This is a genomic window from Aeribacillus sp. FSL K6-8394, from assembly GCF_038008865.1.
In the GTDB taxonomy this organism is placed as follows: Bacteria; Bacillota; Bacilli; order Bacillales; family Aeribacillaceae; genus Aeribacillus; species Aeribacillus composti.
In genome coordinates, this window is sequence record NZ_JBBPAA010000002.1 from 149433 (window position 1) to 264775 (window position 115343).

Consider the following 115343-nt stretch of genomic DNA (forward strand, 5'->3'; position numbering starts at 1 on the left):
CAGAAAGCTTGCCCAATTCACGCGTTATTTAACAATTATTTTAGGATTTATTCAAGCGCTGGCAATGTCATATGGCTTTAATAATATGGCCGGCGGTCTGTTAATCATAAACCCTGGCATTGGAAACTATTTGTTGATCGCACTTGTTTTAACTGCGGGAACAGCCTTTTTAATGTGGCTTGGTGAGCAAATTACCGCAAAAGGCGTTGGGAACGGTATTTCTATTATTATCTTTGCTGGGATTGCTGCCGGCATTCCAACGGCAGTAAACCAAATTTATGCTCAACAATTTGCGGATGTTGGCGATCAGCTATTTTTAAGAATTGTAACTGTCGTTTTGCTTGTTCTTGCCGTTTTATTAGTAGTTGTAGCTGTTATTTTCGTTCAACAAGCATTCCGAAAAATTCCGATTCAGTATGCAAAGCGGCTTGCAGGTAGAAGTCCGGTTGGGGGACATTCAACGCATCTCCCATTGAAGGTTAACTCTGCTGGAGTCATTCCAGTCATTTTTGCAGTATCGTTTATTGTTACCCCCACTACGATTGCATCGTTCTTTGGACCAAATGATGTAACAAGATGGATTCAAAAAACATTTGATTACACGCAACCTATCGGGATGATCATCTACGTTGCATTAATTATCGCTTTCGCTTATTTCTATACATTTGTTCAAGTGAACCCGGAGCAAATGGCTGAAAATTTGCAGAAGCAAGGCGGCTATATACCGGGTATAAGACCAGGAAAAAGTACACAAGAGTACGTAACGAAAATTTTATACCGTTTAACATTTGTCGGTTCTATTTTTCTAGCAGTTGTCTCAATACTTCCTGTCTTTTTTATAAAATTTGCTGACTTGCCTTCTTCAGCACAAATAGGTGGAACAAGTCTCTTGATCGTTGTCGGTGTCGCTTTGGAAACTATGAAGCAGCTTGAGAGCCAGCTTGTCAAACGTCATTACAAAGGTTTTATGAAATAAGAGGTTGTGGGGCGATGAATGTCCCATTCCCTCGAAAAGCGTTTGAGGGGGAGAGTCCATGAATTTAGTATTAATGGGGCTGCCTGGGGCAGGAAAAGGAACACAGGCTGAAAAAATTGTTGAAAAATACAACATCCCGCATATCTCAACAGGAGATATGTTCAGAGCAGCTATAAAAGATGGAACCGAGTTAGGGTTACAAGCGAAGTCTTATATGGATAAAGGCGAATTAGTGCCGGATGAAGTTACGATTGGTATTGTTCGGGAAAGATTAGGCAAGAATGATACTGATAAAGGCTTTTTATTGGATGGTTTTCCGCGCACCGTTGCTCAAGCGGAGGCTTTGGAGCAAATTTTAAAAGAGCTTAATAAAGAAATTGATTATGTTATCAACATTCATGTTGACCAAGAAATTTTAATGGAACGGCTAACAGGACGAAGAATTTGCAAAAATTGCGGTGCAACGTACCATCTTGTATTCAATCCGCCAAAAGAAGAAGGAATTTGTGATAAGTGCGGAGGAAATTTATATCAACGAGCTGATGATAACGCTGAAACCGTTGGAAACCGTTTGGAAGTGAATTTGAAGCAGACGAAACCGCTGCTTGATTTCTATAAATCTAAAGGCTATTTGAAAAATATTGACGGTCAGCAAGAGATTAACAAAGTATTTGAAGATATTTGCAACTTGCTTGGAGGCTTGGGTGAATGATTATTTGCAAAACAAAGCGCGAAATTGAAATTATGCGCGAGGCTGGACGGATTGTTGCTTTAACTCACCAAGAACTCCAGAAATATATTCAGCCTGGTATTACAACAAAAGAACTGGACAGTATTGCTGAAAAGTTTATACGTGAACATGATGCAATCCCCTCATTTAAAGGGTATAATGGTTTTCGCGGCAGTATTTGCACTTCCGTGAATGAAGAGCTTGTTCACGGAATACCTGGAGACCGTGTATTGCGTGATGGAGATATTATTAGTATTGACATTGGTGCGAAATACAACGGCTATCACGGGGACTCTGCATGGACTTATCCTGTCGGTACAATTTCCGAAGAAACACAGAAATTGCTTGATGTTACAAAAGAATCTTTATATAAAGGATTAGAAGAAGCAAAACCAGGGGGAAGACTTTCGAACATTTCTCATGCCATTCAAGTTTACGTCGAATCTCACGGTTTTTCCATTGTTCGTGAATACGTAGGTCATGGCGTAGGGCAAGACTTGCATGAGGATCCTCAAATTCCGCATTATGGTCCACCGAACAAAGGGCCAAGGCTGAAGCCCGGTATGGTTTTAGCGATTGAGCCTATGGTCAATGCGGGAAGCCGTTATGTCAGAACGTTAGCTGATAATTGGACTGTCGTGACTGTAGATGGCAAAATGTGTGCTCATTTTGAACATACAATTGCCATTACTGATACAGGTTATGAAATTTTAACAACACCCTAAGTGAAGGTGATGTGCGTGAGTGATCCTGAGTCGAGTCCGCAAATAGGTCAGTTTGTCTTGATTACGAAAGGGAGAGAAGCTGGCAAATATGCGATTGTCGTGAAAATTCTCGATGATCGATTCGTATTGATTGCCGATGGAGAAAAGCGAAAGTTTCATTCTCCAAAGAAAAAAAACATCCATCATCTTGAATTTTTTGATTGCGTATCTCCGGAAGTTCAGAACAGTATATTGGAAACTGGCCGTGTGACAAATGGCAAACTTCGATATGCAATAAGCCGATTTGTCAATGAACAAGTTACTGATTTGAGGAAGGGAGACAATTGAATGGCGAAAGACGATGTCATTGAAGTAGAGGGTACCGTTGTTGAGACGTTGCCTAACGCGATGTTTAAAGTAGAGTTGGAAAATGGTCATACCGTGCTGGCTCATGTTTCTGGAAAAATTAGAATGCATTTTATTCGTATTTTGCCGGGTGATAAAGTAACGGTTGAATTATCACCATATGATTTAACCCGCGGAAGAATTACGTATCGATATAAATAATTTGCACTCCGGATTATTAAGGAGGTTGGATAAACATGAAAGTAAGACCATCAGTGAAACCTATATGCGAAAAATGTAAAGTCATTCGCAGAAAAGGAAAAGTTATGGTTATTTGCGAAAATCCAAAACATAAACAAAAACAAGGTTAATTTTTGAAGGAGGTGCTCATATTATGGCGCGTATTGCTGGTGTAGATATTCCACGCGATAAACGCATTGTCATTTCTTTAACTTATATTTACGGAATCGGTCGTTCAACAGCTCAAAAAATATTAGCTGAAGCTGGAGTTTCCGAAGATACTCGTGTTCGTGATTTAACAGAAGAAGAATTAGGAAGAATCCGTGACATTGTCGACACTTATAAAGTGGAAGGAGATCTTCGACGGGAAGTTTCTCTAAACATTAAGCGTCTCATTGAAATTGGCTGCTACCGTGGTATCCGACATCGCCGTGGTTTGCCTGTTCGAGGCCAAAATACGAAAAATAACGCACGTACTCGTAAAGGACCGCGCCGTACGGTTGCTAACAAGAAAAAATAAGTAAAGGAGGTTAACTGTAAATGGCTCGTAAAACAAATACTCGCAAACGCCGCGTAAAAAAGAATATTGAGACAGGCATCGCACATATTCGATCAACCTTTAACAACACGATTGTCACTATTACTGATGTGCACGGCAATGCAATTGCTTGGTCAAGTGCCGGTGCATTAGGATTTAAAGGTTCTCGTAAGTCAACTCCGTTTGCTGCACAGATGGCAGCTGAAGCAGCTGCTAAAGCTTCTATGGAGCACGGAATGAAATCATTAGAGGTTTCTGTAAAAGGACCTGGCGCAGGCCGCGAAGCTGCGATTCGTGCTCTTCAAGCAGCAGGTCTTGAAGTGACATCTATTAAAGACGTCACACCTGTTCCACATAATGGATGCCGTCCGCCAAAACGTCGTCGTGTGTAATTTATCTGTATATATTTTGTAACCCTGTCAATAATGGGTTATGATACAGTTATAGATTCTAGCATTTATTAAGATGTTGTTTGTGCACATTCGGGACTTTATGATTGGGGAATTTCGGTTAGACGCGTTTTCTCTTCTTTGTCTAGCCGGGGTTTCGACGTTTTGAAGGAGGGTTTTATTTAGAATGATTGAAATTGAAAAACCAAAAATCGAAACGGTTGAAATCAGTGATGACGCGAAATATGGGAAATTCGTTGTCGAGCCACTTGAGCGTGGATATGGTACAACTTTGGGTAACTCCTTACGTCGTATCCTATTATCCTCACTACCTGGTGCCGCTGTAACATCTGTTCAAATTGACGGCGTCCTCCATGAATTTTCTACAATTGATGGTGTCGTCGAAGATGTTACAACGATTATTTTAAATTTAAAAAAGCTTGCTCTGAAAATTTATTCAGAAGAAGAGAAGACGCTAGAAATTGACGTACAAGGTGAAGGGCCCATTACGGCAGCAGATATAACTCACGATAGCGATGTTGAAATATTAAATCCTGATCTTCATATTGCAACTCTTGCGAAAGATGCTCATTTGCGGCTGAGAATGACGGCGAAGCGCGGGAGAGGATACAGCCCGGCTGAGGAAAATAAACGGGAAGATCAACCAATAGGTGTCATCCCAATCGATTCGATTTACACACCCGTTTCTAGAGTTTCTTATCAAGTGGAAAATACACGGGTTGGTCAAGTGACAGATTATGATAAGCTGACAATTGATGTTTGGACAGATGGAAGCATCGGTCCAAAGGAAGCTATCGCACTTGGCTCTAAAATTTTGATGGAGCACTTAAACATTTTCGTTAGCTTAACAGATGAAGCGCAAAATGTTGAAATCATGGTTGAAAAAGAAGAGGACCAAAAAGAAAAAGTGCTTGAAATGACGATTGAGGAACTTGACCTCTCTGTTCGTTCTTATAACTGTTTGAAACGTGCAGGTATTAACACAGTTCAAGAACTTGCGAACAAAACAGAAGAGGACATGATGAAAGTGCGTAATTTAGGACGCAAATCGCTAGAAGAAGTAAAACAAAAATTAGAAGACCTTGGTTTGAGTTTACGAAAAGACGATTAACTGATTTTTCAAAGTCTATATAGATCAACTTCCAACAAAGGAGGGAACATCACATGTCTTATAGAAAATTAGGACGTACTAGTGCGCAGCGTAAAGCAATGCTCCGTGACTTAGCAACGGACTTAATTATTAACGAACGAATTGAAACGACTGAAGCCCGTGCAAAGGAGCTTCGTGCTGTTGTAGAGAAGCTGGTTACTTTAGGTAAACGTGGTGATTTGCATGCTCGTCGCCAAGCAGCACAGTTTATTCGCAATGAGGTTGCGAAAACTGTGACAGTTTCAGGCCAAGACGGAAAGGAAAAAGAAAAACCTTTCTATGCATTGCAAAAATTATTTGATGAAGTGGCACCACGTTACCAAGATCGTCAAGGCGGCTACACACGAATTTTGAAAATGGGTCCTCGCCGTGGTGACGGAGCACCAATGGTTATCATTGAATTCGTGTAATTTAGATATAAATGAACTTCAAGGGCGGGACAGTTGTAATGACTGCATCTATGCCCTTTTTTATTTATCTTCAAGTACTTTACAAAGCGGATTGATTTTCTTTTGGCAGCCTCTGCATCTCATATTTATAGACATGATATTCGCGTTTACTTCATCTGTACTTGAGGCGGGAGGAGGGCATCTGTGGAACGGTCGATCATTCAAGTTCAACATGTAACATACCGCTATAATAAAGAAAGTGAAAAGCCTGCACTAACGGATGTTTCCTTTGATGTGTATGAAGGGGAATGGCTGGCCATCGTCGGACACAATGGATCAGGGAAATCAACATTGGCCCGGATGCTAAACGGTCTGCTGCTGCCTGACGAAGGAACCGTTACTGTATCAGGAATCACATTATCAGAAAAAACCATTTGGGATATTCGAAAACGGATTGGAATGGTGTTTCAAAATCCAGATAATCAATTTGTCGGCGCCACTGTACGGGACGATGTCGCTTTTGGTATGGAAAACATAGGTATACCGAGAGAAGAGATGGTAAAACGAATCGAATGGGCGACGAAAATTGTAAAAATGAATGAATTTTTAGAACGGGAACCTCATCATCTTTCTGGCGGACAAAAGCAGCGGGTCGCGATTGCAGGCGTTTTGGCTGTTCAACCAAGCATTATTGTTTTAGATGAAGCGACTTCAATGCTTGATCCAATTGGACGCCGGGAAGTAATTGAAACCATTTGGTCATTGAAAGAAAAAGGGCTTGTGACGGTCATTTCCATCACTCATGATTTGGAAGAGGCGGCCAAAGCAGATCGGATGATTGTAATGAATGGAGGCAAAAAATTTGTGGAGGGAACTCCGAAAGAAGTGTTTCGCTTGGAAGAGGAGCTGGTAAGCATCGGTTTAGATCTTCCGTTTTCTTACAAGCTGAGCAAACGGCTTCTTGAAAAAGGAGTGCCTTTAGCGACGCGACACCTTAATGTAGAAAGCCTGGTGGACGAATTATGGACATTAAAATCCGACAATTAGAACATCGTTACCAAATGAACACTCCTTTTGAACGGCTCGCTTTGTGTGATATCAATATGGATATCCATGAAGGAACATATTTGGCCGTGATTGGGCATACCGGGTCGGGAAAATCAACGATTTTGCAGCATTTAAACGGCCTGCTTTTGCCAACGAAAGGCTCTATTCAACTTGGAGACCGGCTGATTAAGGCAGGAGAAAAACAGAAAAACTTGAAATCTATCCGAAAAAAGGTCGGAATTGTCTTTCAATTCCCAGAGCATCAATTATTTGAAGAAACCGTCGAAAAAGATATAGCATTCGGTCCAATGAATTTTGGCGCATCGTTTGAAGAAGCGAAAAAAAAGGTAAAAGAAGTGCTGCCGCTTGTCGGTCTAGGAGAAGAAATCCTTCATCAATCCCCGTTTGAGCTAAGCGGGGGGCAAATGCGAAGAGTGGCGATTGCAGGTGTTTTAGCGATGGAGCCGGAGGTGCTCGTTTTAGATGAACCGACTGCAGGATTGGATCCAAAAGGCCGAAATGAGATCATGGAGCTTTTTTATCGTCTCCATAAAGAAAAAAAATTAACAACAATATTAGTAACGCATAGCATGGAAGACGCAGCAAAGTACGCTGATGAAATTGCCGTTTTGCACCAAGGGGAATTAAAGATGAAAGGGTCGCCAAAGGAAATATTCCGGTTGACTGGGGAACTGGAGCAGCTTGGGCTCGATTTGCCGGAATCAATTAAATTTGTCATGAAGCTTGAAGAAAAATTTTCTTTAACGGTTGAAGACAAGCCATTGACTTTAGAGGAAACGGCCGATTTCATTGAAGCCCTTTTAAAAGAAGGTGTCGTATATGATCGATAATATCATCATCGGAAAATATGTTCCTGGCAGCACAGTCATTCATCGAATGGATCCCCGTGCAAAACTGCTAACGATTTTTTTATATGTTTTTATCGTCTTTTTTGCCAATAACGGAATCACTTACTTTTTATTAGGATTATTTACGTTCATCATTATTTTGCTGACGAAGCTTCCGTTCTCTTTCTTATGGAACGGTTTAAAACCTGTTATATGGATCGTTGGGTTTACATTTTTGCTGCACATTTTAGTAACAAAAGAAGGGGACATGCTGTTCCGCTTCGGCTTTTTTTCCATTTATGAAGAAGGCTTGCGGCAAGGGTTTTTTATCTCTCTTCGGTTCATTTTCTTAATTTTTATGACAACGACATTGACCTTAACAACAACGCCTATCGAAATAACGGATGGAATGGAAAGTCTGTTAAAGCCTTTTAAAAAATTTAAACTTCCTGTCCATGAACTAGCATTAATGATGTCTATTTCTCTTCGCTTTATACCGACTCTGCTGGAGGAAACAGAAAAAATTTTAAAGGCGCAAATGGCAAGAGGGGTAGATTTTACATCAGGATCTGTAAAAGAGCGAATAAAAGCAATCGTTCCTTTGCTTGTACCACTTTTCATCAGCGCTTTTAAGCGGGCCGAAGAGCTTGCTACCGCTATGGAAGCCAGGGGGTATCGCGGAAGTGAAGGACGTACGAAAATCAGGCAGCTGAAATGGGGAGCGATTGATTCCATTATGATGGCCTCTATCCTGCTGTTATCAATTATTTTATTACTATTGCGTGCCTAGGAGTTTTAAAAATGAGGATTAAATGCACAGTTTCGTATGATGGATCAGGATTTAGCGGTTATCAGCGCCAGCCCGGCCTCCGGACAGTACAAGGAGAGATTGAGGAAGCATTAATGAAAATCCACAAAGGGGAGCGGATAAAAATTACTGCTTCCGGCAGAACAGACGTCGGCGTGCATGCTGTTGGCCAAGTATTTCATTTTGATACAAGCCTCAAAATTCCGATGGAAAAATGGCCGATTGCTTTGAATACGCTGCTTCCTCAAGATATTTCCATTCAAAATGCAGAGCTTGCCGATCAAGATTTTCATGCCAGATTTTCTGCAAAGAAGAAAGAATACCGCTACCGTTTGTATCGCAGTTTTCAACGAGATGTGTTCCGGCGTCATTATGCATACCATTTTCCAAATCCGTTAAATATTGAAACGATTCGAACTGCCTCCCGTTTCATTATTGGAACACATGATTTTACAAGCTTTTGCTCTTCTAAAACAGAAACGGAAAATAAAGTGAGAACTATTTATGAAGCGGATATATGGGAAGAAGGAGATGAAATTACGTTCCGTTTTGTCGGAAGCGGCTTCCTTTACAATATGGTTCGTATTTTAGTCGGAACATTGATTGAAGTAGGAGAAGGGAAGCGCAAGCCGGAAGAAATAAAACAAATTATCGCAGCCAAAGATAGATCAAGAGCCGGGAAAACAGTTTCTGGATGCGGTCTATATCTTTGGAAAGTTTATTATGACAACTAATCCAGGTGTAACATTTTCTTGACATTCATATCTTAAAAAGATAAGATAACATATGGTATGTATTTCAAGCCCCACGATTAGCCCCGGAAAATAATCGTGTTTTTGAAATAGACTTTTCGACATGAACGATTAAGGAGGGAAAACAATGCGTACAACGTTTATGGCAAAGCCGCATGAAGTTGAGCGCAAATGGTATGTTGTTGATGCAGCTGGCAAAACTTTAGGACGTCTAGCAAGCGAAGTTGCATCTATCTTACGCGGAAAACACAAACCAACGTTTACACCGCATGTAGATACAGGTGACCACGTAATTATTATTAATGCTGAAAAAATCGAATTAACTGGAAAAAAATTAACAGACAAAATTTATTATCGCCACAGCCAGCATCCTGGTGGTTTAAAATCAAGAACTGCATTAGAAATGCGAAACAACTATCCTGAAAAAATGCTGGAACTTGCTATTCGCGGAATGCTTCCAAAAGGTTCCCTTGGACGCCAAATGTTTAAAAAATTGCATGTTTACAGAGGAAGCGAACATCCTCATCAAGCACAGAAACCAGAAGTTTATGAACTTCGCGGATAATTTAATAAGGAGGTTATCATTTTGGCACAGGTTCAATACTACGGTACCGGTCGTCGCAAAAGCTCTGTTGCCCGTGTTCGGTTAGTTCCTGGTGAAGGCCGTATCGTAATTAATAAACGGAACATTGAAGATTACATTCCAACAAAAGCTTTGATTGAAGATATTAAACAACCGCTTGTTTTAACAGAGACAGTTGGCAATTATGATGTACTAGTAAATGTTAGAGGCGGCGGTTTCACTGGTCAAGCAGGCGCTATTCGCCACGGAATTGCTCGTGCACTTTTACAAGCTGATCCAGAATATCGCGGAACGTTAAAGCGTGCAGGCTTATTAACTCGAGATGCTCGCGTAAAAGAGCGTAAGAAATACGGTCTTAAAGGAGCACGCCGTGCACCGCAATTTTCAAAACGTTAATGATTCGAACCTTAAACCACAACAAATTGTTGTGGTTTTTTATTTGCAATTGGAAAGGAGTGGTTGAATGGAACAGCGTGAACTGAAAAAAATAAAAACAAGGAGGAGATTTTGATGAATGTAATTACAGACTTTAATGAAAGACGGCAGGAAAAAAAGCTTCTCACTGAGCGAAAAATGTTAAAAGATCTCCCAATTCGCAAATTGAAAAATATGATTGATGAATGGTTTAATCCTTTTTTTCAAAAACGCTTCCATAAAACTGCAATGGAAGAAGAGTGTGTCCACTCGGCCATTGAATCTTTTTTGCTGGGAGCGGCCTACAGCCGGTTCGGATATTACGGGGAATCGATGGAGCAGGCCAATACACGTTGTATACAGGAAGAACAAGAGCTTATTAACAATTTATTTGACAATATTCTTTATTTGGCAAGGGAATCAAATGATGATTTTGTTATGGAATCCATCTATTTGGCATGCCAGCACTTTATTCATTATTGGTGGGAAGAAGGGTTTTTAGCTGGAAAAAAGAGATACAAACTAAAGCTTTAAAAGCAGTTCATGCATGGCTCATTTCAACTTCGTTGGAACGGGCTTTTTTTATGCCTAAAAACGGCTTGTGAAAAAATGATTTGACGGGGGCCATTGCTGAATTCGCCTTTTGATTGGCTTTTTTATTTCAAAAAGGAAAAGTTCAGGATTTATTGGCAGTGCTGCTTATTTTTTGCAAGGAAGAATGAAGCAAAATGGTTTTTTATTTCCTATGTGAAATATTACTCGTAAGGACAATTTGGGCGACATCCATGCACTGTGGCTATGTTATGAAAACTTTTAAAAAACAAAAAATTGCGGTTTTCAAAATGTTCATCTCGATATGAACGTCTTTTCAACGATTCCAGATTTTCAGAGAGAGAAAAAGCTTTTATCATTTGCCGAGCAACCCCCCCTATTGTGTAACGCAGGTGAGGAAATCGGCTTTTATTTTTTATTTGGCTTTTTTTGCTGAGCTTTGACACACGTTTCTTTTCTCTTTACCACAAAGATTTTATTAGCACTTTTCATTTAGGCGAATAGGCTTAAAACTTTTGTGACTGTTCAAAAAATTTTAGTGCCTTATACAAAATCATCCATTATAATATTTCTATCAATTTTTTATAAATAAAGAGCATTCCTGTTAGAAAGGTTTTCGGGGACTTGAAAGAAAAAAGTCCTCTTGGTATGATGCAGGGGTGTCAACAAACACCTAACATCAGACCAAGGAGGACTATACAATGAATTGTACACAAAATCGCAAAATTGAACAAGTCACCGACCAAACGTTAGTGATTGGAATGGACATTGCCAAACAAAAACATTATGCGTCAATGGTTGACGCACGAGGTCGGGTGCTGAAGAAGCCGTTTCCTGTGATTCAATCGAGATCCGGATTTGAACAGTTCTATGCGTCGATACAAGAAGCGATGAAGGAATTTGGCAAAACCGAAGTCATCGTCGGAATCGAGCCGACCGGACATTACTGGTTGAACCTCGCCTACTTCCTCGAGGAAAAAGGGATCCCGTTGGTGATGGTCAACCCGATGCATGTCAAACGGTCAAAAGAGCTCGACGACAACTTGCCAACGAAGCATGATGCCAAAGATGCTCTTGTCATTGCGAAACTGGTTAAAGACGGACGCTTTAGCTATCCGCGTATTCTCCATGAGGTGGAGGCGGAATTGCGGGCAGGAAGTACGTTTCGAGAGTCGTTGACAAAAGAGTTGAATGCCGTCCAAAATCAAATGATTCGTTGGCTCGATCGTTATTTTCCTGAGTTTGTGCAGGTGTTTCCGTCGTTTGGCAAAATGGCATTGGTGGTGTTAGAGAAAACGCCATTTCCGATGGACATTGCGAATCAGACGGTAGAGGGGCTAATGGAGCGTTATCGGCAAAGCGAGACGCTAAAATGCCCACAGAAGCCGAAAGTGCAAAAGCTGTTAGAGGTAGCCTGCCATTCGATTGGGATAACGGAAGGACAACAGATGGCCCGTATCGAAATCGCCACGCTTGTCCGCCGATATCGCCAATTGGAACAAGAGATCGCAACCCTCACAGAAGAGTTGACGGCACTTGCTCAAACAACCGCCGAATACGAATGGCTCCAAACGATCCCAGGGCTATGAGATGCGACGATCATTGAACTGTTATCGGAAATCGGAAGCTTTGCCCAGTATCAAGATCCGAGGCAACTCATCAAATTAGCGGGCTTGACACTGAAGGAGAACTCGTCAGGGCAACACAAGGGGCAAAAACGAATCTCGAAGCGAGGACGAAAACGGCTACGCGCCCTTTTATTTCGGGTGATGATGCCATTGATTCGCCATAATGAGGCTTTCCGTCAGTTGCACGAGTACTATACGACACGCCCAATCAACCCGTTACGTAAGAAGCAATCGATCGTCGTGTTATGTGGCAAGCTATTGAAAGTACTATACGCGGTTTGTGTGAAACAGCAAGCATTTGATGGGGAACGAATGATTCAAGATATCTTTTCCCAATTCCAAGCGCAGGCAGCCTAGAGTCGCCACCTTTCGCAAAAAGAACTGTCTGAACAACCAGATGACACGGAGAAGCTGGCACGATTTCATCCATTCGACCTAGAGTCCCTTAAGGAGCTTAGCCGGCCTCTGCCTGGTGAAGAGACCGAACGAAGGAATGTTGGCACAAGGATGCCCAGAGACATGGGAGGGTTCGTCCTCATCAGTTGTGCAGAGATCCAAGGTGCGTCGCATACACATCCCCCCACTGGAGTAAAAAATACAAAAATATCCAGTGGCCGCGAAGCGCACCCATGGACTGTTAGATATCAACAAAAATTCAAAAGTATGTGATGAGTTTTGTCGAAAAATATTTTTTTGGCACCCCTAAGATGCCAAGAAACCTTGATATATCAACATTTCTAGAGGGAGGTGGAGAAATGGGTTGGTTGAAAAAGTCGTTATGCCTTGTTCTTATTTTTTTATTATTGGTGCCAGCTAGCGGTTTTGCACAGGAAAGAAGTTCAGACACAGCATCTGGAGGAAATAAATACATATTAATCAGCAACGAGTCCGTAGACGTATATAAACCTCAATCCACTGGAAAGTTCAAGATCAATAATGATCAATATACGATAAACAAAAAAATAGGATTGAATGCTTATAAACTGGATGTAATTAGACCGTTTGATACGGAGAAACATGAAGACAAGAAACTTCAACAAAAATCTCTCTCCAAAAAGTTTCTCAATAAAGTTGGCGATACTAAGACATTTTGGGTGCATGATTTTACGACCAATGAAGATAAACAAATTAGCGCCAAGCTGCTGTATTCAGGTACAAAAACGAACGTATGGGTTCATGATAATCAAATTACAGAAGCTGATGCGCAAAAATTAGGGCAAGAATTTGATCAAAAAATTTATCCGCTCATCACACAAAATTTTGCCAGCGAATCCGATGTGGACGGAAACGGGAAAATTCACATTCTTTGTTATGATATACAAGATGGTTTTGCAGGATTAGGGGGGTATATTGCTGGTTACTTTTATGGAGGAGATTTGCATGATATTCCATACTCCAACAAATCAGAGATTTTTTATATTGATACGTATCCTTTAATGGGAACAGGGACGGAAAAGGATGTAAGTGCTGCATACGAAACATTGGCACATGAATTTCAACATATGGTGAATTTTAACCAAAATGTATTTATAGAAAATGGCTCCCAAATGGATACATGGCTAGATGAAGCTTTGTCAATGGCAGCTGAACACATGTATACTGGAAAACCTTTAATGAATACCATTAATTACTACAATATTTCTACCTCCATTACAAATGGTCATTCATTATTGTATTGGGATGATAATGGCGACACTTTGTCTAACTATTCCTTGTCCTATCTTTTTGGACAATATGTCAGAATTCAAGCGAATCAAGGAAACAAGATTTTCAAAGAGATTTTAACAGATACTCATAATGATTATAAAGCAGTAGAGAATGTAGCGAAAAAATATATCGACCCTACCCTTACATTTGGAAAATTGATGACGAACTTCCGCGCCGCCCTTTTACTGAAGAAAGATACGGGAATATATGGTTTTAATGGTGAAGAGGGCTTTGATTCATTAATTCCAAAAATATTTTCGGGAGAATCCGCCAGCTTGCGGGGCGGCGGAGCCATAGTAAAACGGGCTGTTGGTAATGAAACTGTTCCTGCATCTAAAGGAGATGACATCACTTATACTTTTTTTGATGTAGAGGAAAATAAGCCTTCCACTCCTCCAAGCAAACCGATAGTAAACCCGGTAAGTGATCGGGATACATTTATAAATGGGCTGTCTGATCCAGGAACTACTGTTTATGTCCAGCTTGGTTCAAAGATATTGAACTCTGCAGCAGCTGACAATAATGGATCTTTTCGCATTTCCATCAGTAAACAAAAAGCTGGGACTGTATTAAGCGTATATGCCAAGGATCAGGCGGGAAATAAAAGCGAGTCGGTTCAAATAACGGTGGTTGATAAAACGCCGCCGACAGCACCTGCTGTCAATGAAGTGAAAGATTCAGATAAAGCAGTGACAGGAACGTCGGAGGCGGGTGCAACGATAACGGTAAAATCAGGAACAATTGAATTAGGAAAAGGAACGTCTAGATCAGACGGCAAGTTTTCTGTTCCATTACGGGCACCGCAAAAAGCTGGTACGATTTTGTCTGTAACAGCGACGGATAAAGCGGGGAATGTGAGTCCGGCGCGAAAAGTGACGGTATTGGATAAAACGCCTCCTAGCATTCCAAGCGTAAACCTGGTCAGCGATAAAGATAAAACGGTCAGAGGGACAGCGGAGGCAGGATCAAAAATAACAATAAAGGCCGGCAGCAAAGTATTGAGCACCGGCACGACAGATAAAAATGGGAAATTCGCAATTTCGTTAAAAACGGCTCAAAAAGCTGGGACAGTTCTTTACGTAACAGCGACGGATAAAGCGGGGAATGTAAGCCCGGCGCGAAAAGTGACGGTAATTGATAAAACACCGCCGCGTACTCCAAGCGTAAACCCGGTCAGCGATAAAGATAAAACAGTGAGGGGAACATCGGAAGCAGGTTCGAAAATAACAATAAAGGCCGGCAGCAAAGTATTGAGCACCGGCACGACAGATAAAAATGGGAAATTCACGATTTCGTTAAAAACAGCTCAAAAAGCTGGAACAGTTCTTTACGTAACAGCGACGGATAAAGCGGGGAATGTGAGCCCGGCGCGAAAAGTGACGGTAATTGATAAAACACCGCCGCGTACTCCGAGTGTAAATTCGGTCAGCAATAAAGATAAAACGGTCAGAGGGACAGCGGAGGCAGGATCAAAAATAACAATAAAGGCCGGCAGCAAAGTATTGAGCACCGGCACGACAGATAAAAATGGGAAATTCGCAATTTCGTTAAAAACGGCTCAAAAAGCCGGAACAATTCTTTACGTAACAGCGACGGATAAAGCGGGGAATGTGAGTCCGGCGCGAAAAGTGACGGTACTCGATAAAATACCGCCGGGTGCTCCTAAAGTGAACAAAGTAACAAGAAAATCTTCCTCGGTGACAGGAAAAGCAGAGGCGTATTCAACGGTGTATGTCAAAGCAGGAAAGAAAGTAATCGGTTCGGGCAAAGCGAATAAAAACGGAAATTTCTCCGTTTCAATCAAAAAACAAAAAGCCGGAACAGTTCTCCTAGTGTATGCAAAAGATAAGGCTGGAAATGTAGGAAAAAGCACGAAAGTTACCGTCAAATATAAATAATAAAATTGACCGTGCCAGCCTGATCGGTCTCGTTATAACTGAAACGTAACATTCATCTTAGCTCCCATATTTACGGGAGCTTTTTTTATGACTCTAAAATGTTTCTTTTTGAAAAAAAGCGCTGTATAAAAAATGAATCAGAAATACAATTTTATTTTCAAGTGAAGCATTCCATTATCCCCAATTGCCCCCAATTAAACTTCATATCTAGGACCGAAAAGTGATAAGGAGCGATTTATCATTAAAGCACAAACAGCTGTATGGCAGAAAGTTGACGGCTTCTACAGCTATATTATCTGTTGGGGAGAATGACGAGTTTGAGCAGATTAGTTAAATTTCGAATGCGCCAATTTTCTGGTGGGAATTGGCTGGAAAAAAGAGATATAAATTAAAATTGCAGTAATCATAAATCCTCATGCTTTTCCATATATTGAATTGAAGGGACGAGCAGGAGGGATGCGGAGTGAAAAAAAAGCTGAAATGGGCACTGTTTATTGCTGGGTTTCTAATTCTCGTATTTATCATTCAATATCAATTCTCCCTTTTCAATTCATGGAAATCATGGAATCTTCCGTTATCAGGAAAAATCATTTACTTAGACCCCGGTCATGGCGGTACCGATGGAGGAGCAGTAGGAAAAAAACTGCTGGAAAAAGATATAACTTTAAAAATTGCCAATATTGCTCGAGATTATTTACAAGAGCAGGGAGCGCTAGTGTTATTGACTAGAGAAAAAGATGAAGATTTGGCTTCGGACGATACACACGGATATAGCCGGAGAAAATCAGAAGATATTCGAAAGCGCGTTCGCCTAATTGATGAATCAGACGCCGATTTGTTTTTAAGCATCCATTTAAATGCTATTCCATCTCCAAAATGGAGGGGAGCGCAAACATTTTATGACGGAAAATATCAGGAGAATGAAGCTATTGCGAAATTTATCCAAGATGAATTAAGGAAAAATTTAAGAAATACAGATCGAAAAGCAAAGCCAATAAGCGGTGTCTATTTACTAAAGCATGCAAAAAAACCGGGTGCGCTTGTGGAGGTAGGATTTTTATCCAATCCTTCTGAGGAAGAGCTTCTTGCTTCTGAAGAATATCAGAAAAAAGTGGCAGCCGCCATTTACAACGGGGTTTTGCGTTATTTTTCCAATGAACAGCAAATACCGGAATAAATGGATTCTTCTCAGGCATCTATTTTCAATGGACTGTTGGAAATGTGTTATACTATATACTATTAAAAGTCTTATGGAAAAAAGGTGGTTGTGGATACGATGCGGGAAGAAGATGTAAGGTCCATTGTCGAACAGTTGGAAGATCCATTTTTACATAAATCTTTAAAAGAATTGAATGCGATTGAAGAAATAAAAATCAAGCCCGAAAAAAAACATATTAGTTTAAAAATAGCAATTGCCAAAACGGGAACAAGCGAGCAGTTAACACTCCAGCAGCAAATTGTTGCAAAGCTTAAACAAGCGGGTGCCGAGACTGTTGGGCTGCGTTTTTCGGAGCTTCCAAAGGAAATTGTCCAAAAGTATTATTCTGATAGTACAAGCCCTTCCATTTTATCGAATGAAAAAACAACCTTTATTGCAATAGCAAGCGGAAAAGGCGGGGTCGGCAAATCAACCGTATCTGTCAACTTGGCTGTGTCCCTTGCTCGTCTAGGAAAAAAAGTTGGTCTTATTGATGCAGATATTTACGGCTTTAGCGTTCCTGATATGATGGGGATCATGAACCGGCCGATCGTTCGCGGGGATAAAATTATTCCAGTTGAGCGGTTTGGTGTGCAAGTCATATCAATGGCTTTTTTTGTTGAAGATAATGCGCCTGTTGTTTGGAGAGGTCCGATGCTCGGAAAAATGCTGAATAACTTTTTCCAAGAAGTTGAATGGGGATCGTTGGACTACTTACTCCTTGATTTGCCTCCTGGTACAGGTGATGTTGCATTAGATGTGCATACATTGCTTCCAACTAGTAAAGAAATCATTGTAACTACGCCTCATCCAACAGCTGCATTTGTTGCTGCAAGGGCTGGTGCAATGGCCATTAAAACGGAGCACGAAATTTTAGGAGTTATTGAAAATATGTCCTATTTTGAAAGTAAATTAACAGGCCAAAAAGAGTATGTATTTGGGAAAGGCGGAGGTCAGAAGCTTGCAGAGGATTTGCAGGTCCCTCTATTAGGGCAAATTCCGCTTGAGCAGCCGGACTGGGATGAAGAGGACTTTGCTCCGTCTGTTTATAATGAAAACCATCCAATAGGGAAAATTTATTTAGATATAGCAAGAAAAGTGATTGAGATAACAGAAAAGTAAAGGAAGGGAGAGGAGGTCTATTGGCCTCCGCCCCCGCCTTCGTTTCCGGAGCTGCCCCCGCCTTGTTGTTTACTTTGAGCTTGCTGAGCAGCCTTCAATAGCGCCTCCTCAATTTTCGGTTGAAAGAGCGGACTTGATAGAACATCTGTAATTTGCTGCTGTAAATATTGGCGGTATTCTTTGCTTTTTAAAACCTTCAATAGTTCTTCTTCCATTTGAGGATTTTTCAGCACATCCATAAGCATTCCTTGATATTCCGGATCTTTCATTAAACGTTTGATCACTTTTTCATGTTCTGTTTGCAATGTTTTCGCAAATCCTTCCGCAAATTTTGTATCTTCAAATGTATTTTTCCAAAATTCCTTCCCTTTTTCTGATGTTAACGTTTTTTCAATCGTATTATTGACGGTTTTTTGATCTAAAATGAGGTTTCGTTGAACTTCTTCATCTTTCATAATTTCTTGAACGGCTTTTTTTCCTTCGTCAGATTTTAATATGTCTACAACCATTTTTTTTGTTTCATCATAATTCATTGGTTCACTTTGCTGCCGATCCGTACATCCTGCAACGATCATCCATATAAGCATCATGATGAGGAGCGAACAATTTCTACCTCTCATATTTCATTTAGCTCCTTTCAATAATAACTTCTACCATTATGTTGAGAAACCAACTGTTTTTTATGCGAAAAAAGTTTTGCCATATGGTAATATACAAGTTGGATTGATAAAATCATATGATATTTTACGAAATATGGAGGGGTTGGCAGTGAAAAGCCGAAATTGGGTACGATTTTTCCTTTCTACTCTCATTGTAGGTGGAGTTGCGACAAGTATTGTTGGTTTTATCTTAAGATGGAGCGAGTATGAAAAATTGTTTTTGTCTTTTAATATTGTTGAAATTGTTGCAGTATTGTTTTGGTTGATCGGAGTAGGTTTTATTTTCAGCATCATCAGCCAAATGGGCTTTTTCGCTTATTTGACTGTGCACAGGTTTGGCCTAGGCATTTTTCGCTCAGTTTCGTTATGGAACTCTGTTCAAATCTTGTTAATCATTTTTGTGTTGTTTGATTTAGTTTATTTTCGATATCAATTTTTTGCGCAAACTGGAGATTCCATTGTCCCGTATATTTTAGTAGCTGTTGTCATTTTGTTGTTTTCTGCTGTAATTGCTTATTTTAAGCAAAAACAGACGAATAAAGATGCGTTTGTCCCTGCATTGTTTTTTATGGTTGTTGTTTCAGTGATTGAGTGGATGCCGGCCCTTCGTGTCAATGATAGAGATTGGCTGTATTTAATGCTGTTTCCAATTTTAATTTGCAATGCTTACCAATTGTTGATTTTGCCGAAAATGACAAATGACTCGCCAAAAGCAAAAAAGAGCTGAAGGAATTTTCCTTATAGCTCTTTAAAATGCTTATTGATTTCCAAAATATTGAAAACGATTGGTTTGAATTTACTTCCAAAGTTCTTTTCATTTGAATGATAGTTCTTTCGTTCTTGCATTGCTGTTTTCAATTAATTCTTGTACGGTTACATTTTTAAGGCCGTTTTGTTTCAAATGTTGAATAATCGCCGGCAACGCTTGGTTAGTTTGTTTAACTGAATCTGATGCGTGAAGCAGGATAATATCACCTGGTTTTAAGTGTTTCGTAACATTTTGGATAATCTTGTTGACTCCCGGGTTTTGCCAGTCATTTGAATTTACGCTGTAATGGACGACAGTTAATCCATATTGTTCAGCAATATTTAAAACGTTTTGATCGAATTGGCAGGTTGGGGGCCGCAGCAATTTTATATCCTTGATACCAAGCTTTTGAAATGTATGCTGGGCTAAAGATAAATCACGCTTAATTTCGTTAGTGTCCAACTCAGTATAGTTTTTATAAGCATATCCTTTGCTGCCGAGCTGATGACCGTCATCGATAATTCTTTTGACTACTTCAGGATGGCGTTCGGCCCATGAGGCGGATACAAAAAATGTTGCATTGGTTAGTCCATATTTTTTCAAAGTATTTAAAATTGGAATTGCTTTTTCATCTCCCCAGCTAATATCAAATGTCAAGGCAACTTTCTTACCGCTTCCGTCTCCTTTATAAATAGCTTTCGGCCCGTTCTTTGTAGTGAAAACCGGGATATTTGGTATTGTTTGAAAGTACATAAAGACAGCAGTAAAAAAAGCGATTATGATTAAAAAAAGTAATTGTTTGATTTTTTTAATATGGATGATGTAAAAACGGTTCATTGATGCTCCTCCTTGTCCTTATCTTGTAAAATTGTATGAATTGAACTTTTAATTATGAATAAGGATGGAGAATTAAAAATAATTTTAAAAAGGTATTGACGAAACAGTTTAAAGTTGATATATTATTAATCGTCGCTGTTTGTTAAGTGTTTTAAAAAATGTATTGACAAACATTTTGACGCCATGATATATTATGAAAGTCATTGTGGAAAAATATAAAACATTGACTGGACACAATTGTTTTGTTATAATGTTATTTCTTCGAAGTAGTTATATGATCCTTGAAAACTGAACAAAACGAAAAGCGTGCCTGTTGATTCTGACAAGAGCATTTGGTGACAAACTTTTTTTGGAGAGTTTGATCCTGGCTCAGGACGAACGCTGGCGGCGTGCCTAATACATGCAAGTCGAGCGGACCGAAGGGAGCTTGCTCCTTTAGGTTAGCGGCGGACGGGTGAGTAACACGTGGGCAACCTGCCCTGCAGACTGGGATAACTTCGGGAAACCGGAGCTAATACCGGATAACACCGAAAACCGCATGGTTTTCGGTTGAAAGGCGGCTTTTAGCTGTCACTGCAGGATGGGCCCGCGGCGCATTAGCTAGTTGGTGAGGTAACGGCTCACCAAGGCGACGATGCGTAGCCGACCTGAGAGGGTGACCGGCCACACTGGGACTGAGACACGGCCCAGACTCCTACGGGAGGCAGCAGTAGGGAATCTTCCGCAATGGACGAAAGTCTGACGGAGCAACGCCGCGTGAGCGAAGAAGGTCTTCGGATCGTAAAGCTCTGTTGTCAGGGAAGAACAAGTACCGTTCGAACAGGGCGGTACCTTGACGGTACCTGACGAGGAAGCCACGGCTAACTACGTGCCAGCAGCCGCGGTAATACGTAGGTGGCAAGCGTTGTCCGGAATTATTGGGCGTAAAGCGCGCGCAGGCGGTTCCTTAAGTCTGATGTGAAATCTCGCGGCTCAACCGCGAGCGGCCATTGGAAACTGGGGAACTTGAGTGCAGGAGAGGGGAGCGGAATTCCACGTGTAGCGGTGAAATGCGTAGAGATGTGGAGGAACACCAGTGGCGAAGGCGGCTCTCTGGCCTGTAACTGACGCTGAGGCGCGAAAGCGTGGGGAGCGAACAGGATTAGATACCCTGGTAGTCCACGCCGTAAACGATGAGTGCTAAGTGTTAGAGGGTATCCACCCTTTAGTGCTGCAGCAAACGCATTAAGCACTCCGCCTGGGGAGTACGGCCGCAAGGCTGAAACTCAAAGGAATTGACGGGGACCCGCACAAGCGGTGGAGCATGTGGTTTAATTCGAAGCAACGCGAAGAACCTTACCAGGTCTTGACATCCCCTGACAACCCTAGAGATAGGGCGTTCCCCTTTCGGGGACAGGGTGACAGGTGGTGCATGGTTGTCGTCAGCTCGTGTCGTGAGATGTTGGGTTAAGTCCCGCAACGAGCGCAACCCTTGACCTTAGTTGCCAGCATTCAGTTGGGCACTCTAAGGTGACTGCCGGCTAAAAGTCGGAGGAAGGTGGGGATGACGTCAAATCATCATGCCCCTTATGACCTGGGCTACACACGTGCTACAATGGGTGGTACAAAGGGCAGCGAAACCGCGAGGTGGAGCGAATCCCAAAAAACCACTCTCAGTTCGGATTGCAGGCTGCAACTCGCCTGCATGAAGCCGGAATCGCTAGTAATCGCGGATCAGCATGCCGCGGTGAATACGTTCCCGGGTCTTGTACACACCGCCCGTCACACCACGAGAGTTTGTAACACCCGAAGTCGGTGGGGTAACCCTTACGGGAGCCAGCCGCCGAAGGTGGGACAAATGATTGGGGTGAAGTCGTAACAAGGTAGCCGTATCGGAAGGTGCGGCTGGATCACCTCCTTTCTAAGGATATATACATTGAAAAAGGTACGCTTTTCCGTTTTGTTTAGTTTTGAAGGATCACATCCTTCCCCGTTTGCTGGTGAATTCGCAAAGTCGATTTCCCAGCGAATAGAAGCTGAATAAAAAAATACAGGATGGGCCTGTAGCTCAGCCGGTTAGAGCGCACGCCTGATAAGCGTGAGGTCGGTGGTTCAAGTCCACTCAGGCCCACCATAAATAAGACCATCCTGGGGCCTTAGCTCAGCTGGGAGAGCGCCTGCTTTGCACGCAGGAGGTCAGCGGTTCGATCCCGCTAGGCTCCACCATAAGTTTGATGAATATTGGAAGCATTGCTCCTATGCGAGAGCCCATTCGAAGGATCGGATGTTCGGCTAAAAGCAATTCAACCAGCAAGGGAGCTCATTGAAAGAAAAAGCATTGTTCTTTGAAAACTGGATAACGGAAAGACATTCACGAATAGATCGCTCATGTTAGGAAGAAACGGTTAAGTTAGAAAGGGCGCACGGTGGATGCCTTGGCACTAGGAGCCGATGAAGGACGGGACAAACACCGAAATGCTTCGGGGAGCTGTAAGTAAGCGTCGATCCGGAGATGTCCGAATGGGGGAACCCACTGTCCGTAATGGGGCAGTATCCATACCTGAATCCATAGGGTATGGAGGGCAACCCGGGGAACTGAAACATCTAAGTACCCGGAGGAAGAGAAAGCAACAGCGATTCCCTGAGTAGCGGCGAGCGAAACGGGAACAGCCCAAACCAAGAGGCGTGCCTCTTGGGGTTGTAGGACACTCGATTAAGGAGTGACAAAGGAACGGGGTAGACGAAGAGGTCTGGAAAGGCCCGTCAGAGAAGGTAACAACCCTGTAGTCGAAACTCCGTTCCCTCCCGAGTGGATCCTGAGTACGGCGGGACACGTGAAATCCCGTCGGAAGCAGGGAGGACCATCTCCCAAGGCTAAATACTCCCTAGTGACCGATAGTGAACCAGTACCGTGAGGGAAAGGTGAAAAGCACCCCGGGAGGGGAGTGAAAGAGAACCTGAAACCGTGTGCCTACAAGTAGTCAGAGCCCATTAACGGGTGATGGCGTGCCTTTTGTAGAATGAACCGGCGAGTTGCGATTTCGTGCAAGGTTAAGCCGAAAGGCGGAGCCGCAGCGAAAGCGAGTCTGAAGAGGGCGAAATAGTACGAGGTCGCAGACCCGAAACCAGGTGATCTACCCATGTCCAGGGTGAAGGCAAGGTAACACTTGCTGGAGGCCCGAACCCACGCACGTTGAAAAGTGCGGGGATGAGGTGTGGGTAGGGGTGAAATGCCAATCGAACTTGGAGATAGCTGGTTCTCTCCGAAATAGCTTTAGGGCTAGCCTCAAGGGAAGAGTCTTGGAGGTAGAGCACTGATTGGACGAGGGGCCCCCATCGGGTTACCGAATTCAGTCAAACTCCGAATGCCAATGACTTATCCTTGGGAGTCAGACTGCGAGTGATAAGATCCGTGGTCAAAAGGGAAACAGCCCAGACCGCCAGCTAAGGTCCCAAAGTATACGTTAAGTGGAAAAGGATGTGGAGCTGCTTAGACAACCAGGATGTTGGCTTAGAAGCAGCCACCATTTAAAGAGTGCGTAATAGCTCACTGGTCGAGTGGCTCTGCGCCGAAAATGTACCGGGGCTAAACGTATCACCGAAGCTGCGGGTTGACACCGTTGGTGTCAGCGGTAGGAGAGCGTTCTAAGGGCATCGAAGCCGGACCGGAAGGACCGGTGGAGCGCTTAGAAGTGAGAATGCCGGTATGAGTAGCGAAAGAGGGGTGAGAATCCCCTCCGCCGAAAGCCTAAGGTTTCCTGAGGAAGGCTCGTCCGCTCAGGGTTAGTCGGGACCTAAGCCGAGGCCGAAAGGCGTAGGTGATGGACAACAGGTTGATATTCCTGTACCACCTCCTCACCGTTTGAGCAATGGGGGGACGCAGGAGGATAGGGCAAGCGCGCGGCTGGATGTGCGCGTCCAAGCAGTTAGGCTGGCAAGCAGGCAAATCCGCTTGCCGGAAGGCTGAGCTGTGATGGCGAGGGAAAGGAAGTACCGAAGTTCCCGATTCCACACTGCCAAGAAAAGCCTCTAGCGAGGTGAGAGGTGCCCGTACCGCAAACCGACACAGGTAGGCGAGGAGAGAATCCTAAGGTGAGCGAGAGAACTCTCGTTAAGGAACTCGGCAAAATGACCCCGTAACTTCGGGAGAAGGGGTGCTCATCAAGGTGATAAGCCATGATGAGCCGCAGTGAAAAGGCCCAGGCGACTGTTTAGCAAAAACACAGGTCTCTGCGAAACCGTAAGGTGAAGTATAGGGGCTGACGCCTGCCCGGTGCTGGAAGGTTAAGGGGAGCGCTTAAGCTGTAGCTGAAGGTGCGAACCGAAGCCCCAGTAAACGGCGGCCGTAACTATAACGGTCCTAAGGTAGCGAAATTCCTTGTCGGGTAAGTTCCGACCCGCACGAAAGGCGTAACGATCTGGGCACTGTCTCAACGAGAGACTCGGTGAAATTATAGTACCTGTGAAGATGCAGGTTACCCGCGACAGGACGGAAAGACCCCGTGGAGCTTTACTGCAGCCTGATATTGAATGTGGGTACAGCTTGTACAGGATAGGTAGGAGCCAGAGACGCGTGAGCGCCAGCTTGCGCTGAGGCGACGGTGGGATACTACCCTGGCTGTACTGACATTCTAACCCGCGCCCCTGATCGGGGCGGGAGACAGTGTCAGGTGGGCAGTTTGACTGGGGCGGTCGCCTCCTAAAAGGTAACGGAGGCGCCCAAAGGTTCCCTCAGAATGGTTGGAAATCATTCGGAGAGTGCAAAGGCAGAAGGGAGCTTGACTGCGAGACCTACAAGTCGAGCAGGGACGAAAGTCGGGCTTAGTGATCCGGTGGTTCCGCATGGAAGGGCCATCGCTCAACGGATAAAAGCTACCCCGGGGATAACAGGCTGATCTCCCCCAAGAGTCCACATCGACGGGGAGGTTTGGCACCTCGATGTCGGCTCATCGCATCCTGGGGCTGTAGTCGGTCCCAAGGGTTGGGCTGTTCGCCCATTAAAGCGGTACGCGAGCTGGGTTCAGAACGTCGTGAGACAGTTCGGTCCCTATCCGTCGCGGGCGCAGGAAATTTGAGAGGAGCTGTCCTTAGTACGAGAGGACCGGGATGGACGCACCGCTGGTGTACCAGTTGTCCCGCCAGGGGCACCGCTGGGTAGCTATGTGCGGAAGGGATAAGCGCTGAAAGCATCTAAGCGTGAAGCCCCCCTCAAGATGAGATTTCCCATCGCTAAAAGCGAGTAAGATCCCTTGAAGATGACGAGGTAGATAGGTCCGAGGTGGAAGCGTGGCGACACGTGGAGCTGACGGATACTAATCGATCGAGGACTTAACCAAGTAAGAGCATCTATTCGTGAAAGAAACGTTATCTAGTTTTGAAAGAATGACATTCCGATGTCATTTGACAACAGGAAGGAAAACAGAAAAGGCTGCTTGGTGGCAATGGCGAAGAGGTCACACCCGTTCCCATCCCGAACACGGAAGTTAAGCTCTTCAGCGCCGATGGTAGTGAGGGTTTGTCCCTTGCGAGAGTAGGACGCTGCCAGGCTGCCTTTAAATTCTTTTTGAAAGCTGGGATTATTGTAGAGAACCATACTGAGTACATTCTTTTGAAGTCTTTTTGATATACTGATTGAGCTGTATGTGAACCAAAATATGGTTTATTAAAATATTCCGCAGTAGCTCAGTGGTAGAGCATTCGGCTGTTAACCGAACGGTCGCAGGTTCGAATCCTGCCTGCGGAGCCATGCTTCCATAGCTCAGTTGGTAGAGCACTTCCATGGTAAGGAAGAGGTCACCGGTTCGAGCCCGGTTGGAAGCTTTTCAAAAGCAAATCTTTTCTTGATTTTTATCTATGCCATGTGCTAAAATGTCGAATGTCGGTTGTCATTAAGTTATGAAAATGAAATGGCCCGTTGGTCAAGTGGTTAAGACACCGCCCTTTCACGGCGGTAACACGGGTTCGAATCCCGTACGGGTCACCATGGAGGATTAGCTCAGCTGGGAGAGCACTTGCCTTACAAGCAAGGGGTCGGCGGTTCGATCCCGTCATCCTCCACCATATACTAAACAAGCTTTTCTTAAGCAAGTTTAATGAGGTTGGCATAACAATTTAAACAAAGGTAAAAACTGAGTGTGATTTAAAGTATTTATTGTGCCGGTGTAGCTCAATTGGTAGAGCAACTGACTTGTAATCAGTAGGTTGGGGGTTCGATTCCTCTCGCCGGCATTTTTAATAATCGGAGGGGTAGCGAAGTGGCTAAACGCGGCGGACTGTAAATCCGCTCCCTTAGGGTTCGGCGGTTCGAATCCGTCCCCCTCCACCATGTCGAAGAATGTTATGAAACATTGAAATCACATTAAACAACAAATTGTTGTATAAAGTGATTTTTTTATTGGTACAATATAATTAGTCAAGAGATGAATGGTGATATTGGGCTATAGCCAAGCGGTAAGGCAACGGACTTTGACTCCGTGATGCGCTGGTTCGAATCCAGCTAGCCCAGCCATTTATTATAAAAAGACAGTTCATGTCTGTTCTTTTTTTTGTAAAAATATTAGATAGAAAGTAAGATTTAACTAGATTTTACAAAGGGCGAAGCCTCGTCGAATAGGCGACGAGTTGTCCCGACGCATCTAACATCCTCGAAAAATCAGGAAGAGGAAGGGACATCTGACAAATGAAAAATGGATTAGAAGAAAAAAATTTTATGAGCCATTAGCTCAGTCGGTAGAGCATCTGACTTTTAATCAGAGGGTCGGAGGTTCGAATCCTCCATGGCTCACCATTTGTGCGGAAGTAGTTCAGTGGTAGAACACCACCTTGCCAAGGTGGGGGTCGCGGGTTCGAGTCCCGTCTTCCGCTTTTTAAATTCAACGGGGAAAATTTTATAAAATGAGATGAACTTAATTCCTGACAAGAAATTGTCAGGATTTTTTTATTTGAAATGTTACTAATCCCTTCGATTATATCTAATCCTCGCTTTTGAATCTCAAAATAATGTAATAGACTATATGCAGGAGCATTCGCCTTTTTAGTCCCATAACAGCCTTTTAAATTTGAATATACCATTGAAGTCGAATTGTATTTTTCCTTTTAGTATTGGGAATGCGGTTGTTCCGAAATGGAACCATGACCTATCCCGAAAATTTAAGTCCATGAAAAAAGCACAAAAAATCCAGGGGGTGTTAACACCAGCAGATTGGTATTTGCTGGAATAAGTCATGTTTATGCACCTGATGGTTACTGTTTCGGTTAACTACGCTGTTTGATTTGACGGCTCTACCATGACCTTAAACCCTAGTGTTTCCAACTTCCGAATCGCTTGTCTGGCGACTTGATGGCGCTTGCGTTCTTCGTAGTAATGTGGACCAAGTTCGATGTAAGTCTGCTTCTTTTTGAGGAGATGGTAGACAATAGTCAGGATGCTATGAGCGACCGCAACCGCTGCACGATTGGCCCCCCGGCGTGCAGCAATACGGTGGTACTGGCTGGATAGATAGGTGTGTTTGGACCTAGCAGCGGCACGGGCGGCTTCCACCAGGGTGCTACGAAGCTTCTGGTTTCCCTTGCGGGTTTTCCCTGACTTTCGTTTTCCGGCACTTTCGTTATTCCCTGGGGCGACTCCTGCCCATGAACACAAGTGAGCTGCCGAAGGAAACTGTGTCATGTCAGGGCCAATCTCAGCCAAAATATGCTCCGCTGTGCGCCGACCAACGCCGGGGATCGTATCTAACCGCTCCAGGTCATCTTCAAAAGGGCGCATCCGCTCCTTGATTTCAGCATCCAGTTCTTCAATCAAGGCATCTAAGTGATCAATATGCTCAAGCTGGGTTTTAAGCATCAGGCGTTGATGAGGGCCGATGAGGCCCTTCAGGGCCTTTTTCAACTCCTCTTTCTTCCGTTTGAGACGGCGCTGAGCCAGTTCGGATAGCACATCGGGGTCAGTTTCACCATTAATTAAAGCCTCGATCATGGCTCGACCCGATTTGCCCAGCACATTGGTCGCCACCGAGGAGAGTTTGATGTTAGCCCCTTCCAGTACCTTCTGGATGCGGTTGATTTCGCGAGCCCGCTCTTCAATCAGGCTGCGACGATAACGGATGAGTTCCCTCAACTCCCGTTGCTGGCGGTCAGGGATGTAACTACCTTGTAGCAATCCATGGCGTAAGAGTCCAGCGATCCACTCGGCATCCTTTACATCTGTTTTGCGACCAGGCACATTTTTGATATGTTTGGCATTGACCACTAAAATCTTGATGTCTTCCATCTCCAACAGGTTATAAATTGGCTTCCAGTAGGAACCTGTACTTTCCATGGCCACGTGAGTGACGCCATGCGCCTTGATCCAGTCTACAAGCATAAGCAAGTCTTCAGTCATGGTAGAAAACGTGCGGATCTCTTGATGATCCGGAGTAATAATACAAGCGACGACGTTCTTCTTATGAACGTCTAATCCACAAACATGAGTATGGATAATGTCCATGTTCGTTCCCCCATGCCTAACATGTAATAAACACAGGCTGGCGGTGCAACGACCATACACGTCATTCTATCCCGCGTGCTTCCCCAGGGAGCAACAGTCTGTGGTGCACCAGGTCGTCGGGGTCTGTCTAATTAACGGGCTCATGGCACCAAGGTAAGACGACCTCGCTGGCCAGCCTAAGATTAAGTATACATGGACGAACTATTTTCATCATCTGCTGGTGCCGCTTTTGCGGCATGGGGGTCTAAATGATTTTTTGGTAGATTTTAAAAATTAGTCTCTTTTCCAGAAGATTGTTGCTGTAGAGGATGATTTGTGTAAAACATTTTGCATAATGGACTGCCCAGCAAAGGTTTTTACGGGTGTTGTGACGAAGTATATCGACAAACTTCTGTCTTGTTTCATTTTTTGAAATAGCACAGATCCGGATGAGGACGAATAAATTTCGACGCCATTTATAAATTCAAACGGCTTAAAGGAGTTGTGATTCGATGCCTTTTATCAACGTAAGGCTGGCTAAAGGAAGAACCGCAGAACAGAAACAGCAGTTTACTGAGGCAATAACAAAAGCAGCAGCGCAAATACTAAACGTGAAAGAAGAATGGGTTACAGTAGTTTTCGATGAATATGAAAGAGATAATTGGGCTTCCGGCGGAACACTTCACTCGATAAAATTTGGGGAAGGTTTCGGGAAAATGGGAGCTGAATGAATATCCATCATCCTGTAATTCAAAGATAAAAAATGACCTCCCCAATTGGAAAAGGGGAGGTGAAGTTTTTTTATTTGCTAAAGTCGGTCAATATTTTCATCTTGGAGAAGCCCAGCTTTCATCGCATAATGTTCCATCACTTGCTGAAGCCACTCCTCTTCCTCCTGTGTAAATGGAGATGCCAATTTATTTTCAATAGTTTTAATTTCAGCTTCATCTAAATTCCCGATAACACTAATTAATTCTTTTCCGATAAATTCTAATATTGTTTTCATATATTTTTCGACTAACGCTTCTACCTCAGGATCATCGACAGGTCTTCCTGCCAATCTTTTTGTTTCTTGGGATAATTGGATGTATTCTTTGTCAAGGGAGATCATTACCTCTTCAGGCTGATCAAAAAGCTTTTCAGCTACTTCTTTTGACGTATAATGTTCTAACCATTTGCGCTGTTCTTTTTCTGTTTGTATGCTCTGAATAAGACTCATTAAAACATTGCTATCCACTTCTTTTTCTTCTTCTAAAATCGTGAGAATTCGTTTAATGGCTTTGAGCACTTCTTCAATATGTTCCTTTCGTTCTATCCCGAAAATTTAAGTCCATGAAAAAAGCACAAAAAATCCAGGGGGTGTTAACACCAGCAGATTGGTATTTGCTGGAATAAGTCATGTTTATGCACCTGATGGTTACTGTTTCGGTTAACTACGCTGTTTGATTTGACGGCTCTACCATGACCTTAAACCCTAGTGTTTCCAACTTCCGAATCGCTTGTCTGGCGACTTGATGGCGCTTGCGTTCTTCGTAGTAATGTGGACCAAGTTCGATGTAAGTCTGCTTCTTTTTGAGGAGATGGTAGACAATAGTCAGGATGCTATGAGCGACCGCAACCGCTGCACGATTGGCCCCCCGGCGTGCAGCAATACGGTGGTACTGGCTGGATAGATAGGTGTGTTTGGACCTAGCAGCGGCACGGGCGGCTTCCACCAGGGTGCTACGAAGCTTCTGGTTTCCCTTGCGGGTTTTCCCTGACTTTCGTTTTCCGGCACTTTCGTTATTCCCTGGGGCGACTCCTGCCCATGAACACAAGTGAGCTGCCGAAGGAAACTGTGTCATGTCAGGGCCAATCTCAGCCAAAATATGCTCCGCTGTGCGCCGACCAACGCCGGGGATCGTATCTAACCGCTCCAGGTCATCTTCAAAAGGGCGCATCCGCTCCTTGATTTCAGCATCCAGTTCTTCAATCAAGGCATCTAAGTGATCAATATGCTCAAGCTGGGTTTTAAGCATCAGGCGTTGATGAGGGCCGATGAGGCCCTTCAGGGCCTTTTTCAACTCCTCTTTCTTCCGTTTGAGACGGCGCTGAGCCAGTTCGGATAGCACATCGGGGTCAGTTTCACCATTAATTAAAGCCTCGATCATGGCTCGACCCGATTTGCCCAGCACATTGGTCGCCACCGAGGAGAGTTTGATGTTAGCCCCTTCCAGTACCTTCTGGATGCGGTTGATTTCGCGAGCCCGCTCTTCAATCAGGCTGCGACGATAACGGATGAGTTCCCTCAACTCCCGTTGCTGGCGGTCAGGGATGTAACTACCTTGTAGCAATCCATGGCGTAAGAGTCCAGCGATCCACTCGGCATCCTTTACATCTGTTTTGCGACCAGGCACATTTTTGATATGTTTGGCATTGACCACTAAAATCTTGATGTCTTCCATCTCCAACAGGTTATAAATTGGCTTCCAGTAGGAACCTGTACTTTCCATGGCCACGTGAGTGACGCCATGCGCCTTGATCCAGTCTACAAGCATAAGCAAGTCTTCAGTCATGGTAGAAAACGTGCGGATCTCTTGATGATCCGGAGTAATAATACAAGCGACGACGTTCTTCTTATGAACGTCTAATCCACAAACATGAGTATGGATAATGTCCATGTTCGTTCCCCCATGCCTAACATGTAATAAACACAGGCTGGCGGTGCAACGACCATACACGTCATTCTATCCCGCGTGCTTCCCCAGGGAGCAACAGTCTGTGGTGCACCAGGTCGTCGGGGTCTGTCTAATTAACGGGCTCATGGCACCAAGGTAAGACGACCTCGCTGGCCAGCCTAAGATTAAGTATACATGGACGAACTATTTTCATCATCTGCTGGTGCCGCTTTTGCGGCATGGGGGTCTAAATGATTTTTTGGTAGATTTTAAAAATTAGTCTCTTTTCCAGAAGATTGTTGCTGTAGAGGATGATTTGTGTAAAACATTTTGCATAATGGACTGCCCAGCAAAGGTTTTTACGGGTGTTGTGACGAAGTATATCGACAAACTTCTGTCTTGTTTCATTTTTTGAAATAGCACAGATCCGGATGAGGACGAATAAATTTCGACGCCATTTATAAATTCAAACGGCTTAAAGGAGTTGTGATTCGATGCCTTTTATCAACGTAAGGCTGGCTAAAGGAAGAACCGCAGAACAGAAACAGCAGTTTACTGAGGCAATAACAAAAGCAGCAGCGCAAATACTAAACGTGAAAGAAGAATGGGTTACAGTAGTTTTCGATGAATATGAAAGAGATAATTGGGCTTCCGGCGGAACACTTCACTCGATAAAATTTGGGGAAGGTTTCGGGAAAATGGGAGCTGAATGAATATCCATCATCCTGTAATTCAAAGATAAAAAATGACCTCCCCAATTGGAAAAGGGGAGGTGAAGTTTTTTTATTTGCTAAAGTCGGTCAATATTTTCATCTTGGAGAAGCCCAGCTTTCATCGCATAATGTTCCATCACTTGCTGAAGCCACTCCTCTTCCTCCTGTGTAAATGGAGATGCCAATTTATTTTCAATAGTTTTAATTTCAGCTTCATCTAAATTCCCGATAACACTAATTAATTCTTTTCCGATAAATTCTAATATTGTTTTCATATATTTTTCGACTAACGCTTCTACCTCAGGATCATCGACAGGTCTTCCTGCCAATCTTTTTGTTTCTTGGGATAATTGGATGTATTCTTTGTCAAGGGAGATCATTACCTCTTCAGGCTGATCAAAAAGCTTTTCAGCTACTTCTTTTGACGTATAATGTTCTAACCATTTGCGCTGTTCTTTTTCTGTTTGTATGCTCTGAATAAGACTCATTAAAACATTGCTATCCACTTCTTTTTCTTCTTCTAAAATCGTGAGAATTCGTTTAATGGCTTTGAGCACTTCTTCAATATGTTCCTTTCGTTCTTCAAGCGCTTCTTTTTGGAACTGTAAAGTTTCCTTTAAGTTTAAATCGAAGTTGGTTTCATTCATTAACTCTTTGATTTGTTCTAAACTGTATCCTAAAAATTTAAGACTGACTATTTTTTGAAGTGTCAATACATCATGAGCAGAGTATAATCGGTGTCCAGAACGAGGATTTTTTTTCGGTTTGAGCAGTCCAATTTGATCATAATAATGCAATGTTCGGATTGTTGTTCCCGTCTTTTTAGAAAATTCGCCAATCGTAAAGTAAGACTCTTCCTTCACTTTAACATCGCCCCCAAAACGCTTATCTTTATAAACCTATTGTGATCATAATACCTAACGCGGCGTTAGGTGCAACCCCTCTGAAAAAAATTTGTAATGTCATTTTTCATTATGACAAGTTGGACGTTTCTTTATAAAAAGCCCAGAAATGGGAATGTGAAAGGTTTTTGCTACAAAAGGAAAAAATTTTTCTTGCAGATGAAAACATAAATTCCTAAAATTTGCTAGAATAGATTTATAAAAAAATGAAACCTTTGGGGAACGAATTCGTATCATGATGTACCCGCAACTGCGGAGGTAGAAAAATGGAAGAATTTATAAATAAAAAGATCAAACAAATTAAAAAAGGCGACCAAAATGCATTTGCAGAAGTTGTTGAATTATATAAAGATAAAATTTTTCAACTTTGTTATCGAATGCTGGGAAACGTCCATGAAGCTGAGGACATAGCACAGGAAGCATTTATAAGAGTGTATATGAACATCCATTCATTTGATATGAACAAAAAATTTTCTACATGGATTTATCGGATTGCAACCAATTTATCGATTGATCGTATTCGGAAAAAGAAGCCCGACTATTATTTAGATGCAGAAGTTGCGGGGACTGAAGGCTTAACAATGTACTCCCAAGTATCATCTGATATTGCAATGCCTGAAAAAGAAGTTGAAGCAATTGAACTGCAAGAAACGATTCAAAAAGAAATTTTAAAACTGCCGGATAAATATCGATCAGTCATCGTATTGAGATATATTGAGGAGCTATCCTTGCAAGAAATCGCAGAGATATTGGAACTTCCAGTCGGAACAGTTAAAACAAGAATACACCGGGGACGGGAGGCTTTACGCAAACAATTAAGGCATTTGTGATTGGGGTGAGTAAGATGAAATGTCCTAAGCATGTAGTGGAGATGATCCATAAGTATTTGGACGGGGATTTGCATGAGGATGAAGGCCGTGAGTTAAAAAAACACTTGCAATCTTGTGAGGATTGCAAGGCACATTATCAAGAATTGGAAAAAGCTGTAGCGTTTGTCAAGAGTATCTCACATGTTGAAGCACCGGCAGATTTTACGCAAAAGGTGTTAGAAAAACTGCCAAAAGAAAAGCGTACGGTCTCAACTAGACGCTGGTTCCGAAATCATCCTTTCTTTTCAGCCGCTGCACTATTTGTTATTCTAATGACTGGAAGTTTATTTGCTTCTTATGAAGAAAGCCAATTCAGCGTAACAAAGTATGATAATTTGGTTGTTGACAACCGTACTGTTATTGTGCCTGAAGGAGAAACGGTGAAAGGTGATATTACTGTTAAAAACGGTGATATTAAAATAGAAGGAAAAGTTGAAGGAAATGTAACGGTGATTAACGGAGACCAATATTTGGCTTCTGCCGGTCAAGTTACCGGAGAGGTTGAGGAAATAAACGAATTGTTTGAGTGGCTGTGGTATGAAGTAAAATCGACTCTGTCAGAGGTTTTTAAACAATAGGCCATCTTTAGTAGGATGGTCTATTTTTATGTTTAAGTGCATTTAGGAAAAGTTATGATATAATAAAGTGGAATTTTGATTAGAGAGATTTTCAAACCTAGAAGTTTGATTAGAATAGATCAATCGCGATTTGATGAACTATTGGAGGAAAACAATATGACCTTAGGGGATTTTTCTCTTTTGCATTACCTCATAGATGTCATTGATATTCTCCTCGTTTGGTTCGTTATCTATAAATTGATTATGGTGATTCGTGGAACGAAAGCTGTTCAGCTTTTAAAAGGAATTATCGTAATCATTATCGTTAGAGTGTTAAGCCAATATTTAGGCTTGAATACTTTGCAATGGTTAATGGACCAAGTGTTGATTTGGGGTTTTTTGGCTATCATCATTATTTTCCAGCCGGAGTTTCGCAGAGCCCTTGAGCAATTAGGAAGGGGGCGTCTATTTGCAAGGGCAGCTAGCCAGGAAGATGATGGGCAAACAAACATGACCGAAGCAATAGCAAAAGCTGTTGAGTATATGGCGAAAAGGAGAATCGGTGCTCTCATTTCGATTGAACGAAAAATAGGAATGGAGGATTATGTTGAGACCGGTATACCACTAAATGCCCATATTTCTGCTGAACTATTAATTAATATTTTTATCCCCAATACCCCTTTACATGATGGTGCAGTTATTATACAAAAAGATCAAGTGTCCGCTGCTGCCTGTTATTTGCCGCTTTCCGAAAGCCCGTTTATATCAAAGGAGCTGGGCACACGCCATCGCGCTGCAGTGGGAATTAGTGAAGTAACCGATAGTATAACTATCATTGTTTCTGAAGAAACAGGAGGTATATCGATTGCCAAGGATGGTGAGCTGCATAGACATTTAACTCCAGAAACGTTAAAGGAGATGCTCTTGGCTGAGTTTAACCGTACGAAAGCTGCTTCCTCTAGCCGCTGGCAATGGAGGGTGAAAAAGAATGGATAAATTAATGAATAGCAACTGGTTTATGCGCATCATTGCATTGTTGCTAGCGCTCATGCTATATGCTTCAGTGAATATAGAATCGCCTGCTTCGAATAATGAAGAAAAATACAATATATTTCAGTCGCCATCCACAACCGAAACAGCTACAATTACAGATGTGCCCGTAAACGTATACTATGACGACCGTGCATTTGTTGTCACCGGTATTCCCCAAACCGTCACCGTTACGATTGAAGGGCCCAAAAGTATTGTCACTACGACAAAACAAGTCAAGGACTTTGAAATTTTTGCAGATTTAACGGATTTATCCGTTGGCACACACAGTGTCCGTTTGAAACATAAAAACTTGTCTGACCAATTGGAGGTTGACATTGATCCGGCTGTCATTACAGTAGGTATTCATGAAAAGGTATCTGAAAATTTTCCGGTTGAAGTGGATGTTATTAATAAAAACAAAATGAAGGAAGGCTACATTGCGGAGCGTCCGATTGTTAAACCGGACAGTGTAAAAATTACAGGCGCAAAAGAGCATATTGATGCTGTAGCTGTTGTGAAAGCAACAGTAAGTTTGGAAGGTGCTGATGGAACAGTTGTACAGAAGTCAAAAGTGACAGTATACGATGCAAATGGGAACATCCTGCCTGTTACAATCGAACCGTCAGCGGTTACCGTAACAGTGCCGGTAGAAAGCCCAACGAAATCGAAATCTGTACCCTTAAAAATCAAAACAACAGGAAAGCTTTCTGATGGACTGAGCATATCATCGATTCAATCGATCCCCAGCCAAGTGACAATTTATGGTCCAAAGGATGTGCTAGAGCAAATAGAGTCTATTGATGATGTATCTGTCGACTTAAGCAAAATCAAAGAAAATGCGACAGTTGAAGCTGATGTTCCGGCTCCGGATGGAGTGACAAACGTTGTCCCGAATAAAGTTCAAATTAAAATAGATATTGAAAAACGAGAAGAAAAGACGTTTAAACAGGTGCCGATCAAAGTCATCGGTTTAGGAAACGATCAGGAAATTGAATTTATTGATCCGGATACAGGAAAGCTGGATGTTGTTTTGCGAGGAAAAGACAGTGTTTTGAAAAACGTAAAAGAATCTGATATCGAATTGTATGTGAATGTTGCAGGGTTAGATGAAGGAGAACATGAAGTAAATGTGGAGGCCAAAAACCGTTACAACCTCTCGACAGTTTTATCGAGTGAAAAAGTGAAGATTCGCTTATCCAATAAAGAAAACTCGTTGGAAGAAGCAGATAATGAAAGAAGAAATCAAATAGAAGAAAATAACGATTCAGTTGAACCATCTGAACAGAAAAAGTCTGCTGAAGAAGCTTCAAATTAAGTGATATTTTTTAAAAGGAGCGATGATTCATGGGAAAATATTTCGGTACAGACGGAGTAAGAGGAGTTGCCAACAGTGAACTCACTCCTGAATTAGCGTTTAAAATAGGACGCTTTGGCGGGTACGTGTTAACAAAAGATAAAAATAGACCAAAAGTGTTGATTGGCCGGGATACCCGCATTTCAGGTCATATGCTTGAGGGTGCTTTAGTTGCCGGGCTTCTTTCCATTGGCGCCGAGGTAATGAGGCTTGGAGTCATTAGCACACCAGGTGTTGCTTATTTGACAAAGGCATTAGGAGCCGAAGCAGGCATCATGATCTCCGCTTCGCATAATCCTGTTCAAGATAACGGAATAAAATTTTTTGGCCCTGATGGTTTTAAGCTTTCCGATGAACAAGAAGAAGAAATTGAAGCGCTGCTCGATCAAGAAGAAGATAACCTTCCTAGACCGACCGGCTCTGATCTGGGGCAAGTGAGCGATTATTTTGAAGGCGTACAAAAATACTTGCAATATTTAAAACAGACGGTTGACGAAGAGTTCACTGGTTTACATATCGCTTTGGACTGTGCGCACGGAGCCACATCATCACTAGCTACACATCTTTTTGCCGACTTGGATGCAGATGTTTCGACAATCGGTGCATCTCCAAATGGTCTGAATATTAACGATGGGGTTGGGTCTACTCATCCAGAAACGTTAGCGGAATTTGTGAAAGAAAAAGAAGCAGATATAGGTTTAGCGTTTGACGGTGATGGGGACCGTTTGATTGCCATTGATGAGAACGGAAAAATTGTTGATGGGGATCAAATTATGTTTATTTGCGCCAAATATTTAAAAGAGCAGGGAATGCTGAACGGGGACACTGTTGTATCGACAGTTATGAGCAACCTAGGCTTTTATAAAGCTTTGGAGGCAAATGGACTAAAAAGCGTTCAAACCGCTGTCGGCGATCGCTATGTTGTCGAAGCGATGAAGAAGAACAACTACAATTTAGGTGGAGAGCAATCCGGACATATTATTTTTCTTGACTACAATACGACGGGTGACGGTCTTTTAACAGCGATTCAGCTTGTCAACATAATGAAGACAAAAGGCAAAAAGCTCTCTGAACTTGCGAGTGAAATGAAAAAATTCCCGCAGCTTTTGATCAATGTAAAGGTGCAGGACAAGCAGGCTGTCATGGAAAATGAAAAAGTAAAAGCTGTTATAGAAGAAGTAGAAAAAGAAATGAACGGAAATGGAAGAATTCTCGTACGTCCTTCCGGAACAGAACCGCTCGTTCGTGTAATGGCCGAAGCGCCGACGGAAGATGAATGCCAGCGGTACGTGAAAAAAATTGTGGAAGTTATCAAAGCGGAAATGGGCGTTGAATGATGAAGAGACGGGGGCTGTCCGGTAAGTCTCTAAAATAAATAAGTGGAGAAAAACAATGCGTTTTTCTCCACTTGCTTGTGCGCCCGGCATGGGTGTAATCTATAGGGTGAAAGTCCCGAGCTGCGAAGGCAGAAGTAGCAGTTAGCTTAACGCAAGGGTGTCCGTGGTGACGCGGAATCTGAAGGAAGCGAGCGGCAAACTTCCGGTCTGAGGAACACGAACTTCATATGAGGCTAGGTATCACTGGGTGAGTTTGCAAGACAAAACAAAGCCCTTTCTGCCGAAGGTGATACAGAGTAAATGAAGCAGATGGATGGAAGGAAAGATTACACTCTTACCCGGGGAGGTCTGGCTGGCACGCCAAGTAACCTTGGTAACCTATCTAGTGATAGATAGCTGAACAGTCAGAAGTCAGCAGAGGTCATAGTATTAGTTGGTCTAGAACAACTAAGAAGGACCGAACAATTAAGAGAGAATAGCCCTTGGCATTCAGTGAGTCATGATGAACACAGAAAACGTAGTACCTCACTTGAGGGAGGAAGCGGTGAATCCCGTGGGAGATCTCTTGGAGGGTGGAGTGACCACTGGCATAAAGAGAACAGCTATTCACGGAAGTTATAAAGACTTGCGTCAATTATCTTAATTGAACCGCCGTATACGGAACCGTACGTACGGTGGTGTGAGAGGACGGGAGTTAATCGCTCCCTCCTACTCGATTTATTTTTCGATTTTTATCTGAAAGTAGCTGGCGGATGCCGGCTACTTTCAGGAGGTTGTGGGGAGGCAAGCTCCCTTTCTTTATTGAATATTCATTGTATCGAGAAAACGCTTGAAATCATATAATACAATATGGAAAGACAGAAATGAATTGACGAACTGCTTTTCCATATTGTAATATATAAATTGTTTTAGCACATTCTAGAATAGAAAGGTGGGCAGTTAGAAAATTTTTTATTTTAAAGCGCCTGGACTAAGCAGGAGCGGACATCTGCTTAGTTGACGAGGAGGAGGTTTATCGAAGTTTCGGCGGATGCCTCCCGGTTGCCTTCCCGTACAGCCGTAAAGTCACGTCTTAAAACAAAGAGGCGACTCTTTGCACAAAAAGACTGTGACATAACGGGATACATTTTACAAAACATGTGTGAGGGGACAGAGAAGCTTTGATGGCTGGAAAGAGATCTGTCCCCAGTTGTTCAGGCTTCTTTTGTCCCCTTTAAATGGGGAGGAAACTAAAGACTATGTGCGGAATTGTAGGATATATCGGACAACAAGACTGCAAGGAAATTTTATTGCGCGGTTTGGAAAAATTAGAATACAGAGGCTACGACTCTGCAGGTATTGCAGTATTAAACGGAGAAGGAACATATGTATTTAAAGAAAAAGGACGCATTGCGGAGCTTCGTGAAGGTGTGGACAGAAGTGTTTCAGCTTCCATCGGAATTGGCCATACACGGTGGGCTACTCATGGAGCGCCTAGCAAAGAAAATGCGCATCCTCACCAAAGTGCATCCAAACGCTTTACACTTGTGCATAACGGTGTCATTGAAAACTATTTGCAAGTAAAGCGTGAGTATTTACAAAATGTTGAATTAAAAAGTGAAACGGATACGGAAGTTATTGTTCAAACAATTGAACAATTTGTCAACAAAGGTTTAAGTGTCGAAGAAGCATTTCGCCAAACATTATCCTTGTTGAAGGGATCTTATGCGATCGCTCTATTAGATGAAAATGACCGAGACGTGATCTATGTTGCGAAAAACAAAAGCCCTCTTCTTGTGGGACTTGGCGGAGACTTTAATGTTGTTGCTTCAGACGCCATGGCAATGCTGCAAGTAACAAATCAATTTGTCGAATTAATGGATAAAGAAATCGTTATTGTCACCCGTGATCAAGTGACAATCAAAAATTTAAACGGGGACGTAATAGAACGCGCTCCATATACTGCTGAACTTGATGCAAGCGACATTGAAAAAGGAACATACCCTCACTACATGTTGAAAGAAATTGATGAACAACCGCTTGTTATACGTAAAATTATTCAAAAATATCAAGACGAACACGATCAATTAAAAATTGATCAAGAAATTGTTCAAGCTGTTCATGAAGCGGACCGCATTTATATTATAGCGTGCGGAACGAGCTATCACGCAGGGCTTGTAGGAAAGCAATTAATCGAAAAATGGGCAAAAGTACCGACAGAAGTGCACGTTGCCAGTGAATTTTCATACAATATGCCGCTTTTATCAAATAATCCGCTGTTTATTTTCATTTCACAAAGCGGAGAAACGGCAGACAGCCGTGCAGTGCTTGTTCAAGTGAAGGAGCTTGGACATAAAGCATTAACTATAACAAATGTTCCGGGTTCAACTCTTTCCCGTGAGGCGGACTATACGCTGCTGCTTCATGCCGGACCTGAAATTGCGGTTGCGTCTACAAAAGCATATACAGCACAAATTGCGGTTCTTGCCATTTTAGCAGCTGTTGCAGCTGAAACAAAAGGAATCAAGCTTGATTTTAACCTATTGCAAGAACTTGCCATTATTTCGAATGCAATGGAAACACTATGCGGCCAAAAGGATGAAATGGAACAAATTGCTCGAGACTATCTTTTGACAGCTCGAAACTGCTTCTTTATCGGCCGTGCCGTTGACTATTACGTCTGCTTAGAAGGCGCGCTCAAATTAAAAGAAATTTCCTACATTCAAGCGGAAGGATTTGCCGGCGGCGAGTTAAAGCATGGAACCATTGCGTTAATTGAGAACGGAACACCGGTCATTGCTTTATCAACCCAAGAGCATGTAAACTTAAGCATTCGCGGAAATGTAAAAGAAGTTGTTGCCCGCGGTGCATATCCATGCGTTATTTCCATGAAAGGACTTGAAGAAGATGATGACCGTTTCATCTTGCCAAAAGTTCATGAAGATCTAACTCCGCTTGTTGCCGTCATTCCAATGCAGCTCATTGCATACTACGCTGCCCTTCACCGCGGCTGCGACGTCGACAAACCACGCAACCTAGCCAAAAGCGTAACAGTCGAATAAAGCAATTGGGCAGTGGATATGTGGCTTTGAATAAAGTCATACCGTTTATAAAAAATTGCACAGTTTTACCCCTTTAGATTATGATTGTCTAAAGGGGTGTTTTTATGTCCAAAAGAAGAACATCTAAAGCTGATTAAAGTAGATCGTGGCTCAGGTATAGGTTTTGATATTGGCACTGGTTAAACATTCAAGACGACCTTTACTAGATCGCTCTGCTCGTTTAAAGGGAATTAAAACGAATAACAGCACAGATTTAGAACGAAACCACTTTTATTTAACTGAATATTCTGATTTTCATCATTGATATTGGAGAACAGTTTCCTTTATTACCGTTGGAAGAAACAATTGTCATTTCCAATTGTAGTGCCCGGATTAAGCGATAAACCGTTTCCCATCCAGTAATTCCGTCTTCAGTCACTTCATTAAAACCAGCTCTACCGCCATAGGTTTTATTCAGTCATCTTTGAACCTCTAAAACTCTTTCATCCATTCTCCTTTTCTCCTTTCTTTTCTATTAACTTACAATTCAATCTTATTTTGTTTAGAAAAGAGAAAAATATAGTAAAAATCTTTAAAAAGTCAGGAAAAAGTAAACAATTCATTTAATCTTTTTTACGGTGATTTATAAAATTTTTGTAAAGTTATTACTAGCTCAAAAAGTTTAGTTTGTTTTCTGCAAGAAAAAAATACAGAGTGTTGCAGTATATCTTTATCAAAATTTTGAATAAATATACATATATGTATGTGATCTATCCATCAAGGGCTTGACATGGATTCTCTAACGAGAAGCGTGCTTAAATGAAATGTCAGAGAAACAACGTGAAATGTTGATTTATAGGGTGATAACTTCAAAGAAGGATTTTGAATAGTGGAACATATAAAAGATTGATCAAAGATGCAAATATCGAGTATAAGTAAGCAATCCGAAGATTTTTCCGAGGCTTTTCCGTCAGACTTTCTTTTTCTTCTGCCTAAAATCTCTATAATCCCTTTACCGATGAGATCTCAGACTTTGTTGGTCTTTTTCCTGTGGTGTTTCTCACGGTATAGAATCGACATTTGAAAATAAGTATTGCAAAAGAATGTTGAGACTTAAGGATCTAGATGTAACTAATGTTGAAAGCCCTCATTTCAAAAGTGGAACGAATACTTCTTCTATTAATTATTCATGTAAGGTTTCAATTCCTCATAGTTAAGATAAAAACGATTACAGAAATTAAAGAAACTGGAGGATATACAGTGTTTCAATTCCTCATAGTTAAGATAAAAACTATGTCCAAATTGTGGAACACACCATGACCGAGACGGTTTCAATTCCTCATAGTTAAGATAAAAACTGACATGGCTACATTTGCCATGGGTGGAGCTAGCCTAGTTTCAATTCCTCATAGTTAAGATAAAAACCCCAAAAAACGTTGTTAAATAAGCATTTCATTTTTAATGCTTGACTGGTTATTTTTATTTTAACGAAAAGGGGAATTTTTATCAAATCTTTGATTTTCTTCGGCTCATTGGAGATTTAAAAGAGTCGTCGATTCCCCAGGATTTTTGCACGATTGGGGGTCGACGACTCTTTTTTATTTCTGTTTAAAACAGATTTCAAAGTTTGCCTGCCGACAATGAAATCCATGTTGTATCAACCATTTTACCTGACCCATCTGTTTTAATAAAGTAAACATCCGGCTCATTCCCTTCGCATTCAATTGAAGGAAGAGTGAGACCATATTTTTAACGTTTCATTCAGGAAAAATTGGTTTAGGTCTATTTGATCGGTTCCTACGATCTAAAATAAGAACATGATCTGAAAAACGAATGGTATTTTTTACTTAAAATTCCCTTTTTTCTCTCTGTTTACCAAAAGTTACATATTTTCTCTTATAATGAAACAGACAGCTGTTCCACATGTTGGAATCCATTTCGTTTCAATCGGAGGCATGAAGGCAGTGGATATCAAGTATATCCATTCTGAATGGGAAAAGACGAAGAAAGGTATTGGCGATCTGGTCGGTCTCGGTGTATGGGGCAAAGGCATGATTGATAAATTAAAAGATCTGAACGATCTTCTCGAAGACGTTCAAGCAGACATCGCCAAATATGACACAGACGGTGTCATCTCTTTCACCCACACAGACCGAAAAAAACAATATCAACAATTATATGAAGATTATCTCGTCTTGCATCGCTTTAGCAGCCGTGTCGGAGAGAGTGTTGACCGCATCATCGATGATCCGTTTTATCAAGAGATCGATGCTTTTGTGGAAGCGATGCGCAACTTATCCATATCAAAGATCAAAACGAAAAATCACATTGGCGCCAAAAAAACGGTCGTCGCTCCCGGAGCATACGGCACGCAACAAACAATCGACGTGCCGAAAGCGGAAGTTGGACTGGAAGATCTGTTCATTGGCAGCAACTACTATGCTAAGTTGATAGAACGGGAACAGGAATACGCTTCATGGAAAGAACTGAACCCTAAAGCAAATTTTTCGAAACAGGAATATATACAGAAAGAATTGAATTCCCAAGCTTTCCAGTATGAATCGATCAAAGACGGGCAGATGAACAAAAAGTTTTGGGGGCAAATAACAGCACTTGCTGTCATAGTAGGCACTTCTTTCATTTGTCCGCCAGCAGGGATGGCATTGTGGGCAGCTTATGGTACACTGGAATTAAGTTCAGCCGTTTCCGGAAAAGACTGGATTTCAGGGAGAGAGTTGAAAACAGACGAACGAGTATTTCGTGGTGTCCTTTCTCCACTGGATATCGTCCCTGGTGTAAAGGCGCTTTCTAAATTCAGCAGCGTCGCCCGGTTCGCACCTCTTCTAGAAGCAATGGATCCCAAGCTATTTACAAGCTTGAAAGCTGGCTTGCACCAGAAATCACAACGTGCCTGCGACCTGGTTGTCCATGCGGAAAACAGCATATTGGCCCGCATCAGGAGTGCCAAGGCATGGACGAAAGAAATGCCGCAGCATTTAAAAACCGGTGCGAGAAAAGGTTCGTTGCAAGTCGGCCGGTTCGTAGACAACGCCGCAACAAACTTAAGACACCTCCTGCCAAGCCGGCAAATGGGATTGGCCATAGAAGGGGTTGGGAATGTTAAGGTTCCGGTGGAGAATAAGATTCAAGCTTGGTTAAGTAAGATGGATGGGATAAATGTAGGCGGAAGTAAAGCAGGCAACGATGGCGTTGAACTTGGCACTAAGGGTACGGGTAAAGTTAAGCCATTGCCTTCTTCTAAAGTACATGATGCAATAGGGAAACTTAACAGTAATCAGATAAAGCATATTATAAATGGAAGTAAAAAATCTAATCATCAATGGGAAAAACTTGTGCCTGATAAGAATTGGGGGAAAATAAAAGAAATTATCATCGATGTAATGCATAATGGTGCAGATATACCTTATAAATCTGTTTCTTCTAGAGCTAAAATGGTTAATGGACAATTGGTACAGGTGACATACAAAAAACTACCTGATGGAACAATAAGAATATCTGATGCGTGGGTGAAATAACTATGAAGGAAAAGATAAAGCAATTAATAACATCGGGTGATTTTCAAAAAGCAAAAGAATATATTGAGAATGAAGATAGAAATACTTTAGAGCAAGTTGTTCTTGAATTAGGATTTGATGAAGAGAGTATAAGTGCTTATTCATTTGTCTGTTATTTGATAAATAATAATGAGACTGCATATTATCATTACTTAGCTTCAGAGTTATTAAGTACTGCATTGTGCCATTTACCAGACGCTTACGCAAGTGCATTATACCATGCTAAAAGAGCAGTTGAATTAAGCCCTGAAGATGTTAGCTTGAAAGAACATTTGTTGTTATTCCATGACATTCCAGAAAAGTTAATTAGTAAAGAAGAAGCTAAAGCAATTGCTCAAGAAATATTAAAGATAATGCCAAATAGCGAAGCTGCAAAAAATGTGTTACACAATGCATAAATTTAAAGACGGGGCTGTCCAAAAAGTCAGGGTAACTGACTTTTTGGACAGCCCCTTTCTTACGATTAGTCAAGAGGTTTATCAATAGTTATTTGAGATAATTAATCTTTTTTTGGCGGAAGGGGTACCCCTTCCGCCAAAAAAAAAGATTTTCGCATGCCAAATAGACCTAACGATTTTAGTATCACTGTATGTATTGATTTGGTTGCTTGTGATGCTCATTCGGGAGGTAAATTTAAACTTTATCGCAATAATAGCCCAAACATTATTTACTTCTGGCTTAATTGTTAATTACGTAAAGTTGGATATTTTAAGAAACTCATGTGCCCAATTATTCAATGAGTTTAGACAAATCTTTTTAATAAATGGTTTAAACACTAATCATCAGATTGTTGCTACCATACTAAGTCTTGTCTTTCGATATGAAACAGTTGTCGCCAGTATGGGGGTTCATCTATCCAGTAAAATTTTTCACAGGATAAATTCAGCGGTTACAGATGAATGGGAATCGGTAAAACGAAACTTGCATTTATAAAATAAATCGACATAGTTTAGTACCCGACTTTTTTGTCAGGCAAAAAAAGTCGCGGTACCGGACTTTATTTTTCACGAAATGTAAAAATCAAACGTAAGAATGCGGGTTTTATCGTTTCACAGTACCTAACTTTTTTGTAATTTAACACGAACATATGTTTGTGTTTGTTGAATGATAAAAAAGTCGGAAACCGAACAAAAAAGTTGAGAACTGAAAGCCTGTTGGTGAATCCGGCTTACGAAAGAAAAAATTTTTGAGATAAAATTTCTTATGGGAAAACAAAAAAGGTGACTTTTCGTCACCTTTCTTTAATGAAAAAAGTGCCAGATTTATTATGAAAAAATATTTTTCGCTAACACCATCGCATCATTACAAGGAGTATTCTTTGTTAGGTGTCCAGTGGAAGAAAAAAAGTTCAACAAATTTGTTAAAAGCTAATGTTTTGGCAAGTGACTTACGAGTGATAAACACAGTATCTACGTTTACGTAGTCCTTATCAATGGGATATGTGTATAGACTTTTTGTTAATTTTGACATAGACTCGGGAATCAAAGAAATTCCAACTCCTGCACGAACACAATTTAAAATAGCTTGTGCGGCGTCTACCTCTATGACATTTTGAATCGTTATATGATAGTCGTTCATGATTCTGGTAAACACTTCTCGATAGTAACACCCTTCTTTAAATACAACTAAAGTGCATTCCTTGTTTTTAAGAGGATTGTCAGGAGTATTAGTGATAAGTACCAGTCTTTCTTTAAAAATAACGTTTTCGATAAGATCCGGATGATTAACAGGTCCAGCAACAAATGCACCCTCTATATCATGATGTAAGACCTTATCTATTAATTCTTTTGTGGTACCGGTTAGCAATTTAATTTTTACGTTAGGATAATTAGCTGAATATTGTTTTAATATGTGGGGAAGACGTACATAGGAGGTTGTTTCCATGGAGCCTATGTTTAATTCTCCATCGGGGATTGCCAGTTTATTCATTGCTTTTTCAGCTTCGCGACACAAATTTAAAATCAAATTAGCATAGTTAAGAAAGACTTTGCCGTTCGGTGTGAGAATAACCTCTTTTTTGGTTCTTATAAATAATGGAAAACCTAAACAGCTTTCTAATTTATTTAGTCTAGCCGTAACATTGGGCTGTACATATCCAAGCTCTTTTGCAGCCTTCGTAATCCCCTTATTTTTTGCTATTGCTGCAATGATTCTTAAATCTTGTAGCTCAAACATTATTTCTCCCCCATCACTCAAATTGATTCATAACAACAATTATCATTTTTTTCTATTTTACACCATCAAAATGGGGTCATAAACTATTTATAGAAGACAATTTGCGAAATATTAAAAAAATAAATTTTCATCTTTATACAAGTCTATTTCAGATGAATGTAGAAGCAGCTTGAATGAACAACATGATTTCAGTCCAATAATGTGAATTTTAGGATGGAAGGATGGGAACAAGAGAAATAAAAGAGCCGGGCAACTGATGTTTCACTAAGTTTTGGGTGATCGTTTTTTCTGCTGCTGACCAAATCGTATGAATGGCATTATTAATTGAATGCCAACAGCTATGATGATTGTATTGTTAACCTATAGATTTGACGTATATAAGGCAAGGAGGAACATGGCATGTGGAATCATACAAAAATAACAGACAAACTATCAATTAAAATTCCGATTATACAAGCGGGAATGGCGGGAGGGATCACGACTCCCGAGCTTGTTGCTGCTGTATCCAATGCAGGTGGTCTAGGGATGATAGGGGCGGGTTATATGACGCCGGAAAAATTGGAGTCGGATATTCAAAAAATAAAGGAATTGACTTCAAAACCATTTGGTGTCAATCTGTTTGTTCCTGAACATCCGGCAGTCATTCAAGAAGAAATTGAAAGAGCGAATCAACTGCTGGAACCTATCCGCCAAATGTTAGGGATCGAAAAAAAGAATGATGTTCCGCAAATCAACACTTCTGTTTTTGATGAACAAATTCAAATCGTTTTAAAATATGAAGTACCCGTTTGCAGCTTCACATTTGGCATTCCTCAGAGAGAAATTATTCATCAATTAAAGAATAATGGTATTGTCACAATTGGAATAGCCACAACAGTAAAAGAAGCCATATTGAATGAAGAGGCTGGGATGGATATGATTGTCGTTCAAGGCAGTGACGCTGGGGGGCATAGGGGCAGTTTTGCAGGATCCTTTGATGATTCAATGATCGGAACAATGGCCCTTATTCCGCAAGTAGCGGATCATGTTTCAATTCCTATTATTGCAGCTGGCGGTATCATGGATGGCAGAGGAGTTTTAGCTTCTCTTGTATTGGGAGCGCAAGCGGTTCAAATGGGAACAGCCTTTCTTACCTGTATAGAAAGCGGAGCAAATGAACTCCATAAAGAAGCAATATTAAACGGTACCGAAGAACAGGTAGTAATCACTTCAGCATTCAGCGGCAAGCCAGCAAGGGGATTAAAAAATGAATTTATCATCAAAATGAAAGAGCATGAAGATGCTTTGCCAGCTTATCCGATTCAAAATATGCTCACCCAAGATATCCGGTCAGAAGCTGCAAAACAGAAAAATAAAGAGTGGATGTCGCTTTGGTGCGGGCAAAATCCTCGACTAAGCAAAAATTTGCATGCCGCCGAACTGATCGAAACAATCATCAATCAAATAGAAGAAATTATAAGTAACTTCCCATTAATAAAAGGATGACTATGAAACCGCGGCTTACTTTATGCGGCGGTATTATTGCATTGATTATTGTAATGGGGATCAGAAGATTTGCTTATACCCCTATCCTCCCCTACTTGAATATAACTAAATCGATGGCTGGAAATTTGGCTGGAACTTTATTTGTTAGCTTTTTTAATTTGAGAAGATATGAATCAATTTATTTAAAGATATTTTTAGCTTTGAACATTTTTACGACTCTGCTCATGGGAATGGTCAGTAAATAATATATTTTGGTACCTGTTCAGGTTTTTTTCAGGCCTTAGCAGCGGTGTAGTCTTTGTCTTAGTTTCTAGTATAGTGCTTCAAGTATTGAAAAAGCATAATATGCAAATATTTAACGGTTTGTTTTATAGTGGTGTAGGGATTGGGATTTTCTTGTGTAGTATTCTAGTTCCTTTCTTCATTAGTATAAACGGGTGGAAACCATAAACAGCTGTTAAATATCCAATTAATTTGCTGCTGTTGTTCGTTGACATATATTGTACTTTTGAAACAGCTAACGTTTGAACTTCCAGGCATGCGTGTTTAAGTGTTGTTTTAAGCGCTATTCTACCCAAGAACTGGATTTCTTTTCCGAGGGCTATCATTTCGGACTATTCTGAATAATAAGATTTTCCGCTACCGCTTGTACCATATCTCTTCCAGATACAAAATAATTTTTGTTCAAAAGAGGCTGTTTGGAAAGGACCATAAAAAAATTCTTTTTCAATTCAGTCTCTTTTTTCGTTGATAGGATATTGGCAGGGAGAAAAAAGATAGGGGGCTATACATCCGATCATCTTGCCGTACGGCAAGTTTAATAGAATTTCATTTTTCTTATTTTTTTGTAAATTCAAAAAATTCGTTGAAAAATCTTCATAAAAGTGCTTTAATAATTGTAAACATATAACATATCAAATATGTGTAATAAGAGAAGTGTTGCAGTCGATTGAAAGAAAATGATTTAAAACGCTTGCTCTTTTGCGCATTTATAGAAACGTTGTTTCTTATTGCGAAACATAGGAGGTGCTTGATTTGCTCCAAGGAGAGTTGTACACAGAATTAAAAGATGTTTTCCCCGAAAGTCAAATGGAAGTAAAGGAAAATGAAGGTCATCCACTTGGAAATGGCGGAAAAGTCGCAGTCTATCCAAAAACTGAAAACGAAATTTCACACATCTTGCAATATGCAAACAAAAATGGGAAAACCGTTTCCATTGTGGGCGGAGGAACAAAGCGGGGGTTTGGCGGTCTAATTGATTCGGCTGATATTTTGCTTTCCTTAGCAAATCTAAAAGGAATCGTCGAGCATACAGTGGGAGATATGACATTAACAGTGAAAGCAGGTACACCATTTCAAGAATTGCAACAGTACTTAGAAGAACATAACCAAAAAATATCTCTAGATCCTGCTTGGCCGGATTATGCGACCATCGGAGGTATTATCGCCGCGAATGAAAGCGGTCCCAAACGTTTGGCATATGGATCCGCCAGAGATGCAGTCATCGGGCTTCGAGTTGTTTATCCAAATGGCAAGGTCATCCGAACAGGCGGAAAGGTCGTGAAAAATGTCGCCGGATATGATATGAACAAACTTTTTGTCGGTTCCATGGGCACTTTGGGGGTTTTGACGGAAATCACTTTAAAACTCCGTCCTTTGCCAAAATATGAAAGCAATGTTCTTTTATCATTTACAGAAGGAGATTTTGCTGAAATGCGATCATTTGCCGCGGCGTTTTTAGATTCGCAGATGGAACCTGTCTCACTGGAGCTGATAAGTCCGTCTTTGGCTGAAAAGCTAACGGGTGAAAAATTTTATACATTGGCCATTAGTTTTGAAGATAATGAAAGTTCGGTTCATTACCAAGAATCTTTTCTAAAAAGCATTCAGCCTCCTAAAACGAAAATGACCATTCTTGCTCAAGAGAAAGCGCGCAAGTTTTGGCAATCTTTTTATACAATCAGCCCGAATGGCAGGGTGTCTAATCAGACAGGGGAGACTGAAGCAGTATTGAAAATCGGAGTTGTCAATTTAGATGTCCTAAAAGTTATTAGGGAAAGCCATTTATTACAGGATACGCACAATTTGCTTATCGAAGCCCACGGTGGATTAGGCCACGGATTGTGTCAAATCATTTTAAGAGGCGGCAGCGAAAACGTCATTTCAGCAATTCAGCATTTAAGGAATTTTGTCAAAGAGCTCAATGGGTATGCAGTCATTAAACATTTGCCGTTTATGTTACGCCAGAAAATAGAGGTTTGGGGGGAAAATCCGCCATATTTCTTTCTTTTCAAAGGAATCAAAACAAAGATTGATCCGAACAACATTCTCAATCCGAAGCGATTTGTGGGAGGGATTTAAATATGGGATTAAATGAAAGTGATCTTATCAAAGAACCAGCCTGTCAAACCAACAGCTTCAGCAATTACCTTTGGAGTGATCCGCCTGATGAAAACAAATGGGCGGATTGTGTCCATTGCGGTATGTGTTTAGAATCGTGCCCAACTTATGAGATCACGGGTCAGGAACAGCATTCTCCCCGCGGACGCGTCCATTTGATTAAATCAGTCGCAGAAGGAAAGCTTGAAGTGAACGAACATTTTATGGATCCTGTCTTTGCTTGTCTTGATTGCCGCGCTTGTACTACCGCTTGTCCTGCGGACGTCGATGTAGGGGGATTGATAGAAGAAGCGCGCGGTCAAATTCGCCAAGCCATGCCGTTAAAAGGCTGGAAAAAGGCGGTCAGCCATCTGTTTTTGCATAGTTTGTTTCCGCACCACAATCGCTTGTACACGTTAGGAAATGTGTTGAAATTGTATCAAAAAAGCGGCATGCAAACGTTTGTCCGTAAAACAGGGCTGATCAATATCATACCGCAGCACTTAGCCGAAATGGAAGCGATCATGCCGGAAGTGAAAAAGCCTGTGCGGAAAAAGTACAAATATGAAAAAGTCATTAAAGCAAAAGGAGAAACGAAGAGTACGGTTGCGTTTTTAACTGGCTGCGTAATGGATGTCATGTTCAGCGAAATTAATGAAGCAACAATTAACGTGTTAACTCGAAATGGAAATGACGTTATGATTCCGCAAAATCAAACTTGCTGCGGGGCTCTTCATGTTCATGCAGGCGACCGGGAAATGGGGAGAAAATTAGCGAAACAAAATATTGAAGCATTCCAACATGCTGAAAAAGTAATTGTAAATTCTGCCGGTTGCGGATGTATGTTAAAAGAATATCCGGAGCTGTTCCGTGAAGACCCCGTTTGGCGCCAAAAAGCTGAAACATTTTCAAAAAAGGTGGAAGACATTTCAAAATACCTTTATGACACTGGTTATAAAAGACCCATCGCCGAAATCAAGGCTCGTGTTGTCTATCATGATGCATGCCATTTAGCTCATGGGCAGGGCATTCGTGACGAACCTCGCAGCCTTCTTCTTGATATACCTGGGGTCGAAATGGTTGAAATGGCAAATGCCGACCGATGCTGCGGCAGTGCTGGCATTTACAATATAACAAATCCGGAGATGGCTAAAGAAGTGCTTGATAGCAAAATGAAGAATGTCCCTAAAGAAGCAGAAATGATTGTAATGGGCAACCCCGGCTGTATGCTGCAGATGGCGATGGGTGTTCAAAAAAACGGAAGAAATCAAAAAATTGTTCATACCGTACAGCTGCTGGATTGGGCGTACCAAAAAGAAGATCGGCTAAAGGAGGGAGAGGAATGTCTCTAAAAGGGATGAGAACAAATGACAAACATATAAAAAACCTTGCAAACATTGTTGGCGGAAACCGTTCCATCTTGTATAAAAAAGAAGATTTATTAGCTTATGATTGCGATGGCTTTACCATTCATCGCCGTTTGCCGAGGGCAGTCGTTTTCCCGAATAATACAGAAGAAGTCGCAAAAATTGTGAAATATTGCCACGAACATGATTTGCCGTTCCTTGCCCGCGGCGCCGGAACTGGTCTCAGCGGCGGGGCGATCCCGTTGAATGGGGAAGTAATCATTAGTCTTGTAAAAATGAAACGCCTTATCAGCGTTGATTTTGAAAACAGGCGTGCAGTAGTGGAACCTGGATTTGTCAACTTAAAACTGACGAACTCCATTTCAGACAAAGGATATTATTATGCGCCTGATCCATCAAGCCAATATTGCTGCACCATCGGCGGAAATGTCGGTGAAAATGCGGGCGGTGCACACTGTCTAAAATATGGTGTGACGACAAATCACATTTTAGGGCTTGAAGTGGTATTGCCAAATGGCGAAGTCATTGAAATAGGCAAGGATGGAATACCTGATGCACCGGGCTATGATTTATTAGGACTTTTAACAGGATCAGAAGGAACTTTAGGAATTGTGACGAAAATAACGGTTCGTATTTTAAAAAACCCGGAAGCAAAGCAAACGGTGCTCGCTTATTTTGACAACGTTGCGGATGGCAGTCAAGCCGTATCGGACATTATTTCTGCCGGAATTGTACCAGCAGCCCTTGAAATGATGGATCAAACAGCAATAGAAGCGGTTGAAGCGGCAGCGTTTCCTGTCGGCCATCCAAAAGACATTGAAGCGCTTTTGCTCATTGAAGTGGATGGAATATCCGCAGGTATAGACGAGCAAATCCATCAAATTTTAGAAGTTTGCAAGAGAAATCATGTTCGAGAAGTAAAAGTGGCACAAAGTGAAGAGGAAAGAGCTAGATGGTGGGCAAACCGCAAAACTGGATTTGGCGCAATGGGGGCGATCTCTCCTGATTATTTAGTTCAGGATGGTGTGATTCCCCGCAGCAAATTACCCGAAGTGTTAAACAGAATTCACGAAATCAGCCGAGAGTATGGTCTGCGCATCGCAAATATCTTTCATGCTGGCGATGGCAATCTGCACCCGCTTGTACTTTTTGATGCCAGAAAACCGGGCGAAACAGAAAAGGCTTTAAAAGCTGGCAGCGCCTGTTTGCAAGTATGTGCAGATGCCGGCGGATCGATTACAGGTGAACATGGAGTAGGGATCGAGAAAAGAGAAGAGATGCGCTTCATTTTTAGCGACGAAGAAATAGCGGCGCAAACGGATATTCGGGAAGTATTTAATCCGAAAAATTTATTAAATGCCGGGAAGCTCTTCCCAACTCCGGGACGTTGTTTGGAAGTGAAAAAAGAGGGGAAATCTGTTACAGCATCATAAAAAAGAATTTTAGGAAAATTATTGAAATGATTCCATCATCATGTTATCCTTTTTTTAAGCAATTACGAAACGGTGTTTCGTAATAACAAACAACAATTATAACATTTAAAGGAGGAATTGTGGCCATGAAAACAAACTATGTAAAAGTCGGCAATTTGCAAGTAGCTGAAAATTTGTATGATTTTATCAACAATGAAGCATTGCCGGGAAGCGGTGTGGAAAAAGATGAATTCTGGCTTCAGTTTGAGAACCTTGTTTATGAACTGACACCTATTAATAAAAATTTGCTTAAGCGTCGTGATGAAATCCAGCAAAAAATCAACGAATGGCACAAAGAACATCGCAACAAATTCGACTTTGAAGCCTATAAATCATTTTTGCGGGAAATCGGCTATTTAGAACAAGAAGTGGAAGACTTTAAGATTACAACAGAAAATGTCGATGACGAAATTGCTCTACAAGCCGGGCCGCAGTTAGTAGTGCCGATTAATAACGCAAGGTACGCTCTTAACGCCGCCAATGCCCGATGGGGAAGCCTTTATGACGCTCTTTATGGAACGGATGTCATCAGCGAAGAAGATGGGGCTGAACGAAAAGGAGAGTATAATCCGATTCGCGGGGAAAAAGTCATTGCCTTTTCGAAAAACTTCCTTGATGAAGTAGTGCCGTTGCAAGAACATTCCCACCGCGACGCTGTTCAATACGCAGTTGAAGACGGGAATTTGCTTGTCACTTTAATGAATGGCAAGACAACCGCTCTTAAAGAAAGAGAAAAGTTCGTAGGCTACAGAGGAGAGTCGGATAAACCATCTGCCATTTTATTGAAGAACAACGGTCTTCATATTGAAATCCAGATCGATCGAAGCCATCCAATTGGAAAAAATGACGATGCGGGAATTAAAGATATTCTATTGGAAGCGGCTGTTACAACGATTATGGATTGCGAAGATTCTGTGGCGGCAGTGGATGCGGAAGACAAAGTGCTTGTTTATCGCAATTGGCTTGGCCTCATAAAAGGAGATTTGACAGCTACTTTTACAAAAAACGATAAAACGATTACACGTACGCTTAATGCTGACAGAACATACACATCCAAAACAGGAGAAAAGTTCACTCTCCCAGGTCGTTCACTTATGCTCATCCGTAACGTTGGGCATTTGATGACAAATAGTGCAGTGCTCATTGGAGAGGGAGAAGAGATCCACGAAGGAATATTGGATACGGTTGTAACAAGTTTGATTGCTAAACATTCCCTTTTAGGAAATGGCAAATTTGAAAACTCCAGGAAAGGTTCGATCTACATTGTAAAACCTAAAATGCACGGGTCTGAGGAAGTGGCGTTTGCCAACTTGCTATTTAACTGCGTCGAAGATTTGCTGGGATTAAAACGGAATACGCTGAAAATTGGTGTGATGGATGAGGAACGGCGCACAACTTTGAACTTGAAAGCTTGTATTCGGGAAGTAAAAGATCGTGTTGTATTTATTAACACAGGGTTTTTGGATCGAACTGGCGATGAAATCCATACATCAATGGAAGCAGGTCCGATGATTCGGAAAAATGACATGAAAACATCTCAATGGCTGCAAGCCTATGAACGCTCAAACGTCTATATCGGTTTACAAAGCGGCTTCCAAGGCCGTGCACAAATCGGAAAAGGCATGTGGGCAATGCCGGACATGATGGCGGAAATGCTCAAGCAAAAGATTGGCCATCTAAAAGCAGGCGGCAATACTGCGTGGGTGCCATCACCAACAGCGGCTACATTGCATGCTCTCCATTATCACCAAGTAAATGTAACAGATGTCCAAAACAAATTGGCTGAAACGATTGAAGATCTCCGCGATGAAATTTTACAAATTCCGGTTGCAGAAAACCCGAATTGGACCCCTGAAGAAATACAAGAAGAGTTAGATAATAATGCACAAGGAATTTTAGGATATGTTGTTCGTTGGGTGGAGTTAGGAATCGGCTGTTCAAAAGTTCCGGATATTAATAATATTGCTTTGATGGAAGACCGGGCAACGTTGCGGATTTCAAGCCAGCATATTGCAAACTGGCTGCATCACGGCATTGTTACGAAAGAACAAGTTCTTGAAACACTGAAGCGGATGGCGAAAATAGTCGACAAGCAAAATGAAAATGAACCTGGCTACCGCCCGATGTCAAAAGATTATGACCGTTCCGTTGCATTTCAAGCTGCGTGTGACCTCGTATTTAAAGGTTATGATCAACCTAACGGCTACACAGAACCGATTTTGCATCGCCGCCGTCTTGAAGCAAAAGCAAAATATGCTGTAAAACAATAACTTCTCATCATGAAGGCATCCTACCAAAGGGTGCCTTCTATATAAAAGCTACATCTTCCATGCACAAAAACCGATCAAAATCTTTAGTTGCGCGGCTTTGGTTATGAATGAAAAGTTTTATAATGAAGGAGTTGAATGTATGAAAAACCTTCGGGAAAAGGCGCTGGAAGTTCATAAACGCGCGAAAGGAAAGTTAAATGTTGGTGTTAAAGTTTCTGTGGAAAATGCCAATGATTTGAGCTTGGTTTATTCTCCGGGGGTTGCAGAGCCATGTAAAGAAATCTATGAAGCGCCTGAAAAAATTTATGACTATACGATGAAAGGGAACTTAGTAGCAGTCATTTCAGATGGGTCTGCTGTTTTAGGTTTAGGGAACATTGGCGGTGCAGCGTCGATGCCGGTCATGGAAGGAAAAGCAGCTTTATTTAAGGCGTTTGCGGACATTGATGCCTTTCCCATCTGTTTAAACACTCAGAGTCTTGAGCAAATCATTCAAACGGTGAAATCATTGGAACCGACATTTGGAGCAATCAACTTAGAAGATATTTCCGCACCGAATTGTTTCATCATTGAAGAACGGTTAAAAGAGGAAATGAACATTCCGGTCTTTCACGATGATCAACATGGAACCGCAATTGTCACAGCCGCAGGGCTGATCAATGCACTAAAAATTGTAAACAAGAGAATGAACGGCATCAAAGTGGTTGTCAATGGCGCTGGGGCTGCCGGAATCGCCATTACAAAATTGCTTGTAAGTTTGGGTGTTGGAAATATTATCATGTGCGATTCAAAAGGCGCAATTTATGATGGCCGTCAACATGGGATGAATGCAATGAAAGAGTCGGTTGCGAAAATGACAAATATAAACAAAGAAAAGGGATCATTGGCGGAAGTTATTAAAAAAGCCGATGTGTTTATAGGTGTTTCGGTCGCTGAAGCAGTAACTCCTGACATGGTGGCGTCTATGAATAAAGATGCGATCATCTTCGCTATGGCTAATCCGATCCCGGAAATCATGCCGGGGCCTGCAAAAGCAGCCGGGGCGGCAGTTGTTGGGACAGGTCGTTCCGATTTGCCGAATCAAATCAACAACGTCCTCGCTTTTCCCGGAATTTTTAAAGGAGCGCTTCGGGTGCATGCTTCAGAGATAAACGAAAAGATGAAGCTGGCGGCGGTTTATGCAATTGCCAACTTGGTCGAACCTTGCCGTCTTACAAATGATTACGTGATCCCCCATCCATTTGATAAGAGGGTTGTTGAAGCTGTTGCGGAGGCGGTAGCCCAAGCAGCGATTGAGACAGGAGTGGCCCATAAAATGATCAGTCCAAAAGAAAAAAATGAAGCTGTTTGAAGGGGGTTTTAGGATGAAATTTGCCAGATTTTCAATAGAAGGCAAACATATAAAAGGCATCATCCATGATGGGGTTATAAAGGAAATTAGCGGAGATCTTTTCGGTGATTGGAAATATACTGGAGATGAATATTGCGCCAATGATGTAAAATGGCTTTCCCCACTTGTGCCCAATCAAATCATAGGAATCGGAGCCAACTACGTCGCCCGAATGGAGGATCTTCCCCGTGAATTGCCGGAGATTCCCGTCTTTTTCTTTAAACCAACATCATCCGTTATTGGTCCTGAAGAACAGATTGTTATTCCAGAGGGAATAGACAGGGTAAAGTTTGAATCTGAGCTGGCAATTGTCATCGGCAAACAAGCGAAAATGGTGCCGGAATCAGAAGCATTGAATTATGTATTTGGGTACACGGTGGGCAACGACGTAACGGCGCCGCAGTTTTTCCATGAAGACGGCCATTGGACAATCGGTAAATCGTTTGACACATTTACCCCCCTTGGCCCTGTCATTGAAACAGAACTTGATCCATTTCGCATTCATGTTGAAGCAAAGGTGAACGGTGTTAAAAAACAAGATAGTTCAACGGAATTGATGATTATTTCCATTCGGAAAATGATTTCCTATTTATCATCTGTCATGACACTTAAACCCGGTGATGTCCTTTTAACAGGAAGTCCGGTTGGAGCCGATTTTGTTCAGGCAGGAGATGTAATTGAATGCGAAATTAAAGGAATCGGCACATTAAAAAATACCGTTGTTGCTGCAAAAAAACGTGTTAACACGTTATGAAGGAAACAATCTTAGTATTCAAATGATAAAGTGAATAATGGAACAGAAAGAACTTGGCAGTTTTTGTTCTTCCTGTCATAATATAAGGGAATCAAGAAAATTTATATGGCGGAATTTGCACTCTAGCAAATTCCGCCAAGATTTTAGAAGGTGAACGGCTGTGGAAAGAGACAATATGGTCAAGTCTGTAAGCAGGGCGTTGGACATTATTCAACTTGTCAGCTTAAAAAAAGAAGGTTTAGGTGTCACAGAGATTGCCAATCAGATTGATATCAACAAAAGCTCCGTGTATCGAATCTTATCTACACTTGCCCGGTACGGCTATATTGAACAAGATTCCGAAACAGGACGATATAAACTGGGGTATAAATTTTTGGAAATCAGTTCGAAGCTATTAGAATCGATTGATCTTCGCAAAGAAGCAAAACCTTTCCTGCAAAAATTAGAAAATGAGACGAACGAAGTCATCCATCTGGTTGTTTATGACCAAGGGGAAGTCGTTTATATTGAAAAATTGGAAGGAAATGAAACGCTGCGCATGCATTCAAAAGTCGGAAAGCGCGCCCCAATGCATTGCACCTCTGTAGGAAAGGCCATTCTCGCCAATTTGCCGTCAAGTGTCGTTTTAGACATCCTTGACAGAAAAGGGTTGCCGATGCATACGAAAAATACGATTACGAATAAGGATGCATTTTTGAAAGAGCTCATTCGAGTAAAACAACAAGGATATGCACTTGATTTAGAAGAAAACGAATATGGGATTCGTTGTATTGCTGCCCCAATTTTTGATCATTTGGGGAAAGTCATTGCTGCCGTGAGCGTATCAGGACCAACCATTCGAATGACAGATGAGAGGCTCAAACAACTTCAGCCGCGGATGATTGAAATAGGAAAGCAAATTTCTGCTCGGCTTGGTTTTGTTGAATATGCTTGAGTAATACCTTCGCCTTATTTGAATTGGATTTCGCTCCAACTTTTCAAATAGGGCAAGGGTTTGATTATTACATAACAAAGGAATTAGTTAATGATAAAAAATTCAGAAAATATTGATAATTAAAAAAATAAAAGGTATAATGAGTGTACAATGATTTTCCATTCATGTGGGTGAATTACATTTTGAATAAGGGAGGGGAAAATCTCTTGTGAGTACTGGATTGTTGGCTTTTTTATCGCTTCTTCCAATTTTAATCGTCGGAATTTTCTTGGTTGGGTTACGGTGGTCAGCTAGCAAAGCGATGCCGATTTCATATGTTGTGGCCGTCATACTTGCGCTCTTTGTTTGGAAAGTATCAGCAGCCAATGTAATAGCTGCCTCCATAAATGGTTTGGTTGTAGCTGCTACACTATTGTACATCATTTTTGGCGCCATTTTGCTTTTAAATACTTTGCAAGAAAGTGGGGGAATTAAAACAATCCGGCAAGGGTTCACCGATATTTCTCCAGACCGGCGCATTCAAGTAATTATTGTCGCATGGTTATTTGGTTCGTTTATTGAAGGATCCGCAGGCTTTGGTACGCCAGCTGCGGTTGCTGTTCCATTATTAGTAGGATTAGGATTCCCAGCGATGGCAGCCGTTGTGGCGGGCATGGTCATTCAAAGCACACCCGTTTCATTCGGTGCTGTCGGCACACCGATTCTTGTCGGCGTACAATCAGGATTATCCGCTGATGCAACGATTACTGATAACTTGCTGTCGTTGGTCACTTTGATTGGAGCGAAAGTTGCTATTCTTCATATGATAACGGGCACTCTTGTTCCATTATTTGTTGTAGCCCTAATGACCAAATTTTTTGGAAAAAACAAGTCGTTTTCTGAAGGAATTAAAGTTTGGAAATTTGCCTTGTTTGCGGCTTTTACAATGACGATACCATATCTCATCGTTGCCAATGTCCTTGGCCCTGAATTTCCTTCCATGGTTGGCGGCTTGGTCGGATTAGCAATCGTTATTGCCATTGCGAAAAAAGGTTTTTTAATGCCATCTCAAGAAGAAGTATGGGATTTTGAAGAAAAGTCTAAATGGGATCCGGATTGGATAGGAAAAATTGAGATTAAAGATATCGCACACAAGAACGGCAAGATGAGCATGATTCGCGCTTGGACTCCGTATATTTTAGTTGGCCTGTTTTTAGTGGCGACCAGGTTGAAATCGCTTCCAATCGGCGGGTGGCTACAAGAGTGGACGATTGAGATTCGGAATATGTTTGGAACAAATATTACGGCTAGCTTTCAACCGCTTTATTCACCAGGAACAATTTTTATTGTTGTGTCACTGATTACCTTTTTTATTCACGGTATGAATGGAAGCGCATACAAACGTGCTTGGATGCATTCAGGGAAAACGATGATCTCAGCTTCAACCGCGCTAATTTTTACCGTTCCAATGGTTCAAGTGTTTTTAAATTCAGGCGGCGGTGCTGCAGGTTATGATCAAATGCCAATTGAATTGGCGAACGGAGTAGCAGCGCTGGCGGGCAATTATTGGCCCTTTTTCTCCACATTTATTGGTGGACTGGGCGCTTTTATAGCTGGCAGCAACACGGTCAGTAATATGATGTTTTCTTTATTTCAATATAATGTAGGTTCCCAAATTGGTGTTGATCCCACTTGGATTGTTGCCCTTCAGGCGGTAGGTGGTGCGGCTGGGAATATGATTTGTGTACACAATGTCGTCGCTGCTTCGGCAGTAGTCGGGTTGGTAGGAAAAGAAGGAGCAGTTATTAGAAAAACATTGCTCCCATTTACGTATTATGCTTTAATGGCTGGTTCGATTGGATACTCGATTGCATGGTACTCCGAAAAGGGAATATTTAATCTCGGTTCCTTGATTGCAGTCTTGATCGCAGTTGCCGCCGTTTACATCATTGCAACAAATAAAAAACGGGCAACATGGCCCGCTCATAATAAGTCATCATTTGGCGCAAAACAATAATCCTAACAAAAAGAATGGATATAATAATTTTTTAAGAAAAAGTAAAGGCTGTCTTAAAATATATGCTCCCCTTCACTAGGGGAGTTTTTCTATGTCAAAAAAAACATACTAATCTTAGTATGTTTTGTGAAGAGTGATCATAGGACTTGTATACTTTACAAAGTTGCTCTCACAATATCGCCCTATATTAAAATCCAGCTTTTTTTATGCAGATATAAGATGTGCTTGGTTGCACGTAAATATCAACGAAGTTTACATCAATAAGAAACCCCTTGGAGCCTAAAGGGGTTTTTGTGACTATTATGTTAACTATGATTGAACAACATATTTATATTTTGAAAAGGTGAAAAAAATTTAAAGTGACATATCCCCCCTGGGGGGATACTATCATAATAAGGAGGAATGAAATATGTGTCAAAACCACCATCATCAAAATCATGAACATAAATATCGCAAGCAGGTGATTAATCGATTAGCGCGAATTGAGGGACATGTTCGTTCCATTAAAGAAATGGCGATAGAAGGAAGAGACTGTCCTGAAATTCTTCTGCAAATTGCGGCTGTAAGGAAAGCGTTAGATAATGCAGCAAAAGTAATTTTTGTTGATCATATGGAGAATTGTCTAGTAAATGCTGTTCATCAAGGAAATGAGGAACAAGTATTAAACGATTTAAAAAAAGCATTAGAGAATTTCATTCGATAAGGGGATTAACTTTTTTGATGATTCCAGAGGGTATCAGTCAGGAGCGATCAACAAAACAAAAAATTAAGATCATCCTAGCATTAGCTGTTCCTGCCATGATCGAAAATATTTTGCAAACAGTGGTAGGATTTGTAGACACACTTTTTGTATCAAAATTAGGATTAAACGAAGTCACAGCAGTAGGCGTGGCAAATGCTGTTCTAGCCGTATATATCGCCATTTTCATGGCAGTTGGAGTAGGGGCTACTTCTTTGATCGCACGTCATGTCGGTGCTGGTAATATTGATCAAGCAAAAGCCGTTGCTAAGCAGTCAACCATTCTTTCTTTTTTTATAGGTTTATTTTTTGGTCTTATCACCTTATTTTTCACAGAACCTTTACTTCGTATTATGGGAGCAGAACCAAGCGTTTTAGTAGACGCCTCTGTTTATTTTCGGATTGTAGCTGTCCCGTCTGTTTTTATTTCTTTAATGTTTATCTTTGGAAGTATTTTACGAGCTGCTGGCGATACAAAAACACCGATGAAAGTAAGCTGGTGGATTAATATCATCCATATCGGTTTGGACTACTTTTTCATTTTTGGTTTATTGGGATTTCACGGGTTGGGCTTAGCAGGAGCAGCCTGGGCGACAGTCATTGTAAGAGTGCTGGGAGCCATCGCTCTTTATTATTACATTCAAAAATCGTCTATATCATTTTCTTTATTTCAGAAATCTTCATTGGATATAAAGAAATTCACATTGCCTATTTTGAGGCTGTCTGCTCCTGCAGCAATTGAACGCTTAATTATGCGTTTAGGGCAAGTGCTTTACTTTGGATTAATTGTTCGAATTGGAACGGAAACGTATGCAGCTCATACAATTGCCGGGAATATCGAAACATTTTCCTATATGCTAGGATATGGCTTAGCTGCGGCAGCATCAACACTTGTAGGGCAGCATATTGGGGCAAAGCTTGAAAAAGAGGCTTATACATATGGGATGCTGACGACTTATATCGCCATGTTATTTATGTCTATAATAGGTGTTCTGTTGTTTTCCTTTCTCCTTGGCTTGCTACTTGGTTTACAACAGATAAACAGGCTATTGAGATGGTTACTACGGCATTAAGAATTGATGCTTTTGCCCAACCAGCATTAGCTATGGGATTGGTGTTGACTGGAGCTTTACAAGGAGCAGGAGATACAAAAAGCCCCATGTACAGTACAGCGGTCGGCATGTGGGTCATTCGTATTGTAGGTGTATATGTATTGGGCATCCAATTAAATTTAGGAATAGCAGGAGTATGGCTATCCATTGTAATCGATCAAGTCATTCGAGCCCTGTTTTTATGGTGGAGATTTAAAATGCAAATCAAACATTGAACAATACAATTATATGTATAGAAAACTATGATTCTCAAATACTTTAGTATGCTAATGAACTAAAAATATCCATTGACATTCATTTTTATGTTGTGTTATTTTTATTTTATGTTAATTTATTACTCTAATATATTATCGAATTAAAGTGCACTCGCAGATATCTTCATAGATGCGTTTTTATAGCAATTATCGTTATGCTTTTTTGAGCTTATTTGATGCAAATGTTGTCCGAACTATTGCAGATGCATTTACGGATGGTTTAATTGTAAGTAGTAGCGGGGGACATTTGAATTTTTTGGACATGCAATAGGTTAAAAACAAAATGAAAATAAATTAAAGGTGGTTATCTACAGTATGAAACGATTAGCAATGTTTATCCTAACTATGGCAGCGTTATTCTCGTTCCTGATAGGATGCTCCAAATCGGAGGAAAAAGACAAAACGCTAGTAATTGGAATAGATGATAAATTTGCACCTATGGGGTTCCGGGATGAGAATAATGAAATTGTAGGGTTTGACATTGACTACGCCAAGGCAGCTGCCGAAAAAATGGGAACAAAGGTAAAATTTCAGCCGATCGATTGGAAAACAAAAGAATCTGAATTAAGCAGCGGACGGATCGATCTCATTTGGAACGGATATACCATTACGGAGGAGCGCAAAAAGAAGGTTCTTTTTACAAAGCCTTATATGAAAAATGCACAAGTTGTGGTCACCCTTGCTGATTCAAATATTTCTAAACTTGATGATCTAGAAGGCAAAGTGGTTGGTCTTCAATCTCTGTCTTCTGCAGCCGATGCGTTGAATAAAAATCCGATTAAATCGAAAATCAAGACGGTTACGGAGTATGCCGACAATGTTCTGGCATTGAAGGATCTAAAGCTAAAACGTGTTGATGCAGTAGTGATTGATGAAGTTGTCATTAAATATTACATGTCGAAAGAAAAAGATACTTACAAACTGCTCGATGAATCCCTTGCACAAGAAGAATATGGAATTGGTGTTAAAAAGGGTAATGAGGAACTGCTGAATAAACTGCAAAAAGCTCTCGATGAGCTGAATGAGGACGGCACGGCCGCCGAAATCTCGCAAAAGTGGTTTGGCGAAAATAAGGTATTAAAGTAAAATAGACCGAACTTGGATTTCCTTGAGAAACCCTGTTTTGCTGTTGGAGGAATTCTTTCATGTCCGTAGATTATTTCAACTCAATCATTAAGCCGATGCTGCTAGGGGCACAGATGACGGTTCTCTTGTTTTTGATCGTCATTGTGTTGTCAATTCCGCTCGGCTTCATACTAACACTTGCTGTAAGAAGCAGGTTTAAGCCTTTATCGTGGCTTACACAGATTTATATATATGTGATGCGGGGCACTCCATTGCTGCTTCAGCTGCTTTTTATATGTTTTGGACTGCCGATGATCCCTGTGATCGGAGATTATTTGGTATTAGACCGCTTTGTCGCAGCTTGTTTGGGTTTTATATTGAACTATGCTGCATATTTTGCCGAGATTTTCCGCGGCGGTTTGCTGGCTATTGATAAAGGTCAGTATGAGGCATCACAAGTCCTAGGCTTGAATAAATGGCAGACGATGACGAGAATCATACTTCCACAAATGTTCCGCATCGCACTTCCTGCCGTCGCTAACGAATCGGTTACACTAGTTAAGGATACCGCACTGCTCTATGCTGTTGCCGTACCAGAATTATTACACTATGCACAGACTGCTGTGAACCGTGATTTTACAATCGTGCCTTTCTTCATCGCAGGTATTATTTATCTGATCATGACGCTCTTATTAACTGTTCTCTTTAAGTGGCTCGAACGACGGTTCAAATTTGATTAAAAAGGAGTAGTGAGTGTGGTTCTCATTGAAGTATCCAACCTCAAAAAATCATATGGCAAGTTGGATGTATTAAAACAGATAACATTTGATGTTAACAAGAACGACGTAATTGCTGTGATCGGACCATCTGGCTCTGGTAAAAGTACAATGCTCCGTAGCCTGGTCCATCTTGAGGAAATTGACGGAGGCAGCATTTGTATATCCGGGGATTATTTGGTGAAGGACGGGATTTACTCAAAACCGCAGGAGATTAAGCGGATCACCTCTAAGATGGGAATGGTTTTCCAACATTTCAATCTCTTTCCTCACCTCACGGTTAAAGAAAATTTGGAACTTGCTCCTAGGCTAGTAAAGAAGGAGTTAAATGCGGAAATTGAACGACGCAGCACAGAACTTCTGAAGAAAATCGGGCTCTCCGATCGGGCATCAGCTTATCCTGCAAAACTTTCGGGCGGTCAAAAACAAAGAGTCGCCATTGCTCGTGCGCTTATGATGAACCCTGAAATCCTGCTGTTTGATGAACCTACTTCCGCCTTGGACCCGGAGTTAACCGGCGAAGTACTGCAAGTAATGAAGCAGCTGGCTGAAGAGCACATGACGATGATTGTGGTGACACATGAGATGGGGTTCGCCAAGGAGGTTGCAAACCGAGTCATTTTCATGGACAACGGGGAAATCATCGAATCCGGACTTCCGACTGAGATTTTTACAAACCCGAAGTTTGAACGAACGAAAGCTTTCTTGAACCGCAGTTTGAAATAATCCGGGACGCTGTCTATTAGTAGATTACTTGACACTTGCTACTTAAAATAAATAGTAACTGATCAACAAATAAAACGTACTTTTAGCACATCCCAAATCCGTTTTAAATAATCATATTAAGATTAGGGGCACAGACTACAGCCAAGGTCTGTGCTACTTTTTTTAGTAGAAATGAGGAAAATGTCGTGATAGCCCCAGAATCAGTTTCAGCATGTTGGCTCCACCTTGAGATCGTGTACAAGAAAAGCCAATCGATAAGGTTATGTGAAAAACTTCTACAAAAAGTGGAGCAGGAATCTATTTTCTTTGCGCATGGTGTATATTCTTATTTGAATGCTTCAAATGCTCTGCCTTTGTCCAGATATTCTGCCAAATATGCTGAAGAATTGGTGCATTGCGAGAGCATTGGGCAATTTTTGCAAAACTTTGGATTTCAGTGTCTTGAAAACGACGAACATTATTTTTGCCAACGGTTGAGAAGGGTGGAGTTTTTTCGTTAAATCGCATCCTAAGAACAATCGATGGCCCCTCATTCGTTTGAATCTCCTTATCTCTTTTATTATCATGATGTAAATCATGTGGAAAAACTTTTTTAAAAGGGAAAAGGCTTTCTGCGTTTCCTCTTTTAATATGGAGATAAAGGTGTTATGTTAGGAAAGGATAAGCCTATCGAAAATTTCCAATTCATTATTTAATTTCATTGATATCTTTTGATCTTAAAATAAGTTGGAAAGATAAGGGTCATGTTAAAATCATTAACCGTTATATCGGGCAGAAAAGACAGATTATATCAGCAAAAAGAAAAATCTGTGTCTGGAATTTGGCTGGTCAACTTTTTAAGATGGATTTCATAAAGGGAGGGAAAAAATTGAAAACCGAACCTTCAATGACAAAATCAAACAGAGATAAGAAATATAGCGTTATCCTTTGGTACAGAATCTTCCGAATCTACAAGAATAATACAACAGAAACAAATAAAATTTTAAAAAAATGGGATATATCTAATGCTCAATTTGAGGTAATCAGCAGAATTGCTGCAGCGGGGACTTTATCCCAGCAGGAGCTTGCCGATCAATTGCTGGTAACAAAAGCAAACATCACACAGCTTATCAAGAAATTGGAGCAAATGGATCTAATAAAAAAAGAAAAAGAATGGAAAACAAATTATATTTCACTTACAGAAAAAGGAGAAACTATCTATAGGGAAGCCAATTCGGTTCTTGAAGATTTTCAGAAAGATTTTTTCAAAAATCTTTCGATTGAAGAGAAAAAAAAATTGCTTCATCTGCTTCGAAAAGTGGAAAAATAACGGAAAACCATTTTCTAAAATGGTTTTTCATCCCAATCATGATAAAAGTAAGACCAAAGAGTGCTGTTAAATCAACATTCTTTGGTTTTTTATTTGGAAACATGTAACACTAAAATGGGCTTTTCAGACAGCCTCTCTTTTCTTTGTAGTTGCATAAAAATCGGCTAATTATATCACTTCTTGCCACAGTGTCGCCGCAAAAAAATTAGGGATGTTGGCGTTAAGATTTATTTGCATGTGATGGAATTCTCTATAAATGGCTCGTGCAAAATCATTGACAGCTTCTCAATTAAGAATTAAACTAACATCAGATTTGAGTTAAGGACTTAACTGATAATTATTATGAACGTATGAACAGGAGGATGAAAACATGGTGTTTGCATGACCAGCATTTGCCTTAGCTTATGATGCATTGGAACCTTACATTGACAAAAAACGATGGAAATCCATCATACACACATGCGTTGCAAATTTAAACAATGCTATTCAAGGGCACACAAGCAATTGGAAAATAAATTCGTTTAAGACTTGATCTCCCATTTGGATGAAGTGCCGGAAAACATCCGTACAGCTGTACTCAATAATGGCGGCAGCCACGCAAACCATAGTTTATTCTGGACGATCTTTGTAGCGAATGCCTTGGTTTCAGTTCAATAAAGAGCAGCCAGTTGCATGGAAAGAAAATATCGTTCAAATTGACTATACAATGTCCCTTTTAACAAAGTTGCGGAAATGACGGAGATGTCAGCGGTTATGCCATACGAAAAGCTGACAATGATTAGCAGGGAGGAAGATAGTAGAATGAAAAAATATCGTATAGATTCAAGCAAAGGATTGGAGTTTGGAATTTACACATTAGGTGATCATTTGGCGAACCCGCACACAGGTGAACGTATTTCAGCACAACAACGAATTAAGGAAATTATAGAAATGGCTAAGTTAGCTGAGCAAGCAGGTATTGATTTCTTTAGTGTAGGTGAAAGCCATCAAGAATATTTTACCGCTCAAGCACACACTATTGTATTAGCAGCAATCGCTCAAGCAACTGAAAAAATAAAAATTGGAAGCTCCTCAACGATTATTAGTACATCAGACCCGGTTCGTGTATATGAAGATTTTGCGACAATTGATTTAATCTCAAATGGTCGTGCCGAGATTATTGCTGGTCGTGCCTCGAGAGTGGGACTGTTTGAATTGTTAGGATATAACCTTCGTGACTATGAAGAATTATTTGAAGAAAAATTTGAACTGTTGTTGCAAATTAATGAAAATGAAGTGGTGAATTGGAGCGGCAATTATCGGGCTCCATTAAAAAATGCCAAGGTGTTGCCGCGTCCTAAAGAGGGTTCGTTGCCGATTTGGCGTGCTGTTGGCGGTACACCTGCCAGTGCCATTAAAGCGGGTTTCCAAGGTGTTCCTATGGCCTTAGCTATGTTGGGTGGACCTGTGTCTTATTTTAAAAACACTATTGATGTTTACCGTCAGTCTTTAATACGAGCAGGTTATAATCCAGCAGATTTTCCGGTTGCAACGACAGGCTTTTTCTATGCTGCTGAAACGACACAACAAGCATTAAAGGAATATTATCCGCACATTAATGAGGGAATGAAGCTGACAAATGGCCAAGGATTTTCAAAACAACTGTTTGCGCAAGGGGCTGATACCCGGAATGTAATGAATGTTGGCAGTCCTCAACAAATAATAGAAAAAATTCTATATCAACATGAACAGTTTGGACACCAACGTTACATGGCGCAATTGGATTTCGGCGGCGTTCCGTTTGATAAGATAAAAAGAAATATTGAAATCCTTGGCACCGAGATTTTACCTGCCATCAAAAAATATACAGCAAAGAAGTAAAGGAGGGAATTAAAAGTGAAGATTGTTGCGATAGCCGGATCAAATGTCGGCACTAAAACAAGAACTGCAATGGACTATACAGTGAAATCCCTGAAAGAAAAATATCCGCAATATGAAGTAACATTGCTGGATTTAGCAGAATTGAAAGTTGAGTTTAGTGATGGACGAAACTATACGGAATATGAAGGAGATACAAAATTTGTAGCAGAAACAGTCATGGCAGCAGATGTACTTATAATTGGGACACCCATCTTTCAGGCTTCCATACCGGCTGCTTTAAAAAATATATTTGATCTTCTTCCTAAAGACGCGTTGCAAGATAAAATCGCCAGCATTGTTGTGACGGCAGGCTCATCCAAACATTATTTAATAGCTGAACAACAATTAAAACCGATTTTGTCCTTTATGAAGGCTCAAATCGTACAAAAATATGTATTTATTGAAGAAAAGGATTTCTATCGAAATAAGATTATCAATGATGATATCTTATTCCGGATTGATCGGTTAGTTGAAGATACAATGATATTAGCAGAAACCTATCAGAGTATACGGAAAGCAAAGGAAGAAAAATATGGATTTTAATCAATCATGGTCAAGGAAGGGGCTTTAATCGAAAATTAGAGATAACTATTTTAAACAACTTTATTATCTATACACAGAATTGTTTTCTTGTTATTTTCTCCCTCTTCTATAAAAAGTTCTTCTCTCCTGTTATTAGGTTGGTATCTGGAAGGGAAAAAGAGGGAGGAAGAAGAATTTGTATTCAAGGGATTTTCCATGATGATATTAGTAAAACTTTAATTTGTGCAGCCTAAAAGACTAGAAATTTTTTTGAATATCTTCTCTCTTTTTAACATGAACAAAGTAGTATAATAACCGACCAATATACCCAACATATTTAATAAGATATCATCAATATCAATAATTCTTGTCCCTAAATTTGATAATGCAGTGGTAACTGAATCAATTCAATTAGTAACGGAATAGAAAACGCAATAATAAGGAGCTTGCGTAATTCATTTGTTTTATATCTAAAACTCAAGTTTGACAGAGTACACTAAAGAAAAGCCCGAAAATACTGGTGTTTTGGACTTTACCCACAACACGTACCACTACACTTGTTAGTGGCACGTGTTTTTTTCTAATACTCTAGGAGGCGCTTGTGTGACAAGTGCTTCAAATGCTAGATTTGCTTGACCTTGTAATTCTGTACGAACGATTTGCTCTTCACCATTCACGCGTATTTTCGAGGCCTTCATCTGGCTTACATCATGCAAAATATCCTTTACACTTGTTTGGCATCCTATTTCTTTTAGCTTATAGGCCAAAAAGGATTCCATGACAAGCGCAAGGAAACAAACCATGATATGGCCTCGAATACGAGATTCCACTCGATGGTACATCGGGCGAAGTTCTAGATTCGACTTCAGGTTACGAAAGGCTTGTTCCACTCTCCACAACTCTTTATAGGCAAGTGCTGCCTCTTCATCCGTTAATGACGAGTTGGTCCGAATGGCATACTTTCCGTCAAACTTTTCGTCATTGGATACCTTCTCTTCATCAATTTTGGCCGATGCTTTTTCTATCGTTAAAAACTTGGAATACGCACGGTTTTTGACGAGTCCAGATGGACCGAGTTCATCAAGCTTCGATTGAAGGTTTTCTAACACGACTTGACGACTCGCTCGATCACGTTCTTCAGCGTCCGGATTGTAACAGAGTACATACGTTTCGCCATCGATTTTCTTTGACTTCACTTTTAGATTCGGGAGAACCTTCTTATATGGCCCACGGATGGATAATAGCTCTTGGGCTTTCTTCGACTTTCGTAATTTGACACCCACTATATATTCCATGCCCAGTTCACGAATTTGATCTAAGTTGGCTTCACTAACCATTCCGCGGTCTCCCACTAGAATGACTTTCTGAATAGGATAGCGCTTCTTCAGGTCTTCAACCACCATGCCAAATGTCTTCGTATCATGCATGTTTCCAGGGAAGACTTGATGTCCAATCGGAATCCCTGTTTTGGTCATTAATAAGCCAATCACGACTTGTTTTCGATCTCCACGATGATCTTTGGAGTAACCATAGTGAGCCAGCAGTTCGTCTGCTTCCTCTCCTTCGAAATAGGTGCTTGTCGTGTCGTAAAACACGATATCTACTTCTAATGAGGTTAAATCGGTTAAATGTCCATAAAGTTGTTCCTCAATTTTTTCTTTTTGTTCACTTAAGAAGTCTAATGCACGATAGTAGTGATGGAGTTGAATGTCTGAAAGACCTTCTGCATAAATCGTGTCGATCCATTGTTTGAAGATATAATGCTTACTATTGGGATCCATGAGACGGTTTAACACCATGGCAAAAATGGCTTCGTCATACCGAGAAGCAGTCTCGGAATCATCCATGATTTTACGTAATAGCCGACCAAGCCCTAACTTTTCCCATACCTTTCGGAACAGATAAACCGGCCCAAACTCTTTTGTCCAAAGCACGGAGACAGAAGAGGAAGACCCTTGCCCATGAATTCGGTCAAAGTAACGCTCTGAAAATTTGGCTAATCCCTCGATTATGTTATCGACAGAGCCATTCTCTAATAAATGTTCTAACCTCCCTAGATTACAAAGCGTTTGTTGCCGAACTTTATTGTCTACACGAAATGTACGACATATTTGTAGATATTGACGAACTGAACCATTTTTATTTTTTTGCTTATTAATTCGAATATACATAGCACTAATAGTATAACATATATTACATATTATTGGATATACAAAAGTTATCCACATAACACTACATAATGATTATATTTTCGATAAAAAAAGTGGATAACTATTGGTATAATCACCTTTAGTTATCCACATGTAGTGAAATGGTGTCAAACTTGAGCATAAATGCAAAGTCCAAGTAAGTTTCTTAAAATTTTTATTTCCTACTTAGAACAGTCCATCAAAAAGACAATTATTTTCCATGTTTTATACATGTCAAATGATTGTCTTTTTTTTATCCGATGCTTGAAAGTACTGAAGCTTGTTGAGTTTGATCCTACTAACGGCCTTCAGCAATGCTTCGTAAGCTCCAAGTCTCATACACCTGCCTTCAAAACAGTTTTTTATTATGAGTTCACACTGCCATGAAACGAGGGCTTTAACACTTAAAGCACTTCCGAATTCGAAACGGCTTTCGGATGTTATAGCCAGAGAAGGATTAAAGTTTTGCCATGTCGTGATCAAAAAGAATGTTCATCAGAAGATCAATATAAAGAATGGAGTATTAAGGAAATCCCAAATATGGATGCAAACAATGTGGCTTCTCTTGGTCAACCTTTCTGTCTTGAACAATCTATCAAAATCATAATATATCCCTGTTGGGTTAAAGCAAGTAGGGATTGTTTGACGCTTACATAAAAAACGTAACTCGGGAATTATTGAAATATTGAACTTGTCTGACTGTCGCGTAAAGCAAACGGAGATTGATGACGTTTCGTACAAATGCAATGTAGGCGATCAAAAAGTTATTGTAGTTTACCGCTCATCCAGACATCTCGAAAGATCCTCCATAAATGCGCTTTCGCTTGGTGGCCTCTTCATCTAGATAAAATGCTTCACACCATTATCTGGATGAAGAGGTTGTTTTTTTTCTCACCATAATTTTACTCATATGTTTCATGGACAATAAGTAACATTCAAAACTGATTTTGGTTAAACACGAAAACAATTGATTCAGTGAGATAATAATCAAAAAATAACAATTCAAACGCTTACATGGGGGAAATGACTGTTTTTCACCTATTTTTTAACTAAATTGTTCCTTCACCCGTCTGCGGATCTTAGACTCTACCAGTTTTTTACTTCCGACCGACTATGGTGAGGATCAAGGTTCGGTTTCATCTGGCGCCAAAATCCAATTTGAGTATGAGCTGTTATCGGGAACCTGTCTTCAGCTGTGCGTCCAACAGGCCAATGATTCCGATGCCCGTTTTGCTTATCATACCCAGCACACGATTTTACCGAATGACCTTTGCATTCGGGATCTGGGGTTTTTTTCACTCGCCACGCTGGCGGAGATCGATGCTCGAGGTGCTTATTATATTACCCGGTTGCGTTCCGATATCAAAGTCTATATCAAGCAGGACGGGGAGTGGCACGAATGGGATTGGGAATCGATAGGAAATCGATTGGGCGAGGGGGAAGCCGTGGAAGTGGAACACGTGTATATCGGACACCAACGCCTGTATGTTCCGCGTCTGATTTTTCGCCGTCTCACGGCGGAAGAATGGGAAAAACGGCTGGCGTACGTGCGGAAAAAGGAAAAAAAGAAAGGGAAGGCGCTGTCACGCCAAACCCTTGAACAAAAGAAATATCACATCTTACTGACCAATTTACCACAAGAATCGTTTGATGCGCAACAAGTTTATGAGCTGTATTCGCTGCGCTGGCAAGTGGAGCTGTTATTTAAGGGCTGGAAATCCTTATTTGATCTTGACCGTGTCAAAAAGATGAAGAAGGAACGATTCGAATGCCACTTATATGGGACATTGATTGCCATTTTAGTCACGCAGACTCTTCTGTTCCAAGCCCGAAGGTATTGGCATCAACGGGAGGGAATCGAGATCAGTGAATGGAAAGCGCTTAATATCCTCCAATCGTATTGGCATCGGTTTCTTTTGCATCCCCAAGCGATGGAAACCGCCCTTCCATCTCTCCTGTCTCTGTTAAGGAAACACGCGAGGAAAGACCGAAGGAAAGGAGAGGAAACGGTATCGGATCTTTTAAAGAAATTGGGGATATGGTAGTGTGGGTTATGGATATAAATGCCAAATAACCCTCTTCTTGAGGGTTATTTGGCATGCCCAGCATTTGGTTTTCTCTTCATCCTTTGATTGATTTTTCGAACATGCGTATCATCCTAAAAAATTTTATACCGCTAACTTGACGGGTATGGGGTTAGTCACCCCCTCCTACTCGATTAGTAGAAGCGGTGAAAAGGTCATGAGCCCCGGAACCATAAGTTTGTTGTACAAATTCATTCGATGGGGTATGGAGCAGGATCATTTAGAAAGAGCCTTGCCTTTTTAGCATTCGTTCCTAAGTGCTTTTTCTCAGTTTATTGATGAATTGCTCAGACAAAATGTTGAAGGAAAGAATATGGTCCATATACACTTCACCGATTAGTTGTATCTCTTCATTTTCATGCTGTAAAGAATATGGGAGAGTTTTTTCTATTAATGGTATATGTTTTTCTGGTTCTTGAACAATGGTGTTCCATGCACGTATGATCAGCTCTAAGTCTTCACTGAACAGTGCGCTTTCCAATTCTTCCGTCGGTAACGGCTCTGATAATAGGGGCATTTCATCCACGAACTGTTTTGAATAAAGTCCTTCTAAAAATTTTTCAAAGTTTTCAGCTAGCTCCTCTGTATTTGCACCAAGATAAAATATTTTCTGAGTTTCAAGGTGAAGGACAATATTTCCATTGGTACAAACTGCAATCGGGATGACGCTGCCTTCTAATTTCAATTCCTCAAGAGATAAAAAGCGGTCGATTTCTATAGCTTCCTTTTCCGTTAAAAAATACATTTTCTCCGCTTCTCCTTCGTGTAAAGCAGTCACGAAAGACGCATACTGATCCGGCAGTTTGTAAGGAAGACTATGTCTCTCTTTTTTTGCTTTATGGCGGCTATGATTTTCCTTCTCAAATTCCTGATCGTGGTGAAAAATTTGTGTTTTATAAAAATGGGTAATGGAAAATTGTTTTGCAGCTACCTTCCATTCCGTCATCGGATTGTCAAATAAAACACTTAAGATGAAGCTTTTGTTATTAAGATCCCCTTCTTCATAAAGCCAAAACATACCTGGTGTTAAAGGTATTTCGGATTGTTCCTCCTTGATTCCAGTAATCTCAATAACGATGGCATCCCCCTTGCTGAAACTGCCTTCCCCATTTAACGTTAATCTGAGTGCATCGTAATCGCGATGGATATATTGTAATTCTGCGTCATGTAATCCATCTTCCAAAATGCTGATCAGCTCTTCCGGCAGATTTTCGCGAATATGTTCAAAATGATTATTCGCTTCATCTAACACTTTTTCGCATTCCTCAATTTTAGCCTTCAACCAAATGATGAGTTCGTCCCGCACTTCCTTTGGCAGTGTCGGCTGATTAATGGTGCCGTCCAGAATATAGGGATGAAATGTTTCCGGCAATGTTTGCAATAATTCGTCTTTAATAGATTCAAGATCTTGCCGCAAATAGTCGTAAACATCCTCGCCGTCTTCTTCAAAGCTTTTGATAAAATCCATCCATTCTTCATCAGACTCGGGAATTGTAAGCAGGTGCGCCTTCTGCATTTTGTCATACCATTCTTTTGTAAAAAATTTCATTATATCTCTCCTTATATGCTATCTGCCATTTTTCCTCATATAATGAATTCACTTCTTATAAGCGTTTCACCTGCTAAAAAGGAGAAATTTAACAAAATAGGTGATGGGGGTGTCTAATAATTCGTTTTTACGGCTTATGGACGCCCCCATTAATGTTTTAGAAACGTTGATATATCGGTGTTTATGATTTTTTGTTTTCAATGGGGATCTGACTTTCTGGACAGCCCCATGATTGTACAGAAAAATATCCGGTTTTAACGGGCAGGATATAAAAAAGAATTACTATCATGCATCTGAACTTAAAAGTAATTACTGTATAGAAATAGTTAAACTAATAGTTGAATAAATTCAAGTTCTATACTTACTAGACAACATCTTTCAAGCCTAACTGATCTGACGCGAAGAGAAATAGTTCGTCTACTGCCTCTCATGACCGAACAGTATGGGAATTGGCGGAACCTTTTTGATATGTCTTTAGCAGCTTTGCTAAGCATATCAAAACATTAGAACGGTCAGCCCTGCTTGAAAGGACTGTGCAAGGACGAACGCATATTTGTCGTCTTACCTCCAAATCGTTTTCTACTGCTACAGATGGCTTCGATTTTATGAATGTTTTTGGAACAGACAGTTTGACGTTCTTGAACATGAGCTGAATAAAGCAAAAAAGGAGAAAAAATAAAGTATTTGCAACAAATTCATTATTTTGTAAAGGGTGATGAGAATGGTTAGTACATCTACAATAACCTTAACGATGAAACGTTCTTTTGATGCCTCTGCAGATAGAGTATTTGACGCTCCACTTTGCATTACCCCTGTTAATCCGAAATAAGAACGGGCTGGTCGTTGAGATAACGGATGGCACGGCAGAATACAACGAGAAAAACTACCGTTTATCACTGTTCTACGATCTAGCCAAGATGTCTGTCATTCGTATGGTAAAGTCTTTAGTCCATAAGCTTTTACCATATCAATGCACCGCCGTAGCAGACTCCGGGTTGGATGCGTTCTGAAATTATGCTTGATCACTATGGTATGACAGAAGAAAACTGGCGTGATGCCCTTGTAAAGGAACCCCAATTCATCATCTCGGAAACGCCGCGTTTTGCCGGCCGCTTTAGCCGGTGATCCGAAGGTTGCTCGCTAAAACGGTCAATCTGTGTCAAGCGGTCAGCTCGCGCAAGTGTATGGTTTTTATGATCTTGATGGCTCACAGCCAGATGCCTGGCGATATATCGGAGAAGTACAGGATGCTGGAAAGCCAGCGAATGCTTCCGAGTACCACTAACGGGAAGCGATAGCTCGATATGCACCGCAGTGCGGATCTTTATTTTCATGTTTAAAAAAGTGTCCAAGAAGTCGAACTTGATCACCAGGCGCATGTTCGGCTTCTTCTTTTGTGGAAAATTGATGATATCTTCTATTCTCTCGAAGCCTTGTAGCTGTATGGGAGTCGAAGGGTGAGGGGGGAGAAGGTGGATAGATAAGAGAAAGAATGATGAAAACCTGTGATAAAATATGCGTAGAAGGAAATTCTTTTTCAATTAATGGGAAGCAGTATAAAGGATTTGACAAAGATGGAGAGAAAAAATGACTTATTCGTTTATTTTTAAAGATTCATTTATGGATTTAACGAAAACTCGTATCCGTGAAATACAGACTGATGAAGAAGTGTTGCTTCATCCTAAATGGAGTTTTCCAATTGGAAAGTATTCGTTTTTTTCTGGAAAAGAAGAATATAAGGCAATATCTACAAAAGAACATTTCATACATAACGCCTTTGTTGTGCTTCAACCAGACGGAAAAGAAATTGTACGAATGAAAAATTTGTCACTTCATAAGAAAAAATCTATTTTTAAAGAGCTTCGAATGGTTTATAGCCAGAACAGCTTTCATATAAACTCTACTCTTGCATTTAAAACGATAACGATTAGTAATGGAAAAGAGGTCATTCTGACAGCGAACAAAATTTCTTCGATATTTAAAAATCTTTTAGAAATGTATGATTACGAAGTTCAAGTTCATCAAACGATGAACTTACCATTTATAGTGTGGGTGGCCATTTTCAAGGGGATCCATTTATTGATTAGACGTTAGATCCATTGTAAAAATCTCCTTGGACCTTTCTGGAATTCCTTTTTTTCTAACTCTTCTCCACGTAATGTTGCGGACATGATTTTTCCTATTGCTGGTGAAAAGACGAGAGTCTGCGTGCATGACTGTGAGTAAGCGATGGATTGGATTTTATCAGGTCAGTCAAAACGTATTTTTCAAAGACTATCAAATTGTTATATCAAAAAGGACAAAAGTGCGAAGGACCGTTAAGTTTTAGGAGGATTCACATGAAGGAATATGTAATTTTGGCGGTAGCCATCATAAGTGAAGTATTTGCAAGTTCAATGCTGAAAGTATCAAATGGATTTAAAAAGTTGTTTCCTTCCATCGGAGTCGTAATGGGGTATGGTGCAGCTTTTTATCTCTTATCTTTATCTCTAAAAGCAATACCGCTTGGTACGGCTTATGCGATATGGTCAGGCGTCGGTACGGCTTTAACTGCATTAGTTGGTGTTATCTTTTATAAAGAAAGTATTGATCTTAAAAAATGTTTAGGCTTAGTTCTAATCATTTGTGGAGTGGTTGTTTTGAAACTCAGCAGTTCTCATTAACGATGAGAGAGGAGGCAATTGTATGAAAGGTTATATCGCATTAGGAATTTCTATTATCAGCGAAGTATTTGGTACGACAATGCTTAAATTGTCAGATGGATTTACAAGTTTTTTCCCTTCCATTGGTGTTATAGTTGGTTATGGATTATCTTTTTATTGTTTGTCGTTATGTCTTAAGACAGTTCCGTTAAGCTTGGCCTACGCGATTTGGTCGGGACTGGGGACAGCATTTACAGCGTTAATTGGTGTTCTAGTATGGCGGGATCCATTTAATATTATTACATTAGTTGGTCTAGTATTGATCATTGGCGGGGTGATTTTATTAAATGCTCCAAAAAGTCCAGATAAAGCTTTATAAAACTGACCCCCTGTCTGGAGGGCGCAAGGAGTCAGCTATAGGTCTAAACGTTTGTATTTCGTTTATAGGCTGACTGCCGGTTCGTATTCTTTAATTCGCTGACGGACGAAATCAGGAATCGCTCTCGATTTTCCAGCGGCGGCATCATAATTGACATAGATCACTTCAGCCTGAACCAGCGGGTCTTTTTCTCCCGCTTTTGTGATGATAAACTCCATTGTCAGGCTAGAGCCGCCAATTCGTGATGTTCGGCACCAGATCTCAAGCGTATCTTTAAAACGGGCTGGCTTTTTATATTCCAGCGTTGATTTGACCATTGCAATATCAAATATATTTTCTTGGGCAAGCTCCTCGAGATCCCGCCCAAACACTTCCTCAAAATAGTCAATAACCGCAACGTCAATATATGTCAAGTAATGGGCGTTAAAGACAATTTTTTGTCCGTCAATTTCTGAGTAGCGCACCCGCAGGCGGTGTGAAAAACGGAATCCTTCCATTATGTACCCTCCTGAAAAAATGTTATTTTCATTATATAATGAAAATTCTAGCAATTAAAGCGGGAAATAAGATTTGTAAAGAAGTTCGAAATAAGCTCAGCGTCTGTCAAAAATTCAAATATTGATGCTAAAGTTGCGTACACCTCTTTGATTAGGACAGAGGTAGGAAATAACATAAAGAACAAAAATAAAAAAATATATTCAATAACAAACAAAAGTATTATATAATTGAAATTACAGTAAAAACCAACTAGTATGTTTGGAATATTTTTGTATTTATGCAAAAAGCGAAAATAAAAGATGTCATGAACTCTTCCCCCTTTCCTTGGCGCCGACTCTGCATTTATCAAGCTAAAGAATTTAATTTGTCCAAAGGTGAAGGAATGTTCGACAGTTAGTGAAGAAAATTGAAACCGTTTACTTTAAAATTTCTAAATTTTCATTACAGTTCATAAAAACAGCATAAGGTACATTCATAATGTATTAGAAAAAAGTACTAGTTTACTAAAGGAGATGGATAATTTATGGTTATAAAAGAATCTTTTGAGCTAGCACGGCAAGTCTATGAAAAATGGGGAATAAATATTGAAGAAGTATTAGAAAACTTGCAGCAAGCGTCAATCTCTATCCATTGCTGGCAAGGTGATGACGTAAAAGGATTTGAAGCAGATGCAAGCGAGCTTTCAGGGGGGATTGATGTAACAGGAAATTATCCGGGGAAGGCAAGAAATGCTGAAGAATTAAGGCAGGATTTAGAGAAAGCGATGTCATTAATTCCAGGGAAACATCGTGTCAACCTACACGCCATTTATGCAGAAACAAATGGTGAAAAAGTGGAAAGAGATCAGTTAGAACCGAAACATTTTGAAAACTGGGTTAATTGGGCGAAAAAAATTGGTATAGGGCTGGATTTTAATCCTACCTTATTTTCGCATGAAAAAGCAGCAGATGGACTGACGTTGTCTCATCCTGATCCGGGAATTAGAGAATTTTGGATCAACCACTGTATTAGGAGCCGAAAAATCGGTGAGTACTTTGGCAAGGAGCTTGGAACACCATGCTTAACAAATATATGGATTCCGGACGGCTATAAGGACATTCCAAGCGACCGATTGACTCCAAGAAAGCGATTAAAAGAATCATTGGATAAAATTTTTAGTGTAGAGATCAATGAGAAATATAATTTGGATGCAGTCGAAAGCAAATTGTTTGGAATAGGATCTGAGTCTTTTGTTGTCGGCTCGCATGAATTTTATCTAGGGTACGCCTTACAAAATAATAAAATATATTTATTAGATACAGGTCATTTTCATCCTACTGAAACAGTCTCAAATAAAATTTCATCGATTTTGCTTTATAGCGACAGGCTTGCTTTACACGTATCGAGACCGGTTCGGTGGGACAGCGACCATGTCGTGATTTTGGATGATGAATTGCGTGAAATAGCGCTTGAAATCGTGCGCAATGATGCGCTGCATAAGGTTTTAATCGGACTTGATTTCTTTGATGCCAGCATCAATCGTCTTGCTGCATGGGTCATTGGAACGCGTAATATGATTAAAGCTTTATTATATGCAATGCTTATGCCGCATGAATATTTAAAGCAATTGCAAGAAAAGGGAAACTTTACGGAAAGATTGGCGGTTATGGAGGAATTTAAAACTTATCCTTTCGGTGCAATTTGGGATTATTATTGTGAGAAAATGAATGTTCCTGTAAGAGAAGAATGGTTAAAAGAAATTCAAAAATATGAGGAGGAAGTATTAACTAAGAGACAGTAGTCGTAAATATGGCAAGAGTATGAATTCTCTTGCTGCTCAAATTAGCCGATCAGTGAATTAAAAGAGCTGAAAAATTATAAAGACTTCGTGGATTAAGGAAAGCTTCACTCCTAATGGAGAAAATAAAGTAAATATAGGAAGTGCTGATTCGGCAATTTCACTTAATAGCTTTAGCATCCGAAGCATCAGTAGATAATTGAAATAAAAAAGTGAAGGCTAAAATATCAATATTTTTATTGGCAGGAAACGTAAAGAGATTTTTCTTGCTTTGTGGAAAGGGAAAACTTTTTTAATGGTTGCTGCCAATGAATTTTTTGAAGAATGGAAGAAAAGTTGTTTGCAAATGTTTACTCAGATTTTGACCTGCTGCATGAGCAGCAAGAAAATGTCTAGTTATGGAACGTTATCCTAATTTTTAAGCGAAACATTTAGCAGTTTCATAGATTGTGTGAATTTTAGGAGGGATAAAATGACACATATCGCAGTTGACATCGGTGCATCAAGCGGACGGCTTGTCATAGGGGATATAAAAAATGGAAAATTGACAATTGAAGAAATACACCGATTTGCCAATGGTTTTACGGAACGAAATGGAACGTATTATTGGGATATTGATCATTTGCTGACGGAAATTGTAAAGGGATTGGCATATGTCAAAACATTGGGAGTGAAAAGGTGTACACTTGGAATCGATACTTGGGCTACAGATTATGTGCTGGTCGATCAAGAAGGAAAAAGGGTGCAAGAGGTCATAGCATACAGAGATAAAAGAACAGAACGGACGATTGAGAAAATTACGAAGCATATTTCCAAAAAAGATATATATGAAAAAACAGGCATTCAGTTTTTATCCTTCAACACCTTATACCAGTTATATGAAGAAAAAAAAGAAAATCTTGAAAAAACGAAAATGATTATGACAGTTCCTGATTACTTAGGATACAAACTGACTGGATGTGCAGTGACGGAAGTGACAAGCGCATCTTGTACTCAGCTTTTAAACGTGAAAGAAAAAGATTTTGATCAAGATTTGCTTCAGCTGCTGTCAATTGAGCGTGAGCAGTTTCCGCCGTTTTCTTACCCCGGGGACATGCTCGGATATGTCAGAAACGAATATTTTCCTGATTACGATCTGCCCGAAACAAAAGTGATTATAGTTGGTTCTCATGATACAGCTTCCGCAGTTGCAGGAGTACCTGCTGCTGAAAAAAATTGGGCGTATTTAAGCAGCGGAACTTGGTCTTTGATTGGGATTGAATCGGATACGCCAATCATTACAGAAAAATCATTATTTTACAATTATACAAATGAGTGGGGAGTGTTTGGGACATACCGTTTTTTAAAAAATATTATGGGCATGTGGATTATTCAAGAAGTGAGAAGACATTTAACGAAAGATTACAATTTTGCCCAAATGGTTGATGAGGCAAGAAAGGCGCCTCCGTGCAAACAATTTATCAATTTTAACGATCAGCGATTTTTTAATCCGGACAATATGGTAGAAGAAATTCAGAAATATTGCAGGGAAACGCTTCAGCCTGTGCCGCAATCAACAGGAGAAATTGCGAGATGTGTATTTACAAATCTGGCTATACTATATTCCTTGTCAATGGATGAAATTGAAAGTATATCGGGCAGAACAATCGATTCATTATATATTGTCGGAGGCGGCTCGCAAAATGATTTCATAAACGAAATGACCGCTGCTGTAAGCGGAAAAACGGTTTTTGCCGGTCCCTCTGAAGCAACGGCTGTAGGAAATATTTTAATTCAGCTAATAGCGGAGAAAAAGCTTGCAAATTTACAGGAAGGACGGAATCTAGTCTTGAACTCTTTTTCTATAAAGCGTTTTGATCCAAGAGAAAGCGGAAACGATGCATTAAAAGAACAATTTAAACAAGCTGTTTTCTCCAGGATATGTACAGAGTACCGGCACCATAAGAAAAATTGATCATAACACAATAACTCATAGTGCCTATGTTACATCAGGAATGAGCGGCGCTCCAATTTATGTTCACCAGCAATTGGAATGCATTATCATTAAAAAGTACATCGAGTTGGGGAATAGCATTTCCAACAGCCTCAAAAAATTTCATTTAAACTTAGGGGCGCAAAATGAAACAGAATATGGAAAGGTTCCTTTTGATGGTCTTAATAGATTAGCTGCTGTTTTATCGGATCATGTACAATAAAAGAGATTTTAGAATAAAGACACTATTCCAAAAGGCAAATAAATGAACTTCAAAAGGAACCAAAAAAATTTTCTCTCAATTTATTGCTCCAAGAAAAATGTTAACGGAATGTTGAACATAAATTTTAATAGAGAAATATTTAAAAAGGTAAACCGATTCTTTTTACAGTGAAAAAGTCAAGAAAAAAGCGGTAAGACTTTACTTTAGCTGTTTAATTTTTTTCATCATTTTGTGAAAACCTTCCTCTCCCATTGTTAATAATTCTTTCTTCATTTGTTGATTGACTAGGCAAAAAGCAGGGATTCCTTGAATACCAAAAGATTGTGCGATTGCATAGTTTTGATCTAAAACTACAGGAATTGTAATCTTTTTTTCCTCTACTCGTGTTTTCACAAGCTCCAACGCTTTCTCTTCAGCTGTATAAGGTACATGAACGGCAATGACATGAAAGGTTTCAAGATTAACTGTTTCTTCTAATAACTGATCCGTTAATTCACTGCAATACGGGCAGCTAATTGACCAAAAATAAAACAAAAGCCGATTGGATGATGGGAAATCATGGCCGTTTTTTGGAACATTCAGCCACGGCAAGTCTTTTGTCATTGTTTGTATTAAATCCATGTGCTGTTCCTCCTCATTGATCCTTTAGTTGCATAGCGATAATTTTACCAATTGCTTCCTCCGCGGCAAAAGGACTGACCATTCCGGACGGCTTATCCAGTTCTTCTTTTAGACACTTCAACATAAGAGGTTCAATTTTAGACGGATCGATCAAGGAGATTGCCCATGATGCCCAAAAACGCGGTTTTCCTTCTGTATTTCGTGCAACTTCAACGAGGGCGTTCAGACTGTGATGTCCGATTCTCATTAAGGATAAAGCAGCTGACATTCTTATATCTTCGTCGTCATCTTTTAAAAGCGAAGCGAGTTCGGGAACTGCTTCCTTTGCATCTGCACCAAATTCCCCCAGCACAACGGATGAAATCATTCGGAGGGATTTCTCATCTTTTAAGGCTTTTATGAGTATTGGGACAGCGGCTTTTCCCGTTTTTTTTAGCTCTTTCACTCCTTGAAATACCGTTGCTTCATCGCTGCTTTTTAGTTTCGTTAAGGCTTGAGAGATTATTTCATTTGAACTCATGAAAATTCATCTCCTTAAGAAAAAGTATTAAATCCCTTCTGATTCAACGTTCATATTGATAGAAAGATAAGAATAAAATCGTGCTTAACACGATCATGAAAAGAGGCAGCCAATAGAAAAGAAGGTTTTTGAAAAGAAAAAACAAAACGATGTAACAAAGGGTGCTCCCCATACAAATGAAAGCAAAATTTTTATAGTATGAAATCAGGCTGAGAGAGGGGTCTTTTTTATATGTTCTAACAAATGCCGCCCAGCGGATGGAAAGCATGAGCATGTATCCTCCAAACCCGTACAAACTAAATGAAAGGAAATCTGTAAAAGCAGTGTTGAAATGGAAATGCCACATACCCACGCAATAAAGATAAAATAGAAAGATCCAAGCGGTATTCGATCCTTCCAGCAGCAATGCTTTTTTCCATAGTTTTCCCGGCAGCAAAAAAAGATCTCCAGACTTTGCATGTCTAATTAATCCTGAATAGTAGGAACTGCTGAAAAAAGCTCCGATTGTAAAAACGACCAAAATATAAAACCAATAAATGTTTTTTGCAATGAAAACGGGAACTAAGATGAGAAGAATAAACAAATGAGCAATATGGAAAAAAATGTATTTCTTGGCAAGCAATATTTCGAGCCAAAGGAAAGAAAAAATACCGTTTAATCCTTTCAGCCCCCACCATGTGTGCATCTCTTTCAGGCTGTTTTTAAAAAAATCGGTTTGATGATCTTGAAACTCCGCCCAAAAATCAGCTTCTTTTACCAATTTTTCTTTACATTCCGATTTTTTCGTTGTTATTCGAATAATCATGAACGAAAGGGCGATCATGATTAGAAAGGCAAGAAACCCTTGCAGCAAAAAGCTGTTTGTAAATAAATAGCCGATAAAGCCGATATGGTAGCTAATATACTTCTGCCAAATCAATTCATTGGCTTGAAAAAAAGAACCATAGAGAGCAATACCATATATAACGGTGAGAATGAAGGCAACAAAGGAGAAAGCAATTTTTGTTCCTTTTACAGTTCTGGCACAGGACATAGCCATTATCCATGATTCTAATAAAACAATGAGACAAAGTAATCGGATTGATTGTGCTGTTAACCGGCCAAATGGATTTCCTGCCAAAAAATAAACGGCATCAGCTGTGATTCCTGAGAGAAGACAGAGCAGCCCTTTCCAAGACAATCGCCATAATAATACGGAATAAACGATTTTAGTGAAAGAATAAGGGGCGGTATAAAGCCATATGACGTCTTGCATGAGCCCAGGTATGCGGTTGGAAAGCAGCCCAAAAATGGTCATGACAATAAAAATTCCTGAGCAAATCCATCCTGTATAGGCAATGTCCCAACTTCTGGAATTAGCCCCCCATTCAAGTTGAAACAGAAAAAACCATATAAATAAAACAAAAATGAACAGAAAGAATTTTATCCCGTGTTTTTGGCTATCGATTTCTCTTTTCGCTTGAAGGAACAAAAATGACCAAATATTAATCATTTGACCAATCCCCTAAACTGCGTATGACTTCTTGCTTCCAGGCTGGATATTCTTCGTTGTTTTTTGGTACGGCCATTTCTTTTACAATACGGCCTTCTCGAATTAATAACACTCTGTTAGCCGTTTCCAATACAAATTCGAGGCTGTGGGTGGATATGAGAATGGCGCTATGATGTTTTGATTTACGGACAAGCCAGTTGGCAAGCCATTGTTTGGAAGAAATATCCAAACCGATTGTTGGTTCATCCAATATATATATAGAAGCGTTTTGTATAATGGCGCCAGCCAAAATAACCCTTTGCTTTTGTCCCCTTGACAATTGCCCGCTTAATCGATCCGCCAACGATTCAATATTTACCTCTTTTAAAGCTTCATAAACTTTTTTTTGAAGGTCTTTTTTTTCAACTTTGAAGGCTCTGGCGCGAAATTGCAAATGTTCCGCTACGGTTAAGGTAGGGTACAAATATGGGTGATCCGGAATTAGCGAAGCGGATTGCTGCGCTTCAACCGTACCAGGGGAATGCCCCGCAATTTTGATCGTCCCATCATCAGGGGTGTATAATCCAGCGAGACACCTAATGGTTGTTGTTTTACCTGCCCCGTTTGGCCCTAATAAGGCTACGATTTCTCCTGAATGAACGGAAAAAGTTATATCTTCTACACCATCGCCGTTACGATATTTTTTCTTCAAATTGGTTACTTGGATGATCTTCATGCCTCTCCTCCATTGTTATACTGAGGGTTGTTTGAAGGTTTCACTGGCCTTCAATTTTTTCTGGAAAGTGTAATCCCAAAGCGGCTTCATGACAAGAATAAAATTATAAATAAAATGAATGGTTAAGGAGGACAGAAAACCGAACTGGATGAAAAAGAATCCCAGTATAATGCCAAAGATCACTAATTGGATCCATCTGATCCATCTGGGATGAAATCCTGTTCCTTGGTGCATAATGGCCCATAGAATGGAGGAAATGATGATCGCCAAAGCCCAATTGCCGCTCAACCACCATATCGTCGGAATGATCAACAAACGGTAGACTGTTTCCTCTGCAATGGAGCTTTGCAGGCCGATGCTTAATCCTTGTTTAAATGTAAAGCCTGACAAGTAAATGGTACGATTGGACAACTCGGGAGAAATTCGCAGCCAATTTTTCTCTTCCAGCCATGAAAAAATTGCTGAAAAAAAACCTAAGCAGCCGATGCCGACACTTAAGCCGACGAAAAACTGCCATACAGCATTATCAAAAAAAGCTATTTGGAGAACATTACTCAAAGAGTGCCCTGCCAATGAACATATATATACGACGAAACCTGTGGCCAATCCTGCTAAAATTGCCGATAAGATTCCAAGAGCATAAACCGTTTTTATGCTGAGGCGGGAATCATAAGTATTGACGATGCTCAGTTGAATGTCTTCTTTTATTGTTATGATGTTACAAAAGAATAGAACCGCCCCCAGCAAGATGCTTGCAGTGATGCCGGCATTTTGGCGAAGGTTGATAAGGATGATGATCGCTGCAATAACGGTCAGGCATGACGCTAATACTCCAGTCATATTTAAGGTAGATTCCATTTGCTCTTTCTTAACCGCTGTTTCGATGTCTTCTGTCAATATCTCTTGTTCTGAACCGATATAGAATATTTGCCCGTTATGGATTTCAACCGTTATTTTCATTCTTACTGGTTGAGATTCGGCAATATACCAGTACGTTTCAATATTTTCCAAGTCTTCTTCTTTTCTGCCTGCACCTGTGAATTGAGATGCAGCCCATAATCCATTATCTGAGACGGCAAGCTCTTTTTTTAATTGTTCCGGAGAGGAAAAAGCGCCTTTATGTTTCGCCATTTCTTTCTTTGACAGGTTCGCGGTGTAAAACGTAATTTCTCCATTTGAATTGATGCCAATGATGACTGATCGGTTTTCTCGAACGAATCTAATTCTCCATGATTCGACTAAACCCCAATGATATAAAATATGGCGAACTTTGCTTAACAATCCTAGGTGATGCAACATATTGACGGTATTTCGGTCGTACCAATACATCGCATAAAAATCCCAATCTGATACATCAATGCCGGAATACCGTTTAATGAATTGCACTGCCAATTCCCGAGCTTCTTTTTTATGTAATAATAGCGATTCGTACGTTTTTGGTTTGAATTTGTAAAACAGAAAGGTTCCTGCAATAGGAAGGATGATCCATAATAAATGGATGATGGTCGTCATCATGGTTTAACCTCAGCTTCTTTTTGAATGGTAAAAGGCAAATCGGCTTCAGGTAATTCTATCTTTCCTATACATCTACATTGTTTAGCAAGTCGCTTCGCTTGCATTAGCCTTTCCGGTGAACCGATCTCCTGCATGCTGTTTTTTAAGACGTTTCCAAGGGATGTATCTTCAATTTGACAAGGTGTAACTTGTCCATCCGCACGAATATACCATGACAAAAATCCCGGGGTGCAGAAATCTGTAAGACTATCATTTTGATGGTGGTCTTCCCAATCCATAATAATGATTTGATCACTCCATCTTTTTTTGGCGTCTGCCAACTGCTGCTTTACTTTCTCCTTCATTTCGCTTGTCATGTCTTGATATTCAGATGCTCTGCCTACGGGAATAGTTTGACCCGCACGAAATACAACTGCGCCAACTTCCACCGATTTTTCGATTACTTCATAAACTTCTTTGTAGTTGAGTTGGTTAACAGTCATAGCAATGAGGACGGGAACCGATGATTGAGCAAAATGTTCGGCATTTTTCAAGCTTTCGGAAAATCCTCCTTCTCTCCCTCTTAACTTGTCATGGGTGCTGCTGTTTCCATCTATACTTATTTGGACACTGACATTTCCCAAGTGGCTGATCAGTTCAATCTCATCGTCGCGCCAATTTAGGCCATTGCTAAAAAGGTTGACGTTCGTAAATAAAGAACTGGCTGTGGCAATGATTTTCAAGAAATTTTTTGTTAGCTTTGCTTCTCCGCCTGTAATGGTGATGTCAGCTACACCGTGAGATGCGAGTTTTTGCAACACTTTTATCCATTGGGAAGATGATAGTTCATCTGGATACGGTTTTCCTGAGCTTGCATAACAGAAAGGACACTTCAAATTGCACATATTTGTTAATTGAAGGGTGCAGCTGATTGGCAAATAGTACTCTGTAGATCCGGTGATCATCAAAGGGTGATTTAGCAGGCCTTTTTTCCACGCTGATGTAAATGGATGTGAATCTAGCTCGTTATTTAATTCTTCCTCACTTACCTTTTCTTTTGAAAGAATCTCCCAAATTCTTGCCGTTTTTTGAACACTGTTATTTTTGGCAAGCATTAAAGCTAATTCTGTTCCCCTGCCGCTAAGTCTAAAATAGAACATGCTTTTTCTGTCAAGCAAAATGGCCCCATGAGGTTGGAAGTGGATCGCAAATTCTGGTGAAGTGTTAGTTGCCGTTTCTAACAATTTTGACATAAAATCCTCCCTCTATAAATGTTGATATATCAATGGTTGTAGCCATTTTCAGGGGTGTCAAAAAATTTTTTTTTCGACACGTTTTCTAACTTTGTTTCTCAAATCTGTATATATATGACATTGGATGGGTGCGCTTCACTGCCACTACTCCTTTATTTTAGGGAGCAGTTAAAAAACTGCTCCATTGCAATCCTTTTGAATATAATGGTTATAGCAGGCGCATTGCCGGATGTGGGAGCCAGCAGACTCTAGTCATCGAGATACTTTTTGAGGCCCAGCAGCTCATACATCCAGCCGCTTTCACAATCGAGGTGCCTGCTGGCTTTTTCAGTTCCTTGATAGCTGTTGGCTCCCACTGTTTTTTTTGCTTCTCCATAATCCCATCTCCTTCCAATTAAAAATGGTCATTATTGGAATAAAATATAACTCCTGAATCCGTGATGAATTGAAATCGACTTTGATTTTGTTGTAATTTTGATGGATTGATAATCCATAAAACCCCTTTTATGCTTATGACCTATGTCATCTCTATTTCCGAAAATGGAACAAATCTCTTTTTTAGGTATACGAACCAAAAAAATAGACAAAAAAGCACAGGGAGTGACGTTGGACATCAGTGCCCGAACATTCGTTCGTTATCTTGCCTCTCTCCATTTCTGATAGACGTTCAGTAGGGGCTCGCTATAGCCACTCCTTCGCGTCAGTTTCATCCAGATCTGTCGTGATCGACGGACGAGTCGCCCTGCCATCGTGATCACCGTCTGAATAATCGTCTTGATGCGGCGGCGTTTCACTTTGTGGTGCAACGGATGTCTCGGATCGCTTAATAGATCTTGTCCAATCAGACGAAGAAGATTGTAAACGAAGGCTCCCATGACCAACACGAGCGCATTCGTTTTCATCTTCCCAGATGGAAGCCGCTCTAAATCTAAGTCGCTCTTCAGTTCGCTATGAAACTGTTCGCATGTCGCATGGTCATGATACAACGCGAGCACATCGCTCATTCGAACATGCTCGTATCCTTTGAGCCGCACCCAATAGCTTTCCACTTCATAATCAGGAACGAGCATCAGCTGTCCATTGCGTTCCATCGTCCGTTCCGTCACTTGGGTGACTTGAACGTACGTATACGTGTTTCCATCGATCGCTGCCTTCTGTGGAAGGCATAGCTCATAGGTTTGTACTCCTTCGCTTTGTCCATCATCGACACGTTTGCCCTTTTGCGAAGCGATCTGGAACCAAAGCGCTTTCGATTCTCGGCGTAAGTTTCGCTTGATGACAAAGTCCACGTCTTCCTTTAGGCATACGTGCACATTCGCTTCTGCATCGTTTCCTGCATCCATGCGAACAAGCAGACGAGATGAAGTCAGTTGACGAGCTCGACGGATAGCGGTGACTAAAAACGAGGGCATGTTGTCTTGCACATGTTGTTTCCCTGGACGCAACTCGGCATGAACGAGATACCCTTCCTTCCCTGCATACGCAAACAACGGTGTAAAACCGTCAAATCCTTTATACGTTCGACTAACTCCTTCTTTTTTCGTATCGGAGTTGTCAAATGGGGAACCATCTATATCAAGGGGAAGCCATGTCGTCTTTCCTTTGGTCCAACAAGGGGACAAAGTGGCATGTCGTTGAATCAACAGACGTATGGACTCCTCCCAAAGAATCGTTTCGGTCATCGGAAGACAAGCGAGCTGATCGAGTCGTTGTCGCAAGGTTGGAGAGGAAGGCACGTGCTGAATCCCCATCGATGCCGAAAAGATATCGTCCTGACGATACGCTTCGATATGATCGAAATCCGTTTTTCCTGTGGCAAGCAAGCCAATCATCGAGCGAATGACATCGCTATGGGAAATGTGCACTTCTCGACGAACCGTTGGAAGCCGAAGTGCGTTTACCCGTTTATCCAGTTTCGTTCGATGGAGTAAGTAGCCAACGAGAGCAAGCCCAGCACTTGGGGTAATCGCTTCATCTGTCAATACAAACCGAATCGGGAAATCTTTCATCACATCACCTACTTGATGAAGAATCGTCAACGTCGTTTTCCCTTATCGTATCAACGGTTTGCGACCATTGTAAAGATGTTTTGTCACGGATTCAGGTAACTGTTTAAAATTTAGCATAGCGATAATGTCGAAGTAAGAAATAAATTGTCATTTTGTTATAATTTTTTGAAAATTTAATATAAAGATTTCATAACAGCTTGTATTGGTGCAAGAGCTGTTTATTATTGATACAAGTTTCATGCTTATTAGCCTTTTGATACAGGATGTCCGTTTCAGCAACCGGTAAGCCTTATCATCCAACCAGCGATTAGCGATTTACGCTACGGTTTTTGTATAAACTCAAATCCATATGAAGACCTTGCCACTTCCTTCACCTCAGCCCTTTCAGTTACAAAGCGTTTCATTGATGAAAGGCATTTAGAGCGCCACATCAGGAAAATGAAAAAAATATATAAAGCGCGGCGTGACTATGTAAAAAAAGTTTGACTGAACAATTTGGCGACACAGTTAAAATTTTTGGCGATTCCACCGGTTTGCATTTAGTCGCAGAATTTCAAAACATCGTGTTTTTAACGGATTTCCGAAAGAAGTCTCCCATCCTCAAGGAATGTGCAGGGCGTAGCCCAATGAGTAGGTGGGAGATGAATTTCGGTTGCTTTAGCCAACGAATATGATAGAATATGGCTAGAACGGACACCTTCGGAACGAAGGGAAGCGTAAAGGGTTCTTGTGTGTGGCTTACCGTTCAGCGAACACACACAAGTCGCTTGAAGCCCCAACCTCTAAGCGAAGCGTAGGTGGTGGGTAGTTCACTCAAGTAGTAAATGAAATAATGAAGAAGCATAAAGTGAAAATTTATCCTGAAGAAGTTCATGCTATTCAAAAAGGAATCCATCAAAACAAAATTATTTTAGGATATGGAAATTTAACAAAAGAAGAAATTGCGGAAGGCATTTTTAGATTAAGGCAGGCTCTAAATTAGGAGGTGTTCATCGTGGGGCATCTAAACGTTTGATGAAGATGAAAACATGTAGGATATTCATTTTAAGTGTCGATAATAAAATTGTCCAAACATGCCCATGAAACGATAATATTGACCAAATACAAAATTTGATGAGAGCGCTGTTTATGGAGGTAAGTTTGCTGGGACTTTAAGTCATGCAGGGTTTTAATCAAACGTTTGTTTAAGGGGTTAAACTCTCTCACAACTTTGAGGGGGTTTTTTTATGTGCTAAAAATTCGTTTCAAATGAATCAATTTCAGAGGATTTTATTTCATCAAATGAATTATCATAGACAGCCCCCGAACAAAACGGGGAAAAAGTTGGTATCATGCAAAACCACATGTATTTTGCCCTTTTGAGTTTTCGCTGGATCTTCAAATTCTAAGCGAATACATTTTACTTCAAGTAGAATGAAAGACAGCGGATCTTAAAGCATGCCGGATAGTGCGTCTGCTAAGTTTAAATGCCTGTATTGATTATAATATACGTTAGTTTTTATGTCGATGGCACATCATTTTGCTTTCATTCGTACCGCCTATGCCGAGTTTCTTTTTCAACGCTCGGATTTTTTCCTCAGGCTCTCGGTCGGGATTTCTGTTTTTTCCCTTTTCAGCATTATGTTGCCTGCATTGAATTTAAATTTTTGTTTGATTTGTTTGATGTTATAAGATATTATAAATCTGTAAAAAAGCGGAAGGATGATGGTTTGGATATGACTAACTAATTCTATCTTTAAGTTGCATTTTTAAGGAAGCGAATATATTTTCTGGATAGGATTAGTATGTGTTTGAAAATGCTAAATACAAATCACCGCAGTATGCCTGTAGAATAAACCTGCTGTCCAGAAAACAGAATAGCAGGTTTTCTATGTGCTTGAAATAGACCGGAAGAAAGCGTAGGTACTCACTATGTCAATGTCTCAGTGGAGAAAAATGATTATTTTAATGATTAACATGTTTATAACTATTGGAAGCTTCGGCATTATTATCCCCATATTGCCTGCTTATTTGGAGTCCATTGGTCAAGGCGGTACGGCAGCTGGTTTAATGGTCGCAATATTTGCAGGAGCCCAGCTTGTGTTTTCTCCAATTGCAGGGAAATGGACAGATCAGTATGGCCGGAAAAAAATGATTGTTTTAGGATTAATCGGTTTAACTGTTTCTATGTTTATCTTTTACGCATTTGATTCCATTTGGTGGCTGTACGCTTCGCGTGTAGTCGGAGGGATAGGCTCCGCGCTTCTGGTACCCGCTATTTTTGCTTATATTGCCGATATTACGACAATTGAGCAGCGGGCTAAAGGCAACAGTTTCATATCAGCAGCCATGTCGCTTGGGATTGTAATAGGACCAGGGATTGGCGGTTTCTTTGCTGATTTTGGGTTGAAAATGCCTTTTCTTGTTGCAACGATCGTCTCTTTAGCTGCTGTTATTTTTTCATTAACAGTTTTAAAAGAAAGTGTTGAACAACAACATACCCCGGAACAAAAAACGCAAATCAATGATGAGCCGATGTTAAAAAAATTGGTTTCGTCCGCTCATAAGCCGTATTTTATGCTGTTGATTATTACTCTTGTTATGAGCTTTGGTTTAATGGCTTATGAATCTGTCATCGGGTTATATATGGATGATCAGTTTGGGGCAACACCGCAAGAAATTGCTTGGATGGTTACATTAACTGGACTGATAAGTGTGATTGTGCAGTTGTTTGTGGTCGATAAGCTTGTCGGCCGCTTTGGGGAAGGAGCCGTTTTAAATTTCTTTTTAGGCGTAGTTGCAATTGGATTTTTCCTTTCATTGTTTGCCGACAGCTATTCTCTGTTTTTTGTCATCACCCTCTTGATTTTTCTTGCAACATCCATCTTGCGTCCTGTTTTGAACACTCTTATTTCAAAGATGGCTGGAAATGAACAAGGCTTTGCCATGGGGTTAAACAACGCCTATATGAGTATAGGAAATATATTGGGGCCGATGTTGGCGGGAATATTATATGATATTCAAATTTTGTATCCTTTCATTTTAGGATGCATTTTATTAGTGTTTACACTTTTTATTACTGTCTTTTGGCAAAACAAGTCATTGAAAAATACGAAACTGGCCAAATCCAAGTCGTCTAGTTAACGCTAAGAACTGTTGTTATTTCTCACCTTTTTTAGACCGAAGTGACAAGATGAATAGGCTTGTAAAAATCTATTCTCGTTGGGAAAATTGATTCCAACCTGTAACTTTTTTAAACAGTGCGGGAATGGATCATTTGCTGGCGCCGAAGTTCAATTGAAGCCGTCGTACAAGGAAAATAAAGCGCGATCGCTTGGGCGTTTACGGATTTTTGGACAGCCTCTTTAATCAAAGGCTGTCCTTTTTCTTGTATTTTGGCATGCCATTCACATGAAACGTATTCGACCAGCTTGAAATAATTGGTATTAGGAATTAGTTAGATAGTTTAAACTGTTGAACGAACCCGTTGAGCTCTTCTGACCGATTTGCCAACTTCATGGAATTTACTGAAATATCCTCCATCGAGCTGTTCGTCTGTTCGGATGCGGCAGATGTTTGTTCAATTCCTGCTGCAGACTGTTCAGCTAAAGAAATCCGCACAACATTTTTGCTTTCACCTCTGTTTTGATCTTTATTTTTGCATATGCCCATAAAGCAGGGGAGAAAATGAACTAAATGAAATGATAAAGATGAATAATTTTTATTCATATTAGATTATAACCAAATATGTTAATTATTGTAAATTTTAGCAGTACCTTTCCTTCTTCTAGACTAAAAAGAATTTGTCATATTTGGATCAGTAGCGTTGCATAAAAAAATTTAATGTTTGTCAAGCTCAATAAAAATTCCAGTTATTTCATGTAACTGAATATTCAGACATACAATCTTTCTAAGCAAGCTTAAAAGGACAATGACGTCTTAATCGGCAGTCCATTTCCACAATTTGGTAATATATTACAGAAACATTGGATCATAAACTAAATCGTCTAGGTGTTCCACCTCCCCTTCTTCAAATTGGTACACGATGGTTTCAAAATCTTTTTCCCAATGGTATTTTTTCCGACCGTTGGACGTTCGAATTGGCTTTTTAAAAAGGGAGCGAACAAAACAGTCAAAACCTTTAAAAAGCAGATTCTGTAAAGTTCGCTTGATCTCTAATAAAGGACCATCGTGATTCACTTTTAATTGGAGCATGGCCTGTAAGCAATAGGTGATTAGGGCGATCCAAATTTGATTGTAAACGGCATTTTGACTTTTTCCATAAAATCTTTTTATCTTAAGGTGCTGTTTCATCCATTTAAAGAAGGTCTCTATCTTCCAGCGATATCGGTATAAATCTGCAATCTCTTCCGCAGAAAGATCAAAGCAATTGGTTATGATGATCACGGGATTCCCTTCGCTGTCGACCGTTTCGATCAATCGGAGAGGATGAGTCATTTTGGTATGATTACGGTCATTTCCTAAAATGACCATCTGATCCCTATAAATCAAACGTTCTGGATTGGGAATCCGTTCCGATAAAACTTCAATCTCTGCGTTCTTTTTAAGCCGGGTAATGAATCGCACCCCTTCTCGGCATAAGCGGTCGAACTGTTTGTAATCGACATACCCTCGATCAAACAAGTAAATCGCATTTGGATCGATTTCAATGAGTTCGTCCATCTGTGTGCGATCGGCATGTTTCGCGGGTAAGATAATCCCTTGATTCGGAACAGTGATATCCTTCGTTACAACAACCTTTAAATGGAGTCGAACACCAGCCTTTGTCTTACGAAAAGTTGCCCATGGATATTGGCTCAAACTCATGCTCATCGTGGTAGAATCAATGACCAGAAGACGACCAATGTTTCGGATGATCGGGGCATTTTTCATTTGCCCTTGGATCTTTAAGACCAGATATTTAAATACTTTTTCAAACAGTTGAGGGGATAATTGGCCTAATTTGCGAGAAAGTTGCGAAGTACTAATTGCATCAAATTCCAGATATGTCTGCAACTCTTCCTTGTCTTTCAAATGTTTGGCCAATTTTGTTAAGCTTTCCAATTCATTTATCTGAGCGATGATACAAAGTTGTAAAAACTTATACACCGTTAATTTTTTAATGTATTTGTCAACGTCAATCACATTAATTAGTTTTGAAAAAGTTATTGGATCGATCTCTTTAAATAGTTCATTTATTGTGGATTCTGTGGTATTCTTATCCATAATGGTTTCTCCTTATTCTTAGGATTTGGATAGGACTGCCAATCCTAATTATAAGGAGTTTTTTTATATCCAAAAAGATGAAATTTAACATAAAATTGGGCTTGACAAATTAAAATTAACTTAATGCAATGCTACTGTATTTGGATGAAGAAATCATATACATTTAGTGAATTTTTCATCTTGTTTCAAAAGTGAAGAAATCAAAAGGTGCGGGGGGATATTGTGGATCATTATGTACAGGTGGAAAAAAGAGTAGATGTGAGACGAGACCAATTTGCACTTTCTGAAGGTTATATCCATTCTTCTTTAGAAACTTCGCCTTGGGTCCCGTTTGTAGAAAACGTCTGGATACGTCATTTGTCTTTCGATATACGCAGCAATACTTCCGTCAATGTTCTTCGGGTTGGATCTGGCGGCACGCTTGGCAGGCATCGCCACCGCGGTCCTGTCACTGGTTATGTGATGAAAGGAAGCTGGTATTACAAAGAATACGACTGGATCGCAAAACCGGGAGATTTTATTCGCGAAAGTCCGGGCAGGACACATACACTCGTTTCCGACGAAGGGATGGAAACTGTGTTTCATTTAAACGGACCGCTTGAATTTCTCGATGATCAAGACCGTATCATTGAAACGGTAGATGTATTTTGGTTTATCGATCATTACTTAACTTATTGCGAGAAAAATAATTTGCCCATTAATAAAGATTTGTTTTTATGATCCTTTGAAACTGATGTAGAAAATGATAGCGTTTACAAAGATAAAGAACCGTTCTAGTTCGGAACGGTTTTTTTCATGTATATCTAAGAATTTCTATTTCATGAGTCAGTGCGTTTGACATAGTACCTTGTGGTTTCATATAATTTGAAACTAAATGATGTAAAAAGGAGCAAGACTATGGAAAAAAATCATCAAAATCCATTACAAGACATTCATCAATCAATTGTATTAGAAGCCTCAATTGAAAAAGTTTGGGAGGCGGCGGCTACGTCAGAGGGGATTGCGTCATGGTTCATGCCAAATGATTTTCAGCCAAAGCTGGGACATGAATTCCATCTGCAATCTCCTTTCGGGCCGTCTCCATGTAAAGTGGTAGAACTTGAACCGCCTTACCGCCTCTCTTTCACATGGGATACAGAAGGCTGGGTTGTTTCATTTATTTTGAAGGATTTAGGATAAAACTGAATTTACTCTTATTCACAGCGGATGGAAGCATCCTGACGATGTGCTGCCTAAAGTAAATGAAAAAAGCTCTGTTGTTCGTGAACGGATGAATCATGGCTGGATGAACATTTTAAAAAAATTGCAAAAGGTTGTGGAATAACAAAAAATTCATTTAAGCGTTTTCAGATCCGGCTCGGGGAAATAACTTGGAGGAAAAGAAAACAGCAAAAAAATTAGGGAGATGATGATCTCCCCAATGCAATCGCCATATCGTCCGAAGAATAGAGGAAAAGGCGGCTGCACTTTTTTGAACAACTGAAAAACAGATTTTTTATTAAATCTTTTCGAATACTTCCAATTTTAGCGGATGTGCTAAAGCTTCAGTCATTAAATAGGAAAGTGTTGATTCCGCGCCCCGATTTTGGTTAGGGCCATCGGAGTTCAAACCGTCGCAGCAGCTGCCATCGCTAGGATCGACTAAAGGAATGTGATGGTCATTCCCGCCATAAAACCAGTCTCGGCAGCGCAGCACAACTTGTAAGTAAGCAGAATCATCCAAAATATGATAAGCTTCGTTTGCAGCTAAAGCTAGTTTCATAACATCGATGGGCTGCTGATCCCAGTCGGCGCGATTGTGGCGGCTGCACCAACCCCGGTTGCCGATTGGCCGAATGGGGGAGCTGTTGAATCCGCCCATCTTTTCGATGAGAAAATCAAGACTCTCTTTGGCAATTCGCAATGTTTCATTGCGACGGTTGTATCGATAGGATAAAAATAATCCCCAAGGCAAAATTCCATTGGCATATGTCATTTGTTTTTCGAACCAATGCCAATCTTCGGTTCGGTGCTCTTTGTATGCTGTTAATAAATTATGTTCGCATGTCTCTGCCAATTGTTTAAGTTCATCTTCTGCTATTCCAAGAGAGGAAATGCTGTTTTTCTTTTCCATGAGCAGTTTGCTGCAACTGGCCAGCACCCATGCTTGGCTGCGGGCAAAACGAAGCTTGCGGCATGCAGAAAGGGCATTGCGCAAAATTTCTGCTGCCACATAGCGGCGGGCATTGTCATTAAGTTTTAAATAGGCCATTGTCACTGCCCAAACTGATCGACCAAGACAATCTTCAGAACGAGTTTCCGATTCAGGTGTTCGGTCATAATAAAAGTTATTATGAAACCATCCATCATCCCTTTGAGCCCAAAGCAAAAAGGCTAAATACCGATCAAGCATTCCGTAGAGTCTCTTCAATTCAGACGGTTCATCTTGAAGAAGCTCTATCCATTCAATACATAGCCAAAGGGCGCGCGCATTGTCGTCTGTTGAATATCCTTCTTTACGGCGAGGAATCCGGCCGAGGCAATGCTCGATCAACCCTGTATCGTCAGTTAAACGTTCCAAATGATCAAAATTAATATTTGGTTGGGGCAACGTGTTTCACCACGCTTTCGTTCGGCTCTTTCACACCCTTCTCATCCAAGACCATTTCACCGATTTTGGCAAACAGCTTCAAATATTGCATCCCGACAGTTGGCCAATGGGTTGCCTTTCCAATCTGCCGAATTCGATTTTCCCATTGGTGTAATGCATTGTCATCCATTAATAGCTCTTTTAATCGCTGTTCCCATGCTTTGATGTCGCCATACGGAAGAAGCAGTTCTTCACAGCCTTTTAATAAATCTTGCGCATGCTCGTATGGCGTGGAGAGGATCGGACGCCCTATTCCAACGGCATAAGCCAGCGTTCCGCTTGTGATTTGCTGCAAGCCCGGATAAGGAGTTACATATAGGTCACACGCTGTTAAGTAGGAGACGAGCTCCTCTTCATTAAAGTAACGGTCAATCATTCGGACATTCTCTTCTAATCCGAGCTGACGAATCATGTTTTGCAGCTCTTCACGGTATGATTCTCCTTCCCGCTTTTTCACTTCAGGATGCGTTTGTCCCGCGATAATATATAACGTTTCCGGTACTTCACGGACAACTTCTGGGAGGGCTGAAATTAGAGATTCGATTCCTTTGCCGCGATTCAGTAATCCAAATGTAAGCAATACTTTTCTGCCTTCAAATCCCAGCTGGCGGCGAAGCTGAACCCGCTCGTTATCTCGAGGTTTAGGCGATCCATGTGGAATGTAGATAATTTTATTTTCGGGCAAATTATACGCTCGGACTAAATAAGAGACAGCCTTGCGGTTCATGACGACTATAGCGTCGCTTAAATCAGCGATTTCCTGCTGGACTTGCCGATATGGCGGCTTAGGATCAGAGAAAATCGTGTGAAACGTCGTGACGAGCGGTTTATTTAATGCACGTACAAAGTCGACTATGTACTCTCCCGCTTCACCACCGAAAATGCCGAATTCATGCTGCAAAACTACAACAGAAATATCGCTTCGATTGACCCTTTTGGCCATCTTCACATAAGCTGAACGATCTTGCATTGGCAAAGGCCAAAATCTCGGATTATTTTCATATACATTTCTGTCATCATTTTCATTATAAAGTACAATGATTGGATCACGATTACCGCGTTTGCCAGCAGCGCTTACGTTTGTAAATACATGTTCAGTGAAGGTAGCAATACCGCAGCGGCGCGGAGGATATGTGCTGACATATGCAATTCGACTCATGCTTGCATCACCCTCTCATATTGGTTCAAGATCAAGTTGTCGTACACTTTACCTTCATTTAAGAATGTCTTGTAAGCCATAATACTGTTGTTGACACGAATATTATCGCTTATGCTTGATTGATCCCAAAGAATAGAGTTTGAAAAATGCACTTTGGAGCCAATGCGGCAATGATCACCAATCACTGCAAACGGGCCAATTACTGACTGATCGCCTACCTCGACATTATCCCCGATTAAAACAGGAGGGATAAAGCGGACGCCAGATCCGATTTTGGTGTCTTTTCCTAACCAAACGCCCGGTTGAACTTGATTTCCGCGAGTAGGCAACGGGTTCCGATTTTCAAGAACGTCCCAATGAATTTTCCGGTAACGTTCTGGTGTTCCCATATCAAACCAGTAACCGCTGCTTATTTTTCCGTATACACTTTTGCTTTTTTGAATAAGGGTGGGAAATGTTTCACGTTCGATAGAAACTTCACGTCCTGCTGGAATGTAGCGCATTACTTCTGGTTCAAGAATGTACAAACCAGCATTGATCAAATTTGATGGTGCTTCTTCACGACGAGGCTTTTCAACAAAACGCAAAATCCGGCTGGAATCGTCCAGTTGAACGACACCGTAAGAAGAAGGGTCATCTACTTCCGTCAGTGCAATTGTGGCGATCCCGCCGCTTTGTTCATGAAATTCAAGAAGAGGAATCAAGTTTGGTAAGTGAACAATGTCGGCATTTACAACAAGAAATCTTTCCTTCAAAAATCTTTCAGCATTTTTGATAGCTCCTGCTGTTCCCATTTGATGTGTTTCATCAGAGTACTCAATGTCTACACCGAAACGTTTGCCGTCTCCGAAGTAATTTTTTATGACATCTGAACAGTGATGTGAGGCTATTACGAATTGGTTGATTCCTTGATCGCGAAGATAAGTGATGAGGTGTTCGAGCCATGGCCGGTTAGCAATGGGTGCCATCGGTTTCGGCAAATTTTCAGTTAATGGGCGTAAACGTGTTCCTAAACCACCAGCTAACAGTAATGTTTTCATTTGTCATCCCTCCATTAGTCTATGATTATGAAGTTCATAACAGATGGATGAATGAAAAATGAAAGTGGCGTATATTGTTAGCACTCAAACCTACTGGTTGCTAATAAATATTATAACAAAATTTCTTATATAAGTAAAATGTATGAATTTCAACTCAGTCGGGGGTTTTCCTATACTTAATGAAAAAAGGGGCAAATATAACACCTTTTGTTTAAAGTCTCTACTCCGATTGATAGAAGCTTAAAAAATGTTTGAAAAACCTCTAAGAAGAGTGCTGTTTGTTTTAATGTCTAATTATTCAGAAAATCTACCAAAAGCCTTATGAAATGATATAATCTCCTTGAATTTTATGAAGAAAGCAGGTGATATCGTTGAACTATTGTCAACAATGCGGACACCGATTAGAAGAAAATCAAACATTTTGTACGAATTGCGGCGCGAAAGTCGTAGAATCACAAAACGCCGTACAATCGCAAAATGTAATGAAGGCAGGGGAGGGATCAGGATCAAGAAGACCGGTGCTGGCAACGAAAAAATCTAAGATTTTTGCAAGTATTGGAGTTCTATTAATTTTACTGTAGATGAGCAAATCCGCTAACATAAATTTACAACCAAACAAAAAAGAAGACATGAACCCGATTCCTTGGTTAGAATAGATGTGCCAAAAAACCATTCAAACAAGGAGGTTCATGTCTCATGAATAGACTAGCACATCATCAAGGAATTCACAAGTTTTTCACGATGTTAGGATTGGCGCTTTATTTCTCGAAACCTGTTATGAAGCATCTTGTTCATATCGTGGATGCCATGATCACCAAGGGCTTTTCGGGAACACTAACCGATTTACATCATGGGAGTTTTCATCCGAACCATCGAACGACACTCAGCCATTTTTTCACGAAAAGCCCGTGGGAGGAAGAGACATTGCTTCGCAAACTCCAGCAATGGATGCTTCATCGTGTCGAACGGATCGCCAAACAGAAAAATCAACCCCTTTTTGTTTCGATCGATGATACGATTTGCCAAAAAACAAAGCCTTCGTCACGGGCCACGCACGCCATTCAAGGGTGTGATTGGCACTATTCTCACACAGAGAAAAAGTCGATCTGGGGACATTCTCTTGTTTGGCTCATGGTTCATACGATGACCCAGGCTTTTCCCTTTGCGTTCCGCCTCTACGACAAGGCGGCTGGGAAAAGCAAGGGGGAACTCGCGATCGAGATGCTTTCTTCTTTGGATGTACGCCGTCCCGTTTATGTGCTGATGGATTCGTGGTATCCATCGCAAGCGCTCGTGGAAGCCTGTCTGAAAAAAGGATTTCACGTCATCGCGATGCTCAAAACGAACCGGATTCTCTATCCGAAAGGCATCGCCATCCAAGCCAAACAGTTTGCCCGCTATATCGAACCGAACGACACCCATCTCGTCACGGTGGGAGAAGAGCGTTATCGCGTGTATCGCTACGAGGGATCGCTGAAAGGTCTCGATGATGCCGTTGTGTTGTTGGCTTGGAAAGCCGATCAGCCGATGACACCCGAACATCTTCACTGCGTCTTGAGCACCGACCGGGATCTAAGCGATGAAGAGATCTTGCGCTACTATGCCCAACGTTGGTCGATCGAATGCTTTTTTCGACAAGCGAAAGACCAGCTGAAGCTCGATGGGTACCGCGTTCGCGGGCGTCGGGCGGTGAAACGGTATTGGATCTTGGTGCAACTCGCTTATGTGTACAGTATGGTCGAGTCCAACCGGGATTTCCCTACTGGGCTTGATCTTCTCCGAACGAAGAAAGGGCATAGTCTTGTCGAGTTCATTTACCATGCAGCGAAGCAAGATATTCCCATTGATGTTGTCAAAAAACAGCTCCATGTGGCATAAGGGGTACCCTGTTTGTCTCTTTTTACATGGTAATTATTGTAATTAAAATTGCTCAACTACAGAATTTTAGTAATTGCAAGTTCATTTTTTATTGTAAAATCGATCTATAAACCGACAAAACTTGTGGAAAATTTTATTCTAACTGTCAACAATCATGATGCAAAAAAAGTGGCTCATTTACTAAACTCGAAGCAATCGGATATAAAAATTGATGAAAAAGTGGCAAAACAATTAATTGACTATTATCAAATGAACCCATCGGAATTTTCTGAACTGAAAAATAGCTTGCATGAAGAAGCGGTTATTTATGAAAAAGGGGCATTTCCTGAGCGTACTGATGCAGATATTTCGATCAATAAATTAGGAAAAAAATGGTTATTTTTTGATTATTATGCACTCATACCTAAAAATTTATATATTGTCGTAACGGCAAATCATGATAGCCATATTTACATAGATGGGAAAAAATATGAACCTATAAAAAAAGACGAAGAACGGACTTACGGGCCGTTTTTGCCAATCAATCATAAAGTGCAAGCAGTATACAAAGGAGAATACGCAGACGTAAAGCAAGTGGAAGAAGTTTCGCCAAGTGATGCAGAAGAAAATAAAGTGTACATAAATTTTGATTTAACTGGAGATTATGTATATTTATATTCAAATATTGAAGATGCCACTTTATTCGTCAATGGAAAGAGCACAGGTTTAAAAATTTCGGATGTAGAAGAGTTTGGACCAGTTGCAACAGACGGTTCGATGACGCTTCATGCCGAAATAAAAACTGCTGATGGTACGTTGAAAAGCAATAAAAAGACAATTAAAGAAGCCGGGGAAACGATTGATCTATTATTTGAACAAGAAATTCCAATGGAAGATTTCGAAGATGTTGGAGATTCATTAGAAGACTATCATGATGAACAATCGGAGATCGAAAATGTGATTATGAGCCATTATACTAGTATTTCAAGCGGTGATTACGAATCGGCATATGCACTGTTTTCCTCAAGCCGTCGCAGTAAAATTAGCTATGAAAAATGGTCTAAAGGGCTAAAAAACAATTTTAAAAATGAAGTTACGAATGTAAGTGTGGAAAGTATAGAAAATGATCAAGCGACCGTGAGTTTTCAATTAACTTCTTATGACAAACAGGACGACGGCTCCACATTAGTACAAGAATGGGGAGGGAAATGGTATTTAGTGAAGGAATCAGACGGCTGGAAATTAGCAACGCCTGAAATTAAAAAGCTAAATACTAGAACGGAATGAAATGGAAATCTTTGCTTCTCATTTTCGCCATATTTATTTTGAGTATTTTTGCCATTATATCAATCCCGAAATTGCCACTCTTTCAGGAAAATCAAAAAACAAAGATTCAAGAGCAACGTGAAGAACCGGAAGTAAAAGAAGCGGGTAATGCTGCAGCTTTGCAAGAAGAAAAAAACGATAAAAAAGAAGAAACGGTCGAAGAAAAAGCAGCTAGAATAGTGGATGATATGTCTTTGGGCGAGAAGGTCGGCCAGCTTTTGATGGTGGGCTTTAAAAGCACGGAAAAAGACGAGGCAATAACCGATTTAATCGTAAACAAACATATCGGTTCTGTCATTTTGTTTGACCGCAACATGGAGACTCCGGAACAAGTTGCGCAATTAAATAATTCTTTGCAAAGGCTCGCGCTGAAAAAGCGGTTTGGAGTGCCGCTTATGATCGGAGTGGACCAAGAAGGGGGAGACATTTTGCGGATGAGAGAAAAAGTGTCTCCCATCCCATCCCAACAGAAGCTAGGGCAAGCTGCAAATGAAAAAGCGGTGTACGATATTGCTCTTCTGAACGGAAGGGAATTGGCTGCCATGGGATTTCATCTAAATTTTGCACCTGTTTTGGATTTGTCAGAGACTGACAGCCGATCTTTTGGTAGAAATCTGGAAGCAGTCTATACGTATGGTGCAAAAGTGGTTCAAGGATTGCATGAAGCGAAGATTACAGCAACGCTCAAGCATTTTCCCGGAAACGGAAGAAGCAGTGTTGATCCGCATATTGACACTTCTTCTGTAAAAGCGGACAAATTGGATTTGGAGAATTCCGATATTTATCCATTTAAAAAGCTCATTGAAAATACAGATCACAATCAATTTTTCATTATGATGACTCACATTAAATATCCAAGTTATGATCCTAGCAAACCAGCAAGTTTATCTTCTGTTATGATTCAAAAGCTGCTTCGGGAAAAGCTGGGGTATAAAGGAATTGTTGTCACGGATGATCTTGAAATGGGCGCAGTAAATAAATATTATTCATATGAAGATATGGCAATCGAAGCGATTAATGCCGGAGCGGATTTGTTGCTCGTTTGCCATGAATATGAGCATCAAGTGGAGGTTTATAATGGCTTAGTGAAAGCAGTGAAAGACGGAAAAATTCAAGAAAAGCGCATCAACGAAGCGGTGACAAGAGTGCTAACGCATAAATTATCCACTATTCAAGATCCGATCGTTGATCCGCAATATGCGAAAGAAACAGTTGGAAGCAAGGAGCATAAAACACTGATCGAAAATTGGATGAATACAAAGGAACAGTGATTCAATTAAATTCGTAGAAGACCTTCATTCAATGTTTGGGCAAGCCGATTGTAGGCGGCTGCCCATGTTATACCAATCAATAGAGGAGGAACAATAGAGGAAAATGATTTGTCATCAATGTGGAAATGAACAAGAAAAAGGAAATTTTTGTGGGAAATGCGGGGCAAAATTGAATAATGATCCAAATCTACAAGAAACAGCGGGAGGCGGCGGGGATCAGGTTTCAATTAACAGAAATCCCCAACCGTCTTATGGCCAAGCAGCTTCCACACAAATGAATGAACATGTAGAAAAGGGTGAACTACCCACCACCTACGCTTCGCTTAGAGGTTGGGGCTTCAAGCGACTTGTGTGTGTTCGCTGAACGGTAAGCCACACACAAGAACCCTTTACGCTTCCCTTCGTTCCGAAGGTGTCCGTTCTAGCCATATTCTATCATATTCGTTGGCTAAAGCCAACCGAAATTCATCTCCCACCTACTCATTGGGCTACGCCCTGCACATTCCTTGAGGATGGGAGACTTCTTTCGGAAATCCGTTAAAAAGCAGTCGAAAGTGTATGGAAGCTATTTCGTTCATTTTTTGAAACATCCGTCATCCATTTTTGGCAAAGAAAAAAATGAATGGGTGAATGGCTTTATCAGCATTATTTTATTTGTGTTCATTGTCACACTAACGGTTAGCGTTTTTGTCCGCAATCTATTTAAATCGGCAATTCATGGTACTCAAGGACTGATAAATGAGTTTTATGATGGACCTTCGTATGTTTCGGTATTTTTTTTTGTTTTTATATTTGTTTTTCTTATTGTTGCGCTCGTGTTATTGTGTATGTTCATTGTTAATAAATTGTTTGGATCAAGTGCATCTTTTCAAGAGGTAACAGCTATATATGGAGCACATCTTACCACCGCGATCATTGTTTCGCTTATCGCGTTATTGCTAGTTTTGTTAAAATCCCATGTTTATGGAAACATTGTGCTGAGCATTTCAATTTTGCTTGCGGTAGTTTTCATTCCATATTATTTGATAAGTGTACTGCTAACGAAATATTCAAAAGGAATAGATCCTTTATACTCATTTTTTATCTATGTTGCTATATTTTCCATCGTGTTTGCGATTTTTATCGGTATATTGGCTGATTCGGCAATGGGAAGAATTGTTGATCAATGGAGATATTTTTGGTGATGGAGTGACATTGAACATTTTGAACGAATCTAAATATTAGCTGCTTTAATTTTCATACAATATAGACTTACACAATGAGTACCGTTAAGCCTTAAAAGCATCAGGTCACCTTCTGCGCTGGTATGCCCGCCGCATACCAGCGTTTCATATGTTAATAGGCTAGATTTTCATTCTATTGTATGATGACGCTTTAAGTTAAGCCATTATGAGAGAATTGGAAGCAGTTGGAACAATTGGCCGATACTCTAGGCAAACTATTAGCTGAAACTGGACATATTTTAATCGTTTGCCTAAAATGAAGCTAAAGGGAATACCCAAAACAATCCAAAAAATTGTTTTCAAAGGAAGGTGATGCTCAACATGGATGCAAAGGCGAAAAAAACGGCTTTACGTGGAATTACATATGGCTTGTACATTGTCGGAACGAAAGATGAAAACGGAGCCAATGGATTTGCTGGAAATTGGTTGACGCAAACCTCTTTTGAACCGCCTTTAGTTGCAGTTGCCGCAAAAGCGGGTACACGTTCACAACAACAAATTGCCAAAAGCGGAGTATTTAGCGTCAATATTTTGGAGACGGGTCAGAAGGACATGGTTACTGCCTTTTTCCGATCCATTGAGCCGGAAGGAAACAAGCTGGCTGGATACGAATTTTATACGGAAGAAACAGGATGTCCGATTTTTAAAGATGCGTTGAGCTTTTTTGAGTGTAAAGTGGTGGAAAAAATAGAAAAAGGTGACCACTATATTTACGTCGGTGAAGTGTTCAATGCCGGAGTGCATCGGGAAGGCGAACCGCTAACATTGAAAGAAACCGGTTTCTATTATGGAGGCTAAACTTTTTATAAGAATAATGTTCTGGTTAAAAAGACCTGCAAATTTTATTATTTGAGACAAAAAATAAGAATATAGTTTTGTTAGGCTAAAGGTTGAAGCAAGATTTTAAAGGATAAGCGATGATGACTTACGATTATTTGAAGCAGGCGTTCATTTCCGCCTGCTTCAAGCGTTTTTTCCAAGTGAATGTACGTAGTATAAGTATATGAATTCATTGAAATTTTCGTAAAAAAATAGTATAATATAATTTATTGTACGAATCATGCAAATTATTTTAATAAATTAATTTTAAAAAATTTCATCATGGTGGGATAAATAATTATGGATAAGGATAACAAGCTATCATTTTCATCACTTACTGTTATTGGTGTTATGTTGTTTGCCCTATTTTTTGGGGCGGGGAATTTAATATTTCCAGCTCAGCTTGGACAAAATGCCGGGGAAAATCTGTGGTTTGCTGTTACTGGATTTATTATTACTGGAGTCGGATTGCCGTTTCTCGGGATTATAGCGATGAGTTTTTCCGGAAGCAGTGATTTACAAGAGCTTTCTAGTAGAGTTCATCCGACTTATGCCGTCTTTCTCACATCATTGCTCTATTTAACAATTGGTCCTTTTTTTGCAGCACCGCGGACTGGAACTGTTGCGTATGAAGTCGGTATTGCGCCGTTTGTTGCTGAGGAATTTCATCAGGTTGGATTGTTTATTTATACGCTGCTATTTTTTGCTGTGACTTTTTGGTTTTCTTTATACCCGGCTAAAATTGTTGATAATGTTGGAAAACTTCTAGCGCCTGGAATTGTGATTCTTCTTGCCATACTTTTATTTATGGTAGTTGTGAATCCTATTGGGGATATTGGTTCAGCGCAAGGCGTGTATAAAATTCATGCGTTTTCCCAAGGTTTTATAGATGGCTATAGTACAATGGACGCCCTTGCATCACTTGTATTTGGCATTATTGTGATCAATGCCATACGCAAATTAGGTGTAACATCAAAAAAAGATATTATGAAAGCTACAGCAAAATCAGGAACTGTTGCCATTTCACTGCTTGCACTGATTTATATTGGAATTGCTTATTTAGGAGCAACAAGTACAGAAGCTTTCGGAATTTTTAAAACAGGTGGACCCGTTCTCAGCAATGCGGCTTCACACTATTTTGGCACATTTGGTTTAATTATGCTGGCTATTATTATCATCCTTGCATGTTTAACGACTGCCATTGGTTTAATAACGGCGAATGCTGAATATTTTCATAAATTGATTCCGAGAATCGGCTATAAAACGTGGGTTATCTTCTTTAGCTTACTTACTTTTGTAATAGCAAACTTTGGATTAACGAACATTATTTCATTTTCTATCCCTGTCTTAATGTTCATCTATCCGCTAGCGATTGTTTTGATTTTGTTAACGTTCTTGTCGCCGCTTTTCCATCACGCACGCATTGTATATGCTTCAACGACTGGAGTTACATTTTTAATTAGTATTTTTGATGGTTTGAAATCATTATGTAATTCACTTGGAATTGATTATTTCGGATGGATGGTACCGATTGTTTCGTTCTATGAACAAGTATTGCCATTTTATAAACAAGGACTCGGCTGGTTTATTCCAGCGATCATTGTCATTATTATTACAGGTATTGTCGGAAGGGTTCAGGCCAAATCAACTGTTAGAGCGTAAAATGTTCTATTATAATAATAGAAAGAATAGTTTGAATTTTTGCAAGCTATAAAAAAGGAACTTTCTTAAGGAAGGTTCCTTTTTTTGATCAAACTTGACCATTGACAATTTTTTAAAACTAAAGGAAGATTCTTTTTATTATTTAGTGATTATGGTATTTTTCTTGTAGAGCTTAAAATCTATCCACCCTTCGAAAGTTCGGATTTGAAAATAAAGGATATTTAGCAGCTACTAGAAGCATCCCCTTTACAATATAATGGAATGATATCAGAAGCTTTGAAGATGTATGCCGTTCTTTAGACTTTATTAATTGAGAGAAAACCTTTAAGGAAGGGAAATAGGAATATATATTGTAAGGGTAACATCGGCCGCCAGATGGTTCTATGTTCGGCAGCTGAATGCAATTTGTGATTAGTTGATGAACAGAAAAGAAGGATTTCATTACACTTTATAAAAGGAAGTGTGACGTTGTGAAAGCCAAACAATTATTGGTATTACTATTTATTACAATCATCATTTCTGCTTGCAGTTCAAATAAAGAACAATCAACCATGGAGCACGCGCCGAATGGCGACTTGTGGGAAACAACTGCTTCAAGGGATGAACTGCCGACCTTTTTAAATGAATATAGCGAAAACATTCAAATCATCTATCAAGCAGCCGGAAAATCAATGGAGCTGCTGCAATGGATTCCTTGTTATTGTGGCTGCGGCGATCATGCCGGACATCGGAGCAGTCTAAATTGTTTTGTTAAGCAAGTAAATCAAAATGGTTCTGTTGTATGGGATGACCATGGAACACGCTGCAACGTCTGCTTAGAAATTGCAGCAGAAGCAATCAAAATGAAGCAAGATGGAAAAACGGTAAAAGAAATTCGCCAATATATAGATGAAAAATACAAAGAAGGCTATGCAAACCCGACAGACACACCAATGCCGTTATAAAGAAAAGGATGAGACCAATTATTGGTTTCATCTTTTCTATGTTTTATGCTTTGTCGAAACTGTTTTTGTCCTCAGGACTTGATCATGATGGAAAAAGGCTTGTGATTAGACATTTAATCTTGAATGTCCATCAATACTGCTTTTTTGTTATTTTTACATAATAAAATTGTCGGAGAAAGCTCCTTCGGCTTTTTTTGACCGATCCTCCACGCTTTCCAACAAAGAATTATTTATTTCCCTTCTCCATTATATATAATCATATTCCCTATCGCTCCATGACCCATTTTCCATTCTGCCTTTCCCTCATGTCTAATTCTAAGGACTGATCTAATAAAACTAGCAAGAAAAGTCGAAATTTTTAAAAACATACTTGACAAATAGGAATAATGGAATTAATATCATACTTAAATCTTTTACTTTTATCCGGTTGCCCACTGGACCGCCAGAGGCTCATATCAGTTCCTAATATTAGGGATCTGATATGAGCCTTTTTTATTAAAATTTAAGGAGGGAAAATCAATGGGTTTACAATTTGCTTATTGGGCGCCAAACGTTAGTGGAGGGCTTGTGATCTCTAATCTGCCACAGAAAACAGGCTGGTCATTTGAGGATAACAAACGTTATGCACAAATAGCTGAAGAAAATGGTTTTGATTACGTCCTACTGCAAACAAGATTTTTCGCCAGCTACGGAGCTGAAAAACAATTAGAAGCCGCTGCGCTTGCTTCTGCACTTGCCGCTAGTACCAAAAAATTAAACATTATTACAGCTGTGCTGCCCGGTCTATGGCATCCAGGTGTCATAGCAAAAATTATTTCAACGATTGATCATATCAGTAATGGTCGTGCTTCAATTAATATTGTCAGCGGATGGTTTAAAAATGAATTTATCGGTTATGGGGAACCGTGGTTAGACCATGATGAACGTTATCGACGGTCTGAAGAATTTATACAGGTTCTACGAGATTTGTGGACAAAGGAAACCACTACTTTTAAAGGAGATTTTTATCGTATAAATGAAGCGCCATTAAAGCCTAAACCTATTAATATCCCAAAAATTTTCCAAGGCGGAAACTCGAAAGCAGCAAGAGAAATGGCTGGACGAGTTTCAGATGTAGATGAAAGTTTTGCTGATAAGGAAAGCGCTTGGCGAGTATAAGCTGTGCGGCTGTAAATTATTGTGCTTAGTTTTATGCCTCAATCAATTCACCCGCAATGATAGATAGAACATTGGTTGACAGTAACGTGTACAGGCAGTTTTTCTGTTTGGAGGAAATGTTTTTTGCTTCGAAAACGAAATGATTGATTGAGCTTGTAAACAAAAGAAAATTCTCCACGATGGTTCTGAACACTTTTTTGGACTTGATTATGTCTTGCTCACACAAGTCATTCATCTCGATAGGTCTCTGCTTCAGCGGAAATTCTTCCTATAAACATTGAAAACCCATTTTTAACTGTTTAGTAGTAAAAATCTGCTTATGTTTGATCAGAATAAACTTACAAACTTTCCTTATAATAATGGAAGATAATAATGGAAGCAGCTTTGTGAAGTTCTTTATTTTTTAAGCGAAAGGTCACTGGATTTATCTTCCAGCTTAATTCATATTTTAAGACTAAGGATTTAACTCGTTCTCGCTTTTATTTACTGTAGTTGAGCAATTTTCATTACAATAATTACCATGTAAAAAGAGACAAACGGAGTACCCCTTATGCCACATGAAGCTGTTTTTTAACGACATCAATGGGAATATCTTGTTTCGCTGCATCGTAAATAAACTCCACGAGGCTATGTCCTTTCTTCTTTCGAAGGAAGTCAAGCCCGGTAGAGAAATCGCTGTTGGATTCGACCATACTGTACACATAAGCGAGTTGCACCAAGATCCAATACCGTTTCACCGCCCGACGCCCGCGAACGCGGTACCCATCGAGCTTCAGCTGGTCTTTCGCTTGTCGAAAAAAGCATTCGATCGACCAACGCTGGGCATAGTAGCGCAAGATCTCTTCATCGCTTAGCTCCCGGTCGGTGCTCAAGACGCAGTGAAGATGTTCAGGTGTCATCGGCTGATCGGCTTTCCAAGCCAACAACACAACGGCATCATCGAGACCTTTCAGCGCTCCCTCGTAGCGATACACGCGATAACGCTCTTCTCCCACCGTGACGAGATGGGTGTCGTTCGGTTCGATATAGCGGGCAAACTGTTTGGCTTGGATGGCGATGCCTTTTGGATAAAGAACCCGATTCGTCTTGAGCATCGCAATGACGTGGAATCCTTTTTTCAGGCAGGCTTCCACGAGTGTTTTCGATGGGTACCAAGAATCCATCAGCACATAAACAGAACCGTGCACATCCAAAGAAGAAAGCATCTCGATGGCCCATTGACCCTTGCTTTTCCCATCCGCCTTGTCGTAGAGGCGAAACGCAAAGGGAAAGGCTTGCGTCATCGTATGAACCATGAGCCAGACGAGAGAGTGTCCCCAAATCGACTTTTTGTCCGCGTGAGAATAATGCCAATTACACCCTTCAATAGCGTGTTTCGCCTGTGACGAAGGCTTCGTTTTTCGGCAGATCGTATCATCGATCGAAACAAAAATGGGGTGATTCTCTCGCTTGGCCGTTCGTTCCACATGACGAAGCATCCACTGCTGGAGTTTGCGAAGCAAGATTTCTTCATCCCAAGGGCTTTTCGTGAAAAAATGGCTCAGTGTCGTTCGATGGTTGGGATGAAAGCTCTCATGATGCAGATCGGTCAAGGTTCCCACAAATCCTTTCGTTGTCAGCGCATCGATAATATGAACGAGATGCTTCATGACCGGCTTAGAGAAATAAAGGGCCAGCCCCAACATTGCGAAAAACTTGTCGATTCCTTGGTGATGTGGTAGTCTATTCATGAGACATGAACCTCCTTGAGAATGGTTTGGTGACACATCTATTCTAATCAAGGAATCGGGTTCATGTCTCCTTTTTTGTTCGGATGTAAATTTATGTTAGTGAATTTGCTCATCTACAGTTATTTATTGATTTTTCATGATTAGCCTGTGATGAATCATAAAAAAATTACAAATTATTTTTTTCACTGTGAGAAGTTGTGCGGCAGGCAAATTCCTTGTAATACCATTGAACAGTTTTTTACAATCCTTATAAGGAGAGTTTAAAAGGGAGTTGAAAAAATGACGAATTCTCAGAAAAAAAGACTGGAAGAGATTGAATTCTCAGTTTTGGATTTGGCTCCTGTTTTATTAGGGAAAACGCCGGCTGACACATTCAAAAACAGTTTAGACCTTGCGCAAAATGTTGAACGATTTGGATATAAACGTTATTGGCTTGCAGAGCATCATAATATGGAGGGCATTGCAAGCTCAGCTACTTCTGTATTAATAGGCTATATTGCAGGAGGTACGAAAACGATTCGTGTAGGATCTGGAGGCGTCATGCTTCCGAACCATGCTCCTCTTGTGATTGCTGAACAATTCGGGACATTAGAGTCGTTGTATCCAGGTCGAATTGATTTAGGGATAGGACGTGCTCCTGGAACAGATCAGGTGACATCCATGGCATTGCGAAGAAATTTACATGGGTCAGTATCAGAATTTCCAAACGACGTCCAAGAACTCATCAATTATTTTGCTCCGAAAGAGAAGCGGAAAGGGTATGTACGCGCAGTTCCTGGTGAGGGATTAAATGTTCCTGTTTGGCTGCTTGGATCAAGTACGTATAGCGCTCAGCTTGCAGCAAAGCTTGGACTTCCTTTTGGGTTTGCAAGCCATTTTGCACCGAATCACTTATATGAAGCACTGAAAATATATCGTGACCAGTTCCAGCCGTCAGAACATTTGAAGGAGCCGTATGCGTTGGCGTGTGTGAATGTCGTGGCAGCAGATACCGATGAAGAGGCGAAGTATCTTGCAACCAGCTTGTATCAAATGTTTTTGGGCGTGATCCGAGGAACTTCTAGATTGTTGCAGCCTCCTGTTGAAAGCATGGATGGAGAATGGAATGAATTTGAAAAAGAAGCGGTACGCCATCAGCTTTATTTTTCGTTTGTTGGATCTAAGCAAACAATAAAAGAGAAGCTTCAAAAATTTTTGGATGACACTCAGGTAGACGAAATAATGGTTGTTTCATATATATACGACCATTCGGCTCGCGTGCATTCGTACCGTATTTTATCTGAGATAAAGAATGAAATGTAGTTCTTTTATTTTAAATATGTTATTTTCGGCAACTATCAATACTGTTTAACTTTTTCAGTTCGGGAAGAGATCTGAGAGCGGCAGACTCCTTTTTCAGAAATGTTATTTATGCTGTCATAAAAGCAACGATGTTTATGAATTGCGGATTCTCGAAACAGGCTATTGGCTATGAACTGTCCCTGTCAAGTAGACAGTGGAAGTAACAAAAATCATCTAAGCGGCTTCAGTCCTAAATTCCATAGGGCTGAAGCTGTTTAAGCGTTTTTGGGTCGATCATGATTATAAAATAGGATGTACTCTTCGATTCCTTGACAAAGCTCCTCAAACGAATCATATTTGTTCAAATAATATTTTTCACATTTGAGTGATCCCCAGAAAGATTCCATAGGTCCATTATATTGAAATCCTCGGTCGCTATGAATAAATGGATGTTCTCCTTATAACGAAGCAATGGCTTGATCTATCGTCATAAATACCAATTGATTATTGTGTCCCGCTATTAGGAGTTCTTGCGGTTCTTTTATTTATTATGGGGTTATAAACACTACAAAAGATTACTGATGGATTTGTAACTGTTAAACGGGGGTGTCTAATAATTCGTTTTTACGGATTATTGACGCCCCCATTAATGTTTTAGAAACGTTGATATATCGGTGTTTATGATTTTTTGTTTTCAATGGGGATCTGACTTTCTGGACAGCCCCACAAAATTTTAGAATGATGCGATTTTAGGAGAATTAAGGATCTTTTTATTTGATGAAACTAGGCAAAAACGTTGCGATTTCAGGAAATATTACAAGTATAATAGTGAAAATGATCATAGTAATGATAGCGGGTGTAACTCCTTTAAAAATTTTTTCGATTGGTACATCTTTCACAATTCCACTAATGATGTAAACGCTTAATCCTAAAGGAGGTGTCAAAACGCCAATATTTAAGACCATTACCATAATAATGCCAAACCAGAGCCCATCAAAGCCCAATTGGGTTACAATTGGATAAACGATAGGTAAAGTTAATACCATAATGGCTATTCCTTCTAAAAACATACCTAAGAAGAAATAGACAATTAAGATTAAGGACATGATTAAATAAGGTGATACATCTAACGAACCTACTAAAGATGTTAAAGTCATTGGAATTTGGCTGAGTGCTAGAAATTTTCCAAACAACGATGCGCCAATTAATATTAAGAAAAGCATAGCTGTTAATCGAAGGGTTTCGTCTAATGATGA

General features: G+C 40.5%; 91 protein-coding genes, 11 tRNA genes, 3 rRNA genes and 8 pseudogenes (2 of these 113 cut by a window edge). 87 read left to right on the plus strand and 26 right to left on the minus strand.

What is annotated here, in order from left to right:
- From secY to NSR00_RS13255, 21 genes and pseudogenes are all read left to right on the plus strand, one after another.
- A protein-coding gene (secY, locus tag NSR00_RS13155; protein WP_063387178.1) for a preprotein translocase subunit SecY crosses the window boundary here: on the plus strand, positions 1-976 show its 3' portion. Its footprint begins 317 nt before the window's first position; only the last 976 of its 1293 coding nucleotides appear in the window; its start codon lies beyond the left edge, outside the window; the stop codon is at positions 974-976.
- A gap of 58 nt (positions 977-1034) precedes the next feature.
- Positions 1035-1688 carry an adenylate kinase gene (locus NSR00_RS13160; protein ID WP_063387179.1) on the plus strand — a complete coding sequence of 218 codons (654 nt, stop codon included), beginning with the start codon at positions 1035-1037 and terminating at the stop codon, positions 1686-1688.
- Positions 1685-2431 carry a type I methionyl aminopeptidase gene (map, locus tag NSR00_RS13165; RefSeq protein ID WP_117017136.1) on the plus strand — a complete coding sequence of 249 codons (747 nt, stop codon included), beginning with the start codon at positions 1685-1687 and terminating at the stop codon, positions 2429-2431. Before NSR00_RS13160 ends, map begins: the two co-directional genes overlap by 4 nt.
- Positions 2432-2440: 9 nt before the next feature.
- A pseudogene (locus NSR00_RS13170) lies at positions 2441-2781 on the plus strand (KOW motif-containing protein).
- Positions 2759-2977 carry a translation initiation factor IF-1 gene (infA, locus tag NSR00_RS13175; protein ID WP_003178377.1) on the plus strand — a complete coding sequence of 73 codons (219 nt, stop codon included), beginning with the start codon at positions 2759-2761 and terminating at the stop codon, positions 2975-2977. The pseudogene NSR00_RS13170 and the gene infA overlap by 23 nt, the downstream one beginning before the upstream one ends.
- Positions 2978-3012: 35 nt before the next feature.
- The gene (gene rpmJ, locus NSR00_RS13180; RefSeq protein ID WP_003156543.1) at positions 3013-3126 is read left to right on the plus strand and encodes a 50S ribosomal protein L36; all 114 of its coding nucleotides are present in this window, start codon (positions 3013-3015) and stop codon (positions 3124-3126) included.
- A gap of 23 nt (positions 3127-3149) precedes the next feature.
- Positions 3150-3515, plus strand: coding sequence for a 30S ribosomal protein S13 (gene rpsM, locus NSR00_RS13185; protein ID WP_063387182.1), 366 nt, complete (start codon positions 3150-3152; stop codon positions 3513-3515).
- Between the two features lie 20 nt (positions 3516-3535).
- Positions 3536-3925, plus strand: coding sequence for a 30S ribosomal protein S11 (gene rpsK, locus NSR00_RS13190; protein WP_063387183.1), 390 nt, complete (start codon positions 3536-3538; stop codon positions 3923-3925).
- A 184-nt stretch (positions 3926-4109) separates the two neighbouring features.
- Complete coding sequence (locus NSR00_RS13195; RefSeq protein ID WP_063387184.1) at positions 4110-5054, plus strand: DNA-directed RNA polymerase subunit alpha; 945 nt, start codon at positions 4110-4112, stop codon at positions 5052-5054.
- A 53-nt stretch (positions 5055-5107) separates the two neighbouring features.
- Positions 5108-5503 carry a 50S ribosomal protein L17 gene (gene rplQ, locus NSR00_RS13200; RefSeq protein ID WP_063387185.1) on the plus strand — a complete coding sequence of 132 codons (396 nt, stop codon included), beginning with the start codon at positions 5108-5110 and terminating at the stop codon, positions 5501-5503.
- A gap of 183 nt (positions 5504-5686) precedes the next feature.
- Positions 5687-6529: an energy-coupling factor ABC transporter ATP-binding protein gene (locus tag NSR00_RS13205; RefSeq protein WP_094244885.1), complete on the plus strand. Its 843-nt coding sequence runs from the start codon at positions 5687-5689 to the stop codon at positions 6527-6529.
- Entirely contained in the window at positions 6505-7380 is an 876-nt protein-coding gene (locus tag NSR00_RS13210; protein WP_117017135.1) for an energy-coupling factor ABC transporter ATP-binding protein, read from the plus strand. The genes NSR00_RS13205 and NSR00_RS13210 overlap by 25 nt, the downstream gene beginning before the upstream one ends.
- Positions 7370-8167: an energy-coupling factor transporter transmembrane component T family protein gene (locus NSR00_RS13215; RefSeq protein ID WP_340789382.1), complete on the plus strand. Its 798-nt coding sequence runs from the start codon at positions 7370-7372 to the stop codon at positions 8165-8167. Before NSR00_RS13210 ends, NSR00_RS13215 begins: the two co-directional genes overlap by 11 nt.
- Before the next feature lie 11 nt (positions 8168-8178).
- Positions 8179-8919 carry a tRNA pseudouridine(38-40) synthase TruA gene (gene truA, locus NSR00_RS13220; RefSeq protein ID WP_063387189.1) on the plus strand — a complete coding sequence of 247 codons (741 nt, stop codon included), beginning with the start codon at positions 8179-8181 and terminating at the stop codon, positions 8917-8919.
- Positions 8920-9064: 145 nt separating this feature from the next.
- Complete coding sequence (gene rplM, locus NSR00_RS13225; protein ID WP_063387190.1) at positions 9065-9502, plus strand: 50S ribosomal protein L13; 438 nt, start codon at positions 9065-9067, stop codon at positions 9500-9502.
- A gap of 21 nt (positions 9503-9523) precedes the next feature.
- Complete coding sequence (rpsI, locus tag NSR00_RS13230; protein WP_063387191.1) at positions 9524-9916, plus strand: 30S ribosomal protein S9; 393 nt, start codon at positions 9524-9526, stop codon at positions 9914-9916.
- A 114-nt stretch (positions 9917-10030) separates the two neighbouring features.
- Positions 10031-10468: a DUF2521 family protein gene (locus NSR00_RS13235; RefSeq protein ID WP_340789385.1), complete on the plus strand. Its 438-nt coding sequence runs from the start codon at positions 10031-10033 to the stop codon at positions 10466-10468.
- A 719-nt stretch (positions 10469-11187) separates the two neighbouring features.
- Positions 11188-12471: pseudogene (locus tag NSR00_RS13240) on the plus strand (IS110 family transposase).
- A gap of 398 nt (positions 12472-12869) precedes the next feature.
- Positions 12870-15719, plus strand: coding sequence for an Ig-like domain-containing protein (locus NSR00_RS13245; protein ID WP_340789387.1), 2850 nt, complete (start codon positions 12870-12872; stop codon positions 15717-15719).
- Positions 15720-16182: 463 nt separating this feature from the next.
- Entirely contained in the window at positions 16183-16896 is a 714-nt protein-coding gene (gene cwlD, locus NSR00_RS13250; RefSeq protein ID WP_094244892.1) for an N-acetylmuramoyl-L-alanine amidase CwlD, read from the plus strand.
- Between the two features lie 99 nt (positions 16897-16995).
- Entirely contained in the window at positions 16996-18039 is a 1044-nt protein-coding gene (locus NSR00_RS13255) for an Mrp/NBP35 family ATP-binding protein (protein WP_063387196.1), read from the plus strand.
- Between the two features lie 17 nt (positions 18040-18056).
- Here the strand turns inward: NSR00_RS13255 and gerD are convergent, their stop codons facing one another.
- Positions 18057-18659 carry a spore germination lipoprotein GerD gene (gene gerD / locus NSR00_RS13260; protein WP_340789390.1) on the minus strand — a complete coding sequence of 201 codons (603 nt, stop codon included), beginning with the start codon at positions 18657-18659 and terminating at the stop codon, positions 18057-18059.
- A 148-nt stretch (positions 18660-18807) separates the two neighbouring features.
- Here gerD and NSR00_RS13265 point away from each other — a divergent pair, with 148 nt between their 5' ends.
- Complete coding sequence (locus NSR00_RS13265) at positions 18808-19425, plus strand: KinB-signaling pathway activation protein (protein WP_063387198.1); 618 nt, start codon at positions 18808-18810, stop codon at positions 19423-19425.
- A gap of 87 nt (positions 19426-19512) precedes the next feature.
- Here the strand turns inward: NSR00_RS13265 and pdaB are convergent, their stop codons facing one another.
- Positions 19513-20283, minus strand: a complete 771-nt coding sequence (pdaB, locus tag NSR00_RS13270; RefSeq protein WP_063387199.1) for a polysaccharide deacetylase family sporulation protein PdaB — start codon at positions 20281-20283, stop codon at positions 19513-19515.
- Between the two features lie 346 nt (positions 20284-20629).
- Between pdaB and NSR00_RS13275 the strand changes: the two genes are divergently transcribed.
- The 14 genes from NSR00_RS13275 (at position 20630) to NSR00_RS13340 (ending at position 27126) form a co-directional block, all read left to right on the plus strand.
- Positions 20630-22183 (plus strand): 16S ribosomal RNA (locus NSR00_RS13275).
- A 136-nt stretch (positions 22184-22319) separates the two neighbouring features.
- Positions 22320-22396: transfer RNA gene (locus NSR00_RS13280), tRNA-Ile, on the plus strand.
- A 16-nt stretch (positions 22397-22412) separates the two neighbouring features.
- Positions 22413-22488 (plus strand) — tRNA-Ala (locus NSR00_RS13285).
- Positions 22489-22665: 177 nt separating this feature from the next.
- Positions 22666-25598: ribosomal RNA gene (locus tag NSR00_RS13290) — 23S ribosomal RNA — on the plus strand.
- A 95-nt stretch (positions 25599-25693) separates the two neighbouring features.
- Positions 25694-25809: ribosomal RNA gene (gene rrf, locus NSR00_RS13295) — 5S ribosomal RNA — on the plus strand.
- Together the 16S, 23S and 5S rRNA genes with 11 tRNA genes alongside form the textbook arrangement of a ribosomal RNA operon.
- 124 nt (positions 25810-25933) lie before the next feature.
- Positions 25934-26008, plus strand: a tRNA-Asn gene (locus NSR00_RS13300).
- 1 nt (position 26009) lies between these two features.
- Positions 26010-26082 (plus strand) — tRNA-Thr (locus NSR00_RS13305).
- An 88-nt stretch (positions 26083-26170) separates the two neighbouring features.
- Positions 26171-26245, plus strand: a tRNA-Glu gene (locus NSR00_RS13310).
- Position 26246: 1 nt separating this feature from the next.
- Positions 26247-26322 (plus strand) — tRNA-Val (locus NSR00_RS13315).
- A gap of 95 nt (positions 26323-26417) precedes the next feature.
- Positions 26418-26490: transfer RNA gene (locus tag NSR00_RS13320), tRNA-Thr, on the plus strand.
- A 12-nt stretch (positions 26491-26502) separates the two neighbouring features.
- Positions 26503-26587: transfer RNA gene (locus tag NSR00_RS13325), tRNA-Tyr, on the plus strand.
- Between the two features lie 108 nt (positions 26588-26695).
- A tRNA-Gln gene (locus tag NSR00_RS13330) sits at positions 26696-26770 on the plus strand.
- Positions 26771-26973: 203 nt separating this feature from the next.
- Positions 26974-27049 (plus strand) — tRNA-Lys (locus NSR00_RS13335).
- Between the two features lie 5 nt (positions 27050-27054).
- A tRNA-Gly gene (locus NSR00_RS13340) sits at positions 27055-27126 on the plus strand.
- Between the two features lie 394 nt (positions 27127-27520).
- Here the strand turns inward: NSR00_RS13340 and NSR00_RS13345 are convergent.
- Positions 27521-28747, minus strand: a complete 1227-nt coding sequence (locus tag NSR00_RS13345) for an IS110 family transposase (RefSeq protein ID WP_044897903.1) — start codon at positions 28745-28747, stop codon at positions 27521-27523.
- A 491-nt stretch (positions 28748-29238) separates the two neighbouring features.
- On the opposite strand from NSR00_RS13345, the gene NSR00_RS13350 reads away from it, so the two are divergent.
- The gene (locus tag NSR00_RS13350) at positions 29239-29457 is read left to right on the plus strand and encodes a tautomerase family protein (RefSeq protein WP_340789394.1); all 219 of its coding nucleotides are present in this window, start codon (positions 29239-29241) and stop codon (positions 29455-29457) included.
- Positions 29458-29534: 77 nt separating this feature from the next.
- Here the strand turns inward: NSR00_RS13350 and NSR00_RS13355 are convergent, their stop codons facing one another.
- The gene (locus tag NSR00_RS13355; RefSeq protein ID WP_340789395.1) at positions 29535-30014 is read right to left on the minus strand and encodes a MerR family transcriptional regulator; all 480 of its coding nucleotides are present in this window, start codon (positions 30012-30014) and stop codon (positions 29535-29537) included.
- 145 nt (positions 30015-30159) lie between these two features.
- Positions 30160-31386 (minus strand): IS110 family transposase, encoded by a 1227-nt coding sequence (locus NSR00_RS13360; RefSeq protein ID WP_044897903.1) that lies wholly within the window; start codon positions 31384-31386, stop codon positions 30160-30162.
- Between the two features lie 491 nt (positions 31387-31877).
- On the opposite strand from NSR00_RS13360, the gene NSR00_RS13365 reads away from it, so the two are divergent.
- Positions 31878-32096, plus strand: a complete 219-nt coding sequence (locus NSR00_RS13365; protein ID WP_340789394.1) for a tautomerase family protein — start codon at positions 31878-31880, stop codon at positions 32094-32096.
- 77 nt (positions 32097-32173) lie between these two features.
- On the opposite strand, the gene NSR00_RS13370 is transcribed toward NSR00_RS13365, so the two are convergent.
- Positions 32174-32959 carry a MerR family transcriptional regulator gene (locus NSR00_RS13370; RefSeq protein ID WP_340789398.1) on the minus strand — a complete coding sequence of 262 codons (786 nt, stop codon included), beginning with the start codon at positions 32957-32959 and terminating at the stop codon, positions 32174-32176.
- Positions 32960-33264: 305 nt separating this feature from the next.
- Here NSR00_RS13370 and sigW point away from each other — a divergent pair, with 305 nt between their 5' ends.
- The 9 genes and pseudogenes from sigW to NSR00_RS13410 all read left to right on the plus strand — a co-directional run bounded on the left by sigW (position 33265) and on the right by NSR00_RS13410 (position 45140).
- Positions 33265-33828, plus strand: coding sequence for an RNA polymerase sigma factor SigW (gene sigW, locus NSR00_RS13375; protein ID WP_144598450.1), 564 nt, complete (start codon positions 33265-33267; stop codon positions 33826-33828).
- 14 nt (positions 33829-33842) lie between these two features.
- Positions 33843-34445 (plus strand): anti-sigma factor family protein, encoded by a 603-nt coding sequence (locus tag NSR00_RS13380; RefSeq protein WP_063388713.1) that lies wholly within the window; start codon positions 33843-33845, stop codon positions 34443-34445.
- 156 nt (positions 34446-34601) lie between these two features.
- Positions 34602-35420 carry a diadenylate cyclase CdaA gene (gene cdaA, locus NSR00_RS13385; protein ID WP_063388714.1) on the plus strand — a complete coding sequence of 273 codons (819 nt, stop codon included), beginning with the start codon at positions 34602-34604 and terminating at the stop codon, positions 35418-35420.
- Entirely contained in the window at positions 35413-36771 is a 1359-nt protein-coding gene (locus NSR00_RS13390) for a CdaR family protein (RefSeq protein ID WP_340789400.1), read from the plus strand. The genes cdaA and NSR00_RS13390 overlap by 8 nt, the downstream gene beginning before the upstream one ends.
- 29 nt (positions 36772-36800) lie before the next feature.
- Entirely contained in the window at positions 36801-38147 is a 1347-nt protein-coding gene (gene glmM, locus NSR00_RS13395; protein WP_063388716.1) for a phosphoglucosamine mutase, read from the plus strand.
- Between the two features lie 1238 nt (positions 38148-39385).
- Positions 39386-41188, plus strand: a complete 1803-nt coding sequence (gene glmS / locus NSR00_RS13400) for a glutamine--fructose-6-phosphate transaminase (isomerizing) (RefSeq protein ID WP_327848513.1) — start codon at positions 39386-39388, stop codon at positions 41186-41188.
- A 96-nt stretch (positions 41189-41284) separates the two neighbouring features.
- Positions 41285-41547, plus strand: a pseudogene (locus NSR00_RS18120) (hypothetical protein); the annotation flags it as partial.
- A 1584-nt stretch (positions 41548-43131) separates the two neighbouring features.
- Entirely contained in the window at positions 43132-44703 is a 1572-nt protein-coding gene (locus NSR00_RS13405; RefSeq protein WP_340789403.1) for a polymorphic toxin type 35 domain-containing protein, read from the plus strand.
- 2 nt (positions 44704-44705) lie between these two features.
- Positions 44706-45140, plus strand: coding sequence for a hypothetical protein (locus tag NSR00_RS13410; protein ID WP_013876273.1), 435 nt, complete (start codon positions 44706-44708; stop codon positions 45138-45140).
- Positions 45141-46044: 904 nt separating this feature from the next.
- On the opposite strand, the gene NSR00_RS13415 is transcribed toward NSR00_RS13410, so the two are convergent.
- A complete protein-coding gene (locus NSR00_RS13415) occupies positions 46045-46917 on the minus strand; it encodes a LysR family transcriptional regulator (protein WP_340789414.1) in 873 nt (290 codons plus the stop codon).
- 399 nt (positions 46918-47316) lie between these two features.
- On the opposite strand from NSR00_RS13415, the gene NSR00_RS13420 reads away from it, so the two are divergent.
- From NSR00_RS13420 to NSR00_RS13505, 18 genes and pseudogenes are all read left to right on the plus strand, one after another.
- Complete coding sequence (locus NSR00_RS13420; RefSeq protein ID WP_340789415.1) at positions 47317-48402, plus strand: NAD(P)H-dependent flavin oxidoreductase; 1086 nt, start codon at positions 47317-47319, stop codon at positions 48400-48402.
- A 225-nt stretch (positions 48403-48627) separates the two neighbouring features.
- A pseudogene (locus NSR00_RS18125) lies at positions 48628-48852 on the plus strand (YbfB/YjiJ family MFS transporter); the annotation flags it as partial.
- Between the two features lie 639 nt (positions 48853-49491).
- Positions 49492-50763, plus strand: coding sequence for an FAD-binding oxidoreductase (locus NSR00_RS13425; RefSeq protein WP_340789863.1), 1272 nt, complete (start codon positions 49492-49494; stop codon positions 50761-50763).
- A gap of 2 nt (positions 50764-50765) precedes the next feature.
- The gene (locus NSR00_RS13430) at positions 50766-52133 is read left to right on the plus strand and encodes a (Fe-S)-binding protein (protein WP_340789416.1); all 1368 of its coding nucleotides are present in this window, start codon (positions 50766-50768) and stop codon (positions 52131-52133) included.
- Positions 52124-53581, plus strand: a complete 1458-nt coding sequence (locus NSR00_RS13435; protein ID WP_340789417.1) for an FAD-binding oxidoreductase — start codon at positions 52124-52126, stop codon at positions 53579-53581. The genes NSR00_RS13430 and NSR00_RS13435 overlap by 10 nt, the downstream gene beginning before the upstream one ends.
- A 125-nt stretch (positions 53582-53706) precedes the next feature.
- Positions 53707-55890 carry a malate synthase G gene (locus tag NSR00_RS13440; protein ID WP_340789419.1) on the plus strand — a complete coding sequence of 728 codons (2184 nt, stop codon included), beginning with the start codon at positions 53707-53709 and terminating at the stop codon, positions 55888-55890.
- A gap of 139 nt (positions 55891-56029) precedes the next feature.
- Positions 56030-57241 carry an NAD(P)-dependent malic enzyme gene (locus NSR00_RS13445; protein ID WP_340789421.1) on the plus strand — a complete coding sequence of 404 codons (1212 nt, stop codon included), beginning with the start codon at positions 56030-56032 and terminating at the stop codon, positions 57239-57241.
- A 13-nt stretch (positions 57242-57254) separates the two neighbouring features.
- The gene (locus NSR00_RS13450) at positions 57255-58034 is read left to right on the plus strand and encodes a fumarylacetoacetate hydrolase family protein (RefSeq protein WP_340789423.1); all 780 of its coding nucleotides are present in this window, start codon (positions 57255-57257) and stop codon (positions 58032-58034) included.
- A gap of 160 nt (positions 58035-58194) precedes the next feature.
- Entirely contained in the window at positions 58195-58968 is a 774-nt protein-coding gene (locus NSR00_RS13455; protein ID WP_063386495.1) for an IclR family transcriptional regulator, read from the plus strand.
- A gap of 208 nt (positions 58969-59176) precedes the next feature.
- Entirely contained in the window at positions 59177-60964 is a 1788-nt protein-coding gene (locus NSR00_RS13460) for an L-lactate permease (RefSeq protein WP_340789424.1), read from the plus strand.
- A 409-nt stretch (positions 60965-61373) separates the two neighbouring features.
- Entirely contained in the window at positions 61374-61667 is a 294-nt protein-coding gene (locus NSR00_RS13465; protein ID WP_063386497.1) for a metal-sensing transcriptional repressor, read from the plus strand.
- Positions 61668-61762: 95 nt separating this feature from the next.
- Positions 61763-63030, plus strand: a pseudogene (locus NSR00_RS13470) (MATE family efflux transporter).
- A gap of 354 nt (positions 63031-63384) precedes the next feature.
- Entirely contained in the window at positions 63385-64155 is a 771-nt protein-coding gene (locus NSR00_RS13475; protein WP_340789426.1) for an amino acid ABC transporter substrate-binding protein, read from the plus strand.
- Positions 64156-64214: 59 nt separating this feature from the next.
- Entirely contained in the window at positions 64215-64874 is a 660-nt protein-coding gene (locus tag NSR00_RS13480) for an amino acid ABC transporter permease (protein ID WP_063386499.1), read from the plus strand.
- Positions 64875-64889: 15 nt separating this feature from the next.
- A complete protein-coding gene (locus tag NSR00_RS13485) occupies positions 64890-65636 on the plus strand; it encodes an amino acid ABC transporter ATP-binding protein (RefSeq protein ID WP_066250409.1) in 747 nt (248 codons plus the stop codon).
- Between the two features lie 700 nt (positions 65637-66336).
- On the plus strand, positions 66337-66945 hold the full coding sequence (locus NSR00_RS13490) for a MarR family winged helix-turn-helix transcriptional regulator (protein WP_340789428.1): 609 nt from the start codon (positions 66337-66339) through the stop codon (positions 66943-66945).
- Between the two features lie 801 nt (positions 66946-67746).
- A complete protein-coding gene (locus NSR00_RS13500) occupies positions 67747-68805 on the plus strand; it encodes an LLM class flavin-dependent oxidoreductase (protein ID WP_340789430.1) in 1059 nt (352 codons plus the stop codon).
- A gap of 15 nt (positions 68806-68820) precedes the next feature.
- On the plus strand, positions 68821-69387 hold the full coding sequence (locus NSR00_RS13505; protein WP_340789431.1) for an NADPH-dependent FMN reductase: 567 nt from the start codon (positions 68821-68823) through the stop codon (positions 69385-69387).
- A 539-nt stretch (positions 69388-69926) separates the two neighbouring features.
- On the opposite strand, the gene NSR00_RS13510 is transcribed toward NSR00_RS13505, so the two are convergent.
- On the minus strand, positions 69927-71537 hold the full coding sequence (locus tag NSR00_RS13510) for an IS1634 family transposase (protein WP_445659583.1): 1611 nt from the start codon (positions 71535-71537) through the stop codon (positions 69927-69929).
- A 1088-nt stretch (positions 71538-72625) separates the two neighbouring features.
- Between NSR00_RS13510 and NSR00_RS13515 the strand changes: the two genes are divergently transcribed.
- Positions 72626-73600 (plus strand): IS4 family transposase, encoded by a 975-nt coding sequence (locus NSR00_RS13515; RefSeq protein ID WP_340789865.1) that lies wholly within the window; start codon positions 72626-72628, stop codon positions 73598-73600.
- A 292-nt stretch (positions 73601-73892) separates the two neighbouring features.
- On the opposite strand, the gene NSR00_RS13520 is transcribed toward NSR00_RS13515, so the two are convergent.
- Positions 73893-75188, minus strand: a complete 1296-nt coding sequence (locus NSR00_RS13520) for a DUF4085 family protein (protein WP_066250413.1) — start codon at positions 75186-75188, stop codon at positions 73893-73895.
- 791 nt (positions 75189-75979) lie between these two features.
- Here NSR00_RS13520 and NSR00_RS13525 point away from each other — a divergent pair.
- The 4 genes and pseudogenes from NSR00_RS13525 to NSR00_RS13540 form a co-directional block, all read left to right on the plus strand.
- Positions 75980-76473, plus strand: a pseudogene (locus NSR00_RS13525) (short-chain dehydrogenase); the annotation flags it as partial.
- Between the two features lie 302 nt (positions 76474-76775).
- A complete protein-coding gene (locus NSR00_RS13530; RefSeq protein WP_339193937.1) occupies positions 76776-77282 on the plus strand; it encodes a hypothetical protein in 507 nt (168 codons plus the stop codon).
- A gap of 245 nt (positions 77283-77527) precedes the next feature.
- The gene (locus tag NSR00_RS13535) at positions 77528-77851 is read left to right on the plus strand and encodes a DMT family transporter (protein ID WP_066250422.1); all 324 of its coding nucleotides are present in this window, start codon (positions 77528-77530) and stop codon (positions 77849-77851) included.
- 22 nt (positions 77852-77873) lie between these two features.
- A complete protein-coding gene (locus NSR00_RS13540; protein WP_340789433.1) occupies positions 77874-78209 on the plus strand; it encodes a DMT family transporter in 336 nt (111 codons plus the stop codon).
- A 62-nt stretch (positions 78210-78271) separates the two neighbouring features.
- On the opposite strand, the gene NSR00_RS13545 is transcribed toward NSR00_RS13540, so the two are convergent.
- Positions 78272-78706 carry an acyl-CoA thioesterase gene (locus NSR00_RS13545; RefSeq protein ID WP_311066768.1) on the minus strand — a complete coding sequence of 145 codons (435 nt, stop codon included), beginning with the start codon at positions 78704-78706 and terminating at the stop codon, positions 78272-78274.
- Between the two features lie 524 nt (positions 78707-79230).
- On the opposite strand from NSR00_RS13545, the gene rhaA reads away from it, so the two are divergent.
- Both rhaA and rhaB read left to right on the plus strand, forming a co-directional pair.
- Complete coding sequence (gene rhaA, locus NSR00_RS13550) at positions 79231-80487, plus strand: L-rhamnose isomerase (protein WP_340789434.1); 1257 nt, start codon at positions 79231-79233, stop codon at positions 80485-80487.
- Between the two features lie 469 nt (positions 80488-80956).
- Positions 80957-82438: a rhamnulokinase gene (rhaB, locus tag NSR00_RS13555; RefSeq protein ID WP_340789435.1), complete on the plus strand. Its 1482-nt coding sequence runs from the start codon at positions 80957-80959 to the stop codon at positions 82436-82438.
- A gap of 439 nt (positions 82439-82877) precedes the next feature.
- On the opposite strand, the gene NSR00_RS13560 is transcribed toward rhaB, so the two are convergent.
- The 8 genes from NSR00_RS13560 to NSR00_RS13595 all read right to left on the minus strand — a co-directional run bounded on the left by NSR00_RS13560 (position 82878) and on the right by NSR00_RS13595 (position 90783).
- Complete coding sequence (locus tag NSR00_RS13560) at positions 82878-83300, minus strand: TlpA disulfide reductase family protein (protein WP_094244947.1); 423 nt, start codon at positions 83298-83300, stop codon at positions 82878-82880.
- A 13-nt stretch (positions 83301-83313) separates the two neighbouring features.
- Entirely contained in the window at positions 83314-83820 is a 507-nt protein-coding gene (locus NSR00_RS13565) for a HEAT repeat domain-containing protein (RefSeq protein ID WP_063386519.1), read from the minus strand.
- Between the two features lie 43 nt (positions 83821-83863).
- On the minus strand, positions 83864-85312 hold the full coding sequence (skfF, locus tag NSR00_RS13570) for a sporulation killing factor system integral membrane protein (protein WP_340789437.1): 1449 nt from the start codon (positions 85310-85312) through the stop codon (positions 83864-83866).
- The gene (locus NSR00_RS13575; protein ID WP_063386521.1) at positions 85305-86027 is read right to left on the minus strand and encodes an ABC transporter ATP-binding protein; all 723 of its coding nucleotides are present in this window, start codon (positions 86025-86027) and stop codon (positions 85305-85307) included. The genes skfF and NSR00_RS13575 overlap by 8 nt, the downstream gene beginning before the upstream one ends.
- Before the next feature lie 15 nt (positions 86028-86042).
- Positions 86043-87539 (minus strand): CPBP family intramembrane glutamic endopeptidase, encoded by a 1497-nt coding sequence (locus NSR00_RS13580; protein ID WP_340789439.1) that lies wholly within the window; start codon positions 87537-87539, stop codon positions 86043-86045.
- Positions 87539-88774 (minus strand): sporulation killing factor system radical SAM maturase, encoded by a 1236-nt coding sequence (skfB, locus tag NSR00_RS13585; protein WP_340789440.1) that lies wholly within the window; start codon positions 88772-88774, stop codon positions 87539-87541. The genes NSR00_RS13580 and skfB overlap by 1 nt, the downstream gene beginning before the upstream one ends.
- Before the next feature lie 208 nt (positions 88775-88982).
- The gene (skfA, locus tag NSR00_RS13590; RefSeq protein WP_063386524.1) at positions 88983-89150 is read right to left on the minus strand and encodes a sporulation killing factor; all 168 of its coding nucleotides are present in this window, start codon (positions 89148-89150) and stop codon (positions 88983-88985) included.
- Between the two features lie 259 nt (positions 89151-89409).
- Entirely contained in the window at positions 89410-90783 is a 1374-nt protein-coding gene (locus NSR00_RS13595; RefSeq protein ID WP_044899598.1) for an IS1380-like element ISGsp2 family transposase, read from the minus strand.
- A gap of 832 nt (positions 90784-91615) precedes the next feature.
- On the opposite strand from NSR00_RS13595, the gene NSR00_RS13600 reads away from it, so the two are divergent.
- Together NSR00_RS13600 and NSR00_RS13605 are read left to right on the plus strand one after the other, a co-directional pair.
- On the plus strand, positions 91616-91765 hold the full coding sequence (locus NSR00_RS13600; RefSeq protein WP_186439321.1) for a hypothetical protein: 150 nt from the start codon (positions 91616-91618) through the stop codon (positions 91763-91765).
- A gap of 929 nt (positions 91766-92694) precedes the next feature.
- Complete coding sequence (locus NSR00_RS13605; protein ID WP_340789442.1) at positions 92695-93906, plus strand: MFS transporter; 1212 nt, start codon at positions 92695-92697, stop codon at positions 93904-93906.
- A gap of 309 nt (positions 93907-94215) precedes the next feature.
- On the opposite strand, the gene NSR00_RS13610 is transcribed toward NSR00_RS13605, so the two are convergent.
- Positions 94216-94491: a hypothetical protein gene (locus NSR00_RS13610; protein WP_340789443.1), complete on the minus strand. Its 276-nt coding sequence runs from the start codon at positions 94489-94491 to the stop codon at positions 94216-94218.
- 246 nt (positions 94492-94737) lie between these two features.
- Positions 94738-95988, minus strand: a complete 1251-nt coding sequence (locus tag NSR00_RS13615) for an IS4 family transposase (protein WP_340789445.1) — start codon at positions 95986-95988, stop codon at positions 94738-94740.
- A gap of 222 nt (positions 95989-96210) precedes the next feature.
- On the opposite strand from NSR00_RS13615, the gene NSR00_RS13620 reads away from it, so the two are divergent.
- Positions 96211-96708, plus strand: a complete 498-nt coding sequence (locus tag NSR00_RS13620; protein WP_340789447.1) for a 2,4'-dihydroxyacetophenone dioxygenase family protein — start codon at positions 96211-96213, stop codon at positions 96706-96708.
- 177 nt (positions 96709-96885) lie between these two features.
- A pseudogene (locus tag NSR00_RS13625) lies at positions 96886-97312 on the plus strand (SRPBCC family protein).
- A gap of 174 nt (positions 97313-97486) precedes the next feature.
- Here NSR00_RS13625 and NSR00_RS13630 read toward each other — a convergent pair.
- From NSR00_RS13630 to NSR00_RS13640, 3 genes are read right to left on the minus strand one after another with little or no spacing between them, the layout of a single operon-like run.
- Complete coding sequence (locus NSR00_RS13630; RefSeq protein ID WP_340789449.1) at positions 97487-98578, minus strand: glycosyl transferase; 1092 nt, start codon at positions 98576-98578, stop codon at positions 97487-97489.
- On the minus strand, positions 98559-99776 hold the full coding sequence (locus tag NSR00_RS13635) for a glycosyltransferase family 4 protein (RefSeq protein WP_340789450.1): 1218 nt from the start codon (positions 99774-99776) through the stop codon (positions 98559-98561). Before NSR00_RS13635 ends, NSR00_RS13630 begins: the two co-directional genes overlap by 20 nt.
- Complete coding sequence (locus tag NSR00_RS13640) at positions 99773-100816, minus strand: sugar phosphate nucleotidyltransferase (protein ID WP_063386531.1); 1044 nt, start codon at positions 100814-100816, stop codon at positions 99773-99775. The genes NSR00_RS13635 and NSR00_RS13640 overlap by 4 nt, the downstream gene beginning before the upstream one ends.
- 371 nt (positions 100817-101187) lie before the next feature.
- Here NSR00_RS13640 and NSR00_RS13645 point away from each other — a divergent pair, with 371 nt between their 5' ends.
- From NSR00_RS13645 to NSR00_RS13690, 10 genes and pseudogenes are all read left to right on the plus strand, one after another.
- Entirely contained in the window at positions 101188-101397 is a 210-nt protein-coding gene (locus tag NSR00_RS13645) for a zinc-ribbon domain-containing protein (protein ID WP_340789451.1), read from the plus strand.
- Positions 101398-101512: 115 nt separating this feature from the next.
- A complete protein-coding gene (locus tag NSR00_RS13650; RefSeq protein WP_340789074.1) occupies positions 101513-102694 on the plus strand; it encodes an IS701 family transposase in 1182 nt (393 codons plus the stop codon).
- Between the two features lie 123 nt (positions 102695-102817).
- Positions 102818-103960 carry a TcaA 3rd/4th domain-containing protein gene (locus tag NSR00_RS13655; protein WP_445659587.1) on the plus strand — a complete coding sequence of 381 codons (1143 nt, stop codon included), beginning with the start codon at positions 102818-102820 and terminating at the stop codon, positions 103958-103960.
- Positions 103957-105270: a beta-N-acetylhexosaminidase gene (nagZ, locus tag NSR00_RS13660; protein WP_340789454.1), complete on the plus strand. Its 1314-nt coding sequence runs from the start codon at positions 103957-103959 to the stop codon at positions 105268-105270. The genes NSR00_RS13655 and nagZ overlap by 4 nt, the downstream gene beginning before the upstream one ends.
- A gap of 103 nt (positions 105271-105373) precedes the next feature.
- Positions 105374-105634 carry a hypothetical protein gene (locus NSR00_RS13665; protein WP_340789455.1) on the plus strand — a complete coding sequence of 87 codons (261 nt, stop codon included), beginning with the start codon at positions 105374-105376 and terminating at the stop codon, positions 105632-105634.
- Positions 105635-105824: 190 nt separating this feature from the next.
- The gene (locus tag NSR00_RS13670) at positions 105825-106454 is read left to right on the plus strand and encodes a YIP1 family protein (RefSeq protein WP_340789457.1); all 630 of its coding nucleotides are present in this window, start codon (positions 105825-105827) and stop codon (positions 106452-106454) included.
- A 360-nt stretch (positions 106455-106814) separates the two neighbouring features.
- Positions 106815-107291: a flavin reductase family protein gene (locus NSR00_RS13675; protein ID WP_066250491.1), complete on the plus strand. Its 477-nt coding sequence runs from the start codon at positions 106815-106817 to the stop codon at positions 107289-107291.
- A 321-nt stretch (positions 107292-107612) separates the two neighbouring features.
- Positions 107613-108974, plus strand: coding sequence for a branched-chain amino acid transport system II carrier protein (brnQ, locus tag NSR00_RS13680; RefSeq protein WP_340789459.1), 1362 nt, complete (start codon positions 107613-107615; stop codon positions 108972-108974).
- A 470-nt stretch (positions 108975-109444) separates the two neighbouring features.
- Positions 109445-109918, plus strand: coding sequence for a PCYCGC motif-containing (lipo)protein (locus NSR00_RS13685; protein ID WP_063386536.1), 474 nt, complete (start codon positions 109445-109447; stop codon positions 109916-109918).
- Positions 109919-110437: 519 nt separating this feature from the next.
- Positions 110438-111031, plus strand: a pseudogene (locus NSR00_RS13690) (LLM class flavin-dependent oxidoreductase); the annotation flags it as partial.
- 593 nt (positions 111032-111624) lie between these two features.
- Here the strand turns inward: NSR00_RS13690 and NSR00_RS13695 are convergent.
- Complete coding sequence (locus NSR00_RS13695) at positions 111625-112806, minus strand: IS701 family transposase (RefSeq protein ID WP_340786448.1); 1182 nt, start codon at positions 112804-112806, stop codon at positions 111625-111627.
- A 279-nt stretch (positions 112807-113085) separates the two neighbouring features.
- Between NSR00_RS13695 and NSR00_RS13700 the strand changes: the two genes are divergently transcribed.
- Positions 113086-114108, plus strand: a complete 1023-nt coding sequence (locus tag NSR00_RS13700) for an LLM class flavin-dependent oxidoreductase (RefSeq protein ID WP_063388387.1) — start codon at positions 113086-113088, stop codon at positions 114106-114108.
- A 254-nt stretch (positions 114109-114362) separates the two neighbouring features.
- Here NSR00_RS13700 and NSR00_RS18130 read toward each other — a convergent pair whose 3' ends face one another.
- On the minus strand, positions 114363-114494 hold the full coding sequence (locus NSR00_RS18130; protein WP_445659584.1) for an IS3 family transposase: 132 nt from the start codon (positions 114492-114494) through the stop codon (positions 114363-114365).
- 363 nt (positions 114495-114857) lie between these two features.
- Positions 114858-115343 carry the 3' portion of a TRAP transporter large permease gene (locus NSR00_RS13710; RefSeq protein WP_340789462.1) on the minus strand. It continues 819 nt past the right edge of the window, so the window shows 486 of its 1305 coding nt (coding positions 820-1305); the start codon falls outside the window, past its right edge; its stop codon occupies positions 114858-114860.

What these genes read in the sequence shown, in the direction of transcription:
- sigW (WP_144598450.1), top strand. Translation starts at nt 33,265, where the DNA reads ATGGAAGAATTTATAAATAAAAAGATCAAACAAATTAAAAAAGGCGAC.
- NSR00_RS13245 (WP_340789387.1), top strand. Translation starts at nt 12,870, where the DNA reads ATGGGTTGGTTGAAAAAGTCGTTATGCCTTGTTCTTATTTTTTTATTA.
- rpmJ (WP_003156543.1), top strand. Translation starts at nt 3,013, where the DNA reads ATGAAAGTAAGACCATCAGTGAAACCTATATGCGAAAAATGTAAAGTC.
- NSR00_RS13365 (WP_340789394.1), top strand. Translation starts at nt 31,878, where the DNA reads ATGCCTTTTATCAACGTAAGGCTGGCTAAAGGAAGAACCGCAGAACAG.
- skfF (WP_340789437.1), bottom strand. Translation starts at nt 85,312, where the DNA reads ATGATTAATATTTGGTCATTTTTGTTCCTTCAAGCGAAAAGAGAAATC.
- NSR00_RS13160 (WP_063387179.1), top strand. Translation starts at nt 1,035, where the DNA reads ATGAATTTAGTATTAATGGGGCTGCCTGGGGCAGGAAAAGGAACACAG.
- NSR00_RS13605 (WP_340789442.1), top strand. Translation starts at nt 92,695, where the DNA reads ATGTCAATGTCTCAGTGGAGAAAAATGATTATTTTAATGATTAACATG.
- NSR00_RS13675 (WP_066250491.1), top strand. Translation starts at nt 106,815, where the DNA reads ATGGATGCAAAGGCGAAAAAAACGGCTTTACGTGGAATTACATATGGC.
- NSR00_RS13480 (WP_063386499.1), top strand. Translation starts at nt 64,215, where the DNA reads ATGTCCGTAGATTATTTCAACTCAATCATTAAGCCGATGCTGCTAGGG.
- gerD (WP_340789390.1), bottom strand. Translation starts at nt 18,659, where the DNA reads ATGAGAGGTAGAAATTGTTCGCTCCTCATCATGATGCTTATATGGATG.
- NSR00_RS13235 (WP_340789385.1), top strand. Translation starts at nt 10,031, where the DNA reads ATGAATGTAATTACAGACTTTAATGAAAGACGGCAGGAAAAAAAGCTT.
- NSR00_RS13700 (WP_063388387.1), top strand. Translation starts at nt 113,086, where the DNA reads ATGACGAATTCTCAGAAAAAAAGACTGGAAGAGATTGAATTCTCAGTT.
- NSR00_RS13350 (WP_340789394.1), top strand. Translation starts at nt 29,239, where the DNA reads ATGCCTTTTATCAACGTAAGGCTGGCTAAAGGAAGAACCGCAGAACAG.
- brnQ (WP_340789459.1), top strand. Translation starts at nt 107,613, where the DNA reads ATGGATAAGGATAACAAGCTATCATTTTCATCACTTACTGTTATTGGT.
- rpsM (WP_063387182.1), top strand. Translation starts at nt 3,150, where the DNA reads ATGGCGCGTATTGCTGGTGTAGATATTCCACGCGATAAACGCATTGTC.
- skfB (WP_340789440.1), bottom strand. Translation starts at nt 88,774, where the DNA reads ATGTCAAAATTGTTAGAAACGGCAACTAACACTTCACCAGAATTTGCG.
- NSR00_RS13345 (WP_044897903.1), bottom strand. Translation starts at nt 28,747, where the DNA reads ATGGACATTATCCATACTCATGTTTGTGGATTAGACGTTCATAAGAAG.
- truA (WP_063387189.1), top strand. Translation starts at nt 8,179, where the DNA reads ATGAGGATTAAATGCACAGTTTCGTATGATGGATCAGGATTTAGCGGT.
- NSR00_RS13440 (WP_340789419.1), top strand. Translation starts at nt 53,707, where the DNA reads ATGAAAACAAACTATGTAAAAGTCGGCAATTTGCAAGTAGCTGAAAAT.
- NSR00_RS13635 (WP_340789450.1), bottom strand. Translation starts at nt 99,776, where the DNA reads ATGAGTCGAATTGCATATGTCAGCACATATCCTCCGCGCCGCTGCGGT.
- NSR00_RS13510 (WP_445659583.1), bottom strand. Translation starts at nt 71,537, where the DNA reads ATGTATATTCGAATTAATAAGCAAAAAAATAAAAATGGTTCAGTTCGT.
- NSR00_RS13435 (WP_340789417.1), top strand. Translation starts at nt 52,124, where the DNA reads ATGTCTCTAAAAGGGATGAGAACAAATGACAAACATATAAAAAACCTT.
- cdaA (WP_063388714.1), top strand. Translation starts at nt 34,602, where the DNA reads ATGACCTTAGGGGATTTTTCTCTTTTGCATTACCTCATAGATGTCATT.
- NSR00_RS13535 (WP_066250422.1), top strand. Translation starts at nt 77,528, where the DNA reads ATGAAGGAATATGTAATTTTGGCGGTAGCCATCATAAGTGAAGTATTT.
- rplQ (WP_063387185.1), top strand. Translation starts at nt 5,108, where the DNA reads ATGTCTTATAGAAAATTAGGACGTACTAGTGCGCAGCGTAAAGCAATG.
- NSR00_RS13580 (WP_340789439.1), bottom strand. Translation starts at nt 87,539, where the DNA reads ATGACGACCATCATCCATTTATTATGGATCATCCTTCCTATTGCAGGA.
- NSR00_RS13520 (WP_066250413.1), bottom strand. Translation starts at nt 75,188, where the DNA reads ATGAAATTTTTTACAAAAGAATGGTATGACAAAATGCAGAAGGCGCAC.
- NSR00_RS13560 (WP_094244947.1), bottom strand. Translation starts at nt 83,300, where the DNA reads ATGGATTTAATACAAACAATGACAAAAGACTTGCCGTGGCTGAATGTT.
- map (WP_117017136.1), top strand. Translation starts at nt 1,685, where the DNA reads ATGATTATTTGCAAAACAAAGCGCGAAATTGAAATTATGCGCGAGGCT.
- NSR00_RS13565 (WP_063386519.1), bottom strand. Translation starts at nt 83,820, where the DNA reads ATGAGTTCAAATGAAATAATCTCTCAAGCCTTAACGAAACTAAAAAGC.
- NSR00_RS13665 (WP_340789455.1), top strand. Translation starts at nt 105,374, where the DNA reads ATGATTTGTCATCAATGTGGAAATGAACAAGAAAAAGGAAATTTTTGT.
- NSR00_RS13450 (WP_340789423.1), top strand. Translation starts at nt 57,255, where the DNA reads ATGAAATTTGCCAGATTTTCAATAGAAGGCAAACATATAAAAGGCATC.
- NSR00_RS13600 (WP_186439321.1), top strand. Translation starts at nt 91,616, where the DNA reads ATGAAGAAGCATAAAGTGAAAATTTATCCTGAAGAAGTTCATGCTATT.
- NSR00_RS13530 (WP_339193937.1), top strand. Translation starts at nt 76,776, where the DNA reads ATGACTTATTCGTTTATTTTTAAAGATTCATTTATGGATTTAACGAAA.
- NSR00_RS18130 (WP_445659584.1), bottom strand. Translation starts at nt 114,494, where the DNA reads ATGGAATCTTTCTGGGGATCACTCAAATGTGAAAAATATTATTTGAAC.
- NSR00_RS13215 (WP_340789382.1), top strand. Translation starts at nt 7,370, where the DNA reads ATGATCGATAATATCATCATCGGAAAATATGTTCCTGGCAGCACAGTC.
- NSR00_RS13640 (WP_063386531.1), bottom strand. Translation starts at nt 100,816, where the DNA reads ATGAAAACATTACTGTTAGCTGGTGGTTTAGGAACACGTTTACGCCCA.
- rpsK (WP_063387183.1), top strand. Translation starts at nt 3,536, where the DNA reads ATGGCTCGTAAAACAAATACTCGCAAACGCCGCGTAAAAAAGAATATT.
- NSR00_RS13695 (WP_340786448.1), bottom strand. Translation starts at nt 112,806, where the DNA reads ATGAATAGACTACCACATCACCAAGGAATCGACAAGTTTTTCGCAATG.
- NSR00_RS13430 (WP_340789416.1), top strand. Translation starts at nt 50,766, where the DNA reads ATGGGATTAAATGAAAGTGATCTTATCAAAGAACCAGCCTGTCAAACC.
- NSR00_RS13595 (WP_044899598.1), bottom strand. Translation starts at nt 90,783, where the DNA reads ATGAAAGATTTCCCGATTCGGTTTGTATTGACAGATGAAGCGATTACC.
- NSR00_RS13210 (WP_117017135.1), top strand. Translation starts at nt 6,505, where the DNA reads ATGGACATTAAAATCCGACAATTAGAACATCGTTACCAAATGAACACT.
- NSR00_RS13360 (WP_044897903.1), bottom strand. Translation starts at nt 31,386, where the DNA reads ATGGACATTATCCATACTCATGTTTGTGGATTAGACGTTCATAAGAAG.
- NSR00_RS13650 (WP_340789074.1), top strand. Translation starts at nt 101,513, where the DNA reads ATGAATAGACTAGCACATCATCAAGGAATTCACAAGTTTTTCACGATG.
- NSR00_RS13615 (WP_340789445.1), bottom strand. Translation starts at nt 95,988, where the DNA reads ATGGATAAGAATACCACAGAATCCACAATAAATGAACTATTTAAAGAG.
- NSR00_RS13420 (WP_340789415.1), top strand. Translation starts at nt 47,317, where the DNA reads ATGTGGAATCATACAAAAATAACAGACAAACTATCAATTAAAATTCCG.
- NSR00_RS13425 (WP_340789863.1), top strand. Translation starts at nt 49,492, where the DNA reads ATGGAAGTAAAGGAAAATGAAGGTCATCCACTTGGAAATGGCGGAAAA.
- NSR00_RS13610 (WP_340789443.1), bottom strand. Translation starts at nt 94,491, where the DNA reads ATGAATAAAAATTATTCATCTTTATCATTTCATTTAGTTCATTTTCTC.
- rhaB (WP_340789435.1), top strand. Translation starts at nt 80,957, where the DNA reads ATGACACATATCGCAGTTGACATCGGTGCATCAAGCGGACGGCTTGTC.
- NSR00_RS13500 (WP_340789430.1), top strand. Translation starts at nt 67,747, where the DNA reads ATGAAAAAATATCGTATAGATTCAAGCAAAGGATTGGAGTTTGGAATT.
- nagZ (WP_340789454.1), top strand. Translation starts at nt 103,957, where the DNA reads ATGAAATGGAAATCTTTGCTTCTCATTTTCGCCATATTTATTTTGAGT.
- NSR00_RS13465 (WP_063386497.1), top strand. Translation starts at nt 61,374, where the DNA reads ATGTGTCAAAACCACCATCATCAAAATCATGAACATAAATATCGCAAG.
- glmS (WP_327848513.1), top strand. Translation starts at nt 39,386, where the DNA reads ATGTGCGGAATTGTAGGATATATCGGACAACAAGACTGCAAGGAAATT.
- infA (WP_003178377.1), top strand. Translation starts at nt 2,759, where the DNA reads ATGGCGAAAGACGATGTCATTGAAGTAGAGGGTACCGTTGTTGAGACG.
- NSR00_RS13540 (WP_340789433.1), top strand. Translation starts at nt 77,874, where the DNA reads ATGAAAGGTTATATCGCATTAGGAATTTCTATTATCAGCGAAGTATTT.
- NSR00_RS13390 (WP_340789400.1), top strand. Translation starts at nt 35,413, where the DNA reads ATGGATAAATTAATGAATAGCAACTGGTTTATGCGCATCATTGCATTG.
- NSR00_RS13415 (WP_340789414.1), bottom strand. Translation starts at nt 46,917, where the DNA reads ATGTTTGAGCTACAAGATTTAAGAATCATTGCAGCAATAGCAAAAAAT.
- NSR00_RS13575 (WP_063386521.1), bottom strand. Translation starts at nt 86,027, where the DNA reads ATGAAGATCATCCAAGTAACCAATTTGAAGAAAAAATATCGTAACGGC.
- NSR00_RS13545 (WP_311066768.1), bottom strand. Translation starts at nt 78,706, where the DNA reads ATGGAAGGATTCCGTTTTTCACACCGCCTGCGGGTGCGCTACTCAGAA.
- NSR00_RS13255 (WP_063387196.1), top strand. Translation starts at nt 16,996, where the DNA reads ATGCGGGAAGAAGATGTAAGGTCCATTGTCGAACAGTTGGAAGATCCA.
- NSR00_RS13445 (WP_340789421.1), top strand. Translation starts at nt 56,030, where the DNA reads ATGAAAAACCTTCGGGAAAAGGCGCTGGAAGTTCATAAACGCGCGAAA.
- rplM (WP_063387190.1), top strand. Translation starts at nt 9,065, where the DNA reads ATGCGTACAACGTTTATGGCAAAGCCGCATGAAGTTGAGCGCAAATGG.
- NSR00_RS13380 (WP_063388713.1), top strand. Translation starts at nt 33,843, where the DNA reads ATGAAATGTCCTAAGCATGTAGTGGAGATGATCCATAAGTATTTGGAC.
- NSR00_RS13195 (WP_063387184.1), top strand. Translation starts at nt 4,110, where the DNA reads ATGATTGAAATTGAAAAACCAAAAATCGAAACGGTTGAAATCAGTGAT.
- rhaA (WP_340789434.1), top strand. Translation starts at nt 79,231, where the DNA reads ATGGTTATAAAAGAATCTTTTGAGCTAGCACGGCAAGTCTATGAAAAA.
- NSR00_RS13475 (WP_340789426.1), top strand. Translation starts at nt 63,385, where the DNA reads ATGAAACGATTAGCAATGTTTATCCTAACTATGGCAGCGTTATTCTCG.
- pdaB (WP_063387199.1), bottom strand. Translation starts at nt 20,283, where the DNA reads ATGAACCGTTTTTACATCATCCATATTAAAAAAATCAAACAATTACTT.
- NSR00_RS13410 (WP_013876273.1), top strand. Translation starts at nt 44,706, where the DNA reads ATGAAGGAAAAGATAAAGCAATTAATAACATCGGGTGATTTTCAAAAA.
- glmM (WP_063388716.1), top strand. Translation starts at nt 36,801, where the DNA reads ATGGGAAAATATTTCGGTACAGACGGAGTAAGAGGAGTTGCCAACAGT.
- skfA (WP_063386524.1), bottom strand. Translation starts at nt 89,150, where the DNA reads ATGGAGAAGCAAAAAAAACAGTGGGAGCCAACAGCTATCAAGGAACTG.